The following is a 112176-nucleotide window of genomic DNA, read 5'->3' as shown; positions in this document are numbered from 1 at the left end:
CCGCGGCCCGTCGCATAGGTCTCGATGATCGAGTCGCGGGAATCCACGACAATGCCGCCGGTCGGGAAATCGGGGCCCTGGACGAAGGTGCACAGGTCCCGCGCGGAGGCGTTGGGGTTAGAAATCAGATAGAGCGAGGCGTCCAGAAGTTCGGCGACATTGTGCGGCGGAATCGAGGTCGCCATGCCCACGGCGATGCCCTGCGCGCCATTGGCGAGCAGGTTCGGGAAGGCGGCGGGCAGCACCACCGGCTCCTTGGTGTCGCCGGAATAATTGTCGCGAAAATCAATGGCGTCTTCGTCAATGCCTTCGAGCAGCGCGCGGGCGACTTCGGTCATGCGCGCTTCGGTGTAGCGATAGGCGGCGGCGCCGTCGCCGTCGATATTGCCAAAATTGCCCTGCCCGTCGACCAGCGGATAGCGCGAGGAAAAATCCTGGGCGAGACGCACCAAAGCGTCATAAATCGCCTGGTCGCCATGGGGATGGAACGAACCCATGACGTCGCCGACAATTTTCGCGCATTTTTTGAAGGGCGCGCCCGGGTCGAGCCGCAGGATGTGCATGCCATAGAGGATGCGGCGATGCACGGGTTTTAGGCCGTCACGAGCGTCCGGCAGGGCGCGGCCCATGATGGTCGACAGCGCATAGGCGAGGTAACGCTCCTCGAGCGCGTCGCGCAGATTGACGGGCTGGTTGATCTCAGCCGGAGGCGGAAGATGAGCGCGGGCCATAGGCTCCAGATTTACAGTAAGGTTTGGGTTCGCGCCGCGCTTGCGGACGCTTTTTGCGTTCTTGACCTGTAGAGCAGGCGCCGACTCAGTTCAAGTTCGCGCTTCGTTCCTTTGCTCGATTTTTCCGGCTTGTGGCGATTTCGCACTAGCCTCGCCGGCGCGTGGGGACTAGAACTTGGATGCTTCGCATGTGCGAAGCGATTTAAGCGTCGCTTCAAGGCGATAAAGCCAGAGCTTTTCGGCAGAGGCCCAGATGAAAATTTCGCAAGCGCTTGCGCCGGCAGTTGTCCTGCTGGCGTTTGGCGTCGGAGTCGGTACGGCGTTCCTCGTGCAACGCACGGCGACCGCTGAACCCAATGCGCAGCAAACCGTCCAGATCGATTCTTCCAGCGTGTCCGCGATCTGCGAGGACCGCGAGGTGGAAATGGACGAAGGCTACGCGATCACCCGTAAGGAAAAGCGCCGCGTTTGCCATTGAGGCGCGCGACGACGCTCAAGAGCGGCCCTCCGGGGCCGCTTTTGATTCGTGGGTCATAGCGTGGCGATATAGGTCGCGCGCGAATCCGGCTGTTTCAGACCGCGCGGGGCGAAAATGTCGCGGTCGAGGAAATAGCCGGTGAGCCGCAGGGCGGCGCGCAGATCGTCCGGCGACGCCGGAGTTTTGAGATCGCCGCGCAGAAAAGCGGGCAGCGGCAACAGCTTTTCCGCCCAGGGCGCGCCGGCTTCGCGACTCACGGCCCGGCCGCTTTTCGGCGAGACATAGATCAGGTCGTCGGTCGCGCCCGTCGCCGCGCATTTTTGCAGATCGAGGCCGAATCCCAATTCCGAGAGCACGGCGAGTTCGAAGCGCACGAACAGATTTGGCGCCAGGGGATCGCCGAGATGCGCGAGCAGGGCCGCCGCCATTTCGAACAGGTTTTGGTGGGGCTCGCGCTCGGGCAGCAGCCGCAGCAGGGCGGCGAGCCAGTTCACCCCATGCAGGGCGCGCACATCCGCCATCAGCAGATGGGTGCGCAGCGTGAACGGCTCCACCGTAAAAGCGCCGATATGCTCCTCCAGCCGGGCGCGCCAGGTGACGGCGACCTCGTTGCCGGGCTGAAGCACGGGCTGCATGCTCTTGGAGCGCCCGGAGCGCACGACGCCGACATGACGGCCGTGCTCGCGCGTCATCACCTCAAGGATGACGCTGGTCTCGCCATGCTTTTTCACGCCCAGGACAAGGGCGCGCTCGGACCATTCCATACTGCCGCCGCCGCCCCGCCCCTCTTGTGAGGCCGAAATATTGAAGCCGCCATGGCCGTCCCCGGACTTGATCCGGGGATCAGTCCCGGCCATCCATGCGGCGCCGCAACGCGAACTGCCGCAGAATGATCTCTCGCGGGTCGGCGTGGATGCCCGGGACAAGCCCGGGCATGACGTGCGTGTATGCCGGCTATTTCTTCGGGAACTCGAGCCCCATTTCGCGGTAACGCTCGGGATCGTCGCCCCAATTTTCGCGCACCTTCACGAACAGGAACAGATGGACCTTCTGTTCCGCCGCTTCCATGATCTCTTTCCGCGCGGCGGAGCCGATGCTTTTGATGGTCTTGCCGCCCTCGCCGATGACGATCTTCTTCTGGCCCTCGCGGGTCACATAAATCGTCTGCTCGACCCGCGCGGAGCCGTCCGGCTGATCCTTCCACAATTCGGTCTCGACCGTGGACTGATACGGCAGTTCGTCGTGCAGCCGCTCGAACAGTTTTTCGCGGGTGATTTCCGCCGCCAGCGAGCGCAGCGGCGCATCCGAGACCTGATCCTCGGGGTAGAGCCATGGGCCCTCGGGCATGAAACCGGCGAGCTTCTTCAGGAACGTCTCGGTGCCATGGCCCCGCAGCGCCGAAATCATGAAAGTCTCGACGAACTGGGCCTTGGCGTTCAGATCAGCGGCGAGGCCCAGCAGCTTTTCGTGCGCAATCGTGTCGATCTTGTTGAGCACGAGGATTTTCGGCGCCTTGATCTCCGACAGCTTGGAAAAAATCGCCTCGTTTTCCTCATCAAAACCTTTGCGGACGTCGACCAGCAGGCAGACGACATCCGCATCCCCTGCCCCGCCCCAGGCGGAGGTCACCATGGCGCGGTCGAGCCGGCGCTTCGGCGCGAAAATGCCGGGCGTGTCGACAAAGATGATTTGCGTCTGCTCCTGCAGGGCGATGCCGCGCACCAGCGCCCGCGTCGTCTGCACTTTTCGCGAGACAATCGACACTTTGGCGCCGACCAACTGGTTGAGCAGGGTCGATTTTCCGGCGTTGGGAGCGCCGATCAGCGCGGCGAAGCCGCAACGAGTTTCCGTCATGTCGGGTCTGTCACCCCTTCGCGGGCGAGAAAGGATTGGGCCGCCGCCTGTTCGGCGGCGCGCTTCGAGCCGCCCCGCGCCTCGACCGAGTCGAAACCGGGGATGACCACTTCAATGATGAATTGCGGCGCGTGGTCCGGCCCCGAGCGCCCCGCCATTTTGTAGAGCGGCGGCGTCAGGCCGCGCGCCTGCGCCCACTCCTGCAACATGGTTTTGGGGTCGCGCAGCGGGCGCGTGGGATTGCGCATCTTTTCGGAAAACGCCCGCTCCACCAAAGCCTGCGCCGCGGCGAAACCGCCGTCGAGATAGACCGCGCCGATGATGGATTCGCAGATGTCGCCGAGCAGCGCCGATTTCTTCTTGCCGCCGCTCTGCGCCTCGCCGTCTCCCAGCCGCAAAAAATCGCCGGCGCCCCATTCGCGAGCGATGTCGGCGCAAGTTTCTTTCCGCACCAGAACCGCGAGGCGGCGCGAAAGCTCCCCCTCCTCCGCATCCGGAAAATTTTCGCACAGCATCCCGGCGACGGCGAGGCCGAGCACGCGGTCGCCCAGGAATTCCAGCCGCTGATAGGAATCCGTGCGGCGCACCGAGGGTGACGGCGCCAAAGCGCTGATATGGGTGAGCGCGCGGGTGAGATGGGACGCATCGGCGAAGACATGGCCGATGCGCGCCTCAAGCTCCGACAGATCCTTGCCTTTGCTCATCTGACCGCGTGGAACATCCGATTCAGCCGCAGGGTCCAGGGCCAGCGCCAGAATTCATAGGCCGCCGCGCCATCGCCCACGGAGAAGAAAGTGACTTCCGCGCGGCCCTCGAGGTTTTCGAACGGCACATAGCCGACGCCGCCCTGATCCGGCGGAACGCGCGAATCCGTGGAATTGTCGCGGTTATCGCCCATCATGAAATAATGGTTCGGCGGCACCACGAACGGCCCGGCATTGTCATTAAAACCGTCGTCGCCCTGGATTTCGATGATCGTGTGCGAGACGCCGCCGGGCAGCGTCTCCTTATAGGTCGGCACCGGCCCGTAATGGCCATAAAGGTCCTCGGTCTGCACCTTTTCGATCGGCTCGCGCGGCACGATCTCGTCGTTGATGTAGAGGCGGCCCTTCTTGATCTCGATCTTTTCGCCGGGCAGGCCGATCACGCGCTTGATATAATCGGTCTCGTTGTCGCGCGGCAGCTTGAACACCACGACATCGCCGCGCTTGGGCGGGGAGGCGAGCACGCGGCCGTTGAACAGCGGCGGCCCGAAGGGAACGGAATAGCGCGAATAGCCATAGGCGTATTTCGACACGAACAGATAATCGCCGATTTCCAGCGTCGGGATCATCGAGCCCGAGGGAATGTTGAAGGGCTGGAACAGGAAGGTGCGCACCACCAGCGCGATGGCCAGCGCCTCCAGGATCACGACGATGGTTTCGCCGAGTCCCTCTTTTTTCTTCGCGTCAGTCATGGCTCCGCCCGTATTGATGCTTTCGTCGCAGGTATTGCGGGTTTTCGTGGGGAAAGGCAAGGTCCCATGGCGCCGCGCGACGCGGCTCAGCGCGCCTCGATCAGGACCTGCGCCTGCGCATAGGGGTATTCGTCGGTCAGAGTCAGATGGATGTGGGGCGTCGCGCCGGGCGCGAGGCGCGCGCACATGTCGGCGAGCAGCGTCGCCGCCGCGCCGGTCAGCACCACGCCGGGTTTTCCGGCCGCGTCATTGACGACGCCGATGTCGCGAAACCAGACGCCGCGCGCCAGACCTGTGCCCAAAGCCTTGGCGCAGGCTTCCTTCGCGGCGAATCGCTTGGCGTAGGTTTCCGCGCGCCGCGCCCGCCCCTCGGCTTTTTCGCGCTCGATGTCCGTAAAACAGCGGCGGACGAAGCGGTCGCCGTATTTTTCCAGCGCGCGCTCGATCCGCCTGATGTCGCAGAGATCGACGCCGAGGCCGAGGATCATGCGCCCCGCCCTTCCGCGATGGCGGCGATCATCTGCCGGATCGAGGCTTCGAGGCCGATGAACACCGCTTCGCCCACGAGATAATGGCCGATGTTGAGTTCGGCGATTTGCGGCAAGGCGGCGATGGTGCGGGCGCTGTCGAAATCGAGCCCATGCCCGGCGTGGCATTCCAGCCCCAGCCTTTCGCAGGCCGCCGCCGCGGTGCGCAGCCGCTCGAACTCGGCTTGCGCCTTGTCGGTTTCGCCCAGCATCAGCGCGTGACACCAGGCGCCGGTGTGGAGTTCGACCACGGGCGCGCGGATTTCGACGGCGGCTTCGAGCGCCGCGATCGAGGGCTCGACGAACAGCGAGACCCGCACGCCTTCGCGATTCAGCTCGTCGACGAAGGGAATCAGGTGTTTCTTGCCGCCGATGACGTCGAGGCCGCCTTCGGTGGTGCGCTCCGTGCGCTTTTCCGGCACCAGGCAGCAGGCGTGCGGTTTGACGCGCAAGGCGATGTCGAGCATCTGCTCGGTCGCGGCCATTTCGAAATTGAGCGGCGCCGGCAGGTCGCGCAGGCGGCGCATGTCCTCGTCGACGATATGGCGGCGATCCTCGCGCAGATGCGCGGTGATGCCATCGGCGCCGGCCGCCAGCGCCAATTGGGCCGCGCGCACCGGATCGGGAACAAAGCCGCCCCTCGCATTGCGCAAGGTGGCGACGTGATCGACATTCACCCCGAGCCGAATTTTCCGCGCCGTCATCGTCCCGTCCTTTCCTCTATGCGCCCCGTCATAGGCCGGCCCGGCCGGATCGACAACGCGCCTTTTCGCGGCGACGCCACAAGAGGCGCCCGCAAGTTGGCGCCGAGATTCGCGCCCATAATCCTACGCTACGTAACGACCGTAAGTTGACGTTAAACGGAAACGGCCTCAAGTTCAGAACCCGTTCAGGTTTAAACGTGCGTTATTGTGGCCGCCCATTGAGTTGAACCCAGCCATGAGCGAGATCGATATTGTTGTCGGCGCGCGATTGAGAGAAAAGCGGTTTCAAGCGCGGCTGAGTCTCGCCGAGCTCGCCGCGCGCATTGGCGCGACCTCGGCCCGCGTTCTGCGTTTCGAGGACGGCCAGGAGCGGCTTCCGGCGCACATGCTGGCGGAATTCTGTCGTGCGCTGGAGGTGAACCCGGCCGAGATCTTTGCGCTGAAGACCGGCAAGCCGGAGCCCGCCCCGGCTCACGAGGGCGACCGACGCGAGGCCGGCGGCTTGAGCGCTCTCTCGGCCTTGAAAATGGCGGCCGACGCGCGCCGCGCCTCGGAGTCCTGATCTTTACCCGATCACCCGCTCGACCCTGTGCACCATCGGAAGAGCGCGGATGCGGGTGATGATGTTGGTCAGGTGTTTCAGGTCGAACACCTCGACTTCAAACGTCATCTCGCGGAAATCCGGGGAAATCTTGTTGAAGGCGACCTCGTCGATGTTCGCGCCGGTCTCGCCGATCAGATTGGCCACCGCGCCCAGGCTGCCCGGCTCGTTGATGGCGGCGACCACGATCCGCGCCGGGAACAGCTCCGGCGCGCCCTCCATATCCCAGCGCACGTCCAGCCAGCGCTCCGGCTGGTCGTCGAATTGCTCGAGCGCCGAGGACTGAATCGGATAGATGGTGACGCCCTCGCCGGGGGTCAAAATGCCGACGATGCGGTCGCCCGGCACCGCGCCGCCATCGGGCGCGAAACTGACGGGCAAGTCGCCGCGCAGGCCGCGGATCGGCAGCGCCGAGACGCCCGAGCCCGGCGACTTGAACTGCATGCCCGAGGCCTTCTGCATCTTGAACCAGCCGGGATCGGGCCGATGGGCGCCCGCCGTCTTGCGCTCCTCCTTGAAATCCGGATGGACGGCCTTGACCACATCGCCGGAAAACATCTCGCCGCGTCCGACCGCCGCCAGCACGTCCTCGATGTTTTGCCGGGCGAGTCGCGGCAGCGCCAGCTTGAGCTTGTCGTCGGCGAACGGTTTTCCGGCGCGCTCGAAGGCGCGCAAGACGATCTGGCGGCCAAGCCCCGCATATTGCGCGCGCACCGCCTCGCGCGAGGCGCGGCGAATGGCGGCGCGGGCCTTGCCGGTGACGGCGATGCTTTCCCACGCGGCCGGCGGGGTCTGGCTTTCGGCGCGGATGATCTCGACCTCGTCGCCATTGGACAAGGGCGCGAGCAGCGGCGCGAGCCGGCCGTTGATCTTCACCCCGACCGCCGAATTGCCGACGCTGGTGTGGACCGCATAAGCGAAATCGATCGGCGTCGCCCCGCGCGGCAAAGCGATCAGGCGCCCGTTGGGGGTGAAGCAGAACACCTGGTCATGGAACAGCTCGAGCCTTGTGTGCTCCAGGAATTCCTCGGGGCTGTCGCCTTCCGCGAGCATGTCGATGGTGCGCTTGAGCCATTGATAGGCGCTGCTCTCATGCGACAGCGCCGGGGCCACCCCGTCCTTGTAGAGCGCATGCGCCGCAATGCCGTTGCGGGCGATATTGTGCATTTCGTGGGTGCGCACCTGCAATTCGACGCGCTGGCGGCCCGGGCCGACCACCGTGGTGTGGATCGAGCGGTAATCATTCTGTTTCGGCGTCGAAATATAGTCCTTGAAGCGCCCGGGGACCATCGGCCATTTGGTGTGGACGACGCCGATCACCCGGTAACAATCCTCGACCTCGTCGACCACGACGCGAAAGCCGAAAATATCGGACAATTGCTCGAAGGCGACGGATTTGCGCTCCATCTTGGCCCAGACGGAATAAGGCTGTTTCTGCCGCCCGCGCACCTCCGCCTTGATGCCGCGCTTGCGCAGCTCCTCCGACAGCTCGGCCTCGATGGCGCCGATCAGTTCGCTGTGCTCGCTGCGCAGATCGGCGAGCCGGGTCGAGACCAGGGCGAAGGCTTCGGGATTCAGATGTTTGAACGAGAGATTCTCCAGCTCGTCGCGCATCACCTGCATGCCCATGCGTCCGGCGAGCGGCGCATAAATGTCGAGCGTCTCCTGGGCGATGCGCGCCCGCTTCTCCGGCTTGACGAAATGCAGGGTGCGCATGTTGTGCAGCCGGTCGGCGAGCTTGACCAGCAGCACCCGGACGTCCTCGGCGATCGCCAGCAGCAGTTTGCGGAAGTTTTCCGCCTGCTCCGCCTTTTTCGAAACGAGATCGAGTTTCTTCAGCTTGGTCAGCCCATCGACCAGCGCGCCGATTTCGGGGCCGAAAATATCGTCGATCTCGCCGCGCGTCGCGGCGGTGTCCTCGATCGTGTCGTGCAGCACGGCGGCGACGATGGTGGCGTCGTCGAGCTTCATCTCCGTGAGGATGGCCGCGACTTCAAGGGGATGGGTGAAATAGGGGTCGCCGGAGGCGCGGGTCTGCGCGCCATGGGCGCGCATGGCGTAGACATAGGCGCGATTCAGCAGATCCTCGTTGGCGCCGGGGTTGTATTTGCGCACGCGGTCGACGAGTTCGTACTGACGCATCATTTCGAGGAAATTCTCCGGGAATTCCCAAATGGTAGCGACCGCGGCGCGGTTGACGCAACAAAAAAGCGGAGATCGCATGCGATCTCCGCCAAAACTGTCCGTGCTTGCGCGCGAGAAAAGGTGCGCTTGCGCCCGAGAACCTATTCGGAATCGTCGTCGGTTTCGGCCGGCGGCACCAGACCTTCGAGACCGCGCAGCAGATCCTCTTCGGTCATGCGATCGAACTGCACGTCGCCGGCGAGATCGCTCGACGGGGTGACGAGCGCGGGCACAACCTCCGCCTCGGGCTCGTCGACTTCGACGTGCTTTTGCAAGGAGTGGATGAAGTCTTCCTTCAAATCTTCGGGAGCGATGGTGGAATCCGCAATTTCGCGAAGCGCGACGACCGGATTTTTGTCATTATCCCGGGGCACGCTGATCTGAGCGCCGGACGAGATCATCCGGGCGCGATGGCTGGCGAGCAAAACGAGATCAAATCGGTTGTCGACCTTGTCGATGCAGTCCTCGACAGTGACGCGAGCCATGCTGGCGCTCCTAAGGCAAAGGTGAATGGGGACTCATCGTCCCTGTTAGTGTGGGATGGGCGGGAAAGCAAGTTTTATCGAATCCGCATGCGACGCCCCGCCGCAACCCTTACGGCCGCTGTTTGACCTACGACAATCATGTCGGATTTGTAACAAATTCTTTTGCCAGGAACCACAATTCGGTCTTTTTTGTTCTTTATCGCACCCCATGTATTTGACGCAGATCAAAGGCTGCGCCATATCACAACCACAGCGGGAATTTGTCGCCGTATTGCTAAAATCGATTATGTCGTACGACGCCCGAAGTCCCACGCATCATAGGCCTTGAGGACGCTTTTGCCAGTTTGCTTTTCTCGCGATTTGAAGTAGTCACCGCCTAGCAGGTGACACTCTCCCGCCGGAAACGGCACATTCGAATAGATCGGAAACGGAAACCTATAATGGCAGACCCAGAACGCATCGCCCTATTTATTGACGGCGCGAACCTGTACGCGACGGCGAAATCATTAGGGTTCGACATCGACTACAAACGCCTGCTGAAAGAATTCCAGGGCAAAGGCCGCCTGCTGCGCGCCTTCTACTACACGGCTTTGGTCGAGGATCAGGAATACTCGTCCATTCGCCCGCTGATCGACTGGCTGGACTATAACGGCTACGCCGTCGTGACCAAGCCGGCCAAGGAATTCGTGGACGCGCTCGGCCGCCGCAAGGTCAAGGGCAACATGGACATCGAGCTCGCCGTCGACGCCATGGAAATGGCCGATCACATCGACCATATGGTGCTGTTCTCCGGCGACGGCGACTTCCGCTCGCTGGTCGAGGCCGTGCAGCGCAAGGGCGTGCGCGTCTCCGTGCTCTCCACCATCACCACGCAGCCGCCGATGGTGGCCGACGAACTGCGCCGCCAGGCCGACGAATTCGTCGATCTCGTCCATCTCGCCAACAAGATCGGCCGCGATCCCGCCGAACGCACCGACCGCATGCAGCGCTTCCAGGAGCGTCGTCCGGCCGCGCCGATTCCGACCCATGCGCATCAGGAAGAAACGACCGAAGACTGATCGGTTGTTTCCCAACGCCATCATGCGAAGGCGGGCCTCATGTCGCTGACAGCGCCCGCCTCGCCGAATTTCAATTGCGCTCTGTGCCCGCGACTCGCGGGCTTTCGCGTTGAAAACCGCCGCCTGCTGCCGGACGGTTTCAACGGGCCCGTGCCGAGCTTCGGGCCGCTGACCGCGCCCCTGCTTATCGTCGGCCTCGCCCCTGGATTGCGCGGCGCCAATTTCACCGGACGCCCGTTCACCGGCGACTACGCCGGCGATCTGCTCTATGCTGCGCTGCTGAATTTCGGCTTCGCCTCAGGCGTTTATGCCGCGACTCCGCGGGATGGCGTGCAACTGTTCCATTGCAGAATTACAAATGCGGTGCGATGCGTTCCGCCTCAGAACAAGCCGACGCCTCAGGAGATCACAACCTGTCGTTGTTTTCTGGCGCAAGAAATGGCCGCCATGCCGGGCTTGCGCGCCCTGCTCTGCCTGGGGCGCATATCGCATGACAGCGCGGTGAAAGCTTTGGGGTTGCGCGCCAAGGACGCCCCGTTCGGCCATGGCGCGGTCCACAGGCTCGCCAGCGGGCTCACGCTTTACGACAGCTATCATTGCTCCCGCTACAATACCAATACGGGCGTGCTGACGTCACAGATGTTCGATGCGGTGTTCGAGAAGATCGTCGCTGATTTGAAGATTGGCAGCCGTGAGTCCGAACCGGCCTAGGGTTGATCGCCATCCTCAAACCGTCATTGCCAGCGAAGCGAAGCAATCCAAGAAGCCGTTGCATGCGTCACAGAAGCCGTTGCACGCATCACAAAAGCGACAGGCGCGCGTCGCTTCGCGAGTGGATTGCTTCGCTTCGCTCGCAATGACGGCATCAAGATTGAAGCCGAACAGCAAGGACTTGGGCGGCGCCGCGCCTATTGGTTCGACGCCACTTTCTGGCGCAGGTCCGCGCTGTAGAGATTGGCGCGCTCGCCGAGCAGGGCGCGGTACATGTGCAGGTTTTCGACCACGCGCTGCACGTAATTGCGCGTCTCCGTGAACGGGATGCGCTCGACCCAGTCCACCGGATCGACCTTGCCGTCGCGCGGGTCGCCATAGGCCTGAATCCATTGCGCGACATTGCCGCCGCCGGCGTTATAGGCGGCGAAGGCGAGGACATGAGAGCCCTTGTATTCCGCCAAGAGCTCGCCAAGGTGGAAGGCGCCGAGCTGGGCGTTGAACGTGGCGTCGCTGCGCAGCTTGGCCTCGTCATAGGCGACGCCGGCGCGCTTGGCGGCGCCGCGCGCGGTCGGCTCCATCATCTGCATCAGCCCCATGGCGCCGACGCCCGAGCGCGCGGTGGCCTTGAAGGCGCTCTCCTGCCGCGCAATGGCGAGCACGGTGGCGCGCGGCGCGGATTTTTCCGCCAGCGGCCGGAAGTCGGGCGCGCCATTGGTCGGCCAGGCGAGCATCGGCAGTTTGACGCCCCGGCTCAACGCCGATTTGCCGGCGAGCAGCGCCAGATTCGGGTCGACCTGCGCATCCAGAATCTTGGCCAGAGCCGCCATTTGCTCGGCGGGCAGGCTGGCGCTGGCCTCGAGCGCCAATTGCCGCGCCGCATCCTTTTCGCCGAGGGCGAACAAAAGTTCGGCGGCGCGCACCGGCTCGGCGCGGGCCTCGCCGATCGGCGGTTCGGGCGGGGTCGCCAGCGCCAGCGGCTCCTCGCCGAAGCGCGCGCGGGCGAGCTGGCCGTAATAAGTCTCGCTCTCGCCGGCGGCGCGGGCGAACAGCGGCTTGGCGTCGCCGCCGCGCGCCTCTTCGACGCGGCCGCGCCAATAGGCGGTCCGGGCGATGCTGGCGGGGGTGCGGGCGATTTTCGCCATGGCGTCGAAATGCGGGGCGGCCAGAGCGGGATCGTCGAGGAAGCGCAAGGCGATCCAGCCGGCGTGGAATTCGGCCTCGAGCCGCGCCTCCTCGCCGCAGGCGGCATGGGCGGCGGCGATCTCGTAGGCGCCCTTGAAATCCTTGGCGTCCAGGAGTTTTCTGGACAACAGCCGGCGCTCGACCCACCATTCGTCGCCGCTGCGCGCCTCGGCCTCGCGCGGAACCGTGCGCAGCAGTTTTGCCGCCTCTTCGATCTTCTCCGCCTTGCGCAAGGCGTGGACGCGGGCGAAGCGCAGGATGGGGTCGTTGCGGTCGCTTTCCGCGATTTTCGCCGCGGCCTTCGACGAGGCCGCGCCTCCGGCGATGTCGGCGGCCGTGCGCAAAACCGCCTCGCCCGATTTGCCGGAGAGAACCGCCGCGCGGCTCGCCGCCGCCTTCTGCTCGCGCAGCCACAGGCGGCCGGCGCGGTAGAGGTGGTCTTCGTGGGTCAGCGCCCCGCCAAACCGTTTCAGCAGACGCTTTTCCATGGCCGGCGTCAGGTCGGCCGTGCGCCAGATCTTTCGCGCCAGCTCCGCGCCGCCCTCGTCCTGCAGCAGCGCCATGGCGAGGTCGCCCGCCGGGCTGGTCGCGGGAAAGGCGGCGAGATAGGTCTTGGCCTTTTCCGGATTGATGTCTTCCGCGCCGGCCAGTTCTTCGGCGTGGCGGCGCAAAGCGGCGGAGGGCCAGTCGGAATGGGCGGTGAGAAAGTCGCGGAGGCGGGTCAGCCCGGCTTCCGCAGGTTTTGTGCGCAGAAAAACCCATTCGACGGCGGTGCGGACCAGCGGATCGCGGGTGGCGAGCGCGGCGTCGCCGCCGACGCGGTCGCCGTCGTGATAGGCGCGCAAAGCCTGGGCGACGCCGGCGAGATCATGGCTCGGCTCGCCGGCGGCGGCGGGAATTTCGCTGGGCGCGACGGGCGCGTCCGGCGCCTGCGCCACGGTCGGCGCGTTCTGTTCGGGCGCGGCGGCGGGCGTCGGCGTCGTCGGAAGCTGCGGCGCGTGCGCGTGCTGCGCCGGCTTGCGCAGCACGGAGGTCAGCAGCGACGGAACCGCCGCGCCGACCAAAAAAGCCGCCGTCGACAGAGCCGTCAATTTCCAGACTTGCGCGTTTCGCATCTTTGGCGCCGCTCCCTGTGCGCAGCCTGCGCGCGTGAGGTTAACGAAGTCTTAAGAGGGCGCGCCCCCTTTTCGCCGGGACGCTCACGGTCTATGACAGCCCTTTAACGGCGAAAAGCGGCGCGGTTGAGGCGCCATTCACAGGGACGTGATCATGGCCAAGGCGAGTGTTCTGCGGGGATGGATGACGGCGCTGGTGACGCCGTTCAAGGACGGCGCCTTCGACGAAGCCGCCTTCCGCGCCCTGATCGACTGGCAGATCGACAGCGGGATTCACGGCCTCGTCCCGGTCGGCACCACCGGCGAATCGCCCACCCTGTCCCATGAAGAGCACCGGCGCGTGGTGGAGACCGCCGTCGCCCAGGCGGCCGGCCGGGTGCCGGTGATCGCCGGCGCCGGCTCCAACAATACCGCGGAGGCCGTCGATCTCGCGCGCCACGCCGAAAAGGCCGGCGCCGACGCGATCCTGGTCGTCACCCCCTATTACAACAAGCCCAACCAGGAGGGTTTGTTTCAGCATTTCAAGGCCATCGACGATGCGGTGGGCCTGCCGATCGTGATCTACAACATCCCGCCGCGCTCGGTGATCGACATGTCCGTCGACACGATGAAGCGCTGCCGCGACGCGTTGAAGAACATTGTCGGCGTCAAGGACGCCACCGGCAATATTTCGCGCGTCTCCCTTCAGCGCGCCGCGATGGGGCCGGACTTTGTGCAATTTTCCGGCGACGACATGACGGCTTTGGCCTGTTTCGCCGCCGGCGCCCACGGCTGCATCTCCGTGGTCTCCAACGTTGCGCCCGGCCTGTGCGCGCAATTGATGAACGCCGCCGCCGCGGGCGATTTCGCCAAGGCGCTGGAAATCCAGGACAAGTTGGTTCCGTTGCACGGCGCCACTTTCCTCGAAGCCGGCGTCACCGGGGCCAAGACCGGTCTGGCCTTCCTGGGCAAGGCCCGCGAAGAGGTGCGTCTGCCTCTGGTTTCCTCAACGAACAAGACGCGCGAGTCGATCAAGGCGGCGATGCATTTCGCCGGCCTTGTTTGAGAATTCCGTGGACCGCCCCGCCCTTCGAGACGCCAGCTTCGCTGGCTCCTCAGGGTGAGGGCTATTTTATAGATCGACAGAGTGGCAGAGAAACCCCATAGCAATTTCAAGGTGGTCGCCGACAACCGCAAGGCGCGCTACCACTATGAAATCGGCGAAATTTTTGAGGCGGGCCTGGTGCTGACCGGCACGGAGGTGAAGAGCCTGCGCACCGGACGCAGCACCATCGCCGAATCCTATGCGAGCGTCGACGCCCACGGCGAGATCTGGCTGATCAACGCCAATATTCCCGAATATCATTCGGGCAACCGTTTCAATCACGAGCCCAAGCGCCATCGCAAACTGCTGTTGAAGCAGCGGGAAATCGCCAAACTGTCGCAGGGCGTGGCCCGCGAGGGCATGACCATCGTGCCGCTCAAACTGTTTTTCAACGACAAGGGGCGCGCCAAGCTCGAAATCGCTTTGGCGAAGGGCAAGCAGGTCCATGACAAGCGCGAGACCGAGAAGCAGCGCGACTGGAATCGCGAAAAAAGCCGGCTGATGAAACAACGCGACTGATTTTGGCGTTTTTCGGCGCATACTCGCGGCGTGTCCGGCGCGTTCCGCTCGCCGGACGCGCCCGTTTTTTTTCGACGCGTTTTCTTCACGCGAACCGGCATCCACTTCGCTTGAAAACGCTATTTGAACCGGACACGGGAGGTTTGAGTGGACGGTGAATTGCGCAGCCATTTTTTTCCGTCCGCCGACGGCTTGCAGCTTCACGCGCTGACGCTCGGCAAGTCCAATTCCCTGACGCCCGTTGTCTGCCTGCCCGGCCTGTCCCGGCCGGCGCGCGATTTTGTGGTGCTCGCCCTGCATCTCAATCGCGCCGGCGGAAGGCGCGTCATTTCGCTGGATTATCGCGGCCGCGGCGGCTCGGACTGGGACCCCGACTGGACTCACTATTCCATGCCGGTCGAACACGGCGATCTCCTGAGCGTGCTGGACGCGCTCAAAATTTCGAAGGCGATTTTTGTCGGCCTGTCGCGCGGCGGTCTGCATGCGCTGATGCTGAGCGCCGCCCAGCCGCAGCGCGTCGCCGGGCTGGTGCTCAATGATGTGGGGCCGCAGATCGAGCCGCAGGGCCTCGTCAATATCAAGGATTACATCGGCAAGCTGCCGCTGCTGCGCAATGTCGAGGAGGCCATCGCCCATTACAAGCGGGTGATGGGCCCGCGTTTTCCCGCCGTCTCAGACGAGGACTGGCGCTTTTACGCCAGCAATTCGCTCAACATCACGCCGGAGCGGATGCGGCTGTCCTACGATCCGCAACTGGCGCGCACGCTCGACGCCTTCGATCCCAGCGCCCCCCTGCCCGACATGTGGCCGGCGTTCGAGGCGATCCGGGCGCCGATCCTGGCGCTGCGCGGCGAGAATTCCGATCTGCTGTCGCCGGAGGCGCATGCGCAGATGGCCAAGCGCAATCCGTTGTGCGAGCTGCATGTCGTGCCCGGCCAGGGTCACGCGCCGCTGCTGCTGGACACGCCGACGCTCAGCCGCATCGGCGCGTTTGTCGCAAAACTGGCCGTTTAGGCCTGGCGCACGCCGGTCAGCGGCGTCGAGCCGAGCGGAGTCTTGAACTTTCCGGACAGCGCGTCGCCGCTGGCCTTGACGTCGAAGCCGATGTTGAAGCTGCCCATGGGGGTGGGAACCTTGGCGTGGAATTCAGCGGAATCGCCGCTGATCTGGAGGTCGGTGAGCGGCACTTCGCCGGCATGCGAACCCAGGCCGCCGGCGCCGTCCGCGCCAATGCGCAAGGTCGGGGTCTGCACGCCGAACGGCGTTTCCAGCGTGAGTTTCCAGCTTCCGACAATGCTCATGGAGGATCCTTCCCAGAAATTTTTACACGCGGTTTTCGCGGCGCTTCGAACATAATGCCTGTGTCAGCCGACCGCCAGAGCTCATTAGTTTAAATATGAACGATTTTGCAGCGGCGTCTCAAACTTTCCGGATCGGGCCGGGATAGGCTGCCACCAGACCGTCGCTGGTCAACAGCGTCAGCCCCTCCGCCATCGCCTGCGCCACCAGGATCCGGTCGAACGGGTCCTTGTGCAGCGGCGGCAGGCTGTCGAGCATTATGGCGTGGTCGCCGGTGATCGCCAGTTCCTCATAGCCGTTTTCCAGCAGACCTTTGCGGAGCAGACGCGGATCGACCCGGAAATCCGGTCGCCCCAGCCCCCGCTTGATCGCGATCTCCCACAGACTGGCGGCGCTGAACCAAAGCGCGTTGGCCGGGTCTTCGATCGCCTCCCGCGCTTCACCCGACAAAAACTCCGGCGCCCCCGCCGCCCAGAGCAGCAGGTGCGTGTCGAGCAGCAGCTTCACGGCTCGCCGTCGAACAGGCGTTCGATGGCCGCGCCGCCCATCCGATCAAAATCGTCGGGGACCGTGATCTGCCCGGACAGAAAGCCGGTCCGCCGCATCGCCGCCGGCTCGGGGGCGCCGAGCGGCACGACCTTCACCAGAGGTTTTCCGGCCTTGGCGATAATAAAGGACTCGCCCGCCGCGGCCTGCTCGACGAGGCGCGACAAATGGGTCTTGGCTTCGTGGATGTTGATCTTTCGCATGCGATGACCCAACCGGACTAACCGATGTTAGTTCAGTTCGACCGGCAAACCAAGCGCGACGCGCAAACGTGCCCCGCCCTTGTCGCATGGCCCGGCGATTGCTAGCGTCGAAAGCGCTGCGAATCCGGCGGGATCAATGGAAATCTTTCTGCAACAGCTGATCAATGGCGTCACCCTCGGCTCGATCTACGGGCTGATCGCCATCGGCTATACAATGGTGTTCGGCATTATCGGCATGGTCAACTTCGCCCATGGCGACGTGTTCATGCTTTCCGCCTTCATCGCTTTGCTGCTTTTGCTTCTGCTGACGCAAATGCTCGGGCTCGCCGCCGCGCCCGCCTTCGTCGTCGCGCTGGTCGCCGCGATGGCCCTCACCGCCTTGTGGAATTTCGCCATCGAACGTGTCGCCTATCGCCGCCTGCGCGGGTCGTTCCGGCTGGCGCCGCTGATTTCCGCCATCGGCATGTCGACCTTTCTCGCCAATTTCGTCACGGTGACCCAGGGGCCGAACAACAAGAGCATTCCGCCCATGTGGGACGAGGTGATCAAGATCACCTCGGGCGGCGCCTATGACGTCACCCTGTCCTACAAGCAGATTCTCATCGTCGTGGTGACCGGCGCGCTGCTCGCCGCCTTCTGGTTCGTGGTGCAGAAAACCTCGCTCGGGCGGGCGCAACGCGCCTGCGAGCAGGACGCGAAAATGGCGGCTTTGCTCGGCGTCGACGTCAATCGCACCGTCGCCCTCACTTTTGTTATCGGCGCGGCGCTGGCCGCCGTGGCGGGGTCGCTGTACCTGCTCCAATATGGCGTGGTGAAATCGTCGGACGGTTTTGTGCCGGGCGTCAAGGCGTTCACCGCCGCCGTGCTGGGCGGGATCGGCTCGCTGCCAGGCGCCGTGCTCGGCGGGCTGCTGATCGGGTTGATCGAGACGCTGTGGGGGCAGTATTTTTCCAGTGACTACAAGGATGTCGCCGCCTTTTCCGTGCTGGCGATCACCCTCATCTTCATGCCCTCCGGTCTGATGGGCCGCCCTGACGTGGAAAAGGTCTGATGCCCGCCGAAAAAATGTTGCGCGCGTTGCGCGAGGCGGGCTGGGCGACCCTCGTGGTCGCGGGCCTCAGCTTTCCCATCATCGCCTATCGCGCCGAGCCCGATTTCAACAATCTCTTGGCGCTGCAGCCGCGCTGGCCGCTGTTTTTGCAGTTTTGCGCCGCCGCCTTCCTCCTGCGGTTCTTTCTCTCCCTGTGGAGCGGCGGCGAGGCGAAGGTCAAACCCGCTCGCGTCTGGCCAAAACTGCCCTGGCTCGGGCCGCTTCTGCTCGCCGGCCTGACCGTCTATCCCCTGGCCGTGGTCGCCCTGCTCGGGCCGCAGGCGGCGCTGAAATGGATCGACACCTATGGGGTGCAAATCCTCATTTATGTGCTGCTGGGCTGGGGCCTGAACATTACGGTCGGCCTCGCCGGCCTGCTCGACCTCGGTTACGCCGCTTTCTACGCGGTCGGCGCCTATGCCTATGCCCTGCTCGCCCCCTTGACCGGCCTCGGCTTTTGGGCGCTGCTGCCGGTCTGTGGCCTGCTCGCCGCCTTTTGGGGGTTCTGCATCGGCTTTCCCATCCTGCGCCTGCGCGGCGATTATTTGGCGATCGTCACCCTCGCCTTCGCCGAAATCGTGCGCATCGTCCTGATCAACTGGGATGTGGTCACCCATGGCGAGGCCGGGCTGTTCGGCTTCCCCGGCCTGAATTTTTTCGGCCTGCCCTTCATTCCGGGGCCGCGCGGTTTTGCGGCGCATTTCGGCCTGCCGTTCCAGGGCGTGCAGAAACAGATTTTTTTGTATTATCTGGTGCTGGTGTTGGCGCTGCTCGCCAATCTGGTGTCGCTGCGGCTGCGCCGCCTGCCGCTCGGCCGGGCCTGGGAGGCGCTTCGCGAGGATGAGATCGCCTGCCGGGCGCTTGGCCTCGACACCCGCAACATCAAACTCACCGCCTTTGCGCTCGGCGCCTTTTTCGCCGGAATCGCCGGCTGCCTGTTCGCGCTGCGGCAGGGGTTTGTCTCGCCCTCCGCCTTCACCTTCTCCGAGAGCGCGCTGATCCTCGCCATTGTCGTGCTCGGCGGCGGCGGCTCGCAATTGGGGGTGGCCGTGGCCGCCGTGTTCCTGGTGGGCGCCTCCGAGCTGTTGCGCGAGCTGACCTTTCTCAAGAGCGTGTTCGGGCCGGATTTTGACCCTGCCCAATACCGCATGCTGCTGGTTGGCCTCGCCATGGTGGCGATGATGAATTTCAGGCCGCGCGGGCTGGTGTCGACGCGGGCGCCGACCGTCAGGCTCTCGAACCCCTCATCCGGTCCTTCGGACCACCTTCTCCCGCAAGGGGAGAAGGGAGTCGCCTCATGACGCGCTGGCTCCAGGACCCCATTCTGCGCGTGGACCATCTCACCATGCGTTTCGGCGGGCTGCTCGCCGTCAATAATGTGTCGTTTGCCGCCGGGCGCGGCGACATTACCGCGCTGATCGGACCCAATGGCGCGGGCAAAACCACTTTGTTCAACTGCCTGACCGGGTTCTACAAACCGACCAGCGGCCGCATCGCCTTTTCGGCCGGACGGCTTGACGACGCAAAGATCGGGACGCTGACCCGCTCGGCGCGCAAGCATGACGGCGAGACCTTTCTGCTCGAACGCATGGCCGACCACGAGATTGTGCGCAAGGCGCGGCTGGCGCGGACGTTTCAAAACATTCGGCTGTTCCAGGGCATGAGCGCCCTGGAGAATCTGATGATCGCCCAGAACGAGGCTTTGTCGCGCGCCGCCGGTTTTTCGTTTATTGGCCTGCTCGGCCTGCCCTCGTGGCGGCGCGCCGAACAGGCGGCGGTGGAGCGCGCGGTGGGCTGGCTCGACCGCATCGGCTTGAGAAAGCGCGCCGACGATCCCGCGGGCAGCCTGCCCTATGGCGACCAGCGCCGGCTCGAAATCGCCCGCGCCATGTGCACGAATCCCGCCCTGCTCTGTCTCGATGAGCCGGCCGCCGGCCTGAACGCCGCGGAATCGCATGGGCTGGCGGAGCTGCTGCGCGGCATACGCGACGAGGGCGAGACCTCCATTCTGTTGATCGAACACGACATGTCCGTGGTGATGCGCATTTCCGACCATGTGGTGGTGCTGGATTACGGCCAGAAAATCGCCGACGGCTCGCCGGCTGAGGTGCGCGAGGACCCCGCCGTGATCGCCGCCTATCTCGGCGTCGAGGAGCATGACGAGCCGGCGGTGGAAGCCGCGCTGCAAGGGCAAGCGCTTGGGAGCGGCGCATGACCGCGCTGCTCTCCATTTCCGGCGTCACCGCCTTTTACGGCGCGGTGCAGGCTCTGCGCGGCGTCGATCTCGAAGTCGGCAAGGGCGAGATTGTCGCCCTGATCGGGTCGAACGGCGCCGGCAAATCCACGCTGATGATGTCGATCTTTGGCAATCCGCGTGTGCGCGACGGCAAAATCCTGTTCGACGGGCAGGACATCACCCATATGCCGACCCATGAGATCGCGCGGCTGTCCATCGCGCAATCGCCGGAGGGCCGGCGCATTTTTGCGCGCATGACGGTTTTCGAGAATTTGCAGATGGGCGCGGCGGTCGCTCAAAACGTCGGTTTTGACGACAATCTCGAAAAGGTTTTTGCTATCTTCCCGCGGCTGAAGGAGCGGCAAAAACAACGCGGCGGCACCTTGTCCGGCGGCGAGCAGCAGATGCTCGCCATCGCCCGCGCTTTGATGAGCAATCCCAAACTGCTGCTGCTCGACGAGCCCTCGCTGGGCCTGGCGCCGCTGGTGTGCAAGCAGATTTTCGAGACGGTGAAGCGGCTCAACGAACAGGAAGGCTTGTCCGTGTTCCTGGTCGAGCAGGACGCCCATCATGCGCTGAAACTGGCGCATCGCGCCTATGTGCTGGTCAATGGCGCCGTAACCATGTCGGGCCGCGGCGCCGACCTGCTGCGCGACCCCAAAGTGCGCGCCGCCTATCTTGAGGGGGGCGCGCATTGACGGATTTTGTCATCGGCGACTGGCGCGTATTTGTCGGCGTCACCCTGGTTCTGGGCGGGCTCGCCTGTGTCGCTTCGGGCCGCGCCGTGGCCCGCGCCTGGCGGCCTCCCGCCCTGCTGCTGCTCTACGGCCTGCTGCTGGCGGCGGCGATGCGGTTTTTGCATTGGTCGCTGTTCCAGGAGCCGCTGTTCGCCCCCTCCGCCGCGCTCATCGCCTACGCCTGGAGCCTGTTCGCCCAAGGGGGAGCGTGGCTGGTCGCGCATCGCGCCCGCATGCGGCGGCAATATCCCTGGATCGCTTGATCTTCTTGTGTTTTTAAGACCGCGGCGGAACCTTGCCGCGTTCCCGAACTTGTCTGAACACGACATGTTTCGGGAGAAAGCCATGCGCGTTTTCACCACCCTGTTGGCGGCGGCGCTGCCGTTCGCCTTGCTGCAACCGGCGGAGGCTGCGCCGATCGCGCCCGCCGCCATCGAGCGCCCGGCCGCGCCGATCGAAGCCACCCACTATCGCCACGGCTGGGGGCATCATCACCATTATTATCGGCATCGCCACTGGCGTCCTCATCATCATTGGCGCCACCACCATTGGCGGCATCACCGCCACTGGCGCCATGGCTACAATCCGGGCGCGGCTTTGTTCGGCGCGGTGGTCGGCGCGGCGCTCAGCAACCCCTGCCTCTACGGCGGCTGCTACAATTACGGCTATTATAGCCCCGCCTATTATGGCGGCGGGCCTTATTACGGCGGCTGGGGCGGCCGGCGGTATGGCGGCTGGCATGGCGGCGGATTTCACCATGGCGGTTTTCATGGCGGCGGATTTGGCCACGGCGGCTTTCACCACGGCGGCTTTGGCGGATTCCATGGCGGTTTCCACGGCGGCGGATTTCATGGCGGTCATCGCTGACGCCACGCTATCGACAATCGTCCGGGCAGACGGCAAGATCGGGGAGAAATTTCCGCCCGGAGTTCCCGCATGAAAAAGAATGTTTTGACCGGCGTCGCCGCTGGCCTGTTGGCCGCCCTGCTCGCCGGCCCGGCTTACGCCCAGATCAAGGTCGGCGTCGGCAGCCCGATCACCGGTTCGGACGCGGCCTTCGGCGCGCAGATCCGCAATGGCGCGGAGCAGGCCGCCGCCGACATCAATGCCGCGGGCGGCGTGCTGGGGCAGAAATTGGAGCTGTCCATCGGCGACGACGCCGGCGATTCCAAACAGGGCCGGTCCGTCGCCAACAAATTCGTCGGCGAGGGCGTCACCTTTGTCGTCGGCCATTTCAATTCGGCCGTGACCATGCCCGCCTCCGATGTCTACAACGAGGCCGGCGTGCTGGAGATCTCGCCCGGCTCGACCAATCCCCAGGTGACCGAGCGCGGCTATCCCCTGCTGTTCCGCACCTGCGGCCGCGACGACCAGCAAGGCGCGGTGGCGGCGAAATATTTGGTCGAACACGCCAAGGGCAAGAAGATCGCCATCATCCACGACAAGTCGACCTATGGAAAGGGCCTCGCCGACGAAGCGCGCAAGGGCTTGGCCGCGGCGGGCGTCAAAGAGGTGATGTACGAGGGCCTGAACAAGGGCGAAAAAGATTTTTCCGCCATGGTTTCAAAAATCAAGTCGGTCGACGCCGACATCATCTTCTTCGGCGGTTATTTCACCGAAGGCGGGTTGCTGGTGCGGCAGATGCGCGACCAGGGGGTGAAGGCGATCATCATGGGCGGCGATGGCATCGCGTCGCAAGAATTCGCCTCCATCGCCGGGCCGGGGGTCGAGGGCTCGCTCATGACCTTCCCGCCGGACCCGCGCAAGCGCCCGGAAGCCGCCGCAGTCGTGAAGGCGTTCGAGGCCAAGGGGTACAATCCCGAGACTTACACGCTCTATTCCTACGCCACCATGCAGGTGTTGAAACAGGCGATCGAGAAGGCGAAATCCACCGATCCCACCGCCGTCGCCAAGACTTTGCACGAGGCCGGACCGTTTCCGAGCGTGATCGGCGACATCGCCTTCGACGCCAAGGGCGACGTCACCCGCGCCGATTACACGGTTTACGAGTGGCGCAAGGGGCCGGACGGCAAGGTGACTTACGTGCAGATCGGGGACTGAGGGGACTGGATCGCGTCGCGCACCCGCGCGTCCCGGTTGACACGAAATTTTGGGCGCGAGGCGTTCCTGTCCCCGACCCGGGGGCCTCCTGTGAGGGGGACAGGAACGAATTGCGCCGTCAATAGCCTTGCCTGCGCCATGGGGACGTGGGGCGCAATTCGATCCAGTCCCCGGCTGCGGCTAGGCCGCCCGTTTCGCCGCGCGCAGCGTGTTCGACATCAGCAGCGCGATGGTCATCGGTCCCACGCCGCCGGGGACCGGGGTGATCGCGCCGGCGACCTCGAGCGCTTCCTGAAGGGCGACGTCGCCGACCAGGCGCGTCTTCGGTTGACCCTGGGCGTTGAGCCCCTCGGCCGGAATGCGGTTGATGCCGACGTCGATCACCAGCGCGCCCGGCTTGATCCAATCGCCCCGGATCATTTCGGGACGGCCGACCGCCGCCACCAGAATGTCGGCGCGCCGCGCCACCGCCGGAAGGTCTTTTGTCCGGGAATGCGCCACCGTCACCGTGGCGTTTTGCGCCAGCAGAAGTTGCGCCATCGGCTTGCCGACGATGTTGGAGCGGCCGACGATCACCGCCTCCGCGCCGGACAGGTCGCGCCCCAGGGCTTTCGCGGCTTCCTCAATCAGCAGCATGGCGCCGGCCGGCGTGCAGGGGACGAGCGCGCGATCCGTCAGGCCGGTCGCGAGCAGGCCGACGTTGACGGGGTGGAAGCCGTCGACATCCTTCTCAGGCGCGATGGTCTCCAACACCTTGCTGGAATCGATGCCCTTGGGCAGCGGCAATTGCACGAGAATGCCGTGGATCGCCGGATCGGCGTTGAGCGCCTTCACCAGCGCGATCAGTTCGGCTTCGCTGGTGGTCGCCGGCAGGTCGTGCTGGACGCTGTGAAAGCCGCACTCCTTGGCCGCCTTGCCCTTGGATTTGACATAGACCTGGCTCGCCGGGTCCTCGCCGACCAGCACCACGGCGAGGCCGGGTTTTTGGGTGAGCGACGCCGCTTCCGCCGCGACCCGCGCCAAAACGGCGGCGGAGGCGGCCTTGCCGTCGATGAGCAAAGCTTTTTTTCCCGAGGGTTTGATGATTTCGCTCATGTTTTCTCCTCGATGGGTTGGAAACGGTCGGCGCGCCGCAGCTCCGGAAACAGGACCGCCCAGACGCCGACGACGACCACGGCGGCGACGCCGCCAAACAAAGCCGCGCCGACCGCGCCGAGCAGGGCCGCCGCCACGCCGGATTCGAATTCGCCCAATTGGTTGGACGCGCCGATGAACAGGAAATTGACCGCCGAGACGCGGCCGCGCATGGCGTCGGGCGTGGCGATCTGCGACAGGGTTTGCCGCACCACCATGCTCACGACGTCAAAGGCGCCCAGCGACGCCAGGGCGGCGGCGGACAGCCAGAAATTTTGGGACAGCGCGAAGACCAGGGTGGCGACGCCGTAAGCCGCGACGGCGGCGAACATTTTGGCCCCGACGTGGCGACGCAACGGAAAGACGGAGAGCAGCAGGCTGACGGCGATTGCGCCCACGGCGGGCGCGGCGCGCAAAAAGCCCAGGCCTTCGGGGCCGACTTGCAAGATGTCGCGGCAATAGATCGGCAGCAGCGCCGTCACGCCGCCAAACAGCACGGCGAACAGATCGAGCGAGATCGACCCGAGCAGCACCTTGTTCGACCAGATGTAGCGCAAGCCGTCGAGCGCGTTTTTTTCGCCGGTCGGGGCGGTGGCGGCGGGGGCGTTCGGCAGCACGATTTTGAAGGCGATCGGCGCGGCGGCGGCGGCGAGCAGCGCGCAAGCGGCAAAAATTTTTTCGGAGCCGAGCGCGTAGAAAATTCCACCCATGGCCGGGCCGGCGATGGTCGCCGCCTGGAACATGGTGGTCGACAGCGCCACCGCGCGGGGAAAATGCGCGGCGTCGACGATCTGCGGCAGCAGCGACGAATTGGCCGGCCCGGAAAAGGCGCGCGCCGAGCCGAGCGCGAACAAGGCTGGGTAAATCCAGGGGATCGGCGCGTCGAAGATCGCGATCAGGAAGATGGCGAGCGAGGCTCCGCCCTGCCCGAGCGCGGCGAAGGCGGATATTTTGCGCCGGTCGTAGCGGTCGGCGGCCGGGCCGCTCCAGCGCAGCAGCAGCACCAGCGGCAGGAATTGCGCGAGGCCGACCAGACCGAGGCTCAGGGCGCTTCCGGTGCGCGCGTAAACGTGCCAGCCGATGGCGACATCGAGCATTTGCGCGGAGAAGGCGCCGAGCCCCCGCATCAGCAGGAACAGGACGATGTTGCGCCCGGCGGAGAATGAGACCATGCCGGTGTCCTACAGAGTTTTAGCAGGCGCGCCAAGAAAATGTGGCGGCGTGACGGGCCTTTTCTCCGGGTTCGAGCAGGCGCATCGACGGCTTGGCGCTGAGCTCGCCGTCAAAGCCGACGGGGTCGCCATGGCCCGTCCAGGCCTCCAGGCACAGGAAATTCGCGCCCGGCAGGGTCCAGAGCGCGATGTGACAGAAATTGTCGAGCGTCATGCGCAGGACGTTTTCGCCGCTGGAAAACTCCAGGGCTCGGCTGTTGGCGTGCAAAAAACACAGGGCTTCGCTGAACAGGTTTGGGGTCAGATCGAGCCGGCGGCCGTGCAGCGGGACGGCGCGCTTTTCGTCCGAAAACAGGCCGCCGGGGGAGATCACCGGAATTTTTGGCGACTCCTCCGCGTCAAAGGTGACGGTGTGCGCGCCGGTTGCGCCGGGCAGCGGCCAGCGAAAGCCGGGATGAAGACCCACGGCATAGGGCATGGGCCGCACGTCCTCGTTCACCACATGCAAGACCTGCCGCAACTCATTGGTTGTAATTTGATATACGATGTTCATGTTGAACTTGAACGGGAACAGGGTTTTCGTGTGCTCATCGGCGCTTGCGGCGAGCGTCACGCGATCCGGCGCGGCGGCCACAATTCGAAAATCTTGGTGGCGGATAAAACCGTGGAGGCCCAAGGGGTAGCGCCGCCCGTCGACGCGAATCCCGTCGCGGGTCCAGCCCACCACCGGGAACAGCAGCGGCGCCGAGTCGGGCCAGCTCGCGGGATCGCCGGGCCAGAGCAGATCGTCGCCGGCCACAACCCAGGACTTGAGCTCGGCGCCGCGCAGCGCGATGCGGGCGTGGGCGGCGCCGCAGGCGATTTCGATGGAGTTGGTCATGGCGTGAGCGCGTTGCCAAGGGAACCGTCATGCCTGGGCTCGTCCTGGGCATCCACGCCGAGCCCGCTGCCCGTCCTCTCAGGATTGGACCGAAGCTGCGCCTCATTTTGCCCCGCCCCGCCCTCCATGCCGGCGTGGAGGACCGGGACAAGCCCGGCCATGCCGGTGGAAACGAGGCGGAACAGGCGCCGCCGCAGGGCGCGGGCGTGGGCGGCGCCGCAGGCGATTTCGATGGAGTCGGTCATGGCGTGAGCGCTCCAGCAAGGGCGCCGTCATGCCCGGGCTTGTCCCGGGCATCCACGCCGAGCCCCCTGCCCGTCCTCGTAGAATTGGACCGAAGCGGCGCCTCCTCTCGCCCCGCCCCGCCCTCCATGCCGGCGTGGATGGCCGGGACAAGCTCGGCCATGACGCGCTGAAGCCAAGAGGAAGTTCTCCGCACATTGGAGCGAAGCGCAAATTGCCCTAGGCTGGCTAGAAACGTGGAGTTCGGCATGGCGCAACCTGAAATCGCGATTCGCATGGTGGGCGTGAACAAATGGTACGGCGCCACCCACGTGTTGCGCGACATCGATCTCGAGGTCGCGCCCGGCGAAAAACTGGTGCTGTGCGGCCCCTCGGGCTCCGGCAAATCCACGCTGATCCGCTGTCTCAACCGGCTCGAAACCCATCAGGCGGGACAAATCGTCGTCGATGGCGTGGAGCTGACCGACGATGTCAAATCCATCGAGGAGGTGCGGCGCGAAATCGGCATGGTCTTTCAACAATTCAACCTGTTTCCGCACCTCTCCGTGCTCGACAATTGCACGCTGGCGCCCGTGCAGGTGCGCAAAACGCCGGTCGCCGAGGCGCGCGATCTCGCGCTGACCTATCTGGAGCGGGTGCGCATCGCCGAACACGCCCACAAATTTCCGAGCCAATTGTCCGGCGGGCAGCAGCAGCGCGTCGCCATCGCGCGGGCGCTGTGCATGAAGCCGAAAATCATGCTGTTCGACGAGCCGACCTCGGCGCTTGACCCGGAGATGGTGCAGGAGGTGCTGGACTGTATGGTGGAGCTGGCGCGGGAAGGCATGACCATGCTGGCGGTGACGCACGAAATGGGCTTTGCCCGGCAGGTCGCGGATCGCGTGGTGTTTCTGGATCAGGGGCAGATTGTCGAGATCGCCGCGCCCGACGCATTTTTTGGCGCGCCCCGGCATGAGCGGACGCGGGCGTTCTTGCAGAGGATATTGCATTAGCAGGCGTTCGCAGGGCTGCTGAAAAGCCCGTGGACCGCCCCCCTTCGAGACGCCCGCCAAGGCGGGCTCCTCAGGGTGAGGCTACTGTAGTGGAGTCCATAACGAAATTTCTCATGGTGCGGAGGGCTGCAAGGCGAAACCAGCAGCGGGTGAGGCTGCTTTTGCGTCCCGCTTCGCGGGACACTTTCTCCCGCAAGGGCAGTTCGAGCCGGGGACAGGAACGCGCCGCGCGCCTTGCGCGCAACGCGATCCAGTCCCCTGTGCGGCTTGGCCGAAGGGCGCTAACGCCCGTCGAGCGCTGGTTTTTTTGGTATGTCCTGGATGGGGTCGGAAGCCCTGAATTCGGCGGATTTCTATCCCAGGTTGAAACGGACTCGCAAAAAGTGATCGAAATTTCGCGAATTTTTGCGTTTTTTCGCGAAAAATCGATCAAAACGCGTCGGTTTTCGTATCGGCAACCGCGCGGTTGTGGCGGTCGCCGCACGGACGCGGACGAGCGGCAGGAGACGACTTTCCCTTTTTAAATCAATATTTTGACCCGAAAAGGTTTCACGTGGAACATAACAAGAACAAGAATTTCGCGTCTGTCAAGCCCGGGGATTCGGTTTTCACTTTTCTCGTTTTTCCGGTTCTGGCGCTAAGCCTCTTCCGCCAGCAGCCCCGCAACAAAATCGCCCATCGCGGTGGCGAGGCGCGGACGTTTCAAACGCTCGGCGCGCACGATCGCCGTGAGATCGTCAAACGTGCGCTGGATGTCCTCGTTGATCAGGACGTAGTCATAATCCGTCCAGCGGTTGATCTCGTTGCGGGCGGCGGCGAGGCGCTTTTCGATGGTCTCGGCGCTGTCCTCGGCGCGGCGCTCCAGACGCGCCCGCAGCTCGCGCATCGACGGCGGCAGGATAAAAATGGTCACGACATCGCGCGGCGCCTTTTCGCGCACCTGGCGGGCGCCCTGGTAATCGATGTCGAACAGCACGTCGCGGCCCTGCGACAGCCGCTCCTCCACCCATTTGCGCGGCGTGCCGTAAAAATTGCCGTGGACCTCCGCCTGCTCCAGCAGGTCACCGGTATCCCGCAGGCGAAAAAACGCGTCCTGGTCGATGAAATGGTAGTGGATGCCGTCGGCCTCGCTGCTGCGGCGTTTGCGCGTCGTCACCGAAATCGACAGTTTTAAGTCGAGTTCCGGGCGTTGCAGCAGCATGCGGGTCAAGGTGGTCTTGCCCGCGCCGGAAGGCGAGGACAGGATCAGCATCAGGCCGCGGCGTTGGTCCATGGTCATCACTCGATATTCTGCGCTTGTTCGCGCAATTGCTCCACCTCGACCTTGAGGTCGAGGCCGATGGCGGTCAGCGCGGAATCGTTCGACTTGGCGCAGAGCGTGTTGGTCTCCCGGCCGAATTCCTGCGCCAAAAAGTCCAGACGGCGGCCGATGGCCCCGCCATCCGCCAAAAGTTTTCTCGCGGCGGCGACGTGGGAATAGAGCCGGTCCAGCTCCTCGCGAATGTCGGCCTTGGCGGCGAGCAGGATGGCCTCCTGGTGCAGCCGCGCCTCGTCGAATCGGCCGAGCTCGCTCAATTGCGCCAGCGCCGCCCGCAGTTTTTCGCGAACCGCCTCGGGCTTGCGCGCCGGACAGGCGTCGGCGGCGGCGGTGAGCCGCTCGATGGCGTCGAGCCGGGCGCAAAAAATCTTGTGCAGCGCCGCGCCTTCGGCGGCGCGCATGGCGGTGAGATCCGCCAGCGTCTTGTCCAGGCTCTTCAGGATCGCCGGTTGCGCGGCGGCGACCGCCGATTCGTCCTCGTCCTCGCCGGTTTCGATCACGCCGCGCACGGCCAACAGGCCGTCGAGCGTCGCCGGACCGACGGTTTCGCCGCGCGGAAGCGTCGCCGCCAGCTCCAGCAATTGGGCCAGGAGGTCGCGGTTGATGCGCGGCGCGGCGCCGACGCTTTCGCGGACCACCGAGAGATTGATCTGGCAGGCGCCGCGCGTCAAAGCTTTGGAAATGGCGGCGCGCGCCGGAAGGTCGAGGGCGTCGAATCCGGGCGGCAGGCGCAGGCGCAGGTCGAGCCCCTTGGAATTGACGGTCTTGATTTCCCAGGTCCAGCGCAAAGGCGGGGCCGCGCCCGATTGGCGGGCGAAACCGGTCATGCTGGCGAGGGTCATTGCGCGTCCGGGGTTTTGTTGGGGTCCGCCCCTGCCATAATGCAGGACGACAGCGAAATAAACCCGTCTTTCGCGGCCCGCCGACCGGTTACTTGGTCTTGCCCGAGGGCGGAGCGAGGTCCACGGTTTTGGCGCTGTTGAGGTCCCAGGACTTGTCGAGCAGCGGATCGAGCGCCGTGCCGGCGGAGGCGTCGTAAATGCGCGGCTTGCCGTTGGGCGCCATTTTGTCGGCGGCCGCCTGGGGCTCGGCCGAATAGGCGAGCGCCGCGGGATCGACGGCGTCGGCGGGGCCGTCGAGCATATTGGCGGTGGCGCGCGCCGGAGGCGGGGCGAGATCGTCCGCAGGCCCGTCCAGAAGATTTTCGGCTCTGGTGACGGGGCCCATCGGCGTGTCCGCCAGCACATCGCCGGCGAGTTGCGGCGCCGCGCCGCGCGCGGGTTCGTAATCGCTGATGCGCGTCGGCGCGGGCGGCGAATCCGGCAGGCCCGGCGCCAGATGGGCGACCGCGCCGGGATCGCGCTTCAGGCTCGGCGTCCAGCGCGCCCCCTCGACCGGGCCGATGGGCGGCGCGCCAAAGGGCGAGCGCCGCCATTCGCTGCGATTGTCGCGTTTTTTCGCCGGGTCGAGCTGACGCCAGCGCTGCACATTCTTGTTATGCGCGTCCAGCGTCTCGGAGAACACATGGCCGCCGGTCCCGTCGGCGACGAAATAGAGGTCCGCCGTGCGTGAGGGATTGGCGACCGCCTCCAAAGCCGCGCGGCCTGGATTGGCGATCGGCCCCGGCGGCAGACCGTCGATGACATAGGTGTTGTAGGGCGTGCGCGACTCCAGGTCTTCGCGGGTCAGGGAATGGCCCAAATACGGCTGCCCCGGCGCGAGGCCATAGACCACGGTCGGATCGGATTGCAGCCGCATGCGCTTCTTCAGCCGGTTGAGGAAAACCGAGGCGACATGCGGGCGCTCGTCGGCCTTGCCCGTCTCCTTCTCGACGATCGAGGCCAGCGTCACCATTTCGGTCGGCGAGGACAGGGTGAGGTCGGGGCTGCGCCGCCGCCAGATCTCGTCCACCAGCGCCTTCTGGTCGCGGGCCATTTTTTGCAGCAGCTTGTCGCGGCTGTCGCCGCGCTGGAACTTGTAGGTTTCCGGCAGCAGCGCGCCCTCGCGCGGGATTTCCCTGATGTCGCCGGCCAGCGCCTGGTCCTCGCGCAGCTTGTCGACGATCTGCCGGCTGGTGAGGCCCTCGGGAATGGTCAGGGCATGCAGGATGGCGCGGCCCTGCACGATTTCGTCGATCACCTCCTGCAGGGAGGCGTTCTGCTTGAACAGATATTCGCCGGCCTTGAGTTTGCCGCGCAGGCCCTCGACGAACATGGCGACGGCGAAGGACAGGCGGTTGTCGATCACGCCCTGGTCGACCAGAATCTGGGAAATGTCGTCCGCGTCCGAGCCCGGCGGAATCACCACGGTCTTGTCGGCGGTGAGCGGCCCCGGCAGGCGGGCGCTGCGGCTGGCCATGACGATGCCGAGACCGGCGACCACGGCGGCGACCAGCAGGAAAGTCAATACGCCGGAAATCGCCGCGAGCAGGCCCGGACGCCTTCTGCGCTTGGGCAGCGGCGGGGTCGCCTCGGGCGTCAGGCTCTGCGCGGCGGCGCGTCGCGCCTCGTCGGAGCCGCGACGGGAAAGGCGGCTTGGCGCGGCGCCGGTTTGCCTGTCGTCGCTCATGGAGTCATTCTCGGGGTCATTCTCGCTCATCGACCAACGCTTGCTACATGCCCCAACGCGAACCGGAAATCCGGTTCGCCGGGAGACGCTGAGGCGGAAAAACCACCTTTGCCATCATAGCACAGTCGTCGGTTAATGTGGCGAAAACGAGAAAGCCGCTCAGGCCTCGTAACGCCGCAGAACCAGCGTGGCGTTGGTCCCGCCGAAGCCGAAGGAATTCGACAGGGCGACATCGATCTTGCGCTTGCGCGGGTTGTGCGGAACGAGGTCGATTGCGGTCTCGAAGGCGGGATTGTCGAGGTTGAGCGTCGCCGGAGCGATCTGGTCGCGAATCGCCAGCACGGAGAAGATCGCCTCGACCGCGCCGGCGGCGCCGAGAAGGTGGCCGACCGAGCTTTTGGTCGAAGACATGGACACGCCCGACGCGGCCTCGCCGAGCACGCGCTCGACGGCGCGCAATTCGATGCCGTCCGCCATGGTCGAGGTGCCGTGGGCGTTGACGTAATCGATCTCGGAGGGTTTGAGGCCGGCGCGCTTCAGCGCGGCCTGCATGCAGCGGAAGGCGCCGTCGCCGTCATCGGAGGGCGCGGTGATGTGATAGGCGTCGCCGGACATGCCGTAGCCGATGACTTCGGCATAGATTTTGGCGCCGCGGCGCTTGGCGTGCTCGAGCTCCTCGAGCACGACGCAGCCGGCGCCCTCGCCCATGACGAACCCGTCGCGGTCGCGGTCATAGGGGCGCGAGGCGGCCTTGGGATTGTCGTTGAAGGCGGTTGCGAGGGCCTTGCAGGCGCAGAAGCCGGCGATGCCGATACGGTTGAGCGCCGATTCGGCGCCGCCCGCCACCATCACTTCCGCGTCGCCGAGCATGATCAACCGGGCCGCGTCGCCGATGGCGTGGGTGCCGGTGGAACAGGCGGTCACGACCGCATGGTTCGGGCCCTTGAGCCCATGTTCGATGGAGACGTGGCCGCCGATCAGATTGATCAGGCGCCCTGGCACGAAGAACGGCGAGACGCGGCGCGGTCCCTTCTCCTGCAGCAGCAGCGAGGTCTCGTTGATGCCGCCGAGGCCACCGATGCCGGAGCCGATCAGCACGCCGGTTTCGATCTGGTCCTGATAGGTCTTGGGCGCCCAATCCGCGTCTTTCAGCGCCTGCCGGGCGGCGGCGACGCCAAAGATGATGAAATCGTCGACCTTGCGCTGTTCCTTGGGCTCCATCCACGCGTCGGCGTCGAAGGAATCCTCATTGGCCTTGGCGCGGCCGGGACGCGGCACTTGCATGGCGACCTGGCAGGCGAGGTCGGAGGCCTCGAACCCTTCGATCTTCGCCGCGCCGCTTTCGCCGGCGAGCAGGCGTTTCCAGCTTTGTTCCACGCCGCAGGCCAGCGGCGACACCATGCCCAATCCGGTTACGACGACCCTGCGCATTGCTCCCTCGGAATTCTTTCATCCGCCGCGATCAAACTGACGGCAGCCGAACCGTTGACCGCTGAACTGTTTACAGCTAAACTCCGTCAGGACGGGCCCCAGAGCCTGTTGCCTGCGGTGAAACGAAACGCGGCCAGCAAATTGCCGCAAAACGCCAATCGCGCGCGAGCGGGGTTGATCCGTCGCGCGCGCAAATGCTGCGAGGCGTCCCCCGATCAGGCCTTGGCGGTGGCCTTTTCCAAAAACTTCACGGCATCGCCGACGGTCACGATGCCCTCGGCGGATTCGTCGGGGATTTCCACGCCGAATTCTTCTTCGAAAGCCATGACGAGTTCGACGGTGTCGAGCGAATCCGCGCCCAGATCGTCGATGAAATTCGCGCTGTCGACCACCTTGTCGGCGTCGACGCCGAGGTGCTCGATGACAATCTTTTTCACGCGCTCGGCGACATCGCTCATTTTTTGATTCCCTGTTGTACTCTGATAGGGGCGCCCGGGATCGCCCAGGCGCTGGTTTGACGGGTCCTTGGACGCGAATTCCGTGGACGCGATCTTTGCGGCCGAGCATTTCCGGCTGGACGCGGTTTCACGCTGGAACGCACAAACCGAGGCTTGCTAACATACTTCCGTTGCGATTGCGAGGCCCATTCACCCTTTTGAAGCCGCAGGCCTGACCGCACCGTAAGTTCTTTAAATCATTGCCATTCCACCGTTCACATGCAGGGTCTGTCCCGTCACGTAACCGGCCTCGTCGCTGGCCAGATAGACGGTTGCCGCAGCGATGTCGTCGCCCTTGCCCATTTCACCCCTGGGAATCGCCCCCAGGATCGACTCTTTCTGCTTGTCGTTGAGCACATCGGTCATGGGGCTGGCGATGAAGCCGGGGGCCACGCAATTCACGGTGATTCCGCGCGCGGCGATCTCGGCGGCGAGCGCCTTGCTCATGCCGATCAGGCCGGCTTTCGAGGCGCAATAATTGGCCTGTCCGGGATTGCCGGTGACGCCCACCACGGAGGTGATGTTGATGATGCGGCCGTGGCGACGCTTCATCATGCCCTTCACCGCGGCGCGGGCGAGACGGAAGGCCGATTCGAGGTTGACGGTGAGGACGGTCGACCAGTCCTCGTCCTTCATGCGCATGAACAGGCCGTCGCGGGTGACGCCGGCGTTGTTGACGAGAATGTCGAGCGGTCCGGCGAGGGCTTCCGCCTCCGGAACCAGCTTTTCCACCGCCGCCGCGTCGGACAGGTTGCAGGGGGCGACGAAGGCGCGCTCGCCGAGCTCGGCCGCCAGCGCGTCCAGCGCCTCGCGACGGGTGCCGGACAGCACGACCTTGGCGCCCTGCTTGTGCAGCGCGCGGGCGATGGACGCGCCGAGACCGCCGGAGGCTCCGGTGACCAGCGCCACGCGATTGTTCAGGTCGAACATGAAAAACTCCCCAAAACCTTACGTCAGGCTAAAAGCTTCGACTTCGGCGGGAACGCCGACATTCAGCGACCGCGCGCCCTCGGCCGTGCGCTTGACCAGGCCCGCCAGCACCTTGCCGGCGCCCACTTCGACAAACAGGTCCACGCCCGCCTTGTGCATGAACCCCATGCATTCGCGCCAGCGCACCGCGCCGCAGACCTGGGCGACCAGCAGTTTTCTGATTTCGTCGGGGTCGGAAACCGGCGCCGCCGTGACATTGGCGACCACGTCGACCACGGGTTTTTGAATCTTCGTCCCGGCCAGCGCCGCCTGCATGGCCTCGGCGGCCGGCTGCATCAGGGCGCAATGGAAGGGCGCGGAGACCGGCAGCAGCATGGCGCGCTTGATTCCATGCGCCTTGGCGATCTCGATGGCCGCCTCCACCGCCTTTTTCGCGCCGGAAACGACGATCTGGCCGCCGCCATTGTCATTGGCGACCTGGCACAATGCGCCCGTCGCCGCTTTGGCCTCGTTGGAAATGGTTTCGGCCTGGTCGGGCTCGGCGCCGAGCAGCGCCGCCATGGCGCCCTCGCCCACCGGAACCGCCTTTTGCATGGCGGAGCCGCGCAGACGCAACAGGCGCGCGGCGTCGGCGATCTCGAGCGCGCCAGCGGCGGCCAACGCCGAATATTCGCCGAGCGAATGACCCGCGACAAATTGCGCGTCCCGGGCGAGGCTCACCCCCTTCTCGCTTTCGAGCGCGCGGAGCGCCGCGAGGCTCACCGCCATCAGCGCCGGCTGGGCGTTTGCAGTCAATTGCAACTGCGCCGCATCGCCCTCGAACATCAGGGCCGACAGCTTTTCGCCGAGCGCCTCGTCCACCGCCTCGAACACCGCGCGGGAGGCGGCGAAGGTTTCGAACAGGGCCTTGCCCATGCCGATGGCCTGGGACCCCTGGCCGGGAAAGACGAATGCGACGGACATGAACACTCCCGCGGAATCTGGAAACGCGGGCATTTGGCGCCCGCCGCCGCGCCTGTCAAGGCGCGCAACCCGGGCCGGATTGCCGCAAGGGGCGGCCCGGCGACGCCCGCGCGCGAGCGCGATGCGCGCGCCATGCGCCTGCGCGCGGCGCTGTACACGCAATCTTCACCTGTTGAGCACAGTGTCGCCTGAAAGCGCCGCGCAATCATGAGGATCGCCGCGGCGCCGGGCAAAGTCCCGCCTGTCGCGCTTCATGTCGGAAGCCCCGCAGCGCCCGCCGGGGCGACGAGCATTCGGATTCGCATGAGCGCCTTTTTCAGATTCTCCAGCAATTTAGGGCGGGATCGGGATTTGCCGCCGCCCGTCTATCGGGCGCTGATCGTCTCCCTGTTCGAAGGCGCCGCGCGCAATGCGGCCAATGTCTCCGCCTATGCGCTGCTCGGCGCCTTCATCATGCTCCGCGCCGAGGACTCCGCGATCCGCGTGAGCAGCGGGCTGCTGATGGCGGCGAGCGTGTTCCGGGCGACCGTCGAACTCTCCTGCTGGCGGACGATCAGCGACAGGCGCGCCGACGCGCTGGCGACGACCGGACAGGTCGAGGCCGAGGAGATGCGCTATATCTGGGGCGCCGGCCTGTTCAGCGCGGCGCTGGCGCTGGTGCAAGGGCTGGTTCTGGTTCTCCCAGGCGGCGAACCGTTTCGGCTTCTGGTCGTCGCCGCCGTGCTGATCTTCCTGGTCAGCTCGCCGGCGCGCTCCTGTGGGTCGCCGCGCGCCGTCCTCCTCCAGACCAGCGTCATAAGCCTCGGCTTCTGCGCGGCCATGCTGCTCACCGGCGGCGCCAACGCCTATCTGTCCATCGCGCTGAGCCTGGTCCTCTTCCGCCATTTGCGCGACACCACGCGCTCGCTGCACGGCACGATGGTGTCGATGCTGCTCGCCCGCAGCCGCGCCGAGGACGCCGCGCAAAAACTCGACACGGCCCTGAACAATATGGCGCAGGGCCTGCTGATGATCGACCGAGGCCAGCGGGTTCAGGTATCGAACCAGATCTTCGCCGAAATGTTCGACCTTCCGGGCACGCCGATCGGCCTGGGCGTCCGCCGGCTGGTCGGCGCGCTGATCGCGCCGCGCCTGACCGGCGACCACGCGCGGGCGGCGCTGATCGAGTTCTTCGACGGCGACGGAGGCTCGGAGGGGCAATGGCGGCTGACGGACGGCCGCATCCTCGCCTTCTCCCGCCAGATCGCGGCGCAGGGCGCGGTGATCACCGTCGCCGACGTCACCGCCGAACACGAGGCCGAGCAGAACATCCAGCGCATGGCGCGGTTCGATCCGGTCACCGGCCTCGCCAATCGCGCCTTCCTCGCGGAAATGCTCGACAAGACCATCGCCACGGCGGCGGGCGGCGACGGCTTCGCGCTGATGTCCATCGATCTCGACCGCTTCAAGGAGGTCAACGACGCCCACGGCCATCACGTCGGCGACCTCCTGCTCACCGAGGCGGCGTCGCGGATGCGCGAGGTGATCGGCGCCCGGGGCTTCGTCGCCCGGTTCGGCGGCGACGAATTCGTCGTGCTGCTCGAAGCCGCGCGGCGCGAGACCGTGACCAAGATCGGCGCGGCGCTGGTGCGCGCGCTCGGCGCCCCCTGCCAGATCGAAGGCAAGACCGTCCGCATCGGCGCCAGCATCGGCGCGGCGATCTTTCCCGACGACGCTCCGGACGCCAAGGCCTCGACCCTGCTCAAGGCCGCCGATATGGCGCTCTACGACGCCAAGGCCTCCGGACGCGGCGCGGTCAAATTCTTTGTCGAGGACATGGCGGTCGCCGTGCGCCGCCGGCGCCGGCTGGGCGCGGCGCTTCGCGACGCGCTCGGCCAGAATCAGCTCACCCTGGCCTACCAGCCGATCGTCGACCTCAATGGCGGGCGGGTGATGGCGGTCGAGGCGCTGCTGCGCTGGACCCATCCGGAATTCGGCGCGGTGTCGCCGGCCGAATTCATTCCCATCGCCGAGGAGATCGGCGCGATCATCGAAATCGGCGCCTATGTGCTGGAAAGCGCCTGCCGCGACGCTCTCGCCTGGCCCGCCGATGTGCGCATCGCCGTGAACCTGTCGGCCCTGCAGTTCGACGGCGGCGACCTCGAGGCGACCGTGCGCGGCGCGCTGGAGCGGACCGGCCTCGCCCCCGAGCGCCTGGAGCTGGAGATCACCGAATCCATCCTGATCGGCAATCACGTCGAAGTCCTGCACAAACTCAACCGCCTGCACGCGCTCGGCGTGCACATCGCGCTGGACGATTTCGGCACCGGCTATTCCTCGCTGAGCTATCTCAACGATTTCACCTTCGACAAGGTGAAGGTGGACCAGAGTTTTATTCGCGACATGACGTCGGCGCGCAATTCCAAGGCGGTGAGCATCATCCGCGCCGTCAACGCCATCGGCGCCGACCTGAACATGACGGTGGTGGCCGAGGGCGTCGAAACCGCGCAACAGCTCTCCACGCTTCGCGCGCTCGGCGTGTCAGGCGCGCAGGGGTTCTATTTCAGCCGGCCGGCGCCGGCGCAGGAGATCGGCGTGATGCTGCTCAAGGAAATCGCCGAGCGGGCGGGCACCCAGCGCCCGGACGAGCAGAAAACAGCTTAGAAAAAACCCGGCCGCTGGCGACCGGGTGAAGTCGAACGTTCCGCAAGAAAATCGGCGCCCCGCTCGCCCGGACCGGAGCGCCAGGGCCGCTCAATATTTGGCGACGACCGGCTCGGCGGCGGGGCCGCCGAACTTGTAGATGACGGCGCCCAGAACCTGGTTCGAGGTTACGCGGATGCCGTCGTTGACGAAGGTCCCGTAATTGTAATAGCCGCCCGTGCCGAGATCGACGTAACGATATTCGATGCGGGTGATCCAGTTCGGGGTGAAGGCGTAATCGACGCCCGCGCCGATGGTCCAGCCGGTGCGGGAGGTGGTGTAGGACGTCGGCAGCAGGACGCCATTGTCATAGCCGACCTTGACATCGCCGAAGGCGACGCCGCCCGCCACATAGAGTAGCGCGCGCTCCCAGGCGGCGAAGCCGAGGCGGCCGCGGATGGCGGCGGCGTAATTGGAATTGAGCGTGTTGTTATAGACGGTGACCACGCCGCCGAAATTGTCGTTATAGGCATAGGCGCGATTGCCGCCGAGCACGGCCGCCGCGTCGCCTTCGAGGCCGAAGACGAACTGGTTGACCTGCCAGTTGTAGCCGAGCACGCCGCCGACCAGGCCGGCGTCCTTGTAGATGCCGTTGCCGGTCCAGTTGTCATGGTAGTTGCGGAAATCGCCGCCGCCTTCCACGCCGATATAAAAACCCGTCCAGGTGAAGACCGGCGGCGGCGGCGCATAGACCGGCGGCGGAGCCTTGGTCGAAGGCAGATCGGCTGCGAAAGCCGAGCCGGCCATCGCCAGGACGGCGACGGTCGAGAGAAGAACCTTTTGCATCGGAAACCCTTCCTGAAGTTCGCCAAGAATGCGGTGTGTGTGCATTCTATACTTTGAAATAACCTCACGAATCGTGTTCACACAAGCGGCATAAACCACTATTCATGATTATGTTGTTTTTCCGTCTCAGCGGTTCTACGTAATCACTGCGCAAATACTTAAGCGTCGCTGTTAGGGCGGCGCGGGGGCGAGGCGCCGCGCCGCCCGCATCGACCGCAAAAAACCGGTTCCGCTTGCAATCCCCGAAATTTCCCCTATAAGCGCCCCTTCATGTTTCGGCCGGGGGCTGAACGGAGGGCCGATTTCGGCTGGCCTTAGGGCCGTCCTTCCCGTGTTCCCGCCTTCGATTGCTAAGTCTGTCGGGCCTTTCTCCGGGCTCGAAGGGCTCCGCGCCGGACCATGAAGCAACAGAGAAAGGTATCCCAATGGCTCTTTACGAGCACATCTACCTTGCTCGCCAGGACCTCACCGCCCAACAGGTCGAGGCCCTCAACGAGCAGTTCAAGGCCACCATCGCCAGCCTCGGCGGAACCGTCGGCAAGGTCGAATATTGGGGCGTCAAGTCCCTGGCCTACCGCATCAAGAAGAACCGCAAGGCGCATTTCACCCTGATCAACGTCGACGCGCCCCCGGCCGCCCTGGCCGAAGCCGAGCGTCAGTGGTCGATCAACGAAGACGTGCTGCGCAACCTCACCATCAAGGTCGAGGCGCTGGAAGACGGCCCGTCCGCCATGCTGCGCAAGCGTGACGACGACGAGAACCGCGAGCGCGGCGACCGCCCGGATCGCGGCCCCCGCCTGCCCAGCGGCCGCGCGCCGCGCCCGCGCCGTGAAGACGCCGCCGAAGGAGGAGCTTTCTAATGTCCACCGCCGCCGCCGGCGCTCGCCGCCCCTTCTTCCGCCGCCGCAAGACCTGCCCGTTCTCGGGCCCGAACGCGCCCAAGATCGACTACAAGGACACCCGTCTGCTGTCGCGCTACATTTCCGAGCGCGGCAAGATCGTGCCCTCGCGCATCACCGCGGTTTCCGCCAAGAAGCAGCGCGAACTGGCCCAGGCCATCAAGCGCGCCCGATTCTTGGGCCTGCTGCCCTACGTGATCGTGTAATCAACGACGCAACAGTAGCCCTCACCCTGAGGAGGCGCTGAAAGCGCCGTCTCGAAGGGCGGGGGCGGTCCACGACATCATTCAGACGCCGGACCATCCGGCGCCTGATAGCTGGGGCGGGCTCGACCCGCCTCTAACCGGGCAAACCGGGACAGCGCAGGCATGAACGACAACAACCCTCCGACAGACTGGTCCGACCGCCTGGTCGGCTTCGGCGCCGGCCTCGCCAGCGCCCTGCTGTTCGCCGCTTCGACGCGGGGGACCGGGCTCGCCATGGCGCTGGCCTATGTCTGCATCCTGCCTCTTCTCATCGGCGCCATCGGCTTCTCCGCCCTCGCCGCGCTCACCGGCGCCGGCGCCGGCGCGCTGTTCCTGGCCTATGCCGGCGAACCCCTGCTCGGACTCGCCTTCTTCCTCGGCTTCGGCGTCCCCGGCTTTTTGCTGGGCCTGCTGGCGGGCTGGACCTATCGGCTTCAATCGCCCGACGACGCCCCCGATTCGTCGCCAAGAGTTCTCAATTTTCACTTGTCGCCCGGCGCCCTGCTCGGCGGCGCCGTGCTGGTCTCCGCCTGCGCGGCCTGGACCCTGACGGGCGCGCTGATCTGGAGCGAAGGCGGTTTTCACGCGGCGCTTGACGCGGCGCTCGCCGAATATGGCCCGGCGCTTGACCCGACCCTGAAGAAACTCGCCAAGGTCGCGCCCGATCTCGACCTGACCCAGGCGAAGAAGATCGTCGTGCTCAGCTTCCCGGGCGCGGTCGCGGCCTCGCAGACGCTGCTGCTCGCCTTCAATCTCTGGCTCGCCGCCCGCGCCATCGACATTTCCGGCCGGCTCGGCCGCCCCTGGCCGCCGCTGCCGGAAACGACCGTGCTGCCGCGCGGCCTCGGCCTGGCCTTCCTCGTCGCCCTCGGCCTCTGCTTTGCCGGCGAGTCCGTCGCCGTCTTCGCCGGCGCCTTCGCCGCAAGCGCCGGCGTGGCCCTCGCCCTGCAAGGGTTGGCCACGGCGCACGCGCTCACCCGCGGCCACAGCCAGCGCGGCGCCATTCTGGCCTCGGTCTATTCCGTGACTCTGGTCGGCGTGGCCGTCGCGCCGCCGCTGCTGGTCGCCCTTGTCGTGTTCGGACTCGCCGAGTCCGCTCTGTCCCTGCGCGCGCGCAAAGCCGCGCGCGCAAAAATCGCAAATACCGAAAAAACAGGAGAGTAAAATGGAAGTCATTCTGCTTGAACGGGTCGCCAAGCTCGGCCAGATGGGCGAAGTCGTGCGCGTGCGCGACGGCTACGCCCGCAATTTCCTGCTGCCGCGCGGCAAGGCTCTGCGCGCCACCGAAAACAACAAGAAGCATTTTGATGGCCAGCGCGCCCAGCTCGAAGCCCGCAACCTCGAGCGCAAGTCGGAAGCGGCCGCCGTGGGCGAGAAGCTCAACGGCCAGGTGTTCGTGATCCTGCGCCAGGCGGGCGAAGCCGGCCATCTCTATGGCTCAGTCGCCCCGCGCGACATCGCCGACGCCGCCACCGCCGGCGGCTTCACCATCGAGCGCCAGCAGATCGTGCTCAACGCGCCGATCAAGACCCTCGGCCTGCACAAGGTGCCGGTGCACCTGCATCCGGAAGTGGACATCACCATCGAGGTGAACGTCGCCCGCTCCGCCGAAGAGGCCGAGCGTCAGGCCAAGGGCGAATCGGCGGTGGTGCGCGAAGAGACCACTCTGGCCGACCTCGGCCTGGAAGTTGGCGCGGCGCTGGCGGAAGCCGGCCCCGACGTGGAACTCTGATTTTCCCGATCTCTCAGGATCGAACGAACGGGGCGCGTCGCGCCCCGTTTTTTGTCCTCACGCGATCGCCTGCTTTTCCGCGCAACAGTTCGGCATAGACATGCTTGCCGCTTCTGGCGCCGCCGCGAAGGTGATCCATCGCCGTCTAGCGGCTGCGCCTCTTTCGCTTAACGCAGGGGCGCAGGTTCACGCCTCCGCCGCGTCCAGCGGATACAGCCGGATCGGAATCGGACCGGCTTCACGCAGGATCGGATCGACGAACGGATGGGCGGAGAACATCTGGTGGACCAGCACGAACGGTTTTGTGCGCGGCCAGCGCCGCGCCCGGGCGACGCCAAGCCCCCGCAGCAGCGCCCACATGGCGGCATGGCCGACGACGCCATCTGGATCGCAGGCCAGACGTCCCGGACAGGAGTCCGGGGCGATTCCGATCAGTTGCCGTCCCATGGCGGTTCGGTCCAGCAGATAGGCGAGCCCGCTCAGGCGGTGGCGGATGAAAATTTCGGCGCCGGAGGCGTCGACATGCCATTCGGAAAAGATCAGGCAGCTCTCGACCCAGTCGAAATCGGCGGCGCCGAGATCGCCCAGCCGGTATTTTTCGGCGCGAAGCAGCAGCATGCCGCCCGCCGTCGCCGCGACGTCAGGGACGATGGCGGCCGCAGCGCCCAGACCCAAACTTTTCAGAACCATGCGCCGCGTGACATCCATGGCTCGATCCCGAATCGTCTGGCCCCGACCCCACTATGGCGCGCCCGGACTCGCGGGTGAATCGGCGGTCGCGCAATGGCGGGGTCCGGCGGCTTTCCCAAGCGCCAACGGGCGCTTGCGCGCGCAAAGCTTGCGCGGGACGGCGCCGGCGCCATTCTGCGCGAAAGGAGACTCGCATGAAACTGCTGCGTTACGGGCCCACCGGCGAGGAAAAGCCGGGCCTTCTGGATGCTCACGGCCGAATCCGTGATCTCTCCGGCGTCATCCCGGACCTCGGCCCGGCGCAAATCTCGCCGGAGGGGCTGGCGAGGCTCGCGGGCGTGCGTGTCGACTCGCTGCCGCAGGTCGAAGGCCAACCCCGGCTGGGCCCGCCCGTCGCGGGCATTGGCCAGATTCACGCCATCGGCCTGAACTATCGCCAGCACGCGCACGAATCCGGCATGGCGATCCCCGAAGAACCCATCCTGTTCACCAAGGCGACCTCCAGCCTGTCGGGGCCGAACGACGACATCATCATCCCGCGCGGCTCCGAATCGGTGGACTGGGAGGCCGAGCTTGGCGTGGTGATCGGCCGCGCGGCTTACCAGATCGGGGAAGCCGAGGCCTTGAAACATGTCGCCGGCTATCTCACTGTCAATGACGTGTCGGAGCGCGACTTTCAGACGCGGCGCGGCGGACAATGGGTGAAGGGCAAGAGTTCGCCCAGCTTCGGCCCGCTCGGCCCCTGGCTGGTGACGAAAGACGAAATCCCCGACCCGCAGGCGCTGTTCGTCAAACTGTCGGTGAACGGGGAGAGCCGCCAGGACGGCCACACCTCCGACATGATTTTCCCGGTGGCGCGGCTGATCTCCTATGTCAGCGGTTTTCTGCGCCTCATGCCCGGCGACGTGCTGATCACCGGCACGCCCGCCGGCGTCGGCATGGGCATGAAGCCGCCGGTCTATCTGAAACCCGGCGACGTGGTGACGGTCGAGGTCCAAGGCCTGGGAACGCAAACCCAGCGCGTGCGGGCGCAGTAGTTCAGGCTGCGGGCGGGTTTTAGGCGCCGCGCAGCACGCGGAACGCGACCAGCGTCTCCGCCTCCGCCGCATCGACCGGCTCCGTGCGCAGGTCGATCACGGCGGAGAGCGGCGGTCCCGCGCGCATCTCCAGCAGCACAGCCGCCACGTTTTCGGCGTCGCCGCTGATCAGCGCTTCCACGGCGCCGTCAGCGCGGTTGCGCACCCAGCCGGTGATCTGGTTGCGCGCCGCCGCCCGGCGCACGAACTCGCGATAGCCGACGCCCTGGACGCGGCCCTCGACAATCACGCGCAAGGTCTCCGACACGACAAACCCCTTTCAGGCGCAGCGCGGCGCTAGAGCATTTTCGAGCGAAGTGGGTGCCGGTTCGCGTGAAGAAAATGCGTCAAACCAAAAAGCCAGTGCGCTCAGGCGAAGGCTTCGCCCGTCATTCCGCAGCTCTCCAGAAACTTGCGCACCTGGACCACGTCTTCCTTGCTCAAGGTGTGGTGGCGATGCAGCGTGATCTTCTTGCCTTGGAGCGTCAGCTCGACCTTGTTGCCGCTCTTGGCCTCGAATTCGCCCCCCAGCGCCGTCAGGGCGTGTTCGGCGTCCTTGAAGTCGATGTTGTGAGCGATCGGATGCGCGAAGAAGGCGTGCAGGATTTTCTTGGCGTGTTGGTGCACTTCGGACCTCCTCGTGGCATGACCGCGCCATGCTAGCGCGGTGCGCAAGAAAGTCCATGACGCAAGTCAATTAAGGCGGAACGGCGGCCTATCTCGCGCGGATGCGCTGGCCCTTGCGCCGAATGGCGACCATTTCGGCCAGGATCGCAAGGGCGATTTCCTCGGGCGTGACCGCGCCGATGTCCAGCCCGGCGGGCGAGCGGATCGTGTCCAGCACAGCCGGGACGACCCCGTCGCGCGCCAGAGACCTCTTCAACGCCGCAAGGCGACGGCGCGGCCCCACCACCGCCAGATAACGAGCGGGAAGCCGCGCCAGCGCCGGCAGCGCCGCCTCTGCGCCCTGGGTGGCGACGATATAGAGATCGCCTAACAAATCCCCGGGCGGGGCAAAACCGTCCACGAGGCGGTCGGCTTCGGCAAAGCTGGCGTGGTCTTTTTCGGGCGCGCAGATCGTGACGAAAAATCCCAGGCGGCGCGCCAGATCGGCGAGGGCCACGGCGACCAGCGCGGCGCCGGCGATCACCAAATTCGGGCGCGGCAGCAGCGGCTCGACCAGCAGGTCCAGCGCGCCTGCTTTCGTTCGCGTCCGCAGCAGCAGCGGTCGTCCGTCCTCCAGGGTCTTCTTGGCGGCGCGAAACACATCGCGGCCGGCGGGGCCGGACAGCCAGCCGGTAAATCCGTCCGCCGCGATGACGGCGCGCGCCCCGGCGAAAGGCGCTCTGCCCCGCACCGAGCGGACCACGGTCGCGACCGCGATCGCTTCGGCGTCGGATGTGACCGCGCCAACGAGATCGACAATGTCCTTTGGCGCCCCCATCGCGTTGAAATGGGAGCGAAGCCGCCGCAGCGCGAGCTTGATGCGCCCATCAAAACTTCGTGATTGCTTGAACGGCACAAACTTACTTGAGCTTTGTCTTTCAAACATTGTGAACGGCCGAGCCGCATACATATGTCTTCAAAACGCGCGACCTCAGGGAGAAAGACATGAATGTTGCAACGGACAACCCGGGTCAGTGCCCCATGCATGGACGCGCCGGCAGGGGCAACAAGGACTGGTGGCCCAACCGCCTCAGCCTGCAGATGCTTTACCAGCACTCGCCCCGCTCCAATCCCATGGGCGAAAGTTTCGATTACAAAAAAGAGTTCGAACAACTCGATCTCGACGCGGTGATCGCCGACCTGCGCGCGCTGATGACGCAGTCGCAGGACTGGTGGCCGGCCGATTTCGGCCATTACGGCGGCCTGTTCATCCGCATGGCCTGGCATAGCGCCGGCACCTATCGCATCGCCGACGGACGCGGCGGCGCCGGCGGCGGCCAGCAGCGTTTCGCGCCGCTCAACTCCTGGCCGGACAACGCCAATCTCGACAAGGCGCGGCGACTGCTGTGGCCGATCAAGCAGAAATACGGCAAGCGTCTGTCCTGGGCCGACCTTTTCGTCCTCGTCGGCAATGTCGCTTTGGAGTCGATGGGCTTCAAGACCTTCGGTTTCGCCGGCGGGCGCGTCGACACATGGGAACCCGAGGAACTCTACTGGGGCCCGGAAGGCTCGTGGCTCGGCGACGAGCGCTACAGCGGCGAACGCCAACTGTCCAACCCTCTCGCCGCCGTGCAAATGGGCCTGATCTATGTCAATCCCGAGGGCCCCAATGGCAAGCCCGATCCTGTCGCGGCGGCCCACGACATCCGCGAAACCTTTGCCCGCATGGCGATGAACGACGAGGAGACCGTCGCGCTGATCGCCGGCGGCCACACTTTTGGCAAGACCCACGGGGCCGGCGACCCCTCGCTGATCGGCGCGGAGCCGGAAGGCGGCGAGATCGAGGACCAGGGCCTGGGCTGGCGCAGCAAGTTCGGCACGGGCCTTGGCGCCGACGCGATCACCGGCGGCCCCGAAGTGATCTGGACCCAGACTCCCACCCGCTGGAGCAATTATTTCTTCGACAATCTGTTCAACTTCGAATGGGAGCTGACCAAGAGCCCGGCGGGCGCGTGGCAATGGGAGGCGAAGGACGCCCCGGCCGATGTGCCGGACGCGCACGATCCCACAAAAAAACATCGCCCGCGCATGCTCACCACCGATTTGTCGCTGCGCTTCGACCCGGCCTATGAAAAGATTTCGCGCGACTTCCACCAAAACCCGGAAAAATTCGCTGATTCCTTCGCACGCGCCTGGTTCAAGCTGACCCATCGCGACATGGGGCCGCGGGCGCGCTATCTGGGCAAACTGGTCCCGTCGGAAATCCTGATCTGGCAGGACCCGATCCCGCCGGTCGATCACCCGCTGATCGACGCGCGCGACATCGAGGCGCTCAAGCAAAGCGTTCTGGCCGCCGGTCTGAGCGTCAAGCAATTGGTCTCCACCGCCTGGGCCTCCGCCTCCACGTTTCGCGGCTCCGACAAGCGCGGCGGCGCCAATGGCGCGCGCATCCGCCTGGCGCCGCAAAAGGACTGGGAGGTCAACAACCCGCCCGAACTCGCCCAGGTGCTGCAAAAGCTTGCAGCAATCCAGCAGGACTTCAACGCTTCCGCCGAGGACGGGAAAAAAGTGTCGCTGGCCGATCTGATCGTGCTCGCCGGCTGTGCAGGCGTCGAAAAAGCCGCTGGCGACGCCGGGGTGGCGACAAAAGTCCCGTTCACGCCGGGACGCATGGACGCCACCGAAGCGCAGACCGACGCTGAATCCTTCAAGGCGCTCGAGCCTTGGGCGGACGGGTTCCGCAATTATTATGTGCGCGGCAATCTGATGGCGCCGGAAGAAGCCCTCATCGACCGCGCGCAACTGCTGACCCTCACCGGTCCCGAAATGACCGTGCTGGTCGGGGGCTTGCGCGTGCTGGAAGCCGGCGTGTCGAAACACGGCGTCTTCACCGACCGCCCCGGCCAACTGACCAATGATTTCTTCGTCAATCTTCTGGACATGGCGACGGAATGGGAGGCGACCGGCGAAAACAGCTATGCCGGCCGCGACCGCAAGACCAAGCAGCCCAAATGGACGGCGACCCGCGTCGACCTGATCTTTGGCTCGCATTCGGAACTGCGCGCTTTGGCCGAGGTCTATGGCTGCGCCGACGCCCACGAAAAATTCGTGCGGGACTTCGTCGCCGCCTGGACCAAGGTGATGATGGCCGACCGCTACGAGCTCGGCCGGCATATCTGAGCGGCGCCGCTTCGCCGCCTCAGACGAAAAATCCTGTAGCCCTCACCCTGAGGAGGCCCCGCCAGGGGCCGTCTCGAAGGGCGGGGGCAGTCCACGGGCGCGTTCCCCCGAAAACACGGTCAAGCGGATTCCCGACTCGATTTTGCGCGCCTGTGGATGACGGGGATGCGGGCGCGCGCATAACGATTCATTTTCCATTTTCGCCGCGCTCATGCGAAAACACCCTCCCGCCGGACAGAGCCGGCGCTCACAGCATTATAATTGCGCGATTCGCGCCGGGCGGCCTCACCGCTCGGCCAGAGGAGGTTTTTGCCGATGGCGGCGCTGGAAAAAGTCTATGATCGCGCTCTCGTACCGGCTTCCGAGCAAAATTTCCGCACGCCGCCCGCCAATATCGAGGCCGAACAGGCGCTGCTCGGCGCCATCCTGGTCAACAATGACGCCTTCGACCGCGTTTCCGATTTTCTGAAGCCCGAGCATTTTTCCGAAGACCTGCACCGCCGCATCTACGAGATCGCGGGCCAGCTGATCCGCGCCGGAAAGCTCGCCACCCCGGTCACGCTCAAAACCTTTTTGGGCGAGATCGACCTCGGCGGGGCCATGACCGCCCCGCAATATCTGGCCCGTCTCGCGGCGGAAGCCACCACCATCATCAATGCGGTCGATTACGGCCACGCCATCCACGACCTCGCCGTGCGCCGACAGCTGATCAACATCGGCGAGGATGTGGTCAACACGGCTTACGAGGCCGATGTGGACTCCTCGCCCCGCGCGCAAATCGAGGAGGCGGAACGCAAACTCTACGCCATCGCCGAGACCGGCCGCTACGAAGGCGGATTCCACAAATTCTCCGAGGCGCTCACCGCCGCCGTGGACATGGCGGCCAAAGCCTGGGAGCGCGAGGGCGGTCTGTCCGGCGTGTCCACCGGCATGCGCGACCTCGACCGCATGATGGGCGGCTTGCAGCCCTCGGACTTGATCATTGTCGCCGGCCGTCCCGGCATGGGCAAGACCGCGCTCGCCACCAACATCGCCTTCAACGTCGCCAAGGCTTATCGCGGCGAAACCCAGGACAATGGGCAGGTCGCGACGGTCAACGGCGGCATCTGCGGCTTCTTCTCTCTCGAAATGTCGAGCGAACAGCTCGCCACCCGTATCATCGCCGAGCAGGCGCAGGTGCCCGGCTACAAGATCCGGCGCGGCGATATCACCGAGGGCGAGTTCCACCGCATTTCCGGCGCCGCCCGCGACATGCAGTCGATCCCGTTCTACATCGACCACACCGGCGGCATTTCCATCGCCCAGCTCACCGCGCGCGCAAGGCGCTTAAAACGCCAGCGCGGCCTGGACCTGCTGGTCGTCGACTATCTGCAACTGCTGTCCGGCTCGAAATCGCGCAGCGACAACCGCGTGCAGGAGCTGACCGAAATCACCACCGGAATGAAGGCCCTGGCGAAGGAGCTGAACGTTCCCATCATCGCCCTGTCGCAATTGTCGCGTCAGGTGGAGGCGCGCGACGACAAGCGCCCGCAATTGTCCGACCTGCGCGAATCCGGCTCGATCGAACAAGACGCCGACGTGGTCATCTTCGTCTATCGCGAGGAATATTATCTGAAGAACAAGCAGCCGCGCGAGGGCACGCCGGAATTCCAGCAATGGATGAGCGAAATGGAGCGCGCCCACGGCAAGGCGGAGGTGATCATCGGCAAGCAGCGCCACGGCCCCACCGGAACGGTGGAACTCGCCTTCGAAGGCGAATATACACGCTTCAGCGATCTGGCGACGGACGACCACCTGCCGGCGCATATGTGAGGTTAGCAAATGCCTGAACCCGCCCTTCCCGCCGATCCCTGCAAGGACCGGGAAAAGAGTCAGGCGTGTCTCACCATCGACCTCGACGCGCTCGCCGACAATTGGCGGCTGCTGAAAGCGCGCGCGCGCGGCGCCGAATGCGCCGCCGTGGTCAAGGCCGACGCCTATGGGATCGGGATCGGGCCAGCGGCCAGAAAGCTGGCGGCGGCCGGCTGCAAGACGTTTTTCGTCGCCCATCTCGCCGAGGCCGAAATTTTGCGCAAGGTCGCGCCGGAGGCGCGGATTTTCGCGCTCAACGGCCTGCCGCCCGGCGCCTCAAGCCTTTTTGCGCGGAACAACCTGCTGCCCGTGCTCGGCTCGCTGCCGGAGCTGGAGGAATGGGTGGCGTTTTGCCGCGCCGACGGCCAGAAACACCCGGCCGCCCTGCACATCGACACCGGCATGAACCGCCTGGGCCTCACGCCCCCGGATTTTCCGCGCGCGCTTGATTTGATCGAGCAGTTCACGCCGGCTTTGATCATGACCCATTTCGTCTCGGCCGAGGACCATTCCGCGCCGCGCAATCGCGCGCAGATCGAACGCTTCGAGCGCGCCTGCGCGGTTTTTCCGCCGATGCGCGCCAGCCTGTGCAATTCCTCGGGCCTGTTCCTGGAGGAGGCCCCGGTGTTCGACCTCACCCGTCCCGGCTACGCGCTCTATGGCGGCAATCCGACGCCGGGCAGCGACAATCCCATGAAAAAAGTGGTGTCGCTCGATGCGTTGATCCTGCAAGTGCGCGACATCCGCGCCGGCGAAACGGCGGGATATAATGCGCGCTGGACGGCGCATGCGCGCCGGCGTCTCGCGACCATTGGGCTCGGCTATGCCGACGGTTTTCCCCGCTCGGCCTCGTGCGGCGCCGTCGGCGCGGAAGTGTTCGCCGGCGGGGTCTATTGCCCGGTGGTCGGTCGCATTTCGATGGACCTCAGCATTGTCGACATCACCGACGCCGCCCCCCTGAAGCGCGGCGACCGGGTCGAAGTTCTGGGCGACAACATTTCGGTGGACGACCTCGGCGCCTGGGCCGGCACCATCGGCTACGAGGTGTTGACGAATCTGGGGCGGCGGTATCGCAGGGTCTATGTGGGCGAGGCGTGAGGCCGCGAATATGGCCGGCGCGGTTTTTGCTCAAAAGTGAAAATGCGGAACACACAAGATTTTGTTCACCTTATGTTCCACGTGAAACGTTTTTGACTCCCCTCCACCCGCAAACCCCGGAAAACCAGGGGATTGAGAGCAAGGCCTCCAATTCCGCGCCAAAACTGCGCCCCAACATCCTGTATGCAACTTTTGAGTTGCACGCACGAAAATCGACGTTTTTGAGCAGAAATTCGCGCGAATTTCGCGGAATTTTCACAAGAAACGGAGGATTTGACGCAAAGCGTCACAACCCCAGATAGAAATTTCCACAGTCGCAACGCCCCGCCCAAGCCTTGCGCCACCGCGCAAAACCGTCATGATGCCGCCACGTCATTGGACGCCGCCATGTCGATCAAAATCTTTCTGTCAACCGTTTCAAACGAATTTCGCGCCTACCGCGATTTCTTGCGCCACGAACTCACCCGTCAAAACGTCGAGGTCAAAGTTCAAGAGGATTTTGTCGACCTCGGCGGCGATACGCTCGACAAGCTCGACGTCTACATCGCCGAATGCGACGCGGTGGTGCATCTCATCGGCGACATGACCGGCGCCACGCCCGGCGCGCGCGAACAGGCAGCGCTCCTGCGCAAACTTCCCGACATCATCAGCGACCTGCCGCCCCTCGCCGACGCGCTGTCGGCGGGCGCGCCGATCACCTACACGCAATGGGAGGCCTGGCTCGCCCTCCACCGAAAAAAGCTCTTGCTGATCGCGACGCCCGGCAAAAAGGCGCGCCGCGAAAAGAAGACTTTTGCGCCAACCGACGCCAGCCGCGCCGCGCAGAGAACGCATCTCGACCGGCTGAACGCCGTGCGCCGCTTTTCCGGCTGCGCCTTCGCCAACGCGGACCAACTCGCGACCTATGTCTTCCGCTCAGGCATCCTCGACCTGCTGGTCGAGGATTACGCCGCCAGCGAGGCGCACAAGCGCAAGATCGCTCAGGGGTTTATCCGCGAAATCGCGCCAAAGATCGCGGCAAACAAGAACCATGATTTCGACGGCATGAAGCAGGAGGTGCGCACCGCCATCGAGATTTACGAGAAGGAAATCGCAGGGGGCGTTGTGGAGACGAACATTGACTCCACCGTCGATGCGGCGCTGCAAAAAGCCAAGACGCAACTGGACAAAGGCCAATCCGGCCTCGCCCGCGCCACCCTGCGCCGCGCGGCGGAGGAAATGCGCTGTGAGGAACAGGAGCGCCGCGACCAATACGAACAGGGCGTTCGCCTGCTCTACACCCGCGAAAAAGACATTGCCTTGGCCGCCTACGACGGCGAGGCGGCGGCCCAGGCGGTGATCGAAATGACCGAGGCGCTGCATGGAGACAACCATGAGCGACTTTGGGAGGAACTGAAACAGGCGGAAAACGCGCTCCTCGTCTTCGGCCGCGACCAGGGCAGCAATGTCCATCTCGTCGCCGATATCGCGGTTGCGCGTCATCTGGAGCAATGCGCCCGCACGCCGGACGAAAAAGGATACGCGCGCAATGCGCACGGAATCGCGTTGGGGGCGCTTGGCGAACGGGAGAGCGGAACCGCGCGTTTGGAAGAGGCTGTGGCCGCCTTTCGCGCCGCACTGGAAGAATGGACGCGCGAGCGGGTTCCGCTGGACTGGGCGGCGACGCAGACCAATCTCGGCACTGCGTTATCGAGTCTTGGCGGGCGGGAGAGCGGAACCGCGCGTTTGGAAAAGGCGGTGGCGGCCTATCGCGCCGCGCTGGAGGCGATTTCGCGCGAGCGTGTGCCGCTTCAATGGGCGATGACGCAGAACAATCTCGGCACTGCGTTATCGAGGCTTGGCGAGCGGGAGAGCGGAAACGCGCGTTTGCAAGAGGCGGTGGCCGCATATCGCGCCGCGCTGGAGGAGTTTTCGCGCCAGGGGGGTCCGCTGGCCTGGGCGACGACGCAGACCAATCTCGGCACCGCGCTGCAAATGCTTGGCGAGCGGGAGAGCGGAACCGCGCGTTTGGAAGAGGCGGTGGCCGCCTTTCGCGCCGCGCTGGAGGAATGCACCCGCGAGCGGGTTCCGCTGGACTGGGCGATGACGCGGAACAATCTCGGCAATGCGTTATTGAGGCTTGGCGAGCGGGAGAGCGGAACCGCGCGTTTGGAAGAGGCGGTGGCTGCATATCGCGCCGCGCTGGAGGAGCGCACCCGCGAGCGGGTTCCGCTGAACTGGGCGATGACGCGGAACAATCTCGGCAATGCGTTATTGAGGCTTGGCGAGCGGGAGAGCGGAACCGCGCGTTTGGAAGAGGCGGTGGCCGCATATCGCGCCGCGCTGGAGGAGTTTCCACTCGAGCGCGTTCCGCTCAATTGGGCGAATACAACAGGCAACCAAGGCTACGCGATGTTGGTGCTTGCGGAGCGGACCAGTGATGGCGCGCTGGCGTCGCACGCAATGGAACAGCTTGAAACCGCCGAAAGCGTCCTGCGCGAAGGCGGCCACGAGGCCTGGTCCATAACCTTCCGCAACCAAATCCCCGCCGCCAAAGCCTTGGTGGAGCGCCTCGCCGCGCCGACCAAATGACGGAGCCCGCCAACGCCTGATGCAGGCCAACCATCTGGACAAGCGCGCAAAACCTTTACGCCGTCATTGCGAGCGCAGCGAAGCAATCCACCCTGCGACCGGCACGGCGCCCCTTTCAAGGAGGCGCTGCCGCAATCAACTCCCCCCAACAAACCCGCTGGAGCGCCTCACCGCCATCCCCAAAACCAGCCGCCCAACGCCGCTGGACTTTTGCGCGCCCTCATGTTCTAGAAACGTTCCGCCCAAACCCCGAGACCTCCCTTGGCCAAAGCCCGCACCTCCTTCATCTGCCAGGCCTGCGGCGCGGTGTTTCCGCGCTGGCAGGGCAAGTGCGAGGCGTGCGGCGAGTGGAACACCCTTCACGAGGAAGCCCCCACCGCCGGAATCGGCGCCCTCGCCGCGCGCGGCGCGAAAAAAGGCCGCATCTTCGCCCTCGAAGGTTTGTCGGGCGAATCCAAACCCGCCCCCCGCATCCTCTCCGGCCTCGCCGAACTCGACCGCGTCACCGGCGGCGGCTTTGTCCCCGGCTCCGTGCTCCTGATCGGCGGCGAGCCCGGCATCGGCAAATCCACCCTCCTGATTCAAGCCTGCGCGGCTCTGGCGCGGAAAGGCGAGCGGGTCGTCTACATTTCGGGCGAAGAGGCCGCCGCCCAGGTGCGCCTGCGCGCCGAACGCCTCGGCCTCTCCGACGCCGCTGTGGAACTGGCGGCCGAAACCTCGGTCGAGGACATCATCGCCACGCTCTCGGCAGGCCGCCGCCCGTCCCTGGTCGTGATCGACTCGATTCAAACCATGTGGACCGAGACGGCCGACGCCACCGCCGGCACGGTCACGCAAGTGCGCGGCGCGGCGCAAGCCCTGATTCGCTTCGCCAAACTGTCGGGCGCCTGCGTCATCCTCGTCGGCCACGTCACCAAGGACGGCCAGATCGCCGGCCCGCGCGTGGTCGAGCATATGGTGGACGCGGTCGCCTCCTTCGAGGGCGACGGCTCCCACCATTTTCGCATCCTTCGCAATGTCAAAAACCGTTTCGGCCCCACCGACGAAATCGGCGTGTTCGAAATGACCGGCGGCGGCCTCACCGAAGTCGCCAACCCCTCCGCCCTGTTCCTGGCGGGACGCGACGGCTCGGCGGCGGGCGCGGCGGTGTTCGCCGGCATGGAGGGGACGCGCCCCGTCCTGGTCGAAATCCAGGCGCTGGTCGCCCCGAGCGCGCTCGGAACCCCGCGCCGCGCCGTGGTGGGCTGGGACCCGAGCCGCCTGTCCATGCTGGTGGCGGTGCTCGAAACCCATGGCCGCGTCAAACTCGGACAGCACGACATCTATCTCAATGTCGCCGGCGGCATGAAGATCGCCGAACCCGCGGCCGATCTCGCCGCCGCCGCCGCGCTCGTCTCGTCGCTGGTCGGCGCCGTGCTGCCGCAGGACATGGTGTTTTTCGGCGAGGTCGGCCTGTCCGGCGCCGTGCGCCCGGTTCCGCACGCCGGACTTCGGCTGAAGGAAGCGTCAAAGCTCGGCTTTTCCCGCGCCGTCGCGCCGCAGGGGGCGAGCGACAAGACCGAAAAGCCGGCCGGCATGGGCCTCAACGCGATTCGCCACATTGGCGAGGCCATCGCCGACATTGCCGCGCTCGGGCGCCGATCCCCTGCCGAACGTAAGTCGGGCTGAAAAAATTCAGCGGCCAATTCCGCTGTTGTTAACCCTTGCGGGCGCCGAGGGTTCGAGAAACCAGCACATTATCTCCTCAGCGGGGCGCAACACCATTAGCGCGACCGCCTAAACGTGCTGCCGTTGCGTAAGCCTCGGTGGATATTTTTGGCCTATTTCAAGGAGAAACGACGAGGGGATAGTCCAAATGTCCGTTTCTACCTCCCACAACTGGGTCTTCCGTTTCGGCAGAGACCGCCAGGCCTCGGTGGCGATCACCTTCACCTTCGCGGTAATCCCCGTCATCGCGCTGATGGGGCTCGCCGTCGACTACGGGCGCGCGCTCAAAGCCAAGAGCGCGCTTCAATCGGCCCTCGACAGCGCCGCGATGATGGCCGTCCAGACCTATTATTCCACCAATGACCTGACCAAGGCCACCACGACCGCCACCGCCAATTTCGGCGCCAACGCCAACAGCATCGGCCTCGCCTTTTCCGGTTCCCCGTCCGTGACCGCCAATTCCGACGGCAGCGTCACCGTGACGGCGCAAGGCTCCTTGGCCACCACCCTGTCATCGCTGTTCGGGGTTCAGTCCAGCCCGCTGAACCTGTCGTCGACGGCGAAGATGACGCATCCGCTGACGCCCCACACCATCACCTATCAGTTCCAATACGCGAAGGGCTGGTATTACAAGGTGGTCACGCTCTACGTTCAGCAGACCAGCGGCGGCGCGACGCTTCCCTTGGCCACCTGGACCTACAAGGCCTATAATGACGGGAGCGACGGCACCTCGGCGACCGGCAACAGCCACGCCGCCATCCCCAAAGTGACCGCCAATGTCCCCTATTTCTGGACATCGACGTCCACCCAGCCGACCGACACCGGCATCGGCATCACCACCACGACCTGGAACACGACCAATCTGAACACGATCGGCGCCACGCTCGACAGCGCCAACAGCAAGATCACCTTCAACCAGACCTATTACAATCTCTACCTGACCATGCAGATCGTCAATTCGCGCTGCGCGCCGGGCCAGAACTATAGCGCGACGAATGTGACGGCCTCCGACGCCGACGAGCAGAAATTCGAAGCCGTCTACCAGAAGACCTGGACCAGCACGAAGCTGAACGAGAACATCGCCTGTTCCGGCGCGGCCAACAGCAGCTGGTCCAACACGGTGTCCACCAACAGCAAGACCAATTCGAACTGGCTTTACATCAACGGCCAGCAGCAGGCCGCCAACACCGTGCTTGGCCTGGCCAACGCCTTCCCCTGCCCCAGCGGCGTCTCGGACAACACGCCCGTGACCAACAATTATGAGTGGGAAGATTCCAGCACCAGCACAACCGGCACCCGCGACTTCTTCTTCAGCCTGACCACCACCTGCACCACCAACCAGTGGAGCGGCGCCCCCAACATCCCCAAGCTGGTCCGCTGAACGGCGCGCGGGCGCGCCCGCGCATCCCTTGAGTCGACGCCGCCTTGCGGTTTGGTTATAAGCGGCCCGCGCGCCCTGGCGCGCGGATTCGTGACTTTCCCAGCCTGAGGCGACAATGCCGTCCTATCTCGACCTGATCGTTCTGGCCGTCATCGTGGTTTCGGCTTTGCTCGCCATGCTGCGCGGCTTTACACGAGAGGTGATGGCGATCCTGTCCTGGGGCGCGGCGGCCGCGGCGGCGATCTATTTCTATCCGCTGCTGGTGCCGAAACTCGTGGACGCGGCCTCGCCGGTCTTCGTCGCCAAGGAGGCTTTGCGGCCCTATATCGCCGGCGCCGCCATCTTCTTCGTCACGCTGATCCTGGTGTCGATCGTCACCATCCGCATTTCCGACGCCATTCTCGATTCTAAGATCGGCGCGCTCGACCGGTCGCTGGGCTTCCTGTTCGGCCTGGCGCGCGGGCTGCTGCTGTGCGCCATCGCTTTCGTCTTCCTCAACTGGCTGGCCCCCGACGCCGTGAACGGAACGGACAAGAGCGGGAAAAAGGACTGGCTCGCCAATTCGAAAAGCCTGCCGCTGCTCAGAACCGCCAGCGCCCAGTTGCTCGCCCTGCTGCCCGACGACCCCGACGGCCTGATCAGCAAGCTGAAGAAGGCCAAGCCCGGCGCGGACGAGGCGCCGCCGCAGGACGCCGACAGCGAGCCGAAGGACGCCCCTGTCACCCCCTCGCCGGTCAAGCCCGACGCCAAGCCGGACCCCAAATCCAATTCCGGCGACAAGGCCAAGCTCGACCAGCTCATGCGCGGCCGGTGATTTTCGCCGCCAGCGCCGCACCTTGGCCAAAGCCGCCCGGGATGAATTTTTTGTGACCCCTTCCTATTTCGTCCCCGGCGGTTTATTGACCTCTCGAACTTAAACCCGGGCTCGTTTGAGGCGCGTCGCCGCGCTTCTGAACCCAATTCGCGCGCTGACACGACCGGCGCGCGTCGGGAGCGCCGTCATGAACTGTTCCGAGCTTGACGCAGACTTGGACCTCGCCTTGACCGACACGCATCTGGACGATTTCGATCTGAACGCCGACCGTCTGCGCGAGGAATGCGGCGTGTTCGGCATTTACGGCCATCCCGAGGCCGCCGCCGTCACCGCGCTGGGCCTGCACGCCCTGCAGCACCGCGGCCAGGAAGCCGCCGGCATCGTCGCCTATGACGGCCACCGCTTCAATTCCGAACGCCGCATGGGCATGGTCGGCGACACCTTTTCCAAGGCGTCCACCATTCAGCGCCTGCCCGGCGATCGCGCCATCGGCCATGTCCGCTATTCGACGACGGGCGAGACCATTCTGCGCAACGTCCAGCCGCTGTTCGCGGAGCTGGATTCCGGCGGTTTTGCTGTCGCGCACAACGGCAATCTCACCAATGCGCTGACCATCCGCCGCGACCTGATCCGCGCCGGCGCCATCTATCAATCGACCTCCGACACCGAGGTGATCCTGCATCTGGTGGCGCGCAGCCGCAAACACCAGATCGTCGAGCGTTTCATCGAGGCGCTGCGCCAGATCGAGGGCGCCTATGCCTTTGTCGCGCTGTCGAACAAGAAACTGATCGGCGCCCGCGACCCCCTCGGCATCCGCCCGCTGGTGCTCGGCCAGCTCGACGGCCATTACATTCTCGCCTCCGAAACCTGCGCGCTCGACATTATCGGCGCGACTTTTGTCCGCGACATCGCCAATGGCGAGATCGTGGTGATCTCGGACGAGGGCGTGCAGAGCATAAAACCGTTCCCGCACCAGCCGGAACGCCCGTGCATCTTCGAATATATCTACTTCGCCCGGCCGGATTCCGTGGTTCAGGGCCGCTCGGTCTACAATATTCGCAAGCAGATGGGCGCGCAGCTCGCCCACGAGAATCCGATCGAGGCCGATGTGGTGGTGCCGGTGCCGGATTCCGGCGTGCCCGCGGCCATCGGCTATGCGCGAGCCTCCGGCATTTCCTTCGAGCTCGGCATCATCCGCAACCATTATGTCGGGCGCACTTTCATTCAGCCGACCCAGTCCATCCGCGAATTGGGCGTGCGGATGAAACATTCGGCCAATCGCGCCGTGGTCGAGGGCAAGCGCATCATCCTCCTGGATGATTCCATTGTGCGCGGCACGACCTCGGTTAAAATCGTGCAGATGATGCGCGACGCCGGCGCCCGCGAGGTGCATTTCCGCATTTCCTCGCCGCCGATCACCCATCCCGATTATTACGGCATCGACACCCCGGTCCGCGAAAAGCTGCTCGCCGCCACCCATACGCTGGAAGAGATGCGCGAGCTGATCGGCGCGGATTCGCTGGCCTTCCTGTCGGTCGACGGCATTTACAAGGCCATGGGCGTCGGCGCGCGCAATCCGCTGCGCCCGCAATTCACCGACCATTGCTTTACCGGCGACTATCCCACCAGTCTCACCGACCTCAAGGGCGCCGACATCAAGACGCAACTTTCGCTTCTCGCCGAAACCGGCTGATATTTCCCATGGAGTTTGTTATGTCCGAAGCAACCCCGCTCGACGGGCGGATCGCACTTGTCACCGGCGCTTCGCGGGGCATTGGCCGGGCGGTGGCGCTGGAGCTGGGCCGCCGGGGCGCCCATGTGGTGGCGCTCGCCCGCACCCAGGGCGCGCTGGAGGATCTCGACGACGAAATCCGCAAGCTCGGCGGCGAGGCGACGCTGGTTCCCTGCGATCTCAAGGATTTAGACGCCATCGACCGGCTCGGCGCGGCGCTGCACGAGCGCTGGGGGCGGCTCGACATTTTCGTCGCCAACGCCGGCATTCTGGGATCGCTGACGCCGATCGCCCATTGCGATCCCGAGAAGTGGGAGCAGGTTTTTGCAATTAATGTCACAGCCAACCAGCGCCTGCTGCGTTCGCTGGACATGCTGCTGCGCGCTTCGGACGCCGGCCGCGTCGTGGCGCTGACCTCGGGCGTGGCGCAAAAGGTGCGCGCCTTCTGGGGCCCCTATGCCGCCTCCAAGGCGGCGCTGGAGGCCATGGTGCGCGCCTATGCCGCCGAAACCGAAAACGTCTCGTCCGTGCGGGCCATGCTGGCCAACCCCGGCCCGCTGCGCACCAAAATGCGCGCCGCCGCCATGCCGGGCGAGGACCCGGGGACGCTGAAGACGCCGGAGGATTTCGCGCCCAAACTCGCCGACCTCTGCGCGCCCGACTGGACGCAAACCGGAAAGTTTTACGATTTTCCCACTGACAAGATCCTGAGCTTCCAGCCGCCGGCGTAACCGCGGTTCGCCCCCCGCCGCGCGCCCTTCGCGCGGCGGACCTGTCCGCGATGGGCGATACCTCCGGAAGCTCTGCTTAACCCTGCTCGGGCTTTCGCCCCGGGCGGGGCTTCTCTCTGAAATTCATTCCAAGACTGCATTAAGCGGCGCGACGCGATCTGAGCGCGCCGGCATGAAGCCGGCCCGGCGTCCGCGCGCTCGAACGGCCGATGCGCATGCCGATGTGCAAGGGCCGTCGCCGTCATCAGGACGGCGTCCGCGAGCAGGCCCCTCGCCGCCGAAGCGCGACGCCTGCCCCTTCTCCCCGCCTGAGCGGAGCGGCGTCACTCCCGCTCGATGCGGATCACCTGCGGTTTTTCGGCGATATGGCCGTCGGCGACAATGGCGGCAAGCGCCTCGCGGATGCTCGCCTCCGTGGTGGCGTAAGTGACGAGCACCACGGGGACGACGCTGTCGTCGTCGCCCGGCCGGCGCTGCACGATGCTTTCCAACGAAATCCCGCGATCCGCCATGCGCCGGGCGATGGCCGCCGCCGCGCCAATATGGTTGCGCGCGGCGAGCCGGACGTAATAGCCGCCCTCGTGGCGCTGCATCGGCGATTTCTCCGCGCTCGCCAGATGGCCGACCGGCAGGCCGAAGGGCGCGCTGCGAATCCCGCGCGCGATGTCGGCGATATCGGCGACCACAGCCGAAGCCGTCGCCATGCCGCCGGCGCCCGGGCCGACCAGGGTGAGTTCGTTGACGGCGTCGGCGTCGACCGTCACCGCATTGGTGACCCCCATCACCTGGGCGATCGGCGAGGACAGCGGCACCATGGTCGGATGCACGCGCTGCTCGACGCCATGCGCGGTGCGCTGCGCCACGCCCAGCAACTTGACGCGGAAGCCGAGTTCCTCCGCCGCCTTGAGATCGGCGAGCGAAATGTCCTGGATGCCCTCGATGGAAATGTTTTCGGCGTCGAGCTTCACGCCGAAGGCGAGCGAAGACAGGATGGCGAGCTTGTGGGCGGTGTCGAACCCGCCGATGTCAAACGTGGGGTCGGCCTCGGCATAGCCGAGTTTCTGCGCGTCGGCGAGGCACTCCGCAAAGGAAAGCCCCTCCAGCTCCATGCGCGAAAGGATGTAATTGCAGGTGCCGTTCAAAATGCCGTAGACGCGGGCGATGCTGTTGCCGGCGAGCCCTTCGCGCAGGGTTTTCACGATCGGAATGCCGCCGGCGACCGAGGCCTCGAAGGCGAGCGCCGCGCGGCTGTTCTCCGCCAGCGCCGCCAGCTCCAGCCCGTGCTTGGCGAGCAAGGCCTTGTTGGCGGTGACCACCGATTTTCCCGCGGTCAGCGCCGCCATGACGCTTTTGCGCGCGACGCCCTCGTCGCCGCCGATCAGTTCGACGAACAGGTCGATGGAGTCGGACTGCGCCAGCGCCGTGGCGTCGGAGAAAAAGGCGACGCCGGCGAGATCGACGCCGCGATCACGGTTGGGATCGCGCGCGGAGACGCCGGCGACTTTTATGGCGCGTCCGGTGCGAGCGGCGAGGTCCTGCGCCTGGGCGTGCAGCAGGCGCGCCACCGAGGCTCCCACCGTGCCCAGCCCGGCGATGCCGACGCGTAAAACCTTGTCCATGTCACAACCCCCAAAAGTGCTTCCGGCTTGTGCCTCATTTTCCGGGGGGGATCAATCGGGGCCTGCGCCGACCTTCAACAGCCGGCGCGCCTGTCCCACCGCATAGACGTCGGTCATGCCGGCGATGTAATCCGCGACGACCCTCGCCCTCCCCGCCTCCTCGCGCGCGCGCGCAAAACCCGCCCAGGGCTCGGACATGTCCGAGGGACTGGCGAGGAAATGCGCGAACAGGCCGCCGACCACTTTTTGCGCATGCCGCCACACCGGAAGCACCGCGCTGTGGCGGTACATGCGCGTGAACAGAAACTCGCGCAACAGCTTGAGATCGGCCCATTTTTCCGCCGAAAAGGCGATCACGGGCGCGCCCGCCCGCGCGATATCGCCGGGCGTTTCCGGCCTGAGCGCCTCCAGCCGCGCCGCGCTTTCGGCGAAAACATCCTCGACGAGCCGCGTGATCACCCGCCGCGTCAATTCGTGGATCAGGCGCTGCGGCTCCAGGCCGGGATGGCGCGCCTCGATCTCCTCCAGCAGCGCGCGGGTGAACGGGACCTCGCGCAGATCGTCCGGCGCGAACAGATTTGCGCGCAGGCCGTCGTCAATGTCATGGGCGTTATAGGCGATGTCGTCGGCAAGCGCCGCGCATTGGGCTTCCGCGCTGGCGTGCTCGGCCATCCGCAAGTCGAAGGTTTCGTCGAACTCGAGCAGATAGGGGCTGATCCCGGCCATTTCGTAGCGCGGCGTCGGCCCGCCCTCGGGGCGCAGCAGCGGCCCGTTGTGCTTGACCAGCCCCTCCAGCGTCTCGGCGCAGAGATTCAAGCCGTCCCATTCGGCATAGCGCCGCTCCAGTTTTGTCACGATGCGCAGGGTTTGCGCATTATGGTCGAAGCCGCCATAGGGCTTCATGCATGCGTCCAAAACCTCCTCGCCGGCGTGGCCAAAACAGGCGTGGCCGAGGTCGTGGCCGAGCGCGGTCGCTTCGGCCAAATCTTCGTCGAGCCGCAAGCCCCGGGCCAGCGCCCGGGCGATCTGCGCCACCTCCATCGTATGGGTGAGGCGGGTGCGGAAATGGTCGCCCTCCAGCGCAATAAAAACCTGCGTCTTGTGGGCGAGGCGGCGGAAGCCGGTGGAATGGATGATGCGGTCGCGGTCGCGCTGAAAATTTCCGCGCGTCGGTGAGGGAGGTTCCGGAAACAACCGGCCGCGGCTGGCGCGCCAATCCTGGGCGAAGGGGGCGAGCGCGAATGTGGGTATGGACAAGGCGGAGTCCCGGTGGAATCGGAGGCCTCGCCAATCTAGCAGCGCCCGGCGCGAAGCGCATCGGCGCAGGATTTGCAAATCACCTCTGCACGACCTTTGCAAATAGCCAAAGCGACGCCGTCCCACGCGCGCATTGATCCGCGCCGCCCGGAAGCCTATTTTTATCGAGACACAGGAGAGCCTTCATGACCGATGCGCAAACCGGCGAGATCGTCGCCACCGACGCGGCGAAACAGCGCGTCGCCGAAATTCTCAGCGCAGAGCCCGCGGGCGCCTGGCTGCGCATCAGCGTCACCGGCGGCGGCTGTTCCGGCTTCCAGTATAATTTCGACATTGCGCAAGCCGCCGAGCCCGACGACCTCATCCTCGCCGAGGGCGAAGCCCGCATCGCCGTGGACCGCATCGCGCTCGACTTCATGCAGGGCGCGAAGATCGACTTTGTCGACGACCTCATGGGGTCGTCCTTCCGGGTGGAGAATCCCAACGCGACCGCGTCCTGCGGCTGCGGAACAAGCTTTGCGGTCTGACGCCAAAACCTCTACAGCGATCATTCCGATCCGAATCGCGGCGCCCCGTCCAGCAAACCGGGCGCCGAACAACGGCAGGCAGGCATGCGGGCGCCAAATTCCATAGATTTTTGGCGCGGCTACGCCCTTCTCACCATCTTCATTACGCACGTCCCCGGCATTATTTTCGAGCGCTACACGCTGCGGGAATATTCGCTGTCGGATTCCGCCGAGCTTTTCGTGTTCCTGGCGGGCTTTTCCCTGCGCTTCGTCGTTGATTCGCTAGCCAAACAGCCGCTGGCGGCCGCCGTCTATCGGCTCGCCGGGCGCGCGATCACCATCTATTGTGCCCAGCTGATCATCTCCTTCCTCGCGCTCGCCATATTGGCGGGCGCGGCGGTCACGCTGGAGCAGCCCTATATCCTGCAATGGCACAATGCCGCCGCCGCCTTCGACAATCCGGTGGAGGCCCATATCGGCCTGGTGCTGCTGCGCTACCAGCTCGGCTATTTCAACATCCTGCCGCTCTATGTGGTGCTGATGGCCTGCGGGCCGACCATTGTCGTGATCCATCGGCTCACGCCCTGGGCCCTGTTGCCGATTTCGCTCGGCCTCTATCTCTACACGGTGGCCACCGGCTTCAATCTGCCGACCTGGCCGGTGGAGGGCAATTGGTTCTTCTCGCCCTCGGCCTGGCAGTTCATCTTCATCCTCGGCTTCCTGCTCGCCGGCGCCAACGGCTTTTATGCGAAACTGTCGGCCCGGACGAAGAAAGTGCTGTTCGTGCTGTCGGGAATCGAAACGCTGATCGGCGCCTCCATCGCCCTTGGCGATTTCACGCCCGATCCGACGCTGGTTCCCGACCCCAAACTGTTCTTCGTCTTCGACAAGACCTATCTGTCGCCGGCGCGCGCCATCCATTGCCTGGCCCTGGCCTGTTTCTTCGGCGGCGCCTTCGCCTATATCGAACGTTACGCGGCGCCGCTCGCCTCCTATTTCTCGATGCTCGGCCGCAATTCGCTGAACGTGTTCTGCGTCGGCTCGCTGCTCAGCCTGTGCGGGCAGGTGGCGCGCTACGCCTTCAACGGGCGTTGGGAAATCGACTGGCTCGTGCTAGGTGTGGGAACCGCTGGATTGGGCTTTACGGCATGGGTGACGGAATGGCGGCAAAGGCACGGCGGACGCGCCAAGGCGCAGGCGCCATCGCCGGCCGAGCACTGACGCTGCTGGCCTGTCTCGCCTGCGCGCCGGCTGTCGCGCAGGACGCGGGCCGCTGCGAACCGGTGAGCGAGTCTCTGGCGGCGCCGGCGCCCCTGCCCCGGGTGACGGCGGCGCTGGCGCGCGCCGACAAGAAATTGCGGCTGCTGATCATCGGCGGGCCCGGGAGCGGCGGCTCGCGCAGCGCGCGCCGCTCCTATCCCGCAACGCTTGAAAGCCTGCTGGAAAAAGCGCTGTCGGGCATAGACGTGGTCGTCGTCAACCGGCCAATGTCGGGCGAGACCGCCGCCAATGCGCTGGAGCGCATCCGCACCGAAATGGCGCTGCAACACCCGGACCTCTTGATCTGGCAGGTCGGCGGCGGCGACATTCTGGCGCATGTCGCGCCCTGGGAGTTTGAACAGCACCTCGCGGAGGGCGTGCGCTGGGTGAAGGAGGCGGGCGCCGACGTGCTGCTGGTCGGTTTTGAAACCAACCCCTACCTGCACGACGACACCGAAGAGGCGGCGATCCAGGAAGCGACGCGAAAAGTGGCGGCTAGGGAAGGTGTGTTCTTCATCCGCCGGGCGGACGCCTTGCAGGTCGCCGCGCGGGCAAAGAACCGCGCGGACCAGGGCGACAATCCCCTTCCGGTGGAGACGGGCGGCGAATGCCTGGCCGCACAGGTGGCGCAGGCTCTCGCCGCCAATCTGGTGCTGCGCCGCACCCGCCCGACCGCGCCGGTGATCGAACCGTGAAGGACCATCATGCAGGAAGAGACGATCGCGTTCCTGAAGCGGCAAATCGCCGGGGAAGCCGGGGTTGACCCATCGCTGATCGAAGTGAAGGAGACCCATGTCTCCATCGTCCTGCTGGCCGGCGGCCTGGTGTTCAAGCTCAAACGGGCCGTGCTGTTTCCCTATCTGGATTTTTCCACCCCGGACAAACGCGAGGCCGCCTGCCGCGCGGAAGTCGATCTCAACGCGCGCGCTGCGCCCGACCTTTATCTCGGCGTGCGCGTCATCACCCGCGATGGCGACGCGCTCGCCTTTGACGGGCCGGGCGAGCGCGTCGATTGCATCGTCGCCATGCGCCGCTTCGACGAATCCGACCTGTTCGACGTGATGGCGCGCGAAAACCGCCTCGAACGCATCCATATCGACGCGCTGGCCGAGACCATTTCGCGCTTCCACGCCAGGGCCGAGCGTTTTTCCAGCCCCAACGGCGCCGCCGCCATGGCGCATCTGCTCGACCTCAACGACCAGAGTTTCGAGGGCTGCCATTTGTTCGCGCCGGCCGATGTCGCGCGCCTGGAGAAAAAATTCCGCGACGAGCTGGCGCGGATCGCCGACCTGCTCGACGAGCGCGCGCGAAACGGTTTTGTCCGCCTGTGCCACGGCGATCTCTATCTGCGCAACATCTGCCTGTTCCAGGGCAAGCCCACCCTGTTCGACTGCATCGAGTTCGACGAGGCGCTGGCGCGGATCGACGTGCTCTACGATGTCGCCTTCACGCTGATGGACCTGTGGCTGTGCGGCCGGCGCGACCTCGCCAATCTCCTCTACAACCGCTACGCCAGCGCCTTTTTCCGCACCCTGCCCGACCTCCCGGCGAAAGTGCGCGACGGCTATGCGACGCTGCCGTTCTTCATGGCGCTGCGCGCCGCCATCCGCGCCCATATCGCCAGCGGCCAGGCGCGCACCGGCCATGGCGGCTGCGTGAAGGAGCACGAGGACGAGGCGCGCGGCTATTTTCGGCTGGCCGAGGAGCTGCTCGAGCCGCACCCCAAAATGCTGATCGTGATCGGGGGCTTGAGCGGCACAGGCAAATCGACGCTGGCGGGAAAAATCGCCGCCGAAATCGGCCCTCCGCCGGGCGCGCGCAGCCTGAACTCGGACCGCACGCGAAAAGCGATGCACAAGCTGCTGCCGACCGACCGTCTGCCGCCCGAGGCATACGCCATGAACATCACGGCGGCCGTCTATCTGCGGCTGCTGTCGCGGGCGCTGGACGCGCTGAACCAGGGCCGCGCGGTGGTGATCGACGCCGTCTATAGCGCGCCCGACGAGCGCCAGGCGGTGGAAAAACTCGCCCGCGACGCCGGCGTACCGTTTTTGGGATTATGGCTGGAAGGCCCGGCCGACGTCCTGCGGCAGCGGGTGCGCGACCGGCGCAAAGGATCGTCTGACGCCGATGTGGCGGTTCTGGAGGCGCAATTGCAGCGCCCGGTCGGCGACATCACCTGGATGCGGCTGGATTGCACCCAGCCCGACCTTGATCAGCACATTTTGGCGCTGGCGCGCAAGGCGATGGGCGAGGCTTAGAGGATTTTCGGGCGAAGGGGACGCCGGTTTTATTCCTTTATGTCGATAAATTAGCCCTCCCTGAGGAGCCCGCCTTGGCGGGCGTCTCGGGCGCGCGCGCCAGGGCGGGGGCGGTCCACGGGTATTTCGGCAGCCGGCTAAACGAGATATTTGCGGTCCTGCCTCGACAGCCGGACGGATCTGACCTCCCGGTCGAAATCGAAGCGCGGCGCGACTTGCGAAAGGTTTTCGATGGCCGACACCAGCTTTTCCCGGACATCGGACAGCTGGCGCGTCTGCAATCCGTGACATTCCAGATCTTCGAGCGCGAACAACAACTTTGTCAGCGCCTGCTCCGCCACCGCCTCGATGGTCTCACCCATAACAACCCCGCACATGACTCGTGTGCGTCGCAGATTTGCAACAGTCCAGCAGGATTGCGGAGAATTCTGTCTGAATTGAGGCGTTTAGCGAGCCAGGGGACTGGATCGAATTGCGCGAAGGTCGATGCGCGCGCGCTCAAGAGCCCAGGGGGCGCAATTCGTTCCGTCCCGCCCCTCGCCCCTATTCCATCGCCGCCGCGCGCAAGATGCAGATCATATGGGCGCGCGCCAAGATTTTTCCGGAATTGCGGATCACATGCGGCCGATCGGCGCGGTAACGCAGCGTGTCCCCGGCGACGGCGGTTTCGGTTTCGCCGCCGGATTCCACCTGCAATTCGCCTTCGAGCACGGTGAGCGACTCCATGGCGCCGCGCTGATGCGCGTCGGACTCCAGCACCCCGCCCGGCTCGGCGGAAAAATCATACCATTGCAGCCAGTCGATGGTCTTGCTCCAGCCGGTGATGCCCAGCCGGCACTTGCCGTCGTCGGAAATCAGCATCGGCGTGTCGTTGCGGGAGATTTTCTCGAGGAAGGCCGAATCCTCGTCCTCGCGCAACACCTGCTCGATGGAGACGTCGAGCGCCTGGGCCAGCCGCCACAGCGTCACCAGCGTCGGATTGGTCTCGTTGCGCTCGATCTGGCTGATGATGGATTTGGCCACCCCGGACTGCTCGGACAATTCCGACAGCGACAGGTTGGAGGCTTTGCGCAAGCGATTGACGGTCTTGCCAAGTTGCCCGGCGAGCGCGTGGGCGCCCGCCTCCAAGACCTTCTGTTTGTCCCTGCCTTCGACGCCCATGGACGGGTCCGTTCGGAATTCTAGACGTTTTTGTTTGATATAACGAATTCTTGCGGCTTTTGGAAGCGTCTTTCGCTCAACGCCAGCAATCCCGCGATCGAAATGGCGGCGACGCCGAACAGCACCGTCGCCGAGGGAAACACGCCATCGACGGCGAAACTGGCGAGCAGCGCCCAGACCAGGGAGAGATAATCGAAGGCGGCGAGCAAGGAGGCGTCGGCATGGCGATAGGACGAGGTGGCCAAAATTTGCGCCACGCCGCCCGTCGCCCCCGCCGCGATCATCCCCATCCAGGCGTTGGCGCCCGGCGTGACCCAGACCTGCGCGCCCAGCGCCGCCACGAAGGGCGCGAGCGCCAGCACCAGCCCGCCGAACACAGTACACAGACAGGTGAAATAGAACACGATGGCGCCCGTGGTTTCGACTTGCGCGAGGCGGCGGGTCTGCACGATCGACAAAGCCGCGCAGAGCGCGCCGAACAGAGCGATTCCCGCCCCGAACCGCGCGTCGGCGCCGCCCGCGTCGCCCAGATGTTCCGACAGCATCGCCAGCACGCCGCCAAAACCGATCAGAACCGCCAGCCAGCGCGACGCATGCACGCGCTCACGCAGGAAAATCCCGGCGATCAGCGTGACGAAGATCGGCGAGGCGTAAAAGTAAGCGGTGGCGTCGGCGAGCGGCAGCAGGGCGAGCGCGGTGAAATTCGCGAACATGCCGGCGACGCCCGACAGGCCGCGGCCCAGATGGCCGAGCGGCCGCTTGGTCGCCAGCGCGCCGGACAAAGCGCGGCTCGCCGCGAGCCAGGCGAACAGGATGAGCAGCGCGATCAGCGAGCGAAAGAACACGATTTCCGCGACCGGCACATTGTTCTGCGCGGCGTCGCGCACCCCCAGCGCCATGGCGGTGAAGGCCAGGGTCGAGAGCGTCTTCAGCAGGATTCCGGTGAACATGCGGGGGGAGTGCCAGCTTTGTCATCGGGACGCAACAATAGACTGGCAGCAAAAAGGGCGTTGCACGAACGGAAGACCAGATCATGAGCGCCATTGTGAACCGCAACGACGACGAGGTCGCGTCACGACGCTACCGCACGCTGTTCCTTTCGGACATTCACCTGGGCACGCGCGGCTGCCAGGCTGAACTTCTGCTCGACTTCTTCAGGCACAACGAATCCGAAGAATTGTTTCTCGTCGGCGACATCGTCGACGGCTGGCGGCTGAAGACCGGCTGGTACTGGCCGCAGGCCCATAATGACGTGGTGCAGAAATTCTTGCGCAAAGTGCGCAAGGGCACGCGCGTGGTGTTCGTGCCCGGCAACCACGACGAATTCGCCCGCGATTTTGTCGGCCTGGAATTCGGCGGCGTCGAGGTCGAAGACCACGTGCTGCACAAGACCGCCGACGGCAAGACGTTTCTGGTGATGCACGGCGACCAGTTCGACGTGGTGGTGCGCCACGCCCGCTGGCTCGCCCATCTCGGCGACTGGGCCTATGATTTCGCCATCTGGGTCAATTGCTGGTTCAACCGGGCGCGCCGCCAATTCGGCCTGCCCTATTGGTCGTTCTCGCAATGGGCCAAGCTCAAGGTGAAGAACGCCGTCAATTTCATCGGCGATTTCGAAAAAACGCTCGCGGCGGAAGCGCGCCGGCGCGGCGTCGACGGCATTGTCTGCGGCCACATCCATCATGCGGCGATCCGCGAAATCGACGGCGTCACCTATGTGAATACAGGCGATTTCGTCGAAAGCTGCACCGCCATCGCCGAACATTTTGATGGCACGCTGGAGCTGATCCACTGGAAGCTGCTGGAGAGCGAGCGGGCGCAGGCCGAGACCGGCGCCGAGCCGCGACTCCTGCCGGCCGCGCGCGTGGCGGCGGAATAGCAGCGCGGCCCCGGCAGCGCGGCTGTTGGGGCGTGATGGCGAAAGACTTGGCGCAGGCTGCCGCCGGCTTGGAGCAGGCTTCCGCCGGCTTGGAGCAGGCTGCCGCCGGCTTGGCGCAGGCTAGGCGCGGCGCGATTGCGCGCCTCCAGCGCGAGGCAAGGCCGGCGATCTACAGTTGGCTGCGCTCCGCCCATGCGCCTTTCGCCGGAAAATTCCATGAAGCTGACGATCAAAACGCAACTGCGCTTGATGACCCTGGTCTTTTGTGCGGCGATGACCCTGGCCTCCGTTGGACTGTGGTTCAGCGTCAATCTGTTCCGCAACGTCCAGGACGCGGGCGTGGATACGGCCGCGAGCGCCTACAAGGCGCAGGCGGCGGCCGGAATCGGCGCCCGGCTTTACCGCGTGATCGCCGACGCCGAGATCAACCATGACCTTCCGGCCACACATAAGACCTGGGGCGACGCGCTCACAGCCGAGCGCCAGTTGCTCACCGAATTGGGCGCCAAACGCCTGACTCCGAGCGAGCGCGAAGACCTGAACGCCGGCGCCGCGGAGATCGAAAAACTGGTCGCGACCTTCACGCAAGTCATGCTGCCGCAACTCGAGGCCAAGACGGAGCTGGATGAGGACATCCGGGCGCTTGACGGCAAAATCGACGAAATCGTCACCGCCATCAACACGCCGTTCGAAAAGTTGCGCGACAGCCTGTTGCAGACCTCTCGAGAGGCCGACGTGACCTTCGATCGTCTGACCGATCTGTTCCGTTACATCGCCTTCGGCGGCATGGGGCTGCTGCTGCTCGGGACAGCCGGGTTCAGCCTGCTGATCATCCGCAACATCACCTCGGGGGCCGCCGCCCTCAACGGCTCGATGCAAAGGATTGCGACGGGCGATCTCGCGGCGGAAACCGCGGGCGTGGGCCGCGTGGACGAATTCGGCGAGATGGCGCGGGCGCTTGAGACGATGCGGGGCGCGCTGGCGCAGAGCGAGCGGTCGAAGGCCGAACACGCCGAGCGCGACCGCGCCGACCGTGACGCGCTCGCCCGGCGCGACGCATTGGCGAAGGATTTTGTCGGTCGCATGCAGCAGGTGGCCGCCGGCTTCGTCACGGCCTCGCAAACGCTTGCCGAATCCGCAAAGACGCTTTCGACCACGGCGCGCAACGCTTCCCGCGAAATGGGCGACGTCGTCGACGCCGCCGAGCAGGCCGCCGGCAATGTCAAAGCCGCGGCGCAATCCTCCGAACTGATGGCTCAGTCGGCGCGCGAGATCAGCACCCACGTCTCGCATTCGGCGCAGGTCGCCGAGGGCGCCTATAATGACGCGCAGGCCTCCAATGAAAAAATCGCCGGCCTCGCCGGCGCCGCGGAAGCCATTGCCGAAGTCGTGTCGCTGATCCGCGGGATCGCCGAGCAAACCAACATGCTCGCGCTGAACGCGACCATTGAGGCGGCGCGCGCGGGAGAGTCCGGCAAAGGGTTCGCCATTGTCGCCAATGAGGTCAAGGAGCTGGCGAGCCAGACCAGCCGCGCGACCGAGTCGATCGCCGCCAAGGTCGCCTCGATCCAGTCCGCCGCGGACAGCGCGGTGGCGTCGATTGGCGCGATCGCCCATGTGATGGGCGATGTGAAATCCGTCGCCGCCACCATCGCCGGCGCGGTTGAAGAACAGCGCGCCGCGACGCAGGAAATCGCCACCAATTGCCGGTCCGCCGCCGATGGCGCGGCCCGCGTGACACGGTCGATGACCGGCGTCAGCACCGCCACGGAGCAGACAGACGCTTCTTCCGTCGACTTGCGCGAACTGTCGCAAAAATTGTCCGATCAAGCCGCGGATTTGCGCCGTTCCGTGGAAACCTTCGTTCGGGATTTCGCCGCCTGAAGGACGGCGAGCCGGTCAGCGCAGGGCGAGCGCCACAACCGCCTCCGCCGCCGCGCCGCTCGGGGTTTCGCCTGAGGGCAGCAGCATCTTTTCCGAAATTTTCGTCAGCGCCTCGACCTGCCGGCGCCGGGCCGGGCCATCGTCGAGCAGCGCCGCGACCGCTTGCGCCAGAGTCTCGCCATTGGCCTCATCCTGCAAGAATTCGGGAAAGGCGTTTTCGCCGAGAATCAGATTGGGCAGGACAATGGTCGGAACCTGGATCAGACGCCGTCCGATGAATTCCTCAAGCTTGGGCACCTTGTAGGCGACGACGGTGGGCGTGCCGGACAAAGCCAGTTCGAGCGTCACCGTGCCCGAGGCCGCCAGCGCCGCGCGCGCCGTGCGGAAGGCGCCGTATTTTTCGGACTCGCCGGAAATGATTCGCGGCTTGACCGGCCAAGTCTCCACCGTCTCGCGCACCAAACCCTCGATGGGGCCGGCGACCGGCAGAACGAAATCCAGCCCCGGCCGCAGCGCATGCAGCCGCGCCAGCGCATCGGAAAACACCGGCCCCATGCGCGCCAGCACGGAGCGGCGCGAGCCCGGCAGCACCAGCACCGGTCCATTGACGCGTCCCGCCTCGTCGCCATGCAACTCGGACAGGCGCTCGATCAGGGGATGGCCGACATAAAGGCATTCGGGGCCACCCAGCCTCTTGTGCGCCTCCGGCTCGAACGGCAGCAGCGCCAGCACGAGGTCGATGCATTCCCGCATCTTTTTGGCCCGGCCGGGCCGCCACGCCCAGACGGTGGGGCTGACATAATCCACCACCTTCAGGTCCGGCAGCGTTTTCCGCGCTTTCTTGGCGACGCGATGGGTGAAGTCGGGGCTGTCGATCAGCACGAGCACGTCAGGCCGCGCGGCCGCAACGGCCTGCGCGGTTTCGTTGATCCGGCGCAGCAGAGTGGGCAGGCGCGCCAGAACCGGGAGAATGCCCATCACCGAAATGTCGGACAGCGGGAACAGGCTGTCAAAACCATTGCGCGCCATGGCCTCGCCGCCGACGCCCAAAAATTCGGCTTGGGGGTCGCGGGCGCGCAGGGCGGCCAACAGTTTTCCGCCCAGCGCGTCGCCGGAGGGCTCGCCGGTGACAATGAAAAATTTCATGGGGCCTCGCCAACAAAACCGTGCAAAAACAGCCCGGCACGCTCCGCTTGCGCCGCCAGCGCGGCGCGGTCGAGCATCAACACGCCGCCTGCCGCCACGGCAATGCCGCACAACCCGGCTTTTTCGGCGCCGCGCAGGGTGTCCGGACCGATGGCCGGCAGGTCGACGCGCAAATCCTGGCCGCGCTTGGGGGCCTTCACCAGCAGGCCGGCGCGCCCCTTGGGGCGCCAGCGGCCTTTTTCGCGCAGCTCGGCGACGCGCGCCAGCATGGCGTCGGTGCCCTCCACCGCCTCCACGGCGATCACGCGGCGGTTGGCGACGACGGCGGCCTGGCCACAATCGTACGCGGAAAGATCGGCCAGAAACGCACGGGCGAAAGCGAGGTCATCCGCAAGGTCTTGGGGGAGCTTCCCCGCCATGTCGCCCTGGGCTGCGAGCAGTTCGGGGGCCAGCGCATCAACGCCGATCACCTGCAACCCCTCGCTTTCAAAGAGTTTTATCACCCCTTTGAGCGCGTGGTCGTCGCCGCCCTTGAGGAATTTGACGATTTCGGGAATGCGCTTGACGCCGCCCCAATCGAGACGCAGGTCGGTAAACTCGGGCCGCTTCAGCCCGCCGATAAAACAGACTTTCTTGATGTCCCGCGCAGAGATTTCTTCAAAGGCGCGTCCCAACTGGCCAATGCCCAGCCAGACATGGGGGAATTGCTCGATCTCGGCGCCAGCGATGCCGCGCAAACCCAGCAGAAAAACCGACTCGCCGCGCGTCTGTGCGGCCTTGGCGGCAACCAGGGGAAACGCGCCGCCGCCGCAGATCAGCGCGACCTTAGACGGCATGCGAAAAACCCGGCGACGCCCAGCACGGCCCCTTCTCCCCTTGCGGGAGAAGGTGGCCCCGAAGGGGCCGGATGAGGGGTTCCTCCCTTGCGACCGACCTCAGGTCGATCATTCCTTGTCCGCCTGGGTCTGCGGCACGCAGATCTGCTTGTCGCCGCCCTCGCGGATGAACGCCAGGATCTCCTCGACCTCGCGATTGCCGGCGAATTCTTCGGCGACGTCCTCGACCCGCTCCTTCAGCGTGCCCTCAGGCGCGAACAGAGCGCGATAGGCGCGGCGCAGCTCGTGAATCTGCTCGCGCGAAAAATTGCGGCGCTTCAGCCCGATCAGGTTCAGGCCGGTGAGCGCGCCGCGATTGCCGAACGCGTGACCGTAGGGAATGAGATCGGCGGGAATGCCGGTCATGCCGCTGACAAAAGCGTGGGAGCCAATCCGGGCGAACTGGACGATGGCCGAACCGCCGCCGCAGATGACGAAATCGCCGATGGTGACATGGCCGGCGATCATGGCGTTGTTGGAGAAAATGCAATCGCTGCCGACGATGCAATCGTGGCCGATGTGCGAGTTCGCCAGGAAGGCGCAGCGGTCGCCCACCACCGTCTCCATGCGCCCGCCCGCCGTGCCGGGATTCATCGTCACCCCCTCGCGGATCAGGCAATCGTCGCCGATGCGAAGGGTGGATTCCTCGCCGCGATATTTCAAATCCTGAGGCTCGTGGCCAATCGAGGCGAATGGGAAAATGCGGGTCCGCGCCCCGATTTTGGTGCGCCCGGCGAGCACGACATGCGATTTCAGCCGCGCGCCATCGCCCAGTTCGACCTGGGGGCCGATGTGGCAAAACGGGCCGATTTCAACATCGGCGCCGAGCTTGGCCCCGTCCTCGACGACGGCGGTCGGATGAATCGCCATGTTACGCCTTGGCGGGTTCGGTGATGATCATGGCGGAAATCTCCGCTTCGGCGACCAGGGCGCCGTCGACCTTGGCCTCGCCCTTGTACCACCAGATGTTACGCCGCTGGTTGATCTTCGTCATGTGGAATTCCACGCGATCCCCGGGGGTCACCGGCTTGCGGAACTTGGCCTTGTCGATGGTCATGAAATAGACCAGCGGCGGCTTTTCCCCGCCCAGCCTGCCATGCACGCACAGCGCGCCCGCCGTCTGCGCCATGGCCTCGATCAGCAGCACGCCGGGAAACACCGGTTTTTCCGGGAAATGGCCGGTGAATTGCGGCTCGTTGATGGTGACGTTCTTGATGCCAATGCCAAAATCGTCGCCGCGCGCCTCGATGATGCGATCCACCAGCAGGAACGGATAGCGGTGCGGCAGCAATTGCATGAGACGTTGAATATCGATGATTTCGAGCGTGGCGGTCATGTCCAGTTCCAGTTCGGCGAAAAGGCTTGGGCAGCTTTAGCGACAGTTTGATGACGTGACTAGAGCGTTATGGACGCGGTTCGCGTGAAGACCCGAAGGGCCGCGTCAGCGAATACGCGTCAAAAGAAAAGAGCTGCTACTTCTTCATCATCCGGTCGACCCAGGCGACGGATTTCAGCCAGTCGCGGGCGTTGCGGGCGGGCGAGCCGCCCATTTTGGCGCCGGGGGGCACATCGGCCATCACGCCGGCCTGCGCGCCGATCTGCGCGCCCATGCCGATCTTCAGATGGCCGGTGATCCCCGCCTGCCCCGCAATGACGACGAAATCAGCCACTTCCGTCGAGCCGGAAATGCCGACCTGGCTGACGATGACGCAATGGCGGCCGATCGACACGTTATGGGCGATCTGCACGAGATTGTCGATTTTCGTGCCCTCGCCAATCAGCGTGTCGCGGTTGGCGCCGCGATCAATGGTCGTGTTGGCGCCAATCTCGACCTTGTCCTGGATGATGACGCGGCCGATCTGCGGCACTTTCAAATGCCCGCGCGGGCCCATGGCGAAGCCGAACCCGTCCTGGCCGATGCGCACGCCGGGATGAAGGATGACCTCGTCGCCCACCAAAGCATTGAGCACGGTGGCGTTGGCCCCGACCACGCAATTGCGGCCGATGCGCACGTCCGGGCCGATCACCGCATTGGGATGGATCACCGTGCCCGCGCCGATTTCCGCGCGGGGACCGATGACCGCGCCGGGATCGACGGTGACGCCAGCCTCGAGCCGCGCGGTCTGATGGACATTCGCGCCGGGCTCCACGCCCGCGCCATCGAACAGCGAAATCGGCCGCGCCGCCTCGGGATAGATTTTGGCGCTGACCAGGGCGCAGGCGTGATAGGGTTCGGCCACCACCAGCGGCACGCAGCCCTCGGGGGTCTTGTGCGCATGTTTCTCGCCGATCAGCACGGCGGTGGCGCGGGTCGTCTCCAGCTGCGCCGCATATTTGGGATTGTCGAGGAAGACGAGGTCGCCGGGCCGGGCCTTGTCGAGCGGCGCCACGTCAAAAATTTTCGCCGTGAGATCGGCGCCCTCCGGCGCCTTGGCGCCGGTCCAGGCGACGATCTCGGCGAGCGACGGCTCCACCGCGCGGCGGAAGAATTTCAGCGCATCCATTTTACCGTTCCTGAACAAAAAAGGCGCGGACCAGCCGCGCCTTTTCGGGAATTCGACCGCGGATCAGAAGGTGGTTCCGCCCGAGAAGCTGAACTGCTGCAGCACGTCCCACTGGTTCTTCGACGTGGCGAAAGCGTAGTTGAAGCGGATCGGCCCCATGGGCGAGGCCCAGATCAGACCGACGCCGACCGACGAACGCAAGGCCGTGGTGTCGCCGCCGACCTGAATGCAGCCCGCCTGGGTGACCGGTTGCACGACGCCATTGACCGAGCCGATCTTCGAGCCCGCCGCCGCGCAGGACGTGCCCGCGGGATAGCCGGCATAAGTGACGAAGTTCGTGCCGCCCTTGTAGCCGAACAAAGTGCCGGCATCCGCGAACACCGCGAGCTTCAGGCCGATATCCTTGGGAATGCCCCAGATCGGCGACTGAACTTCCAACGAACCGCCGTAGTAGCTCGTGCCGCCCAGCGCGTTGCCGGCCGTCGAGAACCATTGGGCGTTGGTGATGTCGCGCGGGCCGATGCCGCCCGGCGCGAAGCCGCGCACCAGCGAACTGCCGAGATTGAAGTTGTCGACGATGCGCAGCGGCTGATTGCCCCAGCCGGTGATGTTGCCGCCCTGGACGCGCGCCATGCCGACCACATTGTCGAAATAGAGCTCGTGGTAATAGCGCAGGTCGCCGGTGGTGCGGATGAACTGCGAATCGCCGCCGAGACCGGCGAAATCCTGCTTGAGGTTGGCGGTGATGCCGTTATGCGGATCACGCAGGTTGTCGAGGTCGGTGTAGGACAGCGTATAGCCCACCATCGAGGTGACCCAGTTGCCCGCCGCCTGCTTCAGCGCCAGCGAGGCTTCGCCGTTGCTCAAGCACGAATACTGGTCAGGATACGCCCCGGCGACGTAATTGTTGCCCGCGTTATACAGCCCCAAATCGCCGCAGTCGTTGTACGGCCGGCTCGACGTGTTCGGGATGGTCATGCGCGAGAAATAGCCGGTGTAGCGCGGCGCGAAGGTGATCTCGTCGGTCACCGGAACGCCCAGGCGCAAGGTGCCGCCGGTCACCCAGTTGTTGTAATACTGCCAGTTGGAGGCCTGCGACATCTTGGAATAGACGTCGAAGCCCGCGGCGAGGCGCTGATCGAGGAAGAAGGGCTCGGTATAGTTCAGCTCGATGCCCTTGGCGTACTGGCCGACCGAAATGGCCGTGCGCACATATTCGCCGCGACCCATGAAGTTCGATTGCGAGATCGAGACTTCCGCCAGAAAACCTTCGGTGGTCGAATAGCCGCCCGAAACCGAGAAGGAGCCGGTGCTCTGCTCCTCGACATCGACGTCGATGATGACGCGGTCCGACGACGAGCCCTGCTCGTTGGCGATCTTGACCTTCTTGAAGAAGCCGAGCGCGTTGAGGCGCTTTTCGGCCTTGTCGATCAGCACCTTGTTGTAGGCGTCGCCCTCGCCGATGTCGAATTCGCGGCGGATGACGTAATCGCGCGTGGCGGTGTTGCCGTGGATGTTGATGCGCTCGATATAGACGCGCGGGCCGTCCTCGGCGACGAAGGCCAGGTCGATCGTGTGCGTCGCCGGGTTCTTGTCGCCGCGCGGACGGATGGTGGTGAAGGCGTAGCCCTGCTTCCCGACGTCGCGGGTCATGGCCTCGACGGTCTTGTCGACGAGATCGCCATTATAGACATCGCCGGCGTGAATGCGCAGGTCGCCCTCGAGCAAGGCGGCGTTGACGCCGCGCAGGCGCGATTCCACCACCGCCGAACTGACCGTGTAGGGCAGACCTTCTTCCACCGAAATGGTGATGACGTAGCCGCCCTGCGACGGGTCGTAGGTCGCATCGACGCCGGTGACGTGGAAGTCGGCATAGCCGTTCTTCAGGTAATAGCGGCGGATGATTTCCGCGTCCTTGGCGATGCGGTCGGGATCGTAAACGTCCGACGACTTGAACCAGGAGAGATAGTTCATCTCCGTGGTTTCCATCATGCCGACCAGTTTGGAGGTCGAAAACGCCTGGTTGCCGATGAAACGGATTTCCTTGACGCCGGTCTTGTCGCCTTCCTGGATGTCATAGACCACGTCGACCGTGCCGTTCGGCACGGGGACGGTGTGGAAGCTGACCTGGGCGCCGCTGCGGCCGGCGCGGCGATAGACGTCGCTGATGCGCTGCACGTCGGCCTGCGCGGCGGATTCGCTGAAGGCGCCGCCGGATTGCAGACGCACCTCCTTGGTGAGGTCCTCGGCCTTGACCTTGCTGTTGCCGACGAACACCACATGGTTGATCTGCTGGCTGTTCTCGACGACGTGGACGACCAGCTTGCCGCCGGCGCGGGTCAGCTTCACGTCGGAGAAATAGCCGGTCTCGTAGAGCTTCTTCACGGCTTCGTTGGGGTCGTTGCCAACGAAATAGGAGCTGATGGTCTCAGAGTCGACGCGGTGGTTGCCCTGAACCACGACCGATTCAGCCAGCGCGGCCGAAGAGGACGCGAGGCCAGCGACCAGAATGGCCGCGGCGGCGGACCGACCGAGGAGAGCTTGGCGAAACTTCATGAAAACCCGGCCCTTGAAAGTCACCGTCGCCTCGGGGTCGCCCCTTCAGCTTCGGCCGCCGGCCAATCCGGCGAGAAATTCTGTTCGATGGAACAACATAGCCCCATCGAAACCACGCGACTCTGCTTCTACAAGGTTTAAGGTTTCCTGCAAATCCGAAACGGGTCGCGTCCTGTTTTTTTACCCCGGGCGTGGCCGAAGGGCCACGTTTTTCGGGCATTTCAACGGCAAAGCCACAAAAACGCCCCACAGCGGAAAGCCGTGGAGCGTTAAACATGGTTAATAGAACGTAAAGTTATTCAGGCCTGTCCGCGCGCTACAAACGCCGCCCGTCACCCCAGATTCAACCATTGCCGGGTCAGCCGCGCCAGGTCGTTATAAGTGGCGACGATCATCAGGCCGGCGACGAAAGCCATACCAAACCTGAACCCCAGCTCCTGCGCGCGCTCAGGCAAAGCGCGGCCGCGCAGCGCCTCGGCGGCGAAATAGAGCAGATGGCCGCCGTCGAGCAGAGGCACCGGCAGGAGGTTGAGCAGGCCGACCGAGATCGACAGGATCGCCGCGAGATTGAACAGAGCCCAGAAGCCCGATTTGGCCACTTCGCCCGAGACTTCGGCGATGCGCAGAGGCCCGGAGAGTTGCTGCGGGGACTCGCGGCCGACCACGAGGCCGCCGAGATAGGCGCCGGTGCGCGAGATCACGTACCAGGTTTCCTTGCCCGCCTCCTGCATGGCGCCGGGCAGGCTGAAATATTTCTTGGTCCAGGAGTCCGGCGCGCCCGAGGAGGAAATGCCGAGCAGGCCGATGCGCTCGGGACCGAAGGCGGTCTTGATCTCGCGGCGCTCCGGCGTGGCGGTCAGCTCCATCTCGCGTCCGTCGCGCAGGATGGTGAATTTGAGGGTCACGTCGCCGCTGGCGGTGACGATGCGCTGCATCTCGCCGAAAGAGCCGATCTTGGCGCCATCGATGGCGGTGACCACGTCGCCGATCTTGAAGCCGGCGCTTGCGGCGCGGCCGCCCTCGACCAGCTTGTCCACCCGCGGCGTGAGCACGTCGCGGCCCTGGACGAAGAACATGACGGTGAAGATGACCAGCGCCAGGATGAAATTGGCGATGGGACCGGCGGCGACCGTCGCCGCGCGCTTCCAGACATTCTGCGCCGCGAAAGTGACCGCGCGCTCGGCCTCGGGCATGGCCTCGATCGCCTCATTGTCGGTCGCGCTGGCGCCATTGGCGTCGCCATGGAATTTGACGTAGCCGCCGAGCGGCAGCAGCGCCAGGCGCCATCTTGTGCCGTGGCGGTCGTTGAAGCCGAAGATCTCCGGCCCGAAGCCCAGCGAGAACGCGTCGACCTTGATCCCGCACGCGCGCCCGACCAGGAAATGGCCGAGCTCGTGGAAGAAGACCACGAGGCTGAGCACGAAGATGAAGGGTACGAGATAGGTTCCCACGAGCGTCCCGACGGAATCAATGAGCGGCATGCAGCTTACTCCCCCACGCCACCCTCACATAATGCGGGCGGCGCATGGTTACCAACTGCTTAAGAGTGCCTGATCCGGCGTTAACCGCCAACCCCCTCCAATCGGGCCAGGGATTTTTCTCGCACAATATGGTCAACGGCGAGCGCCTCCTCGACATCGGCCGGCGCGCCCACGGCGTTGCGGCGGGCGAAATCCTCGCACACGGCTTCGACTTGCCGGGCTATGTCGTTGAAACCAATCTTTTTGTTGAGGAAGGCGGCGACCATAATCTCGTTCGCCGCATTGAGAATGGTCGGCATGGCGCCGCCGGCGCGCAGCGCGGCCATGGCGACGCGCAGCGCCGGGAAGCGGTCGAGGTCGGGCTTTTCAAATGTTAGTGTTCCAATGGCGCCGAGGTCGAGCCGGCGCACGCTGGTGGCGACGCGCTCCGGCCAGGCGAGGCAATGGGCGATCGGGGCCTTCATGTCGGGATTGGCCATGCCGGCGGTCACCGCGCCGTCGGCGAAGGACACCATGCCATGGACGATGCTCTGGGGATGGACGAGCACGTCGAGTTTTTCCGCCGGGATCGAAAAGATGTGCAGCGCCTCGATCAGTTCGAGACCCTTGTTCATCAGGCTGGCGGAATCGATGGTGACTTTGGGGCCCATCGCCCAGTTGGGGTGGGCGAGCGCCTGTTCCGGGGTCGCCGCGGCGATTTTTTCGGCGCTCCAGGTGCGGAACGGGCCGCCCGAGGCCGTGAGCCACATGGTCTCGACATTTTCGATGGGCTCGCCGCCGAGCGCCTGGAAAATGGCGTTGTGCTCCGAATCCATCGGCAGCACTTTTATGCCTTTGCGCCGCGCCGCCTTCATGAACGCGTCCCCGGCGCAGACAAGGCATTCCTTGTTGGCCAGAGCCACGTCGAGGCCCGCTTCGACCGCGGCGTAAGTCGGCTTGACCCCCGCCGCGCCGGCGATGGCGCCGACGACGAGATCGGCCGGACGCACCGCCGCCTGAACCATGGCTTCGGGTCCAGCGCCGCACTCAATGCCCGAACCGGACAATTCCGCCTTGAGGTCGGCATAGGAGGCGGGATCGGCCACGGCCGCGAAGCGCGCCCCCAGGGATTTTGCCACGCGCGCAAGATTCTTGGCGTCGCGGCCGCTCGCCACCGTCCCGACCTCGAACCGGCCCGGAGCGCCCAGGATCACCGCCTCGGCGGAGCGGCCAATGGAGCCGGTGGCGCCCAGAATGTTGAGTTTTTTCGGTGCGGCGGCGGGAGCGAGCGCGAGAGACATTTTAAACCTTTACCAGAAGAAGAGGCCGGCGGCGGAGCTGGGCCAACCCTGGAGCGCCACGCGGAACAGTCCGAACAGAGCGGCGAAGATCGCCGCGAAGATAAAGCCGTCGAGCCGGTCCATCACCCCGCCATGGCCGGGAATGAGGCGGCTGGAATCTTTGACGCCGGCGCGACGCTTGAGCCAGGATTCGAAGAGATCGCCGACCTGCGCCACAGCGCCGGTCGCCAGACCCAGGGCGAGAACCGGGAAGAAGGGCGCGCGGACGTTCGGCCAGAGCGCCGCGGTCGCTGCGCCAAGAATCGCGCCACAGCCGATCCCAACCAAAAAACCGGACCAGGTTTTGCCCGGCGAAATGCTCGGTGCGAGTTTGGCGCCGCCGATCAGCCGGCCGCCGAAATAGGCGAACACGTCGGTGCCCCAGACCACCGCGAACAGCCAGCCGATGGCGCACATGCCGAAAAAGGCCGGCTGGCGCAGCGCGGTCACCGCCAGCAGCAGGCCGCCGGCGTAAAAAATCCCGGAGGCGGCGAGGAAACGGTAGCCGACGCCGGCCGCCCAGGTGTTGAAGGCGGCGGCCAGGGCCAGGGCGAGCAGCGCGAATTCCGGCTGATGCAGGCTTTGCAGCACCAGCGCCGCGATCAGGCCGAGGGCGCCGACAAAGCGGCGGAACCACGGCAGCGGACCGCCGATCAGGTCGGTCCATTCCCAATGCGCGGCGAGCGCGGCGAGCAGCCAGAACAGGCCGAACGCCCAGCCGCCGTACCAGAGCGCGGCGACCGCGGCGGCGGCCAGGACCAAAGCGGAGACAGCGCGCAGGGCGAGGTCGGCGAAGCCGCCGGCCGATTTTAGGCCGAGACGCGACAGAACGGACGCGGGCGGAACGGTCATGACGCGGTCATCACTTTGGGTTTTTCGGATTCCACGACCCCGCCGAAGCGCCGTTCGCGGGCGCGAAACGTCTCCAGCGCCGACTGGAACGCCTGGCGGTCGAAGTCGGGCCAATAGATCGGCAGGAAGACGAGTTCGCTATAGGCCGACTGCCACATCAGGAAATTCGACAGGCGCATTTCACCCGACGTCCGGATGATCAGGTCGGGATCGGGGGCGAAGCGCGTGCCGAGCCGGCTGGCGAACAGCGACTCGTCAATGTCGTCGGGTGAAATCCGTCCCGCCGCGACCTCACGAGCGAGATCGCGGGCGGCGGCGACGATTTCCTGGCGCGAGCCGTAGTTGAAGGCCACGATCAGGTCCAGCTTGGAATTGTTCCTGGTGCGCGCCTCCGCCTCTTCGAGCAGAGCGACAATGTCGGACTTGAGATTGTCGCGGTCGCCGATCACGCGCACGCGCACGCCCTCCGCCTCCAGCGTGCGCAGGTCGGAGCGGATGAAGAATTTCAACAGGCCCATCAGCTCGGTGATCTCCGCCGGCGGGCGGGACCAGTTTTCCGAGGAGAAGCTGTAGACGGTGAGATAGCGCACGCCGAAATCGGCGGCGGCGCGGACGGTGCGGCGCAGGGCCTCGACGCCGCGCCGATGGCCCTCGAATCGCGGCAAACCGCGTTGCGCGGCCCATCGGCCGTTGCCGTCCATGATGACGCCCACGTGCAGCGGCGCGGAAAGGTCGCTGGACGCGCCTTCGGCGAAAGATGCCTGCTTGTCCTTCATCCCGTTCCGTCCGAAGCCCAGCGTTCCGCCGTCCGCCGCATCGTCAGCATACCGGCCAAGACCGCGTTCCCGCAAGGCGCTAAACCTGCATGATTTCCTTTTCCTTGTGCGCCAGGGCCCCGTCGATCTCGCTGATGGCGGAATCCGTGGCCTTCTGCACCTCGGCCTCGTGGCGCTTTTCGTCGTCCTCGCTCATGGCCTTGTCCTTGACCAGTTTCTTGAGGACTTCCATGCCGTCGCGGCGCACGTGGCGCACGGCGACGCGCGATTCCTCGGCATATTTATGGGCGATCTTCGCCAGCTCCTTGCGGCGCTGCTCGTTCAGCTCGGGGATGCGGATGCGCAGGATCTGGCCTTCGACCGTGGGCGACAGGCCGAGATTCGCGTCGCGAATGGCGCGGTCGACGGCGCCGACCATGCTCTTGTCCCACACCTGGACGGCGAGCGCCCGGGCTTCCGACACCGAAACCGTGGCGACCTGGTTGATCGGCATGGCCTGCCCGTAAGCCTCGACCATCACCGGCTCGAGCAGCGCGGCAGAGGCGCGCCCGGTGCGCAGCCCTCCGAGCTCGTGCTTGAGCGAGGCGATCGCGCCCTGCATGCGGCGCTTGATATCGGCAAGGTCAAATTCGGCAGCCATTTTCTTCCCCTCTCGCCAAGTGACGGGGACCTGCGTCCCTCGCGTCGACTTGGGGTAAACTCACTCCGGCAGGACGTAGGTCGCCCGGCCTTTTCCTTCCAGCGCCGCGCGAATGGCGCCGGGTTCGGCGATGGAAAACACGATTATCGGAATCCTGTTCTCCCTCGCAAGCGCAAATGCCGCGGTGTCCATGACCGCCAGATTCTTGGAAATGGCCTCGTCATGGGTAAGACGGTCGTAGCGGGTCGCCGACGGGTCCTTTTTCGGGTCGGCGGTATAGATTCCGTCCACCTGGGTCGCCTTCATGATGGCGTCGCAGGACAATTCGGCGCCGCGCAGCGCCGCGCCGGTGTCGGTCGTAAAAAACGGATTGCCGGTGCCGCCGGCCAGCATCACGATCCGCCCCTTGGACAGATGATGCAGCGCGGCGTTGCGCGAATAGGGCTGGCACAGCGACGGCATGGCGACGGCGGAGAGCGCGCGGGCGTGCCGGCCGAGCTTTTCGACGGCGTGCTCCATGGCGAGCGCGTTCATCACGGTCGCCAGCATGCCGATCGAATCGGCGCGCGCCCGCTCGATGCCCTTGTTGGCGCCCTGGATGCCGCGAAAGAAATTGCCGCCGCCGACGACGACCGCAATCTCCGCGCCGAGTTCGGCGGCGGCGACGAGATCGGCGGCGATCCGGTCGACGGTCGCGCCGTCGAGCCCGTGGGTCTGGTCGCCCTGCAAGGCCTCGCCCGACAGCTTGACGACCACCCGTTTCCACTGCGGCGACTGAGAAGCCATAAAAATCCTCTAGGAACGGCGCCCGAATGAGTCTCAGGGCGCCGCTTTCATAGGCTCCCCGGCTTTCCCGCGCAAGACGAGCCGCTTGCCGCGCTCTTGCCGCGCTGTCGCAGGCCGGATCGGCAATTCTTAATGCCTTTGCGGCAAGCTGGGGGCATGACTGTTTCGACCGCCCTCCCCGCCTCCACGAGCCAAAGCCTCCCCGGCCCCGTCTATGCGGCGATCGCGCCGCTGATGGCGCTCGCCATGGCGCTGGCCTCGCCGGCCGTGTTCAACGACGCCGACAGTTTCTGGCATCTCGCCGCCGGCCAATGGATTGTCGCGCACGGCGCCGTCCCCACCACCGACGTGTTCTCGTTCTCGGCGCCCCGCGAGGTCTGGCACGCCCATGAATGGCTGACCGAAATCCTGTTCGCCGGCGTGTTCAGACTGTTCGGGTGGAGCGGCCTTGCGGCGCTCTCGGGCCTCGCGGTCGCCGGGGCGCTGACCCTGGTCGCCCGCCGGGCGCTGCGCCACGGGCTTTCCGGCCTGCCGCTGCTGGCGGTGATGCTGCTGTCGCTGAGCCTGATCGCCCCCAGCCTGCTGGTCCGCCCGCATCTGTTCGGCCTGCTGCTGCTGGCGTTTTGGACCGACCGGCTGCTGGCGGCGCGCGAGGCGGACACAGCGCCGCCGCTCTGGCTCGCCGCGATCATGCTGCTCTGGGTCAACATGCACGCCAGCTTTTTGCTGGGGCTGGCGCTGATCGGCCCGTTTGCGCTCGAGGCCTTGATCGAGGCGCCCTCCGAGCGACGCTTCAAGGTGTTCCGCGACTGGGCCCTGTTCGGCGCGCTCGCGGTCCTGGCGGGACTGGCCAATCCGCAGGGCTTTCACGCCTTCGTCTATCCCGTCTACGTCATGAACATGAAGATGCTCGCCAGCATCATCGAATGGCGCCCGACCGATTTTTCCCAGACCGGCCCGATGGAGATCGCCCTGCTGGCGCTGATCGGCCTGCCGATGCTGCGCCCGGTGCGCGTCGAACCGATGCGCCTGCTGATCCTGCTCGGGCTCGTGCATATGGCGCTGCACCAGGGCCGCCAACAAATGGTGTTCGCCATTGTCGCGCCTTTGCTGCTCGCAGCGCCGCTGGCCCAGGCTTTCGTCTCCCGCGACGAAACCTCGCCCGGGCGCGACCGGAAAATCTGGGCCGGCGCGCTGGCGCTGGCCGCGCTGATGGTCGGGGCGCGGCTGAGCCTGCCGATCCAGCGCGTCGACGGCCCCACCGCGCCGCTCTCGGCGCTGGCGGCGGTCCCGCAAGATCTGCGCGACAAGCCCGTGCTCAACGAACTGGGCTTTGGCGGCCTGCTGATCTACCAGGGCGTCAAACCATTCATCGACGGGCGCACCGACATGTATGGCGACCCCTTCTGGTTCCGCTACGAGCGGATGTTGGCCGGCGACGCCGCGACCTTCGAGGCCGGCCTGGAAAAATACGGGTTTCGCTGGACGCTGCTGCCGCCGGATGCGCCGCTGAACAAGGTTTTGGCGACGCGACCCGGGTGGAGGCGGATTTATAGCGACGCTTTCGCCGTGGCCTATGCGAAGGACGAGGCCGAATCTTCGGTCACGCATCGTTAGGCGGGATGGCTTAGGCTTGGGCGTCACATTGGACACGTGAAATGCCCAAGATTGTTTCAATCATTGCCGCCGCGATCCTGATCAACGTCCTCCTCGGCATCGCCTTCCGGGTCTATTATTTGCACGTCGTCGGCTCCGAACTCCACGCGATTTCAAATCGCATAAGTTTGACGCCGCTTCGGGACGGCGGCATTTCCGCCAAGAGCGATGAAAGCGCGGTCGAGGCGGCGCGCGACCGGCTGACCAGTCTGTCGGCGAATCGCGGCGAGGCCGCGCGCTACAACCGCGCCCTGCATGTCATCGTGCTGCAGTCGCCTTACGGCCTCAACACCGACAAGGTGACGCTGAACATGCGCGACGTCGCAGAGGCCGGCTATCTCTTCATCTTCAAGGGTCCGGTGACCTGGACGGTGAAAAACGTCCCGGCGGGCGCCCGGGCCAAACTGGCTTTCCTGAGTCAGGACGCCTTCGACCTCCAGGGCGCCCCGGACGGTCTGCTCGCCGGCTATGAGATCGGCGACGAGATCAAGCCCGAGGACTATGTCAGCATGACGGGAGGCCAGCCCAATTATCAATTTTGCGCGCGGATGGCGCACTGGTCGCAGTTTTTCGGCGCGAAATTCGAGGAGACTCAGCTCTGGCTTTACAATATCGCGCCGGAGTTCACCCTTGGCGCGCGGGTCGCCCCCGCCGGCTCCAATCCGCAATGGTCACACGCCATCGCCATGGAATGCAACCCGGCGGTCACCAGCCCCAATCCCGCACTGCGGCGGTACTCGCGCTAAGCCGCCGCCAAAAAATGACGAGCCAAGACAAAAAAAGAGGCGCCCGTTTCCGGACGCCTCTGAACCTTTAGACGAATTCCATGATCACGGCGTCGACCGCAAGGGAATCGCCTTCCTTGCACTTGATCGTCCTGACGGTCACGTCGCGCTCGGCGCGCAAAACGTTTTCCATCTTCATGGCTTCGACCATGGCGAGGGGGTCGCCGGCCTTCAGCTCCTGGCCGAGCTCGACATAGATCGCCTTGACCAGGCCCGGCATCGGGCACAGCAGGCTCTTCGACGTGTCCGCGGGCTTCTTCTCCGGCATGAGATTGTAAATCTCGGCCTCGCGCCGGGTGAAGGTGCGGGCCTCCACGGTCACGCCGGCGTGGGAAATGAGAAAGCCGTTGGGAATGTCGCGGATCTGGACCGAATGGCCCTCGCCGTCGATCAGGCCGTTCCAGACGGGCTGGCCCGGAATCCAGTCGGTTTCGAGGCGATGGGTCTGGCCGCCCTCGACAAAGCGCACCAGCAGCGCGCCTTCGCTCTCATCGAGTTCGATCTGGTACTGAACGCGGCCGAGCGCCACCGTGCGCTCGTCATGGAACTTGACCGGCTTCTGCTGCTTCATCTGGTTGGAGATGCGACGCTTGCGCTGGTTGTAGACATTGTCGACATAGGCCGCGACCGCGGCCATGCGCAGCGCCACCGCGCCTTGCGCCACCAGCGGCGCGAAGCCGTTGGGATATTCCTCGGCGATGAAGCCGGTGGACAGATTGCCCGAACGCCAGCGCGGATGCTGCATCAGCGAGGACAGGAACGGGATGTTGTGGCGGATGCCGTCGATGACGAAGGCGTCGAGCGCCCGCGCCTGGGCGTCGATGGCGACGAGGCGGTCGCCCGCATGGGTCACCAATTTGGCGATCATCGGATCGTAATAGATCGAGATTTCGCCGCCCTCGAAGACGCCGGTGTCGTTGCGCACCGTGATCGAATCCCAGCGCCCCTCGGCCGGCGGGCGGTATTTCACCAGACGGCCGGTGGAGGGCAGGAAGTTGCGGGTGGGGTCTTCGGCATAGATGCGGGATTCGATCGCCCAGCCGTTGAGCTTGACGTCTTCCTGCTTGATGGCGAGGGGTTCGCCGGCGGCGACGCGGATCATCTGTTCCACGAGATCGATGCCGGTGATCAGCTCGGTGACGGGATGCTCGACCTGCAGGCGGGTGTTCATTTCAAGGAAATAGAAGGACTTGTCCTGACCCGCGACGAATTCCACCGTGCCGGCGGAATCGTAATTGACCGCCTTGGCCAGCGCGACCGCCTGCTCGCCCATTTTCTTGCGGGTGGCCTCGTCGAGCAGCGGCGACGGGGCCTCCTCGATCACTTTTTGGTTGCGGCGCTGGATCGAGCATTCGCGCTCGCCGAGATAGATGACATTGCCGTGCTTGTCGCCCAGCACCTGGATTTCGATATGGCGCGGGTTGACGATGAATTTTTCCACGAACACGCGGTCATCGCCAAAGCTCGACTTCGCTTCCGATTTCGCGCGCGCAAAACCTTCGGCGACTTCTTCCCTGCTATGCGCAATACGCATGCCTTTGCCGCCGCCGCCGGCTGAAGCCTTCAGGATGACGGGATAGCCGATGCCGTCGGCGATCTTCACCGCCTCTTCCGGGGTCTCGATCACGCCCAGGAAACCCGGAACCGTGCTCACTTTCGCGGCATTGGCGAATTTCTTCGACTCGATCTTGTCGCCCATCGCTTCGATCGCGCCGACATTCGGCCCGATGAAGGTGATGCCATTGGCCTTCAAAGCCTCGGCGAAGGCGGCGCGCTCGGAGAGAAAGCCGTAGCCGGGATGGACGGCCTCGGCGCCGGTCTTCTTGCAGGCGTCGATGATCTTGTCGATGATCAGATAGGATTCCGCGGCAGGCGGCGCGCCGATATGCACGGCCTCGTCGGCCATATCGACGTGGAGCGCGTCCTTGTCCGCGTCGGAATAGACGGCGACGGTCTTGATGCCCATCTTGCGGGCGGTCTTGATGACGCGGCAGGCGATTTCGCCACGGTTGGCGATCAGAATTTTCTTGAACATTTGTGCCCCGGTGCGGACGAGGGGAATTTGGATCGGGGGGTTGTAGGAGAAGCGGGCCCGCGCGTCCAGCGCCTTGCCAAGCTTTGGACGCATAGCAAATAGGGTTAGTCCCGGGGCGAAGGCGAATAGACGGCGCGGCGAAGACCTGCAACCATGGCCGGGTGACGTTTGGTCAAATCGGGCCGACCCGAGCCTTTGGAGGACGCATGCTGCGCAAACTTGCTGCGGAATTTTTCGGCACATTCTGGCTGGTTTTTGGGGGATGCGGCAGCGCCATCCTGGCCGCGGGCTTTCCCCAGCTCGGCATCGGTTTTGCGGGCGTGGCCCTGGCCTTCGGCCTCACCGTGCTGACCATGGCCTATGCGGTCGGCGGCATTTCCGGCGGCCATTTCAATCCCGCGGTTTCGCTCGGCCTGGCGCTCGCCGGCCGATTCCGCTGGCTCGAGCTGATCCCCTATTGGATCGTGCAAGTGATCGGCGGCGTCGCCGCGGCCGCGACGCTCTATGTCATCGCCTCCGGCGCGCCCGGCTTTTCCGCCGGCGGATTCGCCTCCAACGGCTATGGCGAGCTGTCGCCCGGTCATTACGGGCTGGCGTCCTGCCTGGTGGCGGAAGTCGTGCTCACCGCGGGCTTCTTGATCGTCATCCTCGGCTCGACGTCGAAAGCCGCGCCCGCCGGCTTCGCGCCGCTCACCATCGGCCTGGCGCTGACGCTGATCCATCTGGTCTCGATCCCGGTGACCAACACCTCGGTCAATCCGGCGCGTTCGACCGCCGCCGCTTTGTTCGCCCAAACCGGCGCGCTGAGCCAGCTCTGGCTGTTCTGGGCCGCGCCGCTGCTCGGCGGCATTGTCGGCGCCCTGATCTGGAGGTTTGTGTTGACCCCCGGCGAATCGCCCGCGCTGGTCGGCCAGGAACAATAAGCGCGCAGACGCTTACGCGCAGGCGAGCGCCGCACGGACCGGGTCGGCCTCGCCCTTTTCGCGCACGGCGTCGACGAACCAGGCCGGAACGCTCTCGGCTTCCGCGAGCACATGGGCGAGCAAGGCGTAGACCGCGGGCGAAAGCGCGCGGTCGGCCTCGGCGATCAGCCAGCGCGCGGACTCATGGTCGAGGATTTTCGCCGGCTTCGCCCGCCACACCAGATGATCCGTGAGGATTTCGACGAAAAACCGGGTCCAGACCCGCCCGGCCCGGCCTTTTTGCGCGCGCTCCAGGGCGAAAAGCGCTTCCGCCTCGTGGCGCTCCAGAACCTCGTCCTCATAGAGGGCGCGACGCAATTGCCGGACTTTTTCCGGCGTCATGATTTCGGCGCTCGCCGCAAGAGAGGCGATCAGGCCGCGCCGGTCGCTCGCCGGCGCGAGGCCGTAGAGCGTATGTTTGGGCATTTCGGCAGACGCCATCGAACGCGAACTCCAAGGTCGCCTTCAGTTAAGCGCTTGGTTCTTGCTCGACTTTGAAGAAATCTGGTGAATGGTTGGAAAGGTTAACGAGCTCTGCCGGCAGACCAAACCACCGGCGCCATTGCGTCACAGCGAATGGCAGAAGGCGGAAAAATGGTCGCGCACCCGGGTTTGCAGCGCCTCGTCCGCGCCGCTGCGGCGCAAGGCGTCGAACACGGTCTCGACCGCCACCCGCTCCACGCAGCGCTCCCAGAAAAACTCCGCGGCGTCGCGCGCGGCCTTCAGGCCGGCCCGCGGCTTGGCCCAGACCGCCCGCGACGCCTGCTCCGCCTGCGCCGCCTCGCTCAGGCTGGCGGCGAGCCGCGCGCGCTCCACAAGGGCGTCCGCGGTCGGCGGTTCGTCGAAGGCGAGAAGGCGCTCGGCCGACCAGGCGTTGGCGCGCGGAAAGGGTATGACCTGAGCGTTCATCGGGGCGGCTCCGGCTGGCTGCATCGCAAGACGACTGGCAAGTTTCGCGCCAATAGCTTGAAATATCTGTTTACACCGCCCAGCCTGCCCCGACCTTGCGCGACCTCAAGCTTTACTGCCCGGCCTGTCCATAGGCGCGGCGATGGTAGATCAGGCTCGGTCCCTGGGCCGGCCGGGCGACGGCCAGAACCTCGCCGAAGAAGATGTGGTGGGTGCCGACATCCTTGATCTCGGTGAGCTTGCATTCGAAACAGGCGAGCGCGGTCATCAGCGCCGGCTGGCCGTGCAAGCCCGGCTTCCACAGGCCGTGGCTGAATTTCTTTTCAAAATGCTCGTCGGTGCGTCCCGCGAAAATGTCGGAGAGTTCGCGATCCTCGGCTGCAAGGCTGTTGACGGAGAAATAGCCGTTTTCGATGAAGCGCGGCCCCGAGGGCGTGCTGCGGTTGACGCAGACCAGCAGGGTGGCGGGCGAATCGGTGATGGAGGCGAGCGCGGTGACCGTCAGGCCCGCCTTGCCGGCCTTGCCGTCGGTGGCGAGCAAATGCACGGGCGAGGCGATCGCGCTCATCGCGTCGCGGTAATCCTTGGGGTCGATCATGCGGTCTCCATAGGAGCGGTCTTGAGAGCGGAGTTGAGCGCGGAAGTGAGGCGGGGCCGCGTCAGCGAAAGAAACGGACGCCGCAGCCTTTCAGGCGAACGCCGGTTCGTCTGAAAGGCTGCAGGCGTCACGCTCATGTAACATCGCCGGGGCTCGGCGGCAAAGGGAGGGATCGTCTTGAAAAGGCTCAGCGTCCCGCGATGCGCGAACAGGAGGCGGCGGAGGCCGAAAACTCATAGCGGTCGCCGCAGGCATAGGCGGTCGGCGGCACGCGGGTGCTTTCGAAGAGGTCGTAGCCTTCCTTCAGGTTTCGCCAAAAACCCGACCAGTCCTGCTTGGGCGTTCCGCTGTCGAGGAAGGCCATGATCGAACCGGAGCCGGAACCGCTCTCGCGGGCGATCGCCGCCTCGGTCATGCGGAACGGGAAGATGTGCACCGGCACTTCGCTCTGTCCGTTGGCGAGCGCCAGGGCGACGAAGCCGTAGATCTCGTCAATGCCCGCATTGGTCATGGCGAAGCAGCCGACCGACTTGCAGTCGCCATGCACCATGATGTTGGCGCCGGTATAGCCGTGGCGGCGGTCATAGGCGTTGGGATAACCGACGTCGAAGGAGAGGTGATAGGCGGAATGCGGATTGAGCTGCTTGGCCGAGACCGCATAAAAACCTTCGGGAGACTGGTAGTCGCCGGTCGCCTGTTTCGGGCCGAGGCGGCCGGAGGATTTGCACACCGGATAGGTTTTGTAGAGCGCGAAACGGTCGCCCTTCTTCATCCACAGCTCCAGCGCGCCCTCGCGCTTGAAGATGCGCACATAGACCGGCGCGCCCTTCTTGAAGCCACCCACTGGCTCAGGAACAGGAACAGCGTCGGGCGCGGGCGCAAGAGTGGAATTTTCACCGCTGACGGAGGCCGAGACGGCGGCGAGCGCGTTGGCGATGTTGGGGAAGGCGGATTCGGACTGCGGCGCGGAGGGCGCCGCGGGAGCCGTCGCCGGTTTGGGCGCGGCGGCCGTCTTGGCGGCGGCTTGCGGCTGGGCGGCCGGCGGCGCGACGGTCTTCGGCGCTTCCGGAATCACCGCGGCCTGCGGCTGCGGCGTGGCGATCGGCGGCGTGGTCGGCAGGGCGACGGGCTCGAGCGAGGCGATCTGCATGGGCGCGGGCTGCTTGGCCAGCGCGGCGAGGCCGACGGGCCGGCGCGGCGGGACCGGCACGCCATCGACCAGAACCGGGCGGTCGTTCGGCAGCGCCACGGGATCGGGAATCGGGCGCAGGTCCTGAAGTTCGAGCGGCCGGTCTTCCGCCGAGGCCAATGTCGGCTGCAGCGGCGGAACGTCGGGGACGGCGGCCATGGCGCGCGGGTCCAACGAGCCCGTCGTCGCCGGATCGGGCTCGGCGAACAGCGAGCGCGAATCTTCCGACAGGCTGGCGCGCATCATCTCCGGGGCTTGCGGCTCCTCGGGGAGCGTCGCGCCGGTTAATGCGGCGGCGCGCGGGGCGGCGCGCGGGGCAGCGGCGGCGGTCTGTTGCGGGCCGCTCAGATCGATCTGTTCAGGCGCGGGGGCGGGCGGCGTATTTTTCGCGACGCGCTGCGCGGCGGGCGCCTGGGTGTAGAGGGCGGCTTCGTAGGAGAGCCAGGCTCCAAGAAACAGCGTCGCGACGGAAGCCGACGCGAGCGTCAAGAAGCGGGTCCATTTCCTCTGGGTCACGGCCAAAGCCTTTCGTGGGCGACTTACGCTGATAACCGAAAACGCCACAGAGCGGAAGAATGTGATCACAAAAATGTTAATGGCGAATAGATCATTTCGGCCTTGCGCCGGGCTGTTGCGCGCCCATAGCGCCGCATTTTTTTGCGCCCTGTTGCGGGCGCGCCACGGTCAAAAACCGGTCAGGGGATGCCGATCAGCTTATGCGTCTGGAGGCTGAGCCGCCAGCGCGGATGGGCGAGGCAATAGGCGACAGCGCGCTGGATGTTTTCGTCGCGCTGCGGCCCGTCCATGGGCTGCAGGAAGAAATTTTCGAAAGCCAGGGTTTCAAACAGGGCGGGTTCAGCGCCCTCCTGCGGAAACACCAGCTTTAATTCCTGCCCTTCCGTCACCCGCAGCGGCGCGCCCGCCTTGGGGCTGACGCACAGCCAGTCGATCCCGGCAGGCGGGGCGATCGTCCCGTTGCTCTCGACCGCAATGTCGAAACCATGCGCCTTCACCGCGGCGATCAGGACGTCATCCAGTTGCAACAGCGGCTCGCCGCCGGTGAACACGACGAAGCGTCGCCCGCCGCCGCGCCAAAGACCGGCGATCCGCACCGCCAGGCCTTCGGCGTTGAACTTGCCGCCATTCTCGCCGTCGGTTCCGACAAAATCCGTGTCGCAAAAGCGGCAGACCGCCTCCTCCCGGTCGGCCTCGCGCCCGGTCCACAGATTGCACCCGGCGAAGCGGCAGAACACCGAGGCGCGCCCGGCCTGCCCGCCTTCGCCTTGGAGGGTGAGAAAAATTTCCTTGACGGCGTAGACCATCAGACCTCGTCGGGGAACGCGCCCGAAAACGCCGTGAGCTCCAGCGGGCGGCGGGCGTTGGGCTTTTCCAGCGCCTGCTTTTCCGGCGGCAGGCTTGCGGCGTCGCCGCGCCGGCCCACGGCGATGACGACTTCGAGCTTGAGATTTTCCGGCGCCTTGACGGCGGCGCGCGCCTTGCCGGCGTCGAAACCGGCCATGGCGCGGGTGGTCCAGCCCAGCAGCGACGCCTGGAGGGCGAGATGAGCCCAGGCGGCGCCGGCGTCGAACGAGGCCGAGCCCAGCGTGACGGCCGCTTGACCCGCCGGCGTGAACTCCGCCTTGCTCGCGACGAGAATCAGCGCCGAGGCGTTGCCCGCCCACACCCGGTTGCTGTCGTTGAGCGCACCGAGCAATGCGTCGAAGGCGGGCTCCCCTTTGCGCGCATAGACGAAACGCCAGGGCTGGGCGTTAAAGGCCGAAGGCGCGTGGCGCGCGGCCTCAAGCAGGCAGAACAGCAGCTTTTCGGGAATCGGCTCGCCGGTCATGGCGCGGGCCGACCAGCGATTCAGGAACAACGCCGAAACAGGCGTTTGCGTCGTGCGCTCGCCGTGCCGGGACACGAGATGGACGAGGGCGGGATCGATTTCGGTCATATCGACTTTTCCAGGGTCAAGCGTTTCGCCGCCGATTATTCCCTTTTCCACGGGGATCAAGCAAAAAACGATCTTGATGGCTTTAGGGGCTCCAAATCGCGTCGCTTTCGTCTATCGTCCGCGACAAGTCGCCGCGACCCGCGGCTTGGTCTCGCCCCCGGAGTTTCTCCCTTGAACGCGCTCTTCGTCGGCCACTCCTACATCGACATGACCATGTTGACCGATATCATGCCTTCGGGCGACGACAAGGAGGTGGCGAAGGATTTCGCCGTCTCGTTCGGCGGCAACGCCGTCACCGCCGCCTTCACTTGCGCCAAGCTCGGCATCCCCAGCGACCTGCTCACCACCATTTCCGACGACTGGCTGGGCCAGATGTTCATGATGATGGCGCAGCGCTACAATGTCTCGGTCTACCCCCGAAAAGTGGCGCGCTGCTCGCTGTCCTTCGTTCTGCCCAAGGCCGGCAAGCGCGCCATTTTGCGCGCGCGGGACAATCAATATCTGCGTCCCTTCATGAAGCTCGACGTGTCCTGCTACAGCGCCGTGCATCTCGACGGCCACCAGCACGACGCCGCGCTCTATTACGCCAAGGCGGCCCGCGAGGCCGGCGTGCTGGTGTCGCTCGACGGCGGCGGCGTGCGCGCCAACACCGAAGAGGTGCTGCATCACACCGACGTCGCCGTGGTCGCCGAAGCTTTTTGCAAGGAGATCAAGCTCTCGGCCAAGGAGACGCTCGCCTATCTGCACGAGCGCGGCGTCAAGGTCGCGGCCGTCACCGAGGGCGAGCGCGGCATGATCTGGAGCGAGGAGGACGGCCACGTCCAGCACCTCGCAGCCTTGCGCGTGCCCGATTCGAAGGTGATCGACACCTCCGGCGCCGGCGACGTCTTCCACGGGGCGTATCTGGCCTCCTACCTGCGCTCGCCCTCCTCGCCCTGGGCGGTGCATTTCGACTTCGCCCGCGCCGCCTCGGCGCACAAGGTCCAGCACCTCGGCAACGAGGCGGGCTTGCCCAGCGACGAGGACATTTATATGGCGCGCCGGGAGTTCGGCGGAGCCCGATGAAGCGGCGCCGCGGAGCGCAACCGACGCGCGTCATGCCCGGGCTTGTCCCGGGCATCCACGCCGGGCCGCTCCTGAAAATGACGCGGCGGATCGCGTTGCGGCGCCGCGTGGATGGCCGGGACAAGCCCGGCCATGACGTCTCGTGTTGAAGGCGATTGCCGCCGCCTTTCTGCTTGTGCTCGCCCAACCGGCGCACGCCTGGTTCGACGCGGGCCACCAGGCCATCGCGGCGGCGGCCTTCGTTCAGCTCGAGCCCGAGGCGCAACAAAAGGTCGGGCGTCTGCTCGCCCTCCATCCCGACTATCCCGCTTGGACAACCGGCGTCCCGGAGCCGGAGCGCACAAAAATCGCCTTCATCCGCGCCTCCACCTGGGCCGACGACATCAAGCGCCGTCAGGATTTTTGGAAAAACGCGCTGGCCGAAGACGGGGAGCACGCGACCGACAACATCGGCTATGGCGACCGGCGCTCGCACCCCTACTGGCACTACATGGACCTGCCGTTTTCGCCCGACGGCGCCCCGACCAGCGCCGCGCCCGAGCCCAATGCGCTCACGCAGATTCGCGTCTTTGCCAAAACCCTGGGCTCGGATGCGTCAGACGAGGTCAAATCCTACGATCTCGTCTGGTTGGAGCACCTCATCGCCGACGCCCACCAGCCCCTGCATGCGACCTCCCGGTTTTCGAAGCGCCTGCCGAAGGGGGACAGCGGCGGCAATCTGGAGCTGATTTGTTTGTCCTTCGTCTGCGGCCTGAAACTGCACGCCTTTTGGGACAGTCTCTTGGGCCAATCCGGCGAGCCCGCCGACGCGATCGAGACGGCGGCGCGATTGCCGGGCCCGGACCCGGATCGCGTCGGCGAATTGGAGCCGCGCGTCTGGTTCGAGGAAAGCGCGGCGCTCGCGCAGGCCGTAGTCTATAAAAACGCGATCGGCGACGGCGAAGGTCCGTTCGAGCTGGATCAGGCCTATCAGGCGCAAGCGCGGGAGATCGCGCGCGCGCAAGCGGCCTTGGCGGCGGCGCGATTGGCGGGGATTTTGAACGCGGCGCTGTCGAGGAAGTAGCGCGAGACCTTGATTCAGCCCGCCGCGGCGCCATTATGGCGCGATGGAGGGTGTCATGAGCAAAATTCTTTGCGCCGCAGGCTTGGCCTTGCTTTTTTCCGTTGGACTCGCCCAGGCGGACACGTGCGCGCAGAAAATCGCCCAACTGGAAAAGCGCATCAAGCGGACGCCGGAGCCGGGCGGCGCGCCCCTGCCCGAAACCACGTTTGCCACCATGCACCGGCAGCCGACGCAGGAGAGCGTGGCCAACGCCATGCGTCAGAGCGACGCCGACACGCTCGACGACGCCCGCCTGCTCAACGCCGAGGGCAAGGAAAAGGAGTGTCTGGCGAAGATCAAGCCGCTGGAGCAGAACTAGCCTCGCGGCGACGAGCGGGAGCGAGTGAATCCGTTTGGCGCAACCCGGTTTCGGGTGTAACTTCTGGTTGCAAGACAAGGACTTGTGCGTTCCCTGCCTTCTCCAGAGGCCAGGCATGACGGATACGAACGGAACGACCAGGGCGGCGCGCGCGATCGAGGAAATTCAAACGCGTCATCGCCATCGGTTCAACGCCTCGCCGGCGCATGTCGCCCTGCTCGACGCCACCGGCGCGGTGAAGCTGGTCAATCCCGCCTGGACAGCCTTTTCGGACTCCAACGGCGGACGCGCCGACGCTTATCTTGGCGAGAACTATCTCGAGGTCTGCCGCAAGTCGGCGGCGTCGAACGACCATGCCGCGCTGGCCTTCAGCGGGCTCAAAGCCGTCCTCGACGGCGATCTCGATGAATTCGTCCTGAACTATCCCTGCCACAGCCCGTCGGCGCAGCGCTGGTATCGCATGGAGGTCACGCTGATCGACTTGCAGCAGCGCTCCAGCGTGATCGTTTCGCATTTGAACGTCACGCAAACCAGTCTGGAGCAGATCGCCCTCCGCAATATGGTCGAAACTGTGCAGGACGCTTTGGCGGTTTTGGGCTTCAACGCCGGCGCTCCGACCAAGGCCCCGCCCGAAGAAAAACCATTCCAACAACAGAGGGGCGACACGGTTGCGGAAGTTCTCGGCGACACCGTGATCGAAGCGCATTATCTGGCCGCGCAAATGCTGGAATTCGTCAAACGCGCGGAATTCACAGAAAAGGAATCGACCGAGCTGCTCGCCAATTTGATCAACCAATGGGCGCAGTCGCTGGGCGCGCGCCTGTTCAACGGCGAGAACTTCTTTCCCGGCGCCCCAAGGGCGCATTGAAATCACCCCGCCCAGGCCAGCTTGCCGCCCGTCGCCGGCTCGCGCACGCCGGTCGTGCCGGGAAAGGTGAGCGGCAGGCCCTTGGCCGAGCGCACCGCCAGATAGGCGAAAGCCTGCGCCTCGATCGCCTGCGAATCCCAACCAAATTCCTCGGCGCGCCGCACCGGACAGGAGGCGCGCTCGCGCAGATCGTCGACCAGCGCCGGATTATGCGCGCCGCCGCCGCAGAGCACGATCACCTCGGGTTGTCGCGGGACGAAGGACAGCGCCGACAAAATCCCCTCGGTGGTGAAGGCGACCAGCGTCGCCGCCGCATCCTCCAGCGACAGCCGCGCCACGGGCGAGGCGTCGAACGCGTTGCGATCCAGCGATTTCGGCGGCTTTTTCAGAAAAAACGGGTGGGCGAGCAGGGCCGTCAGCGCGCCCTCGTCGACCCGGCCCGCGCGCGCCGTCGCGCCGTCCTCGTCCATGGCCTTGCCGGTGCGCGCCAGCATCAAATCGTCAAGCAACGCATTGCCCGGCCCGACATCACAGGCGAGCGGCGCTTCGCCCGGCGCGCAAAAAGTGATGTTGGCGACGCCGCCGATGTTCACGAACAGCATCGGCGCGCCAAGACCTGCACTCTCGGCCAAGGCCGCATGAAAAACCGGCACGAGCGGCGCCCCCTGCCCGCCCCGCTCCAGATCGGCGGCGCGCAGATCATAGACCACGTCGATCCCCACCTGCCGCGCCAGGCCGGCGCCATCGCCAAGCTGCACGGTGAGAGATTTTTCCGGCCGATGCAGCACGGTCTGCCCGTGAAATCCGATCAGGTCGATGGCGGCGGGCGAAATGTTTTGCGCCGCCAGAAAATTTTCCACGGCCTCCCGATGGCGGCGCGTGATCAGCGCCTCCGCTTCCGCCAAAGGTTCGGGGCGCTCGTCGCGCCGGCCCAAATCCTTGGCGGCGGCGACGGCGGCGCGCAAAACGGCGCGATCCTCCTGCGAAAAGGCGAAACTGGCGGTCGCGCCAAAATTCAGCGCGGCGCGCCCATCGGTTTCGACCAGGGCGAGGTCGATTCCATCCATGGACGTGCCCGACATGGCGCCGAGCGCCCGAAAGATTTTCGTCATGGTCTTCCCCCGACGGCGGTCGGCGCCTAACTCTAACTCCGGTTCCGTTGAAACCAGATTGGTCCGAGTTTTTGTCAAAATCCCCGGCGAAGGAAGCCCAATGATCGAACTTTTCTACTGGCCGACGCCCAATGGCCACAAGATCACGATTTTCCTCGAGGAAGCCGGGCTGGACTACGAGATCAGGCCGGTCAACATCGGCGCGGGCGACCAGTTCAAGCCGGATTTTCTGCGAATCGCGCCGAACAACCGCATGCCCGCGATCATCGACCATGACCCGCTCGACCACCAGGGGCCGCTGCCGCTGTTCGAATCCGGCGCGATCCTCGAATATCTCGCCGAAAAGACCGGCGAGTTCCTGCCCACCGAGCGCCGGAGAAAATTCGAGGCGCTGCAATGGGTCTATTGGCAGATGGGCGGCCTCGGCCCGATGGCGGGGCAAAACCACCATTTTTCCCAATATGCGCCGGAGAAAATCCCCTACGCCATCGACCGCTATGTGAAGGAGACCAACCGCCTCTATGGCGTGCTCGACCGGCAGTTGGAAAAAACCGGCGCCTATATCGCCGGCGACTATTCCATCGCCGATATGGCGAGCTATCCCTGGATCGTGCCCTGGACCAAGCAGGGGCAGAACCTCGACGACTTCCCGCACCTGCGGCGCTGGTTCGACACAGTACGCGCCCGCCCCGCGGTGCAGCGCGCCTATGAGATCGGGCCGCGCTACCGCCCCGAGGACGCGACGATGAGCGACGAGGACAAGAAGGTCCTGTTCGGCCAGACCGCGGCGAGCGGCGCGCGCTAACAGGCTGCTGAAAAACCCGTGGCCCGCCCCCGCCCTTCGAGACGCCCGCCAAGGCGGGCTCCTCAGAGTTTGTGACTTTATTCAAGATTTTCGGTTTTCGACACTGCTAACTCATTGATTTTGCAGTGGTCGAAGGTGACCAAAATTGAAAAAGTCACAGGCTCTCAGGGTGAGGGCTACTCTATTGTATACATAAAAGAATCCCTCATGGTGAGGAGGCTGCGCAGCAGCCGTCTCGAACCATGGCCATGAGAACGGGACTTTTTCAGCAGCCTGCTAAAGCCCGTCCGGTGAACTCAGCTTCACCGAACGGGCGTCTTGGAGCATTGTCTTCAAGCGAACCGGCATCCCCTTCGCTCGAAAATGCGCGAGATCAGATCGATCGCCAAATCTTGACGGCGACGATGAGGATGCTTGCGAGCAGGGCGAGGCCCGGCTGAAAGGCGCCAGATAGGATCATGAAAACTCCGAACGTTTTCATGTAAACCTCCCGGTCTTCCGCGCGTTCCTGAAAAACCCGCATCAGGAACGCCCGCATTGACCGCTGCCCCCATCGGCGAAAGCCGCATCGTCACCGACGTCCCGGCCCGCCTGGAACGGCTGCCCTGGAGCGGTTTCCATCGCCTGGTGATCGCCGCGCTCGGAATCACCTGGGTGCTCGACGGGTTGGAGGTGACGCTGGCCGGTTCGGTGGCGGGCGCGCTGCGGGCGAGCCCGGCGCTGCATTTCAACGACGCCGACATCGGCCTCGCCGGCAGCGCCTATCTGTCCGGCGCGGTGCTGGGCGCGCTGTTCTTCGGCTGGCTCACCGACCGCATGGGCCGCCGCAAACTGTTCTTCATCACCCTCGTCCTCTATCTCACCGCGACGGCGCTCGCCGGGCTCGCCTGGGACGGATTGAGCTTTTTCGTGTTCCGCTTCCTCACCGGCGCGGGGATTGGCGGCGAATATGCCGCGATCAATTCGACCATCCAGGAACTGGTGCCGGCGCGCTATCGCGGCTTTACCGACCTCGTGGTCAATGGCGGCTTTTGGCTGGGCGCGGCCCTGGGCGCGCTGGTGGCGGCGCTCCTCCTCAATCCGGCTCTGATCGACCCGGAATACGGCTGGCGGCTCGCCTTTCTCACCGGCGCGGCGCTGGGCGTCATTGTCGTGTTCATGCGCTTCTGGCTACCGGAAAGCCCGCGCTGGCTGGTGCTGCACGGCCGCGTCAAGGAGGCCGACGCGGTGGTCGACGGCATCGAGGAGGAGTTTCGAAAGTCCGGCGTCAGCCTCGCGGCGATCGACCCGCGAAAACTGCTGGCGCTGCGGCCGATTCAGGGCCATGCGCTGAAAAGCGCCTTTGACACGCTGACGCGGGTCTATCCCCAGCGCACCATGGTCGGGCTGACGCTGATGGCGGCGCAAGCGTTTTTCTACAACGCCATCTTCTTCACCTATGCGCTGGTGCTCGCCAATTTCTACGCCGTGCCCGCCGAAAAAGTCGGCTGGCACATTCTGCCCTTCGCCCTGACCAATTTCATGGGGCCGCTGCTGCTCGGTCGCCTGTTCGATGTCTGGGGGCGGCGCAAAATGCTGACGCTGACCTATGGGGTTTCGGGCGCGCTGTTGCTGGTCTGGGCCTCGCTGTTCCAGGCGGACCTGCTGACGGCGACCACCCAGACCATCGGCTGGATGACGGTGTTCTTTTTCGCCTCGCCCGCGGCCAGCGCCGCCTATCTCACCGTCGCGGAAAACTTCCCCTTGGAAATCCGCGCCATGTCGATCGCTTTGTTCTATGCGGCGGCGACCGCCATAGGCGGGGTGGCCGCGCCCTATGTCTTCGGCTGGCTGGTCGAGGCGGGCTCGCGAACAAACCTTTATTTCGGCTATCTTTTCGCCGCGTTTATGATGCTGTTCGCCGCTGGCGTCGCCTGGCGATTCGCCGTGGACGCCGAGGGCAAACCGCTGGAAGAGGTGGCGCCGCCGCTGTCCGCGGACCCATGATCTGGCGTTCCTGCAAACAAGCGAAACCGCATGTTTGCTGCGACAATCGGAAACACGTGCGCAGGCGCGGTTTTTGATTTATATCATTGAGATGGAGGCTAAGTCATTCTTACGCGAGATGCCCCAATGAGTGGACCTTTCCTTCGCCTTGCCATTTTGATGGCCATCTTCTTCGCTTGCCTTGGCGTGATCCAGGTGGCGATCTATCTCGCTGTCGCCGTGATCAAGATCCCGGCGCTGGCCCTCGTCCCGGTCGCCGCCGTGCTGGCGTTCCTGGTGTTCGTCGGCCGCCGCAATGTGATGGCGACCCATCGGCGCTTCCTCGACAGCGCGGAGTAAAATCCAGAGCTTCCATCCGGCGCCGCCCTTTCCAAAAAGGGCGGCGCTTCGCTTTGCTTAACCTCCGATCACACTCGTGATCACCTGCCCGCCCCGGTTGATGGTCAGCCGCCACACATAGGGGTTTTGGCTGGCGGCGCGGTCGAGGTCGCGGGTGGCGGCGATCTTGGCGCCGTTCACGGTGAGCACGACATCCCCCTTCTGGAAGCCGACGGCGGCCGCGGGCGTATTGTCTTCGACATTGACGACCGCCACGCCCTCCTTGGCGGCGCCGATCGAAAATTCTTCCGAGGTCGCCGGCGAAATATTGACCACGGTCGCCCCGGCGAACGGGGATCCGCCCTTGATCTTGATTTCCTCGCGCGCCGGCTTTTCCGGGGCCGCCACCAGCGCCAGCGGCACAACCAGACTCTTGCCGTCGCGGCGCACCGACAGCGACGCCGTCCCGCCAATGGTCTTGGCGCCGAGCCGATAGCCGACGCCGCCGGCGTCCGCCGCCTCCTGGCCGTCGACCGCGACGATCACATCGCCCTGCTTCAGCCCGCCCGTTGCCGCGGGGCCGCGCGGGTCGACCTCGGTCACCAAGGCGCCCGCAGGGCGGTCGAGCCCGAGGCTTTCCGCGAGATCGCGCGTCAGATTTTGCAGGCTGGCGCCGAGCCAGGGCCGGCGCACCTCCTTGCCGCCATTTTTCGCCGCCGCCACCACGCTTTTCACCATATTGACGGGAATGGCGAAGCCGATGCCGACCGAACTGCCGGTTTGGGAAAATATGGCGGAATTGACGCCCACCAGCCGCCCGTTCACATCCACCAGCGCGCCGCCTGAATTGCCGGGATTGATGGCGGCGTCGGTCTGGATGAAGAAGCCGTAATCGCTGATGCCGACCTGGGTGCGCGCCAGCGCGGAGACAATGCCCTGGGTCACGGTCTGGCCCACGCCAAAGGGATCGCCAATGGCGAGCACGAGGTCGCCGACCTCGATGGCGTCGCTGTCGCCCATTTCGAGCACCGGAAAGGTTTTCTCGTCGCTCTTGATGCGCAAAATGGCGAGGTCGGAGCGCGGGTCGCGCAGCACGATTTCGGCGGCGAATTCGCGCCGGTCGGCCAAAGCCACCTTGACGCTGGTCATGCCTTCGATGACGTGATGGTTGGTGACGACGAGGCCGGAAGGATCGACGATCACGCCGGACCCCAGGGATTGCGCGGTTTTGGCGCTGGGATGCTGGCCGCCGAAGAAGCGCTGGAACACCGGATCGTCAAACAGCGCATTGCGCGGCTGGCGCTCGACGCGCTGCGCGTAGACATTGACCACGGCCGGCGCCGCCTTCTTCACCACCGGCGACAGGCTCAGGCTGATTTCGGCCCGGCTCAGCGGGATTTTTTGCGCCTGCGCGGCCAGCGGCGCGACCAGGACAAGAAAAGCGGCGAACACAATGCGGATCATGCGAATCCCTTTCGTCAGCGACGAATATAGGAGTCGCAGGGCGCGCGAAAAAGAGCGCGCGACCTCTCGCCGCGCGCCGGGCGGCGTGGCCGCCTTAGAGCGCGTTCGGTGAACTCCCGTTCACCGAACGCGCTCTAACTTTTTGGTTTGACGCATTTTCTTCACGCGAACCGGCATCCACTTCGCTCGAAAATGCTCTAGCCGCAGCAGCCCACGGGGTCGACGGACACATCCGCCTTGTCGAAAAAGAACCGCGACGAAATCGCGTCCACGCTGGCGACATGGTCGGAGACCAGCCGGGCCAGGCGAAAGCCGATGGCGTGGCGGCGCGCGGCGGCGTCGACGCGCCCGAATTCTTTGCGCAGACGTTCCGCCTCTTCGAGCAGCGCGGCGTGCTGGCCGCGATGGCAATGCAGGATCGGCACGCCCTCCGCCTCCATCGCCGCCTCCTCGCGGAGGAAATGGGCGGCGATTTCCGCGAGAATGGCGTCCAGATGCGCCGGCAGATCGTCGTCGGCGACATGGGGCGTGCGGGCGAACATTTGCTCCAGCGCGTAATGGTCGCGGTCCATCACGTCGACGCCGAGCGGGATTTTCGGCAGGTTCATCGGGCTCTCCTCACGCTCGTCTCTAAGCGGCGAGAGCGCCGAAGACGTTGCGCCAGCGCAAACCCCTTGCGCAGGCGGGCGCCCCCGACGATCATCCCCGGACTTTCATGCGTGAGGTTTTTCGATGATTGCTCGCCTGATCCTGGGGCTTGGCCTCGCCTGCGCTGCGCCAGCCCTCGCCGCCGATGCGGTGAAGCCGGTGAAAATCCCTGCGGGAAAAACTGTTGTGACGCTGCGCGGGACCCTCAAGGGCGATGCGGGCGTCGATTACCGCATCACCGCCGCGCAGGGCCAGACCCTGCGCCTGCTGTTCAAGCCGTCGAACCGCTCCTGTTACTTCAATGTCTACGCCCCCGGCGCCGACACAGCGGTTCACATCGGCTCGACCGCCGGAGATGAATTCAGCCAGAACCCGACGCAATCAGGCGTCTGGCGCGCGCAAATCTATCTGATGCGCAACGCCGCCCGCCGCAACGAGACCTGCCGCTACAGCCTGTCGGTCGAACTTTCGCGCGGCGGCGATCAGGCGGGGCAAGAGGCCTGCCGGTCCGAGGCCGCGAAACTCTATGGCGTCGAACCCAAGGCGATCGCGCTCGGCGAGCTCGTCAAGACGGCGGAGGGCGCCTCGCTGGACGCCAAGGCCGACAAGGGCGAGGAAGGGGTGAAGGCGCTGCGCTGCCTGTTCAAGCCGGACGGCGCCTTCGACCACATTATGGCGATGACGCCGGACGGCGAGTAAGTTTCAGCGCGACGCCTCGTCCACCAGATGCAGGATCGAGCGGTAGCGCCGGCCGGAATGGCTGGACAGCCCGATCTCGCAGGTGCGGTTGGTGGAATAGCCCTCGTGGCAGGCCTCCGGCAGCGCCTCGGAGAGGTGGCGCAAAGCGTGGTCGTTGAGCTCGGGCGTATAAAAACCCTTGTCGCCGGCGAAACCGCAGCAGGTGACGCCCGGAGGCGCGATCACCTGTTCCGCGCACATTCCGGCCAGCTCCATCAACGCCGGGGCGAGGCCGGCTTTTCGCAGCGTGCAGGTGGCGTGCACCGCGATCGGCTCTTTGGCTTTGCTGAGCGTCAGGCGCGGCGCCACCTTTTCGCGCAGGAACTGCAGCAAATCCATCGCCTGGAAATGCGGGCCCGAAAACGCCTTCATGCGCGTCGCGCAGGGCGAGGCGTCGAAGATGACGGGGATCGGGTTGGCGGAGCCGAGACGCTCCACCAGTTCGCGCGCCTTGAGATCGGCGGCGTCGGGAAAACCCTTGGTGTCGAACAGCTGGCCGCAACAGAGCTCTTCAAGACCCTCGGGGGTGACCAGTTTGAAGCCGGCGCGGCCGAACACGCGCGCCGCCACGACCGCCAGCGGTTCGCTGGCGTCCTCCTTCGCCGGCCCCATCATGCGGCTGGAGCAGCTCTCGAAGAAGACCACGGGCGCCCCCTCGGCCGGCGCCGGCGCGGGCGTGACGGGCGCGGGACGCGGCATGGCCTGCGACCATCGGGGCGTCCCCAAAACCTTGTTGGCGAGGCCGGACATGGTCGTCATCACGGTCGTTCCGACCACGCCTTCCGCCGCCGCGCCCAGCGCCAGACCGGCGCGCCCCGTCTTGGTCACCGCGCCGAAATTGCGCGCCGCCGTATAGGCCGCGAGTTTCGCCACGGGACCGCGCCGTTGCGCGCGCAGGCTGCGGGTGTAGCGGCCGACGTCGATCTCCAGCGGGCAGACGGTTGAACACAGAGAACAAGCCGCGCAGGTTGTGTCGCCGAAATAGAGATAGTCCTTCTCCATCGCCGCCAGTTCCGGCGCGTCAGGCGCATCGCAGCGCAGCCGCCGGATTTCGCGCGACGAGGTGATGCGCTGGCGCGGCGACAGGGTCAGTCCCTTGGAGGGGCATTGCGGCTCGCAAAACCCGCATTCAATGCAGGCGTCGATGAGAGGCGTCACCGCCGGCATCGGCTTGAGGTTTTTGAGATGCACTTCCGCGTCATCGTTGAGCACGACGCCGGGATTGAACAGGTTTTGCGGATCGAGCAGTTTTTTCACCCGGCGCATCACATCGGTCGCCGCCTTGCCCCATTCGCGCTCGACGAAGGGCGCCATATTGCGGCCGGTGCCATGCTCGGCCTTGAGCGAGCCGTCATATTTGCCGACCACCAGTTCGGCCACAGCCTCCATGAAATTAGCGTAGCGTTTCACCTCATCGGGCGAGTCAAACCCCTGGGCGAAGACGAAGTGCAGATTGCCTTCGAGCGCGTGGCCGAAAATGATGGCTTGCGTGTAGCCATGCGCGTTCATCAGCGCGCGCAAATCCATGGTCGCCTCGGCGAGCCGCTCCACGGGAAAGGCGACGTCCTCGATGATGACGGTGGTTCCAGCCGGGCGCTTGCCGCCCACCGCCGGGAACGTGCCTTTGCGCATGTCCCAGTAGCGCGCGGTCTCTTGCGGGTCGTGGCTGAAGACAACGCCGTTCAGCGTGCTGGAGGCGTCGATGGCTTCGAGGATCAGGGCGATGCGCTTGCCGAGTTCCTCGGCATCGGGCGCGCGCGCCTCGATCAGCAGCGCGCTGGCGTCGGGGCCGAGCGTGTCGACATCGACCGGCATGCCCTTTTTCGACTTGACGCTTTCCAGCGAAGCGCGGTCCAAAAGCTCCACCGCCTCGACCGGCGTGTTTTTGAGCGCGGTGACGGCGCGACAGGCTTTTTCCAGATCGGCGAAGACGACAAAGGCGGAGGCCTTGTCGGCATATTCAGGCACGGTGCGATAATCGACACGCGACAAAAAGCCGAGCGTGCCCTCCGAGCCGATCATCAGATGGGTCAGCATGTCCACCGGATCGGAAAAGTCGATCAAGGCGTTGATCGCATAGCCCGTCGTGTTCTTGCGCCGATATTTTTCGGTGATGCGAGCGGCAAGCTTTTCGTCGGCGCGAATGTCCGCGGATAGAGCGGCGAGGCCGTCGAGCAAGGCGCCATGGGTCGTGCGGAACCGCGCGATGCTGCCGGGATCGGCGGTGTCGAGCACGGCGCCGTCGGCGAGCACGAGGCGCAGCGACGCCAGCGTGTGGTAAGAATTCTGGCCCACGCCGCAGCACATGCCCGAGGCATTGTTGGCGGCGATGCCGCCGATCTTGGCGGTGGCGATCGAGGCGGGATCGGGTCCGATTTTTCGTTGGAACGGCAGCAGGCGTCGGTTGGCCTCGCCGCCGACGATGGCCGGCCCAAGCCGCGCGACCTGCGCGTCCTCGTCATAGGCGAAACCGCCAAAGCCCTCGCCGAGCACAATAAGAACGCTGTCGGTGACCGCCTGCCCCGACAGCGACGTGCCGGCGGCGCGGAAGGTGACCGGCGCCCCCTGCCCCCGGCACTGAGCGACGAGCCCCAGAACTTCGGCCTCGCTTTCCGCGACCACGACGATTTTGGGGGTCAGGCGATAAAAGCTGGCGTCGGTTCCGTAGGCCAAGGTCCGCAGCGGATCGGTGTAGATGCGCTCGGACGGGATGAAACTGGCGAACGACTGGGTCAGTGCGGCGTAATCGACCTGCGGCATGACCGCTGCTCCTGGAATCTGGCTCTCAACAGAATAGCCCTCATCCTGAGGAGCCCGCGACAGCGGGCGTCTCGAAGGACGAGGGCGGTCCATGGATGAGCGGAGGGGAAGCCCCTCCGCGCTCCTATTTCACCACCGGGATCACCCAGGGGGTCACATATTGCTGCACGACCACCAGCGCGCTGAGGAACAGGGTGAGGACGATCGAATGGCTGAAGGTGCGCGAGAACACCAGGCCTTCCTTGTTGATCAGCCCGGTCACGGTGCAACCGGTGACGATGTTTTGCGGCGACACCATCTTGCCCATCACGCCGCCGGACGAATTGGTGGCGGCGAACAGGACGGGGTTGAGGTCGAGCTGACGGGCGGCGACCACCTGCAAATTGCCGAACAAGGCGTTGCCTGACGTGTCCGAGCCCGAGAGCATCACGGCCACCCAGCCCAGGAAGGGGGAGAGCAGCACGAAGAACCATCCCGTCGAGGCGACGCCGTTGCCGAGCGTATAGGCCATGCCGGAATAGTTCATCAGATAGGCGAGGCCGATGATGAAGGTCACGGTGATGACCGCCACCCAGCTCTGCTTGGCGGTCGTGCCGATACAGCGGAAGAAGTCGGCGGGCGACAGACGCACGATCAAAGCGGTGATGATCGTCGCCAGCAGAATGGCCGTGCCGGTGCCGAGCGGCTGGAAGGTCCAGACAGCGGCGTAGGGCTTGGCGTTATACAGCGTGATCGAGATCATATTGTGCAGGCCGGGCCAGTTGACCTTGTTCTGGCCGATGTTGGCCACGCCGAAATGCGTCCAGGCGATGACGAGGCCGGAGACGATCAGCCAGGGCAGCCAGCCCTGCCACAGCGGCACGCCCGGCGCCGTGTCGGCGCGGCTTTCGGCTTCGAAGGCTTCGCGGGAAATGGCGAATTCCGGATCGGGACGGGGCTTCCACACCAGCAGGAACAGCAGCGTGCCGCCGAGCGAGCCGAGCGAGGCCAGCACGTCGGTGAGCGCATAATCGAGCCAGTTGGAGGCGACGAATTGCGAGAAGGCGAAGCAGCCGCCGGAGACCAGCAGCACCGGCCACAGCGCCTTGATCGAGCGCCAGCCGCCATAGACCGCCATGACATAGAAGGGCAGGATCAGCGCGAGAACGGGCAACTGGCGGCCGATCATGGCGCCGAGCGCCGGCGCCGGCAGGCCGGTCACCGCGCCGAGCACGGTCACGGGAACGCCGAGCGCGCCGAACGCCACGGGCGCGGTGTTGAAGATCAGCACGAACACCAGGGCTTCCAGAGGCGGAAAGCCGCACAGGATCAGCAGTGACGAGGTGATGGCGACGGGCGTGCCGAAGCCGGACACGCCTTCGAGCAGCGCGCCGAAGCAAAAGCCGATCACCACCAGCACGATGCGGCGGTCATTGGGCAAATGCTCGATCACCCAGGCGCGAAACGCGTCGAACCGCCCCGATTTGACCGCGACATTGTAAAGCAGCAGCGCGTTGACCACGATCCACATCACCGGCCACAGCGCGAACACGGCGCCGTTGAGCACGGAATTGACCGCGAGTTCGGTCGGCACCTTCCAGACGTAAATGGCGAGCGCGAGGCCGGCGATCAGGCCGAGACCGGCGGCCTGCCAGGCGGGACGGCGCAGGATGCCGAGCATGACGAGCACCACCACGACCGGAATGGTCGCGGCGGCGAAGGACAGCGCAAGGCTGCCCCCCACGGGCGTGAGCAATTGTGCGAACATGTTTCCTCCCCGGGAACGGAGCGCCAGCTTGCGAGTTGTTGACCACGCGCATAGCTGGTATGTTTAATTTACCACTCTCGCATATTGGATCGGTCATGCTTTGGCAATAGTTCCTTGGACCGATCTTTTGTGCGGTGATAGAATGAGGTTCGATTCTCCTTCTCGCTGCATGGCCATGGAACCCGTCAGAAACCTCAAACTCTCAGACGCCATCGCCGACCACCTCGAGCAATTGATCCTCGAGGGCGCCCTGCGGCCGGGCGAACGGCTGGCCGCGGAGCGTGAACTGGCGGAAAAGCTGGAAGTTTCGCGACCATCACTGCGCGAAGCCCTGGAAAAGCTGCAAAGGCGCGGGCTGATCGAGACCAATCGCAGCGGCACATGCGTCACCCAGTTCATGGCGCCGCTGACCGAACCGCTGGCGGCGATGATGCAGGCCAATGACCAGGCCCTGCTCGACTATCTCGAATATCGCGGCCTGGTCGAAGGCGAGGCCGCCCGCCTCGCCGCTTTGCGCGCCACCGAACCGGAGCGCGAGGCGCTGAAAGCCTGCCTCGACAAGATGCGCGCCGCCCACGAGAAGGACGACCCCAGCGACGAGGCCGAGGCCGACGCAGATTTGCACATGCTGATCTACGAAGGCTCTCACAATCTCGTGATGCTGCACATCATGCGCGCCTTCGCCGACATGCTGCGCCATGGCGTCTTCTACAACCGCCACCAGCTCTACACCCACCCCGGCGCCCGCGACGATCTTTTGCAACAACACCTCGCCATCGGCGAAGCCGTTTTGGCGCGCGATCCCGAGCGGGCGCAGGAGGCGGCGTCCCGGCATATGGAATCGACAGCGGCGACCCTGCGCGCCATCCGCGACGAACAGACCCGCGTCGCCCGGGCGCTGCGCCGCATGGGCCGCTCGGAATTCGTCGCGCCGTAATCTCTGGTCATTTTAATTGACCACCGACGCCTGTTGCGATAAAAGTGACAAAAATCGGCCGATCGCGCGTTGTTTTTGCGTGCGACAACGACAGGCGAAAAAATGACAAACAGGGGAGGAGCGCGGCAAGCCGCGCCAAAGGTGGGTCTGTTCGCGACCTGCCTCGTCGACATGCTCAGGCCCAACATCGGCTTTTCCGCGCTCGAGCTTTTGCGCGCGGCCGGCTGCGATGTGCAGATACCCAGCGCGCAGACCTGTTGCGGCCAGCCGGCCTATAACAGCGGCGACGATGGCTCCGCGAAAAAACTTGCGCGGCAGGTGATCGATCTGTTCGAGGATTTTGATTATCTGGTCGCGCCTTCCGGCTCTTGCGCGTCGATGATCCGCACCTATCCCGAGCTGTTCAAGGACGACCCCGCCCTCGCCCTGCGCGCCCAAAAACTCGCGGACAAGACGTTCGAACTGCTCAGCTTCCTTGTCGATGTGCGCGGCTTCAGGCCGAGCGGGGTTTCGTGCAAGGCGAGCGCGACCTATCACGACACCTGTTCGGGCCTGCGCGGCCTCGGCATCAAGACCCAGCCGCGCGCGCTGCTCGCCGCGGTGCAGGGGCTGGAGATGCGCCCGCTCGAGGGCGACGAGACCTGCTGCGGCTTCGGCGGCACGTTCTGCATGAAATATTCGGAAATTTCCGACGCCATTGTCGCGGAAAAGGCGGCCAATATCCAGGCGAGCGGCGCCGACCTGCTGCTTGGCGGCGATCTCGGCTGCCTGCTCAATATGGCGGGCAAGCTGCGCCGCTCCGGCGCGACCACCCGCGTCTTCCACGCCGCCGAATTGTTGGCGGGCCGCGCCATCCACGCCATCGGCGAGGAAAAGCCATGAACGCGCCGGTGGGGACTTTCAAGGAGCGGGCGAAAAAAGCGCTCGGCGATTCCAATCTGCGCGTCGCGCTCGACCGCACCACCGGCAATGCGCGAACCAAGCGCGCCGCGGCGGTCGCCGCCTGGCCGGAGTTCGACGAGGCGCGCAAACAGGCGGCGGCGCTCAAGGATCACGCGCTCGACAATTTCGCCTATTACCTCGAACAATTCGAGCGCAATGCGCTCGCGTCGGGCGCGAAAATCCATTGGGCGCGCGACGCGAAGGAAGCTTGCGCCGCCGTCATCGACATCTGCCGGCAGGCGAGCGCGAAAACGGCGACGCGCTCCAAAAGCATGCTGGGCGAGGAGATCGGCCTGCCACACGCGCTCGCCGAAGCGGGCATCCGCCGCGTAGAAACAGATTTGGCCGAGCACATCATCCAGCTCGCCGGCGAAACCCCGTCGCACATCATCTGGCCGGCGGCGCATCGCACCCGCGAAGACGTCTCAAAACTGTTCCAGAAACACCATCGCGACCATCTGCTGCTCACCGAGGTGGAAGCCATGGTCGCCTCGGCGCGCCATGAGCTGCGAAACGATTTTTTTGGCGCGGATGTCGGCATTTCCGGCGCGAATTATCTGGTCGCCGAAACCGGCGCGATCTGCACCATCACCAATGAGGGCAATGCCGAGCTGACGACGACGCCGCCGCGCGTCCACATCGTCACGGCGGGCATCGAAAAAATCGTCGCCACCACGGAGCACGCGCTGCAATTGACGCGGGTGCTGGTGCGCTCGGCCACCGGCGCCGACCTCACGCAATACACCACCTTCCATTGCGGCCCCAAGCGCGAGGGCGACCGCGACGGCCCCGAAGAGTTCCACATCGTGCTGGTCGACCATGGCCGCACGCAAATGCTGGAAGAAATGCCGGAAATGCTGCGCTGCGTGCGTTGCGGGGCCTGCCTCAACCATTGCGTGGTCTATCGCAAGATAGGAGGACACGCCTATGGCGGCGCCTATCCGGGACCGATGGGCTCGGCGCTCACCCCCGTGTTCGACGGGCTGGAAAACACGCGCGACCTGCCCCACGCCTGCACGATGAACGGGTTGTGCAAGGCGGTCTGTCCCGTGGACATTCCCCTGCCCACGTTGCTGCGCGATTGGCGCGCCAAGAGTTTTGAGGCCGGCTACGAGCCGCCCGGCGTCCAGCGCGCACTAAAAATCTGGGCATTCGTCGCGACCAAACCCAAACTCTACCGTTTGGCGCTCTCGATCGCGCTGCCGCTGCTGCGGCGGCTCGGCAAGGACGGTTGGATTTCCCGGCTGCCCTTCGCGCCGGCTTGGACCGACACGCGCGATTTCCCCACGCCGCCAAAGCAAACGTTTCTGGCGCAAGTCGCCTCGGGAGAGCATTGATGAACGCCCGCGACGCGATCTTTTCGGCTCTGCGCCGCCTGCGGCCCGAACATTTGCTCACCGACGCGCTGGAGACGCAGGCGCGGGAGCTGGCGGGGGCGATGAAAGCCTGCCTGCCGCCGCTGGAATTTTCCGATCTGGTCGAGAATTTTACCGCCCGGGTCACGGCGGACAAGGTGGGCGCGACCGTCGAGCGGCTTGCCGGTTGGAGCGCCCTGCCCGAAGCCGTCGCCCGCTACGCCGAGGCGCACGGCCTGGAAAAGGAGGCGGCGCTGCAACCCGATCCGCGCCTGACCGGCCTCGACTGGGGCGGCGTGCGCCCGGCCCCGCTCAAGCCGGACACGATGCTGGCGGTGGGCGCGGCGCGCGGCGGGATCGCCGAGACGGGATCGCTGGTGTTTCATT

110 protein-coding genes (2 of these 110 running past the window's edge) are annotated in these 112176 nt (G+C 65.3%); 51 read left to right on the top strand and 59 right to left on the bottom strand.

The genetic code is table 11. The annotated features are described in order from the left end of the window. Window positions 1-731: the 5' end (the start) of a DNA topoisomerase IV subunit A gene (parC, locus tag M2320_RS03445; RefSeq protein ID WP_264596095.1), read on the bottom strand. It extends 1516 nt beyond the left edge of the window; 731 of the gene's 2247 nt are visible here — the first part of the coding sequence; the start codon lies at window positions 729-731; the stop codon falls past the left edge of the window. A gap of 253 nt (window positions 732-984) precedes the next feature. On the opposite strand from parC, the gene M2320_RS03440 reads away from it, so the two are divergent. Then, entirely contained in the window at window positions 985-1209 is a 225-nt protein-coding gene (locus M2320_RS03440) for a hypothetical protein (RefSeq protein ID WP_184430145.1), read from the top strand. Between the two features lie 53 nt (window positions 1210-1262). Here M2320_RS03440 and recO read toward each other — a convergent pair whose 3' ends face one another. The 6 genes from recO to M2320_RS03410 all read right to left on the bottom strand — a co-directional run bounded on the left by recO (window position 1263) and on the right by M2320_RS03410 (window position 5750). Continuing rightward, the gene (recO, locus tag M2320_RS03435) at window positions 1263-1973 is read right to left on the bottom strand and encodes a DNA repair protein RecO (protein WP_264596102.1); all 711 of its coding nucleotides are present in this window, start codon (window positions 1971-1973) and stop codon (window positions 1263-1265) included. Between the two features lie 190 nt (window positions 1974-2163). Beyond that, on the bottom strand, window positions 2164-3063 hold the full coding sequence (gene era / locus M2320_RS03430) for a GTPase Era (RefSeq protein ID WP_264596094.1): 900 nt from the start codon (window positions 3061-3063) through the stop codon (window positions 2164-2166). Next, on the bottom strand, window positions 3060-3767 hold the full coding sequence (gene rnc / locus M2320_RS03425) for a ribonuclease III (protein WP_184430142.1): 708 nt from the start codon (window positions 3765-3767) through the stop codon (window positions 3060-3062). Before rnc ends, era begins: the two co-directional genes overlap by 4 nt. Beyond that, window positions 3764-4519, bottom strand: coding sequence for a signal peptidase I (gene lepB / locus M2320_RS03420; protein WP_264596093.1), 756 nt, complete (start codon window positions 4517-4519; stop codon window positions 3764-3766). Before lepB ends, rnc begins: the two co-directional genes overlap by 4 nt. A gap of 86 nt (window positions 4520-4605) precedes the next feature. After that, window positions 4606-5007 (bottom strand): holo-ACP synthase, encoded by a 402-nt coding sequence (gene acpS / locus M2320_RS03415; RefSeq protein ID WP_264596092.1) that lies wholly within the window; start codon window positions 5005-5007, stop codon window positions 4606-4608. Next, entirely contained in the window at window positions 5004-5750 is a 747-nt protein-coding gene (locus M2320_RS03410) for a pyridoxine 5'-phosphate synthase (RefSeq protein WP_264596091.1), read from the bottom strand. The genes acpS and M2320_RS03410 overlap by 4 nt, the downstream gene beginning before the upstream one ends. A gap of 235 nt (window positions 5751-5985) precedes the next feature. Between M2320_RS03410 and M2320_RS03405 the strand changes: the two genes are divergently transcribed. Beyond that, the gene (locus tag M2320_RS03405; RefSeq protein WP_264596090.1) at window positions 5986-6312 is read left to right on the top strand and encodes a helix-turn-helix domain-containing protein; all 327 of its coding nucleotides are present in this window, start codon (window positions 5986-5988) and stop codon (window positions 6310-6312) included. A 3-nt stretch (window positions 6313-6315) separates the two neighbouring features. On the opposite strand, the gene M2320_RS03400 is transcribed toward M2320_RS03405, so the two are convergent. Both M2320_RS03400 and rpoZ read right to left on the bottom strand, forming a co-directional pair. Continuing rightward, window positions 6316-8496 (bottom strand): RelA/SpoT family protein, encoded by a 2181-nt coding sequence (locus M2320_RS03400; protein ID WP_264596101.1) that lies wholly within the window; start codon window positions 8494-8496, stop codon window positions 6316-6318. 140 nt (window positions 8497-8636) lie between these two features. Further along, entirely contained in the window at window positions 8637-9020 is a 384-nt protein-coding gene (rpoZ, locus tag M2320_RS03395; RefSeq protein ID WP_155445560.1) for a DNA-directed RNA polymerase subunit omega, read from the bottom strand. A 440-nt stretch (window positions 9021-9460) separates the two neighbouring features. Between rpoZ and M2320_RS03390 the strand changes: the two genes are divergently transcribed. Then, window positions 9461-10078, top strand: coding sequence for an NYN domain-containing protein (locus tag M2320_RS03390; RefSeq protein ID WP_184430137.1), 618 nt, complete (start codon window positions 9461-9463; stop codon window positions 10076-10078). 39 nt (window positions 10079-10117) lie between these two features. Beyond that, window positions 10118-10789: a uracil-DNA glycosylase gene (locus M2320_RS03385; protein ID WP_264596089.1), complete on the top strand. Its 672-nt coding sequence runs from the start codon at window positions 10118-10120 to the stop codon at window positions 10787-10789. 197 nt (window positions 10790-10986) lie between these two features. Here M2320_RS03385 and M2320_RS03380 read toward each other — a convergent pair whose 3' ends face one another. Continuing rightward, window positions 10987-13089: a lytic transglycosylase domain-containing protein gene (locus M2320_RS03380; protein WP_264596088.1), complete on the bottom strand. Its 2103-nt coding sequence runs from the start codon at window positions 13087-13089 to the stop codon at window positions 10987-10989. 154 nt (window positions 13090-13243) lie between these two features. Between M2320_RS03380 and dapA the strand changes: the two genes are divergently transcribed. From dapA to M2320_RS03365, 3 genes are all read left to right on the top strand, one after another. Then, entirely contained in the window at window positions 13244-14134 is an 891-nt protein-coding gene (gene dapA, locus M2320_RS03375) for a 4-hydroxy-tetrahydrodipicolinate synthase (RefSeq protein WP_264596087.1), read from the top strand. Between the two features lie 81 nt (window positions 14135-14215). Then, window positions 14216-14692, top strand: a complete 477-nt coding sequence (gene smpB, locus M2320_RS03370; RefSeq protein ID WP_264596086.1) for an SsrA-binding protein SmpB — start codon at window positions 14216-14218, stop codon at window positions 14690-14692. 147 nt (window positions 14693-14839) lie between these two features. Beyond that, window positions 14840-15706, top strand: coding sequence for an alpha/beta fold hydrolase (locus tag M2320_RS03365; RefSeq protein WP_264596085.1), 867 nt, complete (start codon window positions 14840-14842; stop codon window positions 15704-15706). Here M2320_RS03365 and M2320_RS03360 read toward each other — a convergent pair. The 3 genes from M2320_RS03360 to M2320_RS03350 all read right to left on the bottom strand — a co-directional run bounded on the left by M2320_RS03360 (window position 15703) and on the right by M2320_RS03350 (window position 16740). Then, window positions 15703-15993 (bottom strand): hypothetical protein, encoded by a 291-nt coding sequence (locus M2320_RS03360; RefSeq protein WP_184430131.1) that lies wholly within the window; start codon window positions 15991-15993, stop codon window positions 15703-15705. The genes M2320_RS03365 and M2320_RS03360 overlap by 4 nt on opposite strands. A 118-nt stretch (window positions 15994-16111) precedes the next feature. Next, window positions 16112-16498 (bottom strand): type II toxin-antitoxin system VapC family toxin, encoded by a 387-nt coding sequence (locus M2320_RS03355; protein ID WP_264596084.1) that lies wholly within the window; start codon window positions 16496-16498, stop codon window positions 16112-16114. Then, window positions 16495-16740: a type II toxin-antitoxin system Phd/YefM family antitoxin gene (locus M2320_RS03350; protein ID WP_264596083.1), complete on the bottom strand. Its 246-nt coding sequence runs from the start codon at window positions 16738-16740 to the stop codon at window positions 16495-16497. The genes M2320_RS03355 and M2320_RS03350 overlap by 4 nt, the downstream gene beginning before the upstream one ends. A 136-nt stretch (window positions 16741-16876) precedes the next feature. On the opposite strand from M2320_RS03350, the gene M2320_RS03345 reads away from it, so the two are divergent. The 7 genes from M2320_RS03345 (at window position 16877) to M2320_RS03315 (ending at window position 22864) form a co-directional block, all read left to right on the top strand. Further along, on the top strand, window positions 16877-17791 hold the full coding sequence (locus tag M2320_RS03345) for a branched-chain amino acid ABC transporter permease (RefSeq protein ID WP_264596082.1): 915 nt from the start codon (window positions 16877-16879) through the stop codon (window positions 17789-17791). Next, window positions 17791-19131, top strand: coding sequence for a high-affinity branched-chain amino acid ABC transporter permease LivM (gene livM, locus M2320_RS03340; protein ID WP_264596081.1), 1341 nt, complete (start codon window positions 17791-17793; stop codon window positions 19129-19131). Before M2320_RS03345 ends, livM begins: the two co-directional genes overlap by 1 nt. Next, window positions 19128-20045: an ABC transporter ATP-binding protein gene (locus M2320_RS03335; RefSeq protein ID WP_264596080.1), complete on the top strand. Its 918-nt coding sequence runs from the start codon at window positions 19128-19130 to the stop codon at window positions 20043-20045. Before livM ends, M2320_RS03335 begins: the two co-directional genes overlap by 4 nt. Continuing rightward, complete coding sequence (locus tag M2320_RS03330) at window positions 20042-20764, top strand: ABC transporter ATP-binding protein (protein ID WP_264596079.1); 723 nt, start codon at window positions 20042-20044, stop codon at window positions 20762-20764. Before M2320_RS03335 ends, M2320_RS03330 begins: the two co-directional genes overlap by 4 nt. Beyond that, entirely contained in the window at window positions 20761-21066 is a 306-nt protein-coding gene (locus M2320_RS03325; RefSeq protein WP_264596078.1) for a DUF6867 family protein, read from the top strand. Before M2320_RS03330 ends, M2320_RS03325 begins: the two co-directional genes overlap by 4 nt. An 82-nt stretch (window positions 21067-21148) precedes the next feature. Next, complete coding sequence (locus M2320_RS03320; RefSeq protein ID WP_264596077.1) at window positions 21149-21670, top strand: hypothetical protein; 522 nt, start codon at window positions 21149-21151, stop codon at window positions 21668-21670. A 69-nt stretch (window positions 21671-21739) separates the two neighbouring features. Continuing rightward, the gene (locus M2320_RS03315) at window positions 21740-22864 is read left to right on the top strand and encodes a branched-chain amino acid ABC transporter substrate-binding protein (RefSeq protein ID WP_264596076.1); all 1125 of its coding nucleotides are present in this window, start codon (window positions 21740-21742) and stop codon (window positions 22862-22864) included. A 180-nt stretch (window positions 22865-23044) separates the two neighbouring features. On the opposite strand, the gene M2320_RS03310 is transcribed toward M2320_RS03315, so the two are convergent. Genes M2320_RS03310 through M2320_RS03295 form a run of 4 tightly spaced genes read right to left on the bottom strand, consistent with a single transcriptional unit; the run spans window position 23045 to window position 26295 of the window. Then, window positions 23045-23959 (bottom strand): bifunctional 5,10-methylenetetrahydrofolate dehydrogenase/5,10-methenyltetrahydrofolate cyclohydrolase, encoded by a 915-nt coding sequence (locus tag M2320_RS03310; RefSeq protein WP_264596075.1) that lies wholly within the window; start codon window positions 23957-23959, stop codon window positions 23045-23047. Then, entirely contained in the window at window positions 23956-25170 is a 1215-nt protein-coding gene (locus M2320_RS03305) for an MFS transporter (RefSeq protein ID WP_264596074.1), read from the bottom strand. The genes M2320_RS03310 and M2320_RS03305 overlap by 4 nt, the downstream gene beginning before the upstream one ends. Before the next feature lie 19 nt (window positions 25171-25189). Continuing rightward, complete coding sequence (locus M2320_RS03300) at window positions 25190-26050, bottom strand: aldose 1-epimerase family protein (protein WP_264596073.1); 861 nt, start codon at window positions 26048-26050, stop codon at window positions 25190-25192. Beyond that, window positions 26047-26295, bottom strand: a complete 249-nt coding sequence (locus M2320_RS03295; protein ID WP_264596072.1) for a hypothetical protein — start codon at window positions 26293-26295, stop codon at window positions 26047-26049. The genes M2320_RS03300 and M2320_RS03295 overlap by 4 nt, the downstream gene beginning before the upstream one ends. Before the next feature lie 246 nt (window positions 26296-26541). Between M2320_RS03295 and M2320_RS03290 the strand changes: the two genes are divergently transcribed. Next, window positions 26542-27285, top strand: a complete 744-nt coding sequence (locus tag M2320_RS03290; protein ID WP_264596071.1) for an amino acid ABC transporter ATP-binding protein — start codon at window positions 26542-26544, stop codon at window positions 27283-27285. Between the two features lie 637 nt (window positions 27286-27922). Here M2320_RS03290 and gmk read toward each other — a convergent pair. The 7 genes from gmk to fabD all read right to left on the bottom strand — a co-directional run bounded on the left by gmk (window position 27923) and on the right by fabD (window position 34992). After that, the gene (gene gmk, locus M2320_RS03285) at window positions 27923-28564 is read right to left on the bottom strand and encodes a guanylate kinase (RefSeq protein ID WP_425540647.1); all 642 of its coding nucleotides are present in this window, start codon (window positions 28562-28564) and stop codon (window positions 27923-27925) included. Next, window positions 28564-29445 (bottom strand): YicC/YloC family endoribonuclease, encoded by an 882-nt coding sequence (locus M2320_RS03280; RefSeq protein ID WP_264596069.1) that lies wholly within the window; start codon window positions 29443-29445, stop codon window positions 28564-28566. Before M2320_RS03280 ends, gmk begins: the two co-directional genes overlap by 1 nt. 88 nt (window positions 29446-29533) lie before the next feature. Further along, window positions 29534-31171, bottom strand: a complete 1638-nt coding sequence (gene mltG, locus M2320_RS03275) for an endolytic transglycosylase MltG (protein ID WP_264596068.1) — start codon at window positions 31169-31171, stop codon at window positions 29534-29536. A gap of 159 nt (window positions 31172-31330) precedes the next feature. Next, window positions 31331-32602: a beta-ketoacyl-ACP synthase II gene (gene fabF / locus M2320_RS03270; protein WP_184425845.1), complete on the bottom strand. Its 1272-nt coding sequence runs from the start codon at window positions 32600-32602 to the stop codon at window positions 31331-31333. Window positions 32603-32817: 215 nt separating this feature from the next. After that, the gene (locus M2320_RS03265) at window positions 32818-33060 is read right to left on the bottom strand and encodes an acyl carrier protein (protein WP_088520584.1); all 243 of its coding nucleotides are present in this window, start codon (window positions 33058-33060) and stop codon (window positions 32818-32820) included. A 231-nt stretch (window positions 33061-33291) separates the two neighbouring features. After that, on the bottom strand, window positions 33292-34029 hold the full coding sequence (gene fabG, locus M2320_RS03260) for a 3-oxoacyl-[acyl-carrier-protein] reductase (RefSeq protein ID WP_184425843.1): 738 nt from the start codon (window positions 34027-34029) through the stop codon (window positions 33292-33294). 18 nt (window positions 34030-34047) lie between these two features. Next, on the bottom strand, window positions 34048-34992 hold the full coding sequence (fabD, locus tag M2320_RS03255; RefSeq protein ID WP_264596067.1) for an ACP S-malonyltransferase: 945 nt from the start codon (window positions 34990-34992) through the stop codon (window positions 34048-34050). Between the two features lie 303 nt (window positions 34993-35295). On the opposite strand from fabD, the gene M2320_RS03250 reads away from it, so the two are divergent. Then, complete coding sequence (locus M2320_RS03250) at window positions 35296-37635, top strand: putative bifunctional diguanylate cyclase/phosphodiesterase (protein WP_264596066.1); 2340 nt, start codon at window positions 35296-35298, stop codon at window positions 37633-37635. Window positions 37636-37725: 90 nt separating this feature from the next. On the opposite strand, the gene M2320_RS03245 is transcribed toward M2320_RS03250, so the two are convergent. Continuing rightward, window positions 37726-38460 carry an outer membrane protein gene (locus M2320_RS03245; RefSeq protein WP_264596065.1) on the bottom strand — a complete coding sequence of 245 codons (735 nt, stop codon included), beginning with the start codon at window positions 38458-38460 and terminating at the stop codon, window positions 37726-37728. A 425-nt stretch (window positions 38461-38885) separates the two neighbouring features. On the opposite strand from M2320_RS03245, the gene rpsF reads away from it, so the two are divergent. From rpsF to rplI, 4 genes are all read left to right on the top strand, one after another. Next, window positions 38886-39320: a 30S ribosomal protein S6 gene (gene rpsF / locus M2320_RS03240; protein WP_264596064.1), complete on the top strand. Its 435-nt coding sequence runs from the start codon at window positions 38886-38888 to the stop codon at window positions 39318-39320. Then, complete coding sequence (rpsR, locus tag M2320_RS03235) at window positions 39320-39565, top strand: 30S ribosomal protein S18 (protein WP_155445588.1); 246 nt, start codon at window positions 39320-39322, stop codon at window positions 39563-39565. Before rpsF ends, rpsR begins: the two co-directional genes overlap by 1 nt. A gap of 162 nt (window positions 39566-39727) precedes the next feature. Then, window positions 39728-40768: a hypothetical protein gene (locus M2320_RS03230; RefSeq protein ID WP_264596063.1), complete on the top strand. Its 1041-nt coding sequence runs from the start codon at window positions 39728-39730 to the stop codon at window positions 40766-40768. Between the two features lies 1 nt (window position 40769). Continuing rightward, window positions 40770-41336, top strand: coding sequence for a 50S ribosomal protein L9 (rplI, locus tag M2320_RS03225; RefSeq protein ID WP_184425831.1), 567 nt, complete (start codon window positions 40770-40772; stop codon window positions 41334-41336). Window positions 41337-41522: 186 nt separating this feature from the next. Here the strand turns inward: rplI and M2320_RS03220 are convergent, their stop codons facing one another. After that, on the bottom strand, window positions 41523-42044 hold the full coding sequence (locus M2320_RS03220) for a hypothetical protein (RefSeq protein WP_264596062.1): 522 nt from the start codon (window positions 42042-42044) through the stop codon (window positions 41523-41525). Between the two features lie 176 nt (window positions 42045-42220). Between M2320_RS03220 and M2320_RS03215 the strand changes: the two genes are divergently transcribed. Continuing rightward, a complete protein-coding gene (locus M2320_RS03215) occupies window positions 42221-43063 on the top strand; it encodes a fumarylacetoacetate hydrolase family protein (RefSeq protein WP_264596061.1) in 843 nt (280 codons plus the stop codon). 19 nt (window positions 43064-43082) lie between these two features. Here the strand turns inward: M2320_RS03215 and M2320_RS03210 are convergent, their stop codons facing one another. The 3 genes from M2320_RS03210 to M2320_RS03200 form a co-directional block, all read right to left on the bottom strand. Continuing rightward, the gene (locus M2320_RS03210; RefSeq protein ID WP_264596060.1) at window positions 43083-43370 is read right to left on the bottom strand and encodes an acylphosphatase; all 288 of its coding nucleotides are present in this window, start codon (window positions 43368-43370) and stop codon (window positions 43083-43085) included. Between the two features lie 101 nt (window positions 43371-43471). After that, a complete protein-coding gene (locus M2320_RS03205) occupies window positions 43472-43729 on the bottom strand; it encodes a hypothetical protein (protein ID WP_264596059.1) in 258 nt (85 codons plus the stop codon). A gap of 88 nt (window positions 43730-43817) precedes the next feature. Then, on the bottom strand, window positions 43818-44624 hold the full coding sequence (locus tag M2320_RS03200; protein WP_264596058.1) for an XdhC family protein: 807 nt from the start codon (window positions 44622-44624) through the stop codon (window positions 43818-43820). 89 nt (window positions 44625-44713) lie between these two features. Here M2320_RS03200 and katG point away from each other — a divergent pair, with 89 nt between their 5' ends. From katG to M2320_RS03155, 9 genes are all read left to right on the top strand, one after another. Further along, complete coding sequence (gene katG / locus M2320_RS03195) at window positions 44714-46888, top strand: catalase/peroxidase HPI (RefSeq protein ID WP_264596057.1); 2175 nt, start codon at window positions 44714-44716, stop codon at window positions 46886-46888. Between the two features lie 315 nt (window positions 46889-47203). Then, the gene (locus M2320_RS03190; protein WP_264596056.1) at window positions 47204-48700 is read left to right on the top strand and encodes a replicative DNA helicase; all 1497 of its coding nucleotides are present in this window, start codon (window positions 47204-47206) and stop codon (window positions 48698-48700) included. Between the two features lie 9 nt (window positions 48701-48709). Further along, complete coding sequence (alr, locus tag M2320_RS03185; protein ID WP_264596055.1) at window positions 48710-49837, top strand: alanine racemase; 1128 nt, start codon at window positions 48710-48712, stop codon at window positions 49835-49837. Window positions 49838-50224: 387 nt separating this feature from the next. Further along, the gene (locus M2320_RS03180; RefSeq protein WP_264596054.1) at window positions 50225-52408 is read left to right on the top strand and encodes a tetratricopeptide repeat protein; all 2184 of its coding nucleotides are present in this window, start codon (window positions 50225-50227) and stop codon (window positions 52406-52408) included. 261 nt (window positions 52409-52669) lie between these two features. After that, complete coding sequence (radA, locus tag M2320_RS03175; protein WP_264596053.1) at window positions 52670-54076, top strand: DNA repair protein RadA; 1407 nt, start codon at window positions 52670-52672, stop codon at window positions 54074-54076. A gap of 187 nt (window positions 54077-54263) precedes the next feature. After that, the gene (locus M2320_RS03170; protein ID WP_264596052.1) at window positions 54264-55496 is read left to right on the top strand and encodes a TadE/TadG family type IV pilus assembly protein; all 1233 of its coding nucleotides are present in this window, start codon (window positions 54264-54266) and stop codon (window positions 55494-55496) included. A gap of 115 nt (window positions 55497-55611) precedes the next feature. Continuing rightward, a complete protein-coding gene (locus tag M2320_RS03165) occupies window positions 55612-56310 on the top strand; it encodes a CvpA family protein (protein ID WP_264596051.1) in 699 nt (232 codons plus the stop codon). A 187-nt stretch (window positions 56311-56497) separates the two neighbouring features. After that, window positions 56498-58003: an amidophosphoribosyltransferase gene (gene purF / locus M2320_RS03160; RefSeq protein ID WP_264596050.1), complete on the top strand. Its 1506-nt coding sequence runs from the start codon at window positions 56498-56500 to the stop codon at window positions 58001-58003. A 20-nt stretch (window positions 58004-58023) separates the two neighbouring features. After that, entirely contained in the window at window positions 58024-58773 is a 750-nt protein-coding gene (locus tag M2320_RS03155; RefSeq protein WP_264596049.1) for an SDR family NAD(P)-dependent oxidoreductase, read from the top strand. A 323-nt stretch (window positions 58774-59096) separates the two neighbouring features. Here the strand turns inward: M2320_RS03155 and M2320_RS03150 are convergent, their stop codons facing one another. Both M2320_RS03150 and M2320_RS03145 read right to left on the bottom strand, forming a co-directional pair. Then, complete coding sequence (locus tag M2320_RS03150; protein WP_184425798.1) at window positions 59097-60392, bottom strand: homoserine dehydrogenase; 1296 nt, start codon at window positions 60390-60392, stop codon at window positions 59097-59099. A gap of 51 nt (window positions 60393-60443) precedes the next feature. Then, entirely contained in the window at window positions 60444-61649 is a 1206-nt protein-coding gene (locus M2320_RS03145) for a deoxyguanosinetriphosphate triphosphohydrolase (protein ID WP_264596048.1), read from the bottom strand. A 185-nt stretch (window positions 61650-61834) separates the two neighbouring features. On the opposite strand from M2320_RS03145, the gene M2320_RS03140 reads away from it, so the two are divergent. The 4 genes from M2320_RS03140 (at window position 61835) to M2320_RS03125 (ending at window position 65676) form a co-directional block, all read left to right on the top strand. Next, window positions 61835-62176 carry a HesB/IscA family protein gene (locus M2320_RS03140; protein ID WP_184425794.1) on the top strand — a complete coding sequence of 114 codons (342 nt, stop codon included), beginning with the start codon at window positions 61835-61837 and terminating at the stop codon, window positions 62174-62176. 84 nt (window positions 62177-62260) lie between these two features. Next, window positions 62261-63376, top strand: coding sequence for an OpgC family protein (locus M2320_RS03135; RefSeq protein ID WP_264596047.1), 1116 nt, complete (start codon window positions 62261-62263; stop codon window positions 63374-63376). Beyond that, window positions 63316-64110 carry an SGNH/GDSL hydrolase family protein gene (locus M2320_RS03130; protein WP_264596046.1) on the top strand — a complete coding sequence of 265 codons (795 nt, stop codon included), beginning with the start codon at window positions 63316-63318 and terminating at the stop codon, window positions 64108-64110. The genes M2320_RS03135 and M2320_RS03130 overlap by 61 nt, the downstream gene beginning before the upstream one ends. A 9-nt stretch (window positions 64111-64119) precedes the next feature. Then, a complete protein-coding gene (locus tag M2320_RS03125; RefSeq protein WP_264596045.1) occupies window positions 64120-65676 on the top strand; it encodes an AAA family ATPase in 1557 nt (518 codons plus the stop codon). A gap of 137 nt (window positions 65677-65813) precedes the next feature. Here M2320_RS03125 and M2320_RS03120 read toward each other — a convergent pair whose 3' ends face one another. The 3 genes from M2320_RS03120 to M2320_RS03110 form a co-directional block, all read right to left on the bottom strand. Continuing rightward, window positions 65814-66038, bottom strand: a complete 225-nt coding sequence (locus tag M2320_RS03120; protein ID WP_264596044.1) for a hypothetical protein — start codon at window positions 66036-66038, stop codon at window positions 65814-65816. 181 nt (window positions 66039-66219) lie between these two features. After that, complete coding sequence (locus M2320_RS03115) at window positions 66220-66837, bottom strand: helix-turn-helix domain-containing protein (protein ID WP_264596043.1); 618 nt, start codon at window positions 66835-66837, stop codon at window positions 66220-66222. Between the two features lie 20 nt (window positions 66838-66857). Continuing rightward, entirely contained in the window at window positions 66858-67787 is a 930-nt protein-coding gene (locus M2320_RS03110; RefSeq protein ID WP_264596042.1) for a DMT family transporter, read from the bottom strand. Window positions 67788-67870: 83 nt separating this feature from the next. Here M2320_RS03110 and M2320_RS03105 point away from each other — a divergent pair, with 83 nt between their 5' ends. Together M2320_RS03105 and M2320_RS03100 are read left to right on the top strand one after the other, a co-directional pair. Continuing rightward, window positions 67871-68716, top strand: coding sequence for a UDP-2,3-diacylglucosamine diphosphatase (locus M2320_RS03105; RefSeq protein ID WP_264596041.1), 846 nt, complete (start codon window positions 67871-67873; stop codon window positions 68714-68716). A gap of 216 nt (window positions 68717-68932) precedes the next feature. Continuing rightward, window positions 68933-70600, top strand: coding sequence for a methyl-accepting chemotaxis protein (locus M2320_RS03100; RefSeq protein ID WP_264596040.1), 1668 nt, complete (start codon window positions 68933-68935; stop codon window positions 70598-70600). A 15-nt stretch (window positions 70601-70615) separates the two neighbouring features. Here the strand turns inward: M2320_RS03100 and lpxB are convergent, their stop codons facing one another. From lpxB to pyrH, 12 genes are all read right to left on the bottom strand, one after another. After that, window positions 70616-71746: a lipid-A-disaccharide synthase gene (gene lpxB / locus M2320_RS03095; protein WP_264596039.1), complete on the bottom strand. Its 1131-nt coding sequence runs from the start codon at window positions 71744-71746 to the stop codon at window positions 70616-70618. Further along, complete coding sequence (locus M2320_RS03090; RefSeq protein WP_264596038.1) at window positions 71743-72582, bottom strand: LpxI family protein; 840 nt, start codon at window positions 72580-72582, stop codon at window positions 71743-71745. The genes lpxB and M2320_RS03090 overlap by 4 nt, the downstream gene beginning before the upstream one ends. A gap of 108 nt (window positions 72583-72690) precedes the next feature. Then, on the bottom strand, window positions 72691-73491 hold the full coding sequence (lpxA, locus tag M2320_RS03085; protein WP_184425772.1) for an acyl-ACP--UDP-N-acetylglucosamine O-acyltransferase: 801 nt from the start codon (window positions 73489-73491) through the stop codon (window positions 72691-72693). A gap of 1 nt (window position 73492) precedes the next feature. Beyond that, complete coding sequence (gene fabZ / locus M2320_RS03080; RefSeq protein ID WP_264596037.1) at window positions 73493-73957, bottom strand: 3-hydroxyacyl-ACP dehydratase FabZ; 465 nt, start codon at window positions 73955-73957, stop codon at window positions 73493-73495. A 136-nt stretch (window positions 73958-74093) separates the two neighbouring features. Next, the gene (gene lpxD, locus M2320_RS03075; protein ID WP_264596036.1) at window positions 74094-75125 is read right to left on the bottom strand and encodes a UDP-3-O-(3-hydroxymyristoyl)glucosamine N-acyltransferase; all 1032 of its coding nucleotides are present in this window, start codon (window positions 75123-75125) and stop codon (window positions 74094-74096) included. Window positions 75126-75188: 63 nt separating this feature from the next. After that, window positions 75189-77681, bottom strand: a complete 2493-nt coding sequence (gene bamA / locus M2320_RS03070; RefSeq protein WP_264596035.1) for an outer membrane protein assembly factor BamA — start codon at window positions 77679-77681, stop codon at window positions 75189-75191. 332 nt (window positions 77682-78013) lie between these two features. Beyond that, window positions 78014-79162 carry a M50 family metallopeptidase gene (locus M2320_RS03065; protein WP_264596034.1) on the bottom strand — a complete coding sequence of 383 codons (1149 nt, stop codon included), beginning with the start codon at window positions 79160-79162 and terminating at the stop codon, window positions 78014-78016. 80 nt (window positions 79163-79242) lie between these two features. Continuing rightward, window positions 79243-80442, bottom strand: a complete 1200-nt coding sequence (gene dxr, locus M2320_RS03060) for a 1-deoxy-D-xylulose-5-phosphate reductoisomerase (protein ID WP_264596033.1) — start codon at window positions 80440-80442, stop codon at window positions 79243-79245. Between the two features lie 9 nt (window positions 80443-80451). Continuing rightward, window positions 80452-81333, bottom strand: coding sequence for a phosphatidate cytidylyltransferase (locus tag M2320_RS03055; RefSeq protein WP_264596032.1), 882 nt, complete (start codon window positions 81331-81333; stop codon window positions 80452-80454). Continuing rightward, window positions 81330-82109: an isoprenyl transferase gene (locus M2320_RS03050; RefSeq protein WP_264596031.1), complete on the bottom strand. Its 780-nt coding sequence runs from the start codon at window positions 82107-82109 to the stop codon at window positions 81330-81332. The genes M2320_RS03055 and M2320_RS03050 overlap by 4 nt, the downstream gene beginning before the upstream one ends. A gap of 79 nt (window positions 82110-82188) precedes the next feature. After that, window positions 82189-82749 carry a ribosome recycling factor gene (gene frr / locus M2320_RS03045; protein ID WP_184425754.1) on the bottom strand — a complete coding sequence of 187 codons (561 nt, stop codon included), beginning with the start codon at window positions 82747-82749 and terminating at the stop codon, window positions 82189-82191. A 60-nt stretch (window positions 82750-82809) separates the two neighbouring features. After that, a complete protein-coding gene (pyrH, locus tag M2320_RS03040) occupies window positions 82810-83535 on the bottom strand; it encodes a UMP kinase (RefSeq protein WP_184425752.1) in 726 nt (241 codons plus the stop codon). 156 nt (window positions 83536-83691) lie between these two features. Between pyrH and M2320_RS03035 the strand changes: the two genes are divergently transcribed. Both M2320_RS03035 and M2320_RS03030 read left to right on the top strand, forming a co-directional pair. Continuing rightward, on the top strand, window positions 83692-85152 hold the full coding sequence (locus M2320_RS03035) for a hypothetical protein (RefSeq protein WP_264596030.1): 1461 nt from the start codon (window positions 83692-83694) through the stop codon (window positions 85150-85152). 41 nt (window positions 85153-85193) lie between these two features. Continuing rightward, window positions 85194-85937 (top strand): hypothetical protein, encoded by a 744-nt coding sequence (locus M2320_RS03030; protein WP_264596029.1) that lies wholly within the window; start codon window positions 85194-85196, stop codon window positions 85935-85937. Window positions 85938-86004: 67 nt separating this feature from the next. Here M2320_RS03030 and M2320_RS03025 read toward each other — a convergent pair whose 3' ends face one another. Then, window positions 86005-88011 carry an acetyl-CoA carboxylase biotin carboxylase subunit gene (locus M2320_RS03025; protein WP_184425746.1) on the bottom strand — a complete coding sequence of 669 codons (2007 nt, stop codon included), beginning with the start codon at window positions 88009-88011 and terminating at the stop codon, window positions 86005-86007. A gap of 206 nt (window positions 88012-88217) precedes the next feature. On the opposite strand from M2320_RS03025, the gene aqpZ reads away from it, so the two are divergent. Beyond that, window positions 88218-88934, top strand: a complete 717-nt coding sequence (gene aqpZ / locus M2320_RS03020) for an aquaporin Z (RefSeq protein WP_264596028.1) — start codon at window positions 88218-88220, stop codon at window positions 88932-88934. A 12-nt stretch (window positions 88935-88946) separates the two neighbouring features. Here aqpZ and M2320_RS03015 read toward each other — a convergent pair whose 3' ends face one another. From M2320_RS03015 to M2320_RS02990, 6 genes are all read right to left on the bottom strand, one after another. Next, window positions 88947-89414 carry a hypothetical protein gene (locus tag M2320_RS03015; RefSeq protein ID WP_264596027.1) on the bottom strand — a complete coding sequence of 156 codons (468 nt, stop codon included), beginning with the start codon at window positions 89412-89414 and terminating at the stop codon, window positions 88947-88949. A 126-nt stretch (window positions 89415-89540) separates the two neighbouring features. Then, entirely contained in the window at window positions 89541-89882 is a 342-nt protein-coding gene (locus tag M2320_RS03010) for a hypothetical protein (protein WP_184425740.1), read from the bottom strand. A gap of 112 nt (window positions 89883-89994) precedes the next feature. Next, the gene (locus M2320_RS03005) at window positions 89995-90480 is read right to left on the bottom strand and encodes a flavin reductase family protein (RefSeq protein ID WP_184425738.1); all 486 of its coding nucleotides are present in this window, start codon (window positions 90478-90480) and stop codon (window positions 89995-89997) included. 187 nt (window positions 90481-90667) lie between these two features. Then, window positions 90668-92185, bottom strand: a complete 1518-nt coding sequence (locus tag M2320_RS03000; RefSeq protein ID WP_264596026.1) for a L,D-transpeptidase family protein — start codon at window positions 92183-92185, stop codon at window positions 90668-90670. A gap of 179 nt (window positions 92186-92364) precedes the next feature. Beyond that, window positions 92365-92991 (bottom strand): 7-carboxy-7-deazaguanine synthase, encoded by a 627-nt coding sequence (queE, locus tag M2320_RS02995; protein WP_264596025.1) that lies wholly within the window; start codon window positions 92989-92991, stop codon window positions 92365-92367. Continuing rightward, window positions 92991-93623 carry a nitroreductase family protein gene (locus M2320_RS02990; protein WP_264596024.1) on the bottom strand — a complete coding sequence of 211 codons (633 nt, stop codon included), beginning with the start codon at window positions 93621-93623 and terminating at the stop codon, window positions 92991-92993. Before M2320_RS02990 ends, queE begins: the two co-directional genes overlap by 1 nt. 171 nt (window positions 93624-93794) lie before the next feature. On the opposite strand from M2320_RS02990, the gene M2320_RS02985 reads away from it, so the two are divergent. From M2320_RS02985 to M2320_RS02970, 4 genes are all read left to right on the top strand, one after another. Beyond that, entirely contained in the window at window positions 93795-94688 is an 894-nt protein-coding gene (locus M2320_RS02985; protein WP_184425731.1) for a PfkB family carbohydrate kinase, read from the top strand. 142 nt (window positions 94689-94830) lie between these two features. Beyond that, window positions 94831-95751, top strand: coding sequence for a S1/P1 nuclease (locus M2320_RS02980; protein ID WP_264596023.1), 921 nt, complete (start codon window positions 94831-94833; stop codon window positions 95749-95751). A gap of 55 nt (window positions 95752-95806) precedes the next feature. Then, a complete protein-coding gene (locus M2320_RS02975; RefSeq protein ID WP_184425723.1) occupies window positions 95807-96109 on the top strand; it encodes a hypothetical protein in 303 nt (100 codons plus the stop codon). 115 nt (window positions 96110-96224) lie between these two features. Further along, the gene (locus M2320_RS02970; RefSeq protein ID WP_264596022.1) at window positions 96225-96977 is read left to right on the top strand and encodes a hypothetical protein; all 753 of its coding nucleotides are present in this window, start codon (window positions 96225-96227) and stop codon (window positions 96975-96977) included. A gap of 2 nt (window positions 96978-96979) precedes the next feature. On the opposite strand, the gene M2320_RS02965 is transcribed toward M2320_RS02970, so the two are convergent. Then, on the bottom strand, window positions 96980-98089 hold the full coding sequence (locus M2320_RS02965) for an anhydro-N-acetylmuramic acid kinase (RefSeq protein ID WP_264596021.1): 1110 nt from the start codon (window positions 98087-98089) through the stop codon (window positions 96980-96982). A gap of 100 nt (window positions 98090-98189) precedes the next feature. Here M2320_RS02965 and M2320_RS02960 point away from each other — a divergent pair, with 100 nt between their 5' ends. Then, window positions 98190-98894, top strand: coding sequence for a glutathione S-transferase N-terminal domain-containing protein (locus M2320_RS02960; RefSeq protein WP_184425719.1), 705 nt, complete (start codon window positions 98190-98192; stop codon window positions 98892-98894). Window positions 98895-99267: 373 nt separating this feature from the next. Here the strand turns inward: M2320_RS02960 and M2320_RS02955 are convergent, their stop codons facing one another. Further along, window positions 99268-99432: a hypothetical protein gene (locus M2320_RS02955; protein WP_264596020.1), complete on the bottom strand. Its 165-nt coding sequence runs from the start codon at window positions 99430-99432 to the stop codon at window positions 99268-99270. On the opposite strand from M2320_RS02955, the gene M2320_RS02950 reads away from it, so the two are divergent. Together M2320_RS02950 and M2320_RS02945 are read left to right on the top strand one after the other, a co-directional pair. Then, on the top strand, window positions 99432-100880 hold the full coding sequence (locus M2320_RS02950; RefSeq protein ID WP_264596019.1) for an MFS transporter: 1449 nt from the start codon (window positions 99432-99434) through the stop codon (window positions 100878-100880). The genes M2320_RS02955 and M2320_RS02950 overlap by 1 nt on opposite strands. A gap of 126 nt (window positions 100881-101006) precedes the next feature. Beyond that, on the top strand, window positions 101007-101219 hold the full coding sequence (locus tag M2320_RS02945; protein ID WP_264596018.1) for a hypothetical protein: 213 nt from the start codon (window positions 101007-101009) through the stop codon (window positions 101217-101219). Window positions 101220-101276: 57 nt separating this feature from the next. Here M2320_RS02945 and M2320_RS02940 read toward each other — a convergent pair whose 3' ends face one another. Further along, on the bottom strand, window positions 101277-102662 hold the full coding sequence (locus M2320_RS02940) for a DegQ family serine endoprotease (protein WP_264596017.1): 1386 nt from the start codon (window positions 102660-102662) through the stop codon (window positions 101277-101279). Window positions 102663-102859: 197 nt separating this feature from the next. Beyond that, window positions 102860-103270 carry a bacteriohemerythrin gene (locus M2320_RS02935; protein ID WP_264596016.1) on the bottom strand — a complete coding sequence of 137 codons (411 nt, stop codon included), beginning with the start codon at window positions 103268-103270 and terminating at the stop codon, window positions 102860-102862. A gap of 124 nt (window positions 103271-103394) precedes the next feature. Between M2320_RS02935 and M2320_RS02930 the strand changes: the two genes are divergently transcribed. Beyond that, window positions 103395-104009, top strand: coding sequence for a hypothetical protein (locus M2320_RS02930; protein ID WP_264596015.1), 615 nt, complete (start codon window positions 103395-103397; stop codon window positions 104007-104009). A gap of 3 nt (window positions 104010-104012) precedes the next feature. Here the strand turns inward: M2320_RS02930 and M2320_RS02925 are convergent, their stop codons facing one another. Next, a complete protein-coding gene (locus tag M2320_RS02925) occupies window positions 104013-106808 on the bottom strand; it encodes an FAD-binding and (Fe-S)-binding domain-containing protein (protein ID WP_264596014.1) in 2796 nt (931 codons plus the stop codon). A 124-nt stretch (window positions 106809-106932) separates the two neighbouring features. After that, window positions 106933-108555, bottom strand: a complete 1623-nt coding sequence (locus tag M2320_RS02920; protein WP_184425707.1) for an L-lactate permease — start codon at window positions 108553-108555, stop codon at window positions 106933-106935. A 175-nt stretch (window positions 108556-108730) separates the two neighbouring features. On the opposite strand from M2320_RS02920, the gene M2320_RS02915 reads away from it, so the two are divergent. The 4 genes from M2320_RS02915 to M2320_RS02900 all read left to right on the top strand — a co-directional run. Further along, on the top strand, window positions 108731-109492 hold the full coding sequence (locus M2320_RS02915) for a FadR/GntR family transcriptional regulator (RefSeq protein ID WP_264596013.1): 762 nt from the start codon (window positions 108731-108733) through the stop codon (window positions 109490-109492). Between the two features lie 102 nt (window positions 109493-109594). Continuing rightward, window positions 109595-110374, top strand: coding sequence for a (Fe-S)-binding protein (locus M2320_RS02910; protein ID WP_264596012.1), 780 nt, complete (start codon window positions 109595-109597; stop codon window positions 110372-110374). Continuing rightward, entirely contained in the window at window positions 110371-111771 is a 1401-nt protein-coding gene (locus M2320_RS02905; protein ID WP_264596011.1) for a lactate utilization protein B, read from the top strand. The genes M2320_RS02910 and M2320_RS02905 overlap by 4 nt, the downstream gene beginning before the upstream one ends. Then, window positions 111771-112176, top strand: the 5' portion of a protein-coding gene (locus M2320_RS02900) for a LutC/YkgG family protein (protein ID WP_264596010.1). Its footprint extends 233 nt past the window's final position; the window shows 406 of its 639 coding nt (coding positions 1-406); the start codon lies at window positions 111771-111773; its stop codon lies beyond the right edge, outside the window. The genes M2320_RS02905 and M2320_RS02900 overlap by 1 nt, the downstream gene beginning before the upstream one ends.

This window comes from Rhodoblastus acidophilus, assembly GCF_025961575.1.
Lineage (GTDB): Bacteria > Pseudomonadota > Alphaproteobacteria > Rhizobiales > Beijerinckiaceae > Rhodoblastus > Rhodoblastus acidophilus_C.
This window is presented reverse-complemented; position numbering and strand designations above follow the sequence as displayed.

Excerpts from the sequence above, each read along its gene's own strand:
- M2320_RS03155 (WP_264596049.1), top strand. The coding sequence starts at position 58,024 with ATGTCCGAAGCAACCCCGCTCGACGGGCGGATCGCACTTGTCACCGGC.
- gmk (WP_425540647.1), bottom strand. The coding sequence starts at position 28,564 with ATGACCATGGACCAACGCCGCGGCCTGATGCTGATCCTGTCCTCGCCT.
- M2320_RS03350 (WP_264596083.1), bottom strand. The coding sequence starts at position 16,740 with ATGCGAAAGATCAACATCCACGAAGCCAAGACCCATTTGTCGCGCCTC.
- M2320_RS03385 (WP_264596089.1), top strand. The coding sequence starts at position 10,118 with ATGTCGCTGACAGCGCCCGCCTCGCCGAATTTCAATTGCGCTCTGTGC.
- M2320_RS03400 (WP_264596101.1), bottom strand. The coding sequence starts at position 8,496 with ATGATGCGTCAGTACGAACTCGTCGACCGCGTGCGCAAATACAACCCC.
- livM (WP_264596081.1), top strand. The coding sequence starts at position 17,791 with ATGCCCGCCGAAAAAATGTTGCGCGCGTTGCGCGAGGCGGGCTGGGCG.
- M2320_RS03055 (WP_264596032.1), bottom strand. The coding sequence starts at position 81,333 with ATGACCGTTCCGCCCGCGTCCGTTCTGTCGCGTCTCGGCCTAAAATCG.
- M2320_RS03010 (WP_184425740.1), bottom strand. The coding sequence starts at position 89,882 with ATGAACGCTCAGGTCATACCCTTTCCGCGCGCCAACGCCTGGTCGGCC.
- M2320_RS02935 (WP_264596016.1), bottom strand. The coding sequence starts at position 103,270 with ATGAACCTGCCGAAAATCCCGCTCGGCGTCGACGTGATGGACCGCGAC.
- aqpZ (WP_264596028.1), top strand. The coding sequence starts at position 88,218 with ATGCTGCGCAAACTTGCTGCGGAATTTTTCGGCACATTCTGGCTGGTT.
- M2320_RS03110 (WP_264596042.1), bottom strand. The coding sequence starts at position 67,787 with ATGTTCACCGGAATCCTGCTGAAGACGCTCTCGACCCTGGCCTTCACC.
- M2320_RS03310 (WP_264596075.1), bottom strand. The coding sequence starts at position 23,959 with ATGAGCGAAATCATCAAACCCTCGGGAAAAAAAGCTTTGCTCATCGAC.
- M2320_RS03390 (WP_184430137.1), top strand. The coding sequence starts at position 9,461 with ATGGCAGACCCAGAACGCATCGCCCTATTTATTGACGGCGCGAACCTG.
- M2320_RS03115 (WP_264596043.1), bottom strand. The coding sequence starts at position 66,837 with ATGGGCGTCGAAGGCAGGGACAAACAGAAGGTCTTGGAGGCGGGCGCC.
- fabD (WP_264596067.1), bottom strand. The coding sequence starts at position 34,992 with ATGTCCGTCGCATTCGTCTTTCCCGGCCAGGGGTCCCAGGCCATCGGC.
- M2320_RS02925 (WP_264596014.1), bottom strand. The coding sequence starts at position 106,808 with ATGCCGCAGGTCGATTACGCCGCACTGACCCAGTCGTTCGCCAGTTTC.
- M2320_RS03120 (WP_264596044.1), bottom strand. The coding sequence starts at position 66,038 with ATGGGTGAGACCATCGAGGCGGTGGCGGAGCAGGCGCTGACAAAGTTG.
- queE (WP_264596025.1), bottom strand. The coding sequence starts at position 92,991 with ATGGTCTACGCCGTCAAGGAAATTTTTCTCACCCTCCAAGGCGAAGGC.
- lepB (WP_264596093.1), bottom strand. The coding sequence starts at position 4,519 with ATGACTGACGCGAAGAAAAAAGAGGGACTCGGCGAAACCATCGTCGTG.
- M2320_RS02930 (WP_264596015.1), top strand. The coding sequence starts at position 103,395 with ATGATTGCTCGCCTGATCCTGGGGCTTGGCCTCGCCTGCGCTGCGCCA.
- M2320_RS02960 (WP_184425719.1), top strand. The coding sequence starts at position 98,190 with ATGATCGAACTTTTCTACTGGCCGACGCCCAATGGCCACAAGATCACG.
- M2320_RS03220 (WP_264596062.1), bottom strand. The coding sequence starts at position 42,044 with ATGGATGTCACGCGGCGCATGGTTCTGAAAAGTTTGGGTCTGGGCGCT.
- M2320_RS03170 (WP_264596052.1), top strand. The coding sequence starts at position 54,264 with ATGTCCGTTTCTACCTCCCACAACTGGGTCTTCCGTTTCGGCAGAGAC.
- M2320_RS02920 (WP_184425707.1), bottom strand. The coding sequence starts at position 108,555 with ATGTTCGCACAATTGCTCACGCCCGTGGGGGGCAGCCTTGCGCTGTCC.
- M2320_RS02905 (WP_264596011.1), top strand. The coding sequence starts at position 110,371 with ATGAACGCGCCGGTGGGGACTTTCAAGGAGCGGGCGAAAAAAGCGCTC.
- era (WP_264596094.1), bottom strand. The coding sequence starts at position 3,063 with ATGACGGAAACTCGTTGCGGCTTCGCCGCGCTGATCGGCGCTCCCAAC.
- M2320_RS03440 (WP_184430145.1), top strand. The coding sequence starts at position 985 with ATGAAAATTTCGCAAGCGCTTGCGCCGGCAGTTGTCCTGCTGGCGTTT.
- M2320_RS03030 (WP_264596029.1), top strand. The coding sequence starts at position 85,194 with ATGCCCAAGATTGTTTCAATCATTGCCGCCGCGATCCTGATCAACGTC.
- fabG (WP_184425843.1), bottom strand. The coding sequence starts at position 34,029 with ATGTTCGACCTGAACAATCGCGTGGCGCTGGTCACCGGAGCCTCCGGC.
- rpsF (WP_264596064.1), top strand. The coding sequence starts at position 38,886 with ATGGCTCTTTACGAGCACATCTACCTTGCTCGCCAGGACCTCACCGCC.
- mltG (WP_264596068.1), bottom strand. The coding sequence starts at position 31,171 with ATGAGCGACGACAGGCAAACCGGCGCCGCGCCAAGCCGCCTTTCCCGT.
- rpsR (WP_155445588.1), top strand. The coding sequence starts at position 39,320 with ATGTCCACCGCCGCCGCCGGCGCTCGCCGCCCCTTCTTCCGCCGCCGC.
- M2320_RS02955 (WP_264596020.1), bottom strand. The coding sequence starts at position 99,432 with ATGCGGGCGTTCCTGATGCGGGTTTTTCAGGAACGCGCGGAAGACCGG.
- M2320_RS03105 (WP_264596041.1), top strand. The coding sequence starts at position 67,871 with ATGAGCGCCATTGTGAACCGCAACGACGACGAGGTCGCGTCACGACGC.
- M2320_RS03305 (WP_264596074.1), bottom strand. The coding sequence starts at position 25,170 with ATGGTCTCATTCTCCGCCGGGCGCAACATCGTCCTGTTCCTGCTGATG.
- M2320_RS02940 (WP_264596017.1), bottom strand. The coding sequence starts at position 102,662 with ATGATCCGCATTGTGTTCGCCGCTTTTCTTGTCCTGGTCGCGCCGCTG.
- fabZ (WP_264596037.1), bottom strand. The coding sequence starts at position 73,957 with ATGACCGCCACGCTCGAAATCATCGATATTCAACGTCTCATGCAATTG.
- M2320_RS03245 (WP_264596065.1), bottom strand. The coding sequence starts at position 38,460 with ATGCAAAAGGTTCTTCTCTCGACCGTCGCCGTCCTGGCGATGGCCGGC.
- M2320_RS03335 (WP_264596080.1), top strand. The coding sequence starts at position 19,128 with ATGACGCGCTGGCTCCAGGACCCCATTCTGCGCGTGGACCATCTCACC.
- M2320_RS03015 (WP_264596027.1), bottom strand. The coding sequence starts at position 89,414 with ATGGCGTCTGCCGAAATGCCCAAACATACGCTCTACGGCCTCGCGCCG.
- M2320_RS03300 (WP_264596073.1), bottom strand. The coding sequence starts at position 26,050 with ATGACCAACTCCATCGAAATCGCCTGCGGCGCCGCCCACGCCCGCATC.
- M2320_RS03065 (WP_264596034.1), bottom strand. The coding sequence starts at position 79,162 with ATGCCGCTCATTGATTCCGTCGGGACGCTCGTGGGAACCTATCTCGTA.
- M2320_RS02915 (WP_264596013.1), top strand. The coding sequence starts at position 108,731 with ATGGAACCCGTCAGAAACCTCAAACTCTCAGACGCCATCGCCGACCAC.
- M2320_RS03180 (WP_264596054.1), top strand. The coding sequence starts at position 50,225 with ATGTCGATCAAAATCTTTCTGTCAACCGTTTCAAACGAATTTCGCGCC.
- M2320_RS02965 (WP_264596021.1), bottom strand. The coding sequence starts at position 98,089 with ATGACGAAAATCTTTCGGGCGCTCGGCGCCATGTCGGGCACGTCCATG.
- rpoZ (WP_155445560.1), bottom strand. The coding sequence starts at position 9,020 with ATGGCTCGCGTCACTGTCGAGGACTGCATCGACAAGGTCGACAACCGA.
- M2320_RS03190 (WP_264596056.1), top strand. The coding sequence starts at position 47,204 with ATGGCGGCGCTGGAAAAAGTCTATGATCGCGCTCTCGTACCGGCTTCC.
- M2320_RS03090 (WP_264596038.1), bottom strand. The coding sequence starts at position 72,582 with ATGCCGTCTAAGGTCGCGCTGATCTGCGGCGGCGGCGCGTTTCCCCTG.
- M2320_RS03230 (WP_264596063.1), top strand. The coding sequence starts at position 39,728 with ATGAACGACAACAACCCTCCGACAGACTGGTCCGACCGCCTGGTCGGC.
- recO (WP_264596102.1), bottom strand. The coding sequence starts at position 1,973 with ATGGAATGGTCCGAGCGCGCCCTTGTCCTGGGCGTGAAAAAGCATGGC.
- M2320_RS03280 (WP_264596069.1), bottom strand. The coding sequence starts at position 29,445 with ATGACCCTCGCCAGCATGACCGGTTTCGCCCGCCAATCGGGCGCGGCC.
- bamA (WP_264596035.1), bottom strand. The coding sequence starts at position 77,681 with ATGAAGTTTCGCCAAGCTCTCCTCGGTCGGTCCGCCGCCGCGGCCATT.
- katG (WP_264596057.1), top strand. The coding sequence starts at position 44,714 with ATGAATGTTGCAACGGACAACCCGGGTCAGTGCCCCATGCATGGACGC.
- M2320_RS03025 (WP_184425746.1), bottom strand. The coding sequence starts at position 88,011 with ATGTTCAAGAAAATTCTGATCGCCAACCGTGGCGAAATCGCCTGCCGC.
- M2320_RS02945 (WP_264596018.1), top strand. The coding sequence starts at position 101,007 with ATGAGTGGACCTTTCCTTCGCCTTGCCATTTTGATGGCCATCTTCTTC.
- lpxB (WP_264596039.1), bottom strand. The coding sequence starts at position 71,746 with ATGAAATTTTTCATTGTCACCGGCGAGCCCTCCGGCGACGCGCTGGGC.
- M2320_RS03130 (WP_264596046.1), top strand. The coding sequence starts at position 63,316 with ATGGCGGCAAAGGCACGGCGGACGCGCCAAGGCGCAGGCGCCATCGCC.
- M2320_RS03050 (WP_264596031.1), bottom strand. The coding sequence starts at position 82,109 with ATGAAGGACAAGCAGGCATCTTTCGCCGAAGGCGCGTCCAGCGACCTT.
- M2320_RS03380 (WP_264596088.1), bottom strand. The coding sequence starts at position 13,089 with ATGCGAAACGCGCAAGTCTGGAAATTGACGGCTCTGTCGACGGCGGCT.
- M2320_RS03345 (WP_264596082.1), top strand. The coding sequence starts at position 16,877 with ATGGAAATCTTTCTGCAACAGCTGATCAATGGCGTCACCCTCGGCTCG.
- M2320_RS03265 (WP_088520584.1), bottom strand. The coding sequence starts at position 33,060 with ATGAGCGATGTCGCCGAGCGCGTGAAAAAGATTGTCATCGAGCACCTC.
- M2320_RS03150 (WP_184425798.1), bottom strand. The coding sequence starts at position 60,392 with ATGGACAAGGTTTTACGCGTCGGCATCGCCGGGCTGGGCACGGTGGGA.
- frr (WP_184425754.1), bottom strand. The coding sequence starts at position 82,749 with ATGGCTGCCGAATTTGACCTTGCCGATATCAAGCGCCGCATGCAGGGC.
- fabF (WP_184425845.1), bottom strand. The coding sequence starts at position 32,602 with ATGCGCAGGGTCGTCGTAACCGGATTGGGCATGGTGTCGCCGCTGGCC.
- M2320_RS03125 (WP_264596045.1), top strand. The coding sequence starts at position 64,120 with ATGCAGGAAGAGACGATCGCGTTCCTGAAGCGGCAAATCGCCGGGGAA.
- M2320_RS03295 (WP_264596072.1), bottom strand. The coding sequence starts at position 26,295 with ATGACCGACTCCATCGAAATCGCCTGCGGCGCCGCCCACGCCCGCGCC.
- pyrH (WP_184425752.1), bottom strand. The coding sequence starts at position 83,535 with ATGGCTTCTCAGTCGCCGCAGTGGAAACGGGTGGTCGTCAAGCTGTCG.
- M2320_RS02910 (WP_264596012.1), top strand. The coding sequence starts at position 109,595 with ATGACAAACAGGGGAGGAGCGCGGCAAGCCGCGCCAAAGGTGGGTCTG.
- M2320_RS02975 (WP_184425723.1), top strand. The coding sequence starts at position 95,807 with ATGAGCAAAATTCTTTGCGCCGCAGGCTTGGCCTTGCTTTTTTCCGTT.
- M2320_RS03410 (WP_264596091.1), bottom strand. The coding sequence starts at position 5,750 with ATGACGGCGCGGAAAATTCGGCTCGGGGTGAATGTCGATCACGTCGCC.
- lpxD (WP_264596036.1), bottom strand. The coding sequence starts at position 75,125 with ATGGATGCGCTGAAATTCTTCCGCCGCGCGGTGGAGCCGTCGCTCGCC.
- dapA (WP_264596087.1), top strand. The coding sequence starts at position 13,244 with ATGGCCAAGGCGAGTGTTCTGCGGGGATGGATGACGGCGCTGGTGACG.
- M2320_RS03135 (WP_264596047.1), top strand. The coding sequence starts at position 62,261 with ATGCGGGCGCCAAATTCCATAGATTTTTGGCGCGGCTACGCCCTTCTC.
- purF (WP_264596050.1), top strand. The coding sequence starts at position 56,498 with ATGAACTGTTCCGAGCTTGACGCAGACTTGGACCTCGCCTTGACCGAC.
- alr (WP_264596055.1), top strand. The coding sequence starts at position 48,710 with ATGCCTGAACCCGCCCTTCCCGCCGATCCCTGCAAGGACCGGGAAAAG.
- acpS (WP_264596092.1), bottom strand. The coding sequence starts at position 5,007 with ATGATCCTCGGCCTCGGCGTCGATCTCTGCGACATCAGGCGGATCGAG.
- M2320_RS03165 (WP_264596051.1), top strand. The coding sequence starts at position 55,612 with ATGCCGTCCTATCTCGACCTGATCGTTCTGGCCGTCATCGTGGTTTCG.
- rnc (WP_184430142.1), bottom strand. The coding sequence starts at position 3,767 with ATGAGCAAAGGCAAGGATCTGTCGGAGCTTGAGGCGCGCATCGGCCAT.
- M2320_RS03320 (WP_264596077.1), top strand. The coding sequence starts at position 21,149 with ATGCGCGTTTTCACCACCCTGTTGGCGGCGGCGCTGCCGTTCGCCTTG.
- lpxA (WP_184425772.1), bottom strand. The coding sequence starts at position 73,491 with ATGGCGATTCATCCGACCGCCGTCGTCGAGGACGGGGCCAAGCTCGGC.
- M2320_RS03330 (WP_264596079.1), top strand. The coding sequence starts at position 20,042 with ATGACCGCGCTGCTCTCCATTTCCGGCGTCACCGCCTTTTACGGCGCG.
- M2320_RS03315 (WP_264596076.1), top strand. The coding sequence starts at position 21,740 with ATGAAAAAGAATGTTTTGACCGGCGTCGCCGCTGGCCTGTTGGCCGCC.
- rplI (WP_184425831.1), top strand. The coding sequence starts at position 40,770 with ATGGAAGTCATTCTGCTTGAACGGGTCGCCAAGCTCGGCCAGATGGGC.
- M2320_RS03215 (WP_264596061.1), top strand. The coding sequence starts at position 42,221 with ATGAAACTGCTGCGTTACGGGCCCACCGGCGAGGAAAAGCCGGGCCTT.
- M2320_RS02990 (WP_264596024.1), bottom strand. The coding sequence starts at position 93,623 with ATGACCGAAATCGATCCCGCCCTCGTCCATCTCGTGTCCCGGCACGGC.
- M2320_RS03035 (WP_264596030.1), top strand. The coding sequence starts at position 83,692 with ATGACTGTTTCGACCGCCCTCCCCGCCTCCACGAGCCAAAGCCTCCCC.
- M2320_RS03250 (WP_264596066.1), top strand. The coding sequence starts at position 35,296 with ATGAGCGCCTTTTTCAGATTCTCCAGCAATTTAGGGCGGGATCGGGAT.
- M2320_RS03405 (WP_264596090.1), top strand. The coding sequence starts at position 5,986 with ATGAGCGAGATCGATATTGTTGTCGGCGCGCGATTGAGAGAAAAGCGG.
- M2320_RS03100 (WP_264596040.1), top strand. The coding sequence starts at position 68,933 with ATGAAGCTGACGATCAAAACGCAACTGCGCTTGATGACCCTGGTCTTT.
- M2320_RS03005 (WP_184425738.1), bottom strand. The coding sequence starts at position 90,480 with ATGATCGACCCCAAGGATTACCGCGACGCGATGAGCGCGATCGCCTCG.
- dxr (WP_264596033.1), bottom strand. The coding sequence starts at position 80,442 with ATGTCTCTCGCGCTCGCTCCCGCCGCCGCACCGAAAAAACTCAACATT.
- M2320_RS02970 (WP_264596022.1), top strand. The coding sequence starts at position 96,225 with ATGACGGATACGAACGGAACGACCAGGGCGGCGCGCGCGATCGAGGAA.
- M2320_RS03140 (WP_184425794.1), top strand. The coding sequence starts at position 61,835 with ATGACCGATGCGCAAACCGGCGAGATCGTCGCCACCGACGCGGCGAAA.
- M2320_RS03290 (WP_264596071.1), top strand. The coding sequence starts at position 26,542 with ATGGCGCAACCTGAAATCGCGATTCGCATGGTGGGCGTGAACAAATGG.
- M2320_RS03360 (WP_184430131.1), bottom strand. The coding sequence starts at position 15,993 with ATGAGCATTGTCGGAAGCTGGAAACTCACGCTGGAAACGCCGTTCGGC.